Below are 113,536 nucleotides of genomic sequence, written 5' to 3'. Positions count from 1 at the left end.
GACCGCCGAGGAGCTGGACGGCATCGGGCTCGCGGGCAGTGTGGCCGACCCCGCACATCCGCAGGAGCTGACGGAACTGGTCCTGCGCGAGTTCGGCCGGATCGACGTCGTGGTCAACAACGCGGCGACGAACCAGCCGTACGGGCCGCTCATGGACGTCGACCCGGATGCGTGGCGCGAGGCGTTCGCCGTCAACGTCGAGGCGCCGCTGCGGCTGGTGCAGTGCGCGTGGCGGGCGTGGCTGCGCCGGCACGGGGGCGCCGTGGTCAACGTCTGCACCGAGGGTGCGGGGCATGTCGGTCCGAACGTCGGCGCCTACGGCACCGGCAAGGCGGCCCTGCTGCACCTCACCGCGCAGCTCGCGGGCGAGCTGGCGCCGAAGGTGCGGGTCAACTCCGTCTCCCCCGGCCTCGTCCGTACCGAGATGGCGCGGTTCGTGTGGGAGCCGGGTGAGGCGGAGGTGGCCGCGGGGCTGCCGATGGGCCGGATCGGGGAACCGGAGGACGTCGCGCGGGCCGTCGTGTGGCTGGTCTCCGACGCGGCGGCCTGGATCACCGGGGCCGATCTGCTGGTGGACGGCGGGACGCGGGTGCGGGCCGCGCACTCCTCAGGGGCGTACGCGGTCCACGATCGGCTGCGCCGGGCTCACCACTTGCCCGGCGCGTAGTCCTTCAGGAAGACGCCGTACAGGTCCTCGCCCGCCTCGCCGCGCACGATCGGGTCGTAGACGCGGGCCGCGCCGTCGACCAGGTCGAGGGGGGCGTGGAAGCCTTCGTCGGCCAGGCGCAGCTTGTCGTAGTGCGGGCGCTCGTCGGTGATCCAGCCGGTGTCGACCGAGGTCATGAGGATGCCGTCGGTCTGGAACATCTCCTGGGCGCTGGTGCGCGTCACCATGTTCATGGCGGCCTTCGCAGCGTTCGTGTTCGGGTGACCCGCGCCCTTGTAGCCGCGGCTGAACACACCCTCCATCGCCGAGACGTTGACGACGTACGCGCGCTCGGCGGGCGCCCTGCGCGCGGCCTCGGCCATCAGCGGCCGCAGCTTGCTGATCAGGATGAACGGCGCCGTGTAGTTGCACAGCTGGGTCTCGAGCAGCTCCACGGGGGAGATCTGCTCGATGGTCTGCACCCAGGTGTTGCTGTCGACGACGTCGGGAACCAGGCCACCCGCGTCGATGGCGGTGCCTTCACGGTGCCGGACCACGCTGGCGTTGCCGGCGACCAGGGCGAGGTCGGCCACCTTCTGCGCGTCCAGCCCGGTGACACCGACGGGCAGCGCGGTCAGTCCGTCGACCGCGCCGGAGTTGAAGGCGCCGATGACGTGGCGGGCGGGCAGTTCACCGGCCGGCAGCGGGGCGCTCTCGCTCTCGACGAGCGCGGCGTACGCGGAGGGCAGGCGACGCACGGTCTGGGTGGCGTTGTTGATCAGGATGTCGAGCGGGCCCTGCTCGGCCATCTGGTCGGCCAGGGCCACGGCCTGGGCCGGGTCGCGCAGGTCGATGCCGACGACCTCCAGGCGGTGGATCCAGTCCGCCGAGTCGTCCATGGCCTTGAAGCGGCGGATCGCGTCGTTCGGGAAACGGGTCGTGATGGTGGTGTGGGCACCGTCACGCAGCAGCCGCAGCGCGATGTACATGCCGATCTTGGCGCGGCCGCCGGTGAGCAGCGCGCGCTTGCCGGTGAGGTCGGTGCGAGCGTCGCGGCGGGAGCGGTTCAAGGCGGCGCAGTTCTGGCAGAGCTGGTGGTAGAAGTAGTCGACCTCGACGTAGCGGGTCTTGCAGGTGTAGCAGGAGCGCGGGCGCTGGAGTATCCCCGCGATCTGGCCCTCCTCCGTCACCGACGACGGCAGGATGCCCTCGGTCTCGTCGTCGATGCGCTGGGCGGAGCCGGTCGCGGTGGCCTCCGTGACCGCCCTGTCGTGCGCGGTCTTGGAGGCCCGGCGCTCCTGGCGGCGGCGCTGCTTGACCGTGCGGTAGATGCCCGCGGTGGCCCGGCGCACGGCGATCGCGTCGGGGTGGTCGACGTCCAGCTTGTCGAGTTCCTCGAGCACGCCGAGGCAGACGGCCAGCCGCTCCGGGTCGATACCGGGTCCGTACACCACCTCGTCCGTGGTCGTCGTGCCGTCCTGCGTCACCGTCATCGCGCTGCCGATCCCTGGGTCCCGTCGCGGCGCTCCGACCGCGCTCGCTTTCGAACGAGGAATTCTACGGAGCGCCCGACCCCGGGACCAAAACCGGCGACGGTCAAGGACCGCAGGCCGTGATGAGCGTCTCCACCTCCTCGGAGAGCGCACGGGCGAACCGGTCCAGGTCCGGTACGGCCTTCGCGTCGGCGACCAGCCCGTAGTGGACGCGGCCGCGGTAGGTCGAGACGGCGACCGCCAGGGACTGGCCGCGGGCGAGCGGGGCCAGGGGGTAGACAGCGGTGATGGGGTTGCCGCCGAGCTTCAGGCCGAGGCTGGGCAGCGGAACGCTGGTGACCAGGATGTCGAACCAGAGCCGGGCCGCCTGGCTCACCAGCGGGCCGCCGAGCCGGTGGCCGAGCGCGGGCACATGGTCGGCGAGCAGGGCGACCGCTCCTGCGCCGCGCTGCGGGCCCGCGTCCTTGTTGCGGTCCATGGCGGCACGGACCGTGCCGAGCCGCCGGAGCGGGTCCGGGTCGCCCACGGGCAGCCGTATCAAGTAGCCCGACAGCCGGTTGCCCTGCGGGTGCGCGGTGCGCGGGCGGCGCCGGGAGACGGGGATGAGCGCGCGGGGCGCGACGCCGTCGCTGCCGTCGCCGCGCTCGTCGAGCCAGCGGCGCAGCGCGCCGGCGACGACGGCGATGAGGACGTCGTTGACGGTGCCGCCCACGGCCTTGCGGACGCGGTGCACGTCGTCGAGGTCGAGCACCACTCCCGCGGTGCGCCGGGTGCCGGTGGACTCTGCGGTGAGCGCCGGGACGGGGCGCATGCCCAAGGTGGACACGGCGACGGAGGCGCCGATGTCCAGGGCCCGGCCCGCGTCGGACAGGGCGCCGCGCAGCAACTCCGGCAGCTTGCGCACGTCGGGCAGCAGGCCGCGCGGGGGCGGCTCCGTGGGGCGCGGCCGGGGTGCGGGCATGTCCATGGGGTCGAGGACGGCGGCGGCGAGCGTCAGCGCCCGCAGGCCGTCGGCGAGGGCGTGGTGGAACTTGAAGAGCACGGCGAAGGAGACACCGTCCTCGCCCGGCAGCACATGCGCCTCCCACGGCGGCCGGCCGCGCTCCAGCGGGCGCTCCATGAGCCGGCCCGCGTCGGCGTGGAAGTCGGCGGTCGGGGCGTGCAGCCGGACGTGCTGGAGGGGGTCGAACTCCGGGTCGGCCTCACGGGCGGCGCCGCCGAAGGCGAAGGGCCTGCGCAGGCCGAGCGGCTGCCACACGTCCCGGATCCGCATCCGCAGCCCCGGCACGGCGGCCGCACGGGCGGCGAGCAGGTCGGCCGCGTGTGCGCCGGCGGTGGGCGAGCGGGCCGAGAAGACGCCGAGCGCGCCGATGTGCATGGGGTGCTCGGCGGACTCGATGTTCCAGAACGCCAGGTCGAGAGGGGCGAGCAGGTCGGAAGTCAATGGCTTGCCTCGCGTCGACGACGGGACGGGTGAACGTAGTCAATCGCCCGTTGCCGATTACGGTCAAGCGCGATCAGGCTACGCACAGTAAACAGCGGATTAAGTCCCGGTCACGTAACCTCACCAACCCCGCTGGTCACAGACCTCAGGGAGTGGCCGAAAACAACCCATGCGGGCTACGGGACCATCTGCCCCTTGCCCAGCGCGATCACTCCGCCCTTCGACACCGTGTACAGCTCCGCGTCCCGCTCCGGGTTCACACCGATGGTCGCGCCCGGCGGTACCTCGACGTTCTTGTCCAGGACGGCCCCGCGCACCACCGCGCCCCGGCCGATGTGGACGTTGTCGTGCAGGATCGAGCCCTGGACGACGGCGCCCGGGTCGACCACCACGCCCGGGGACAGCACGGAGCGCGTCACCTGCCCGCGGATCAGGCATCCGGCGCTGATGATGGACTCACCGGCGATGCCGCCCGAGTTGAAGCGGGCGGGTGAGAGCTGGTTGGAGTGGGTGTAGATGGGCCAGCTGCGGTTGTAGAGGTTGAAGGCGGGGCGCTCGGCGATCAGGTCCATGTGGGCGTCGTAGTACGCGTCGAGGGTGCCGACGTCACGCCAGTAGCCCTGGTCGCGGGTGGTCTCGCCGGGCACGTGGTTGGCACTGAAGTCGTACAGGTGCGCCTCGCCCCGGCTGGTGAGCTGGGGCAGGATCGAGCCGCCCATGTCGTGCAGCGAGCCCTCGTCCTCGGCGTCCCGCTGGAGCGCCTCGATCAGCGCCTTGGTGGTGAAGACGTAGTTGCCCATCGAGGCGAACACGGACTCCGGATCGTCGGGCAGGCCCGGCGGATCGGCGGGCTTCTCCAGGAAGCGTTCGACGGTCTGGCCGTCCGAGCCCGGTGTGATCACGCCGAAGGACGACGACTCGGTGCGCGGTACGCGTATCCCCGCCACCGTCACCCCGGCCCCGCTGTCGATGTGCTGGGCGAGCATCTGCCGCGGGTCCATGCGGTAGACGTGGTCGGCGCCGAACACCACGACGTACTCGGGCCGTTCGTCGTAGATCAGGTTCAGCGACTGGAGGATGGCGTCGGCGCTGCCCAGGTACCAGCGCGGGCCGAGGCGCTGCTGGGCGGGGACGGGCGTGACGTAGTTGCCGAGCAGGCTGGACATCCGCCAGGTCGTGGTGATGTGCCGGTCCAGCGAGTGCGACTTGTACTGCGTCAGGACGCAGATGCGCAGGATGTCGCCGTTGACGAGGTTGGAGAGGACGAAGTCGACGAGGCGGTACGTGCCGCCGAAGGTGACCGCGGGTTTCGCGCGGTCCGCGGTCAGGGGCATCAACCGCTTGCCCTCACCGCCCGCCAGAACGATACCGAGCACCGAAGGCCCTCCACGACGCATGGCCGCTCCCCTCACCCTGGTTGACCCATGCCTGCCCCTGAGCAGTTCGCACTAAGCATGTTCGAGGATCTCCGAGCCGTATCTCCCGGCTGCACCAGGCCTGGTCGAGGACGCCCGAGCCACATCCACCGCTTGTACTAGGCCTGTTTGAGGATCTCCTCGTACAGCCGGACCGTGCGCCGTGCCACCGCGTCCCAGCCGAACTCGGTCACCGCGCGCTCCCGTCCGGCCTCGCCCATCCGCCGGGCCGCCCCCGGATCGCCGAGCACCGAGTCCAGCGCCCGCGCGAGGCCCGCCTCGAAGTCGTCGTCCACGGACACCAGTACGCCGGTCTCCCCGTCCGCCACGACCTCGGGAATGCCGCCGACCCGCGAGGCCACGACGGGCGTGCCGCAGGCCATCGCCTCCAGGTTGACGATGCCGAGCGGCTCGTATACCGAGGGGCAGACGAACACGGAAGCATGGGTGAGGAGTTGGATCACCTCCGGGCGCGGCAGCATCCGCGGGATCCAGTGCACGCCGTCGCGCGCACGGCTCAGCTCCTCGAAGAGGTCGCGGAACTCGCGCTCGATCTCCGGGGTGTCGGGTGCGCCCGCGCACAGGACGACCTGCGCCGCCGGGTCGATGTCCCGCACCGCGCGCAGCAGATGGGGGACGCCCTTCTGGCGGGTGATGCGGCCGACGAACAGCACATACGGGCGGCTCGGGTCGATGCCGACGCGGGTGAGGGCCTCCGTGCCGTGGTCGGGCCGGTAGAGGGCGGTGTCGATGCCGTTGTGCACGACGTGGACCCGGTCCGGGTCCAGGGCCGGATAGCAGCCGAGGATGTCCTCGCGCATGGCGCCGGACACCGCGATCACCGCGTCGGCCGCCTCGATCGCGGTGCGCTCGGCCCAGCCGGACAGCGCGTATCCACCGCCGAGTTGCTCGGCCTTCCAGGGGCGCAGCGGCTCCAGCGAGTGGGCCGTCAGCACGTGCGGGATGCCGTACAGGAGCTTGGCGAAGTGGCCGGCGAGGTTCGCGTACCAGGTGTGCGAGTGGACGAGTTCGCGCCCCTCGACGGCGGCGGCGATCGACAGGTCCGTGGAGAAGGTGCGCAGCGCGTCGTTGGCGCCGTCGAGGGCGGACCAGGAGCGGTGGCGTACGACGCCGTCGGCGCGCCCCTCGCCCCAGCAGTGCACGTCGAGATCGACGAGGGTCCGCAACTCCCGGGCGAGGAACTCGACATGGACCCCCGCGCCGCCGTACACGTCCGGGGGGTACTCCCGGGTCAGCAGTCCCACTCGCACCCGGAACCCCCTGTCTCAGCGGCTGGTTCCCTCATGGTCACCCAGATGGGTCGCGTGGGGAAGAGCGCGGGGGTCGTGTGAAGCAACAGTCGCCGCAGACGCCCCCGCCCGGCACCCGGTAGTACAGGCAGCAGCTGCGGCGACGGAAGGCGGTGCCGGTGAGGGTGCCGGTTCCGGCGAGGAGGGGGTGGCCGAACAGCTCGGCGGTCAGGGAGCGGGCTCCGGCGCCGACGTCCGGACGGCCGTTCGCCCTCGCCCAGCGGTCGAGCTCCCGGGCCGCCCCCGCGAGCGCGGATCCGGCGTTGCCCCACAACAGGCCCGCCGCGACCCGCCAGCGGGCCTGCACTGCCGCCGTCAGCGGCCGGAGGTGGGCGTCCAGCACGGCGTCGGCGACGGTCGCCGCGTCCCCCGGCAGCGGGCGTACCTCCGACAACCACAGGTCGTCGGGGGCGGTGCTGTCGGCGTCCCAGCGCAGCAGGCCCGGGTCGAGGTCGGGGATCCGGCCGTACAGCGTGGCGCACCCGAGCGCCACCGACCAGAGCCGGGCCGCGAGCGCCTGGTGCGCCACGGACGCCCCGACGCGCACTTCGGGAGCCCGCAGGCTCCTCGAACTCAGCTTGCCCAGGGCATCTCCGTGAACATCCGCTGTCCGATTCTCGTAGCTCTCACGCAGCGTCGGCAGCGGCCCGGACGGCGCTGCGGCCCTCCCTGGGTCCGTACGCAGGACGAAGAAGCCGCCGAGCGGGCGGAGTGCGGCGAGGTCGTGGTCGAGGTCGAGGTCCACGACCAGTAGTAGTACCAAGACCGGTAGGAGCTGTGATCAGCCGGTTCCCCTCCGTGTCACCCACCCTGGGGAGGAGCGTCCTCCTTTCGTACTCCATCGGCAGTAGGACCGATTGCCTGCTCAGGTACGACGACGGGAAGAGATCGACAGGGCAGGCTGTTGGCCATGAGAGCCGACCGTTCGCCGCGCCGGGCCCAGCGCCCCCGTCTCACGCAGAGGAGCTGCTCATGAGTGCCCTCGCGTTGTCCGTGGTCCTGTCGCTCGTCTCCGCCGTGGCGTACGCGGGCGGGGCGATCGTGCAGGAGCAGGTCGCGGCGTCCTCCCCCGACGAGCAGTTCGCGCCGCTGCGCCGGGCGAGCTGGTGGGCGGCCGTAGCGCTGAACGGCCTCGGCGGAATCCTCCACGTGGTGGCACTCGCCTACGGGCCGCTGAGCCTGGTCCAGCCGCTGGGCGCGCTGACCATCGTCTTCGCGCTGCCCATGGCGGCCCTGTTCGTCGGCCGCAAGGCCGGTGCCACGGCCTGGCGGGGCGCGATCATGGCGACGGCGGGGCTCGCGGGCCTGCTCTCCCTGGTCGGCGCGGCCGACGCGCACTCGCTCAGCACGGCCCAGCGGGTGGCCGCTGCGGTGGTCACCGGTGGTGCGGTGGTGGCGCTGATGGTGGCCGCCCGGGCGGCGCACCGGCACCCGGCGGTGCGCAGTGTGCTGCTGGCCACCGGGTCCGGCATCGCGTTCGGTATGTCCTCGGTGTTCACCAAGACGGTCGCGGTCGACTGGACCGGCGGGGTGACGGCGGGCGACCTGCCGTCCCTGGCCGTGATCGGCGTCCTGGCCACGGCCGGCATGCTGCTCTCGCAGGCCTCCTACCGGGGCGCCGGCCTCGCGGCTCCACTGGCCACGCTGACGGTCGTGAACCCGGTGGTGGCGGCGGCGGTGGGCATCACGATGTTCGGAGAAACCTTCCGCTACGGCACCGCGGGCACCGCGCTCGCCCTGAGCTGCGGAGTGGTGGCGGCGGGCGGCCTGATCCTGCTGACGACCGAGCGCCTCACGCGCACGGCAGAGGTGACGGTGCCCGCGCAGCGGTCGGAGACGGTGCCCGCAGAGGGGACCGAGACGGTGCCCGTGCAGGGGACCGAGACGGTGACGGTCGCCGTGCCGGTCACGGCGGAGGAACTGCTGGCCGAGGAACTCCTCCTCATGGAGACCCCGGAGATTCCGGCGATCCCTGCGATACCGGAGATCCCGGCGATCCCTGAACAGACAGTTGCCGTCCTGCGTGAGGACGGCCCGGAGCCGGTTTCGCAGCCCCCCGGCTCCGACGACGAACCGCAGAACGATTCGCAGCGCTACTACAGCTCCTTCTACGGCGGCCCGTTCGTCGTGATGCCCGTCCTGGACCGGCACCGCACGCACGTCAAATCCTGACGCCGCCGGCCCGTAGATACGCCACCGGGTCGACGTCCGTACCGAAGCCGGGCCCCGTCCGCACCTCGAAGTGCAGATGCGGGCCCGTAGTGTTGCCCGTGGAACCCGAGCGGCCGATGCGCTGGCCCGCGCCCACCGACTGCCCGGTCTTCACGGAGATCGCCGACAGGTGCGCGTACTGGGTGTAGCGGCCGTCGGCGTGCCGGATGACCACCTGGTAGCCGAAGGATCCGCCCCAGCCGGCGCTGACGACCCGCCCCGGCGCGACCGCCTTGACGGTCGTACCGGTGGGCACGGGGAAGTCGACGCCGGTGTGGTACCCCTTCGACCAGGAGGAGCCCGCCGCGTGGTACGCGGTGCCCATGGCCGCATGGACCGGGGCGACGAGGGAGTGACCGCTCGCACTGGTCGTCTCGGCGCTGTCCGAAGAGGACTTCTCCGTGGCGGGCTTGGGCGTGGTGCGGGTCGTCGTGGTGGTGGCGGCAGCCTTGGCGCGCAGGTTCAGCCGCTGGCCGGGCAGGATCAGGTCGGGGTCGTCTCCGACGGTCTTGCGGTTGGCGGTGTACAGCCCGTGCCAACCGCCCTTGACGTGCTGGTCCTCGGCGATCCCGGAGAGCGTGTCACCGCGCACCACCCTGTACATCTCGGCCGTGCCGGCCCGGGACTGGGGCGTGGTCTGCGGCTGCACGTCCTGCACGGAGGTCTGCGCGGAGGCATGCGTGGAGGTCTGTGCGGAACTTTTGGCGGTCCGGGTCGTGGCGGTGCCGGCGGGGTGGATGTCGGGTGTGTCGCCGCCCCGGGTCAGCCCGGCCCGTACCGAGCACACCGGCCAGGCGCCGGGGCCCTGCCCCTTCAGCACCTTCTCCGCCACGGCGATCTGCTGGTCCTTGGTGGCCAGATCCGCCCGCCGCGCGTACGCCGTGCCCCCGTACGCCTCCCAGGTGGACTGGGTGAACTGCAGTCCGCCGTAGTAGCCGTTGCCGGTGTTGATGCTCCAGTTGTCGCTCGACTCGCACGCGGCGACCTTGTTCCAGGTGTCCACGTCGGCCGCCTGGGCGGTGCCGGCGCCGATGAGCGGGATCGCGATTCCGGCGCTGCCCGCCGTGACGGTGAGTGAGGCGCGGTTGATCCTGTTCGGCTGATACCGGCGGTGCCGGCCGCGTACGGCCATGGAGAGCCCCCTCGTGCGTCAGGAGGGCCAAAAGTAAGCGCCCCGAACAGGCCATGACAAGGCAGCAATCAGCCGCCGTGTCACGCAAGGGACAAGGAATCCATCCGAGTTGCCGAACGGGTGAGGCAGGTGGGGGTTCCGCCGCGTATCTGCGTACGCAACAGGGAACAGCCCGGACGTGCGGTCGGCGTACCGGAACGTCAGGATGGTCGGTGCGGCAATACTGGCGGACACGACCGGCACGACCGATATCAGGATCCTTAGGAGCCAACCGTATGAGCACTACAGCCCAGATCGGCGTCACGGGTCTCGCGGTCATGGGACGCAACCTCGCCCGCAACTTCGCGCGCAACGGCTACACGGTCGCGGTGCACAACCGGACAGCGGCGCGCATGCACGCCCTCGTCGAGGAGTTCGGGCACGAGGGAGAGTTCGTCGCGGCCGAGACCGCCAAGGACTTCGTGGCGGCGCTGGAGCGGCCGCGTCGTCTGGTCATCATGGTGAAGGCCGGTGACCCGACGGACGCGGTGATCCAGGAGTTCGCCCCGCTCCTGGAGCCCGGTGACATGATCATCGACGGCGGCAACGCGCACTTCGCGGACACCCGCCGCCGGGAGCGCGCACTGCGCGAGCAGGGCATCCACTTCGTCGGTACGGGCGTCTCCGGCGGCGAGGAGGGCGCGCTGCACGGGCCGAGCATCATGCCGGGCGGTTCGAAGGAGTCGTACGAGTCCCTCGGCCCCATGCTGGAGAAGATCTCCGCGAAGGCGAAGGACGGGGCGCCGTGCGTGACGCATGTGGGTCCCGACGGCGCCGGACACTTCGTGAAGATGGTCCACAACGGCATCGAGTACGCCGACATGCAGCTGATCGGTGAGGCGTACCAGCTGCTGCGCGACGTCGCCGGGTACTCCCCCGCACAGATCGCGGACATCTTCCGCACCTGGAACACGGGCCGGCTCGACTCGTACCTGATCGAGATCACGGCGGAGGTCCTGTCGCACGTGGACGCGGCGACGGGCAAGCCCTTCGTGGACGTCGTCCAGGACCAGGCCGAGCAGAAGGGCACCGGCCGCTGGACGGTCCAGATCGCCCTGGACCTGGGCGTGCCGGTGTCCGGCATCGCCGAGGCGGTCTTCGCGCGCTCCCTGTCCGGGCACAGCGCGCTGCGCGAGGCCTCGCGGGGCCTGGCCGGACCGAAGGCCTCCGCGCTGTCGGAGACCGAGGCGGCGGCCTTCGCGGACCGGGTGGAGCAGGCGCTGTACGCGTCGAAGATCGTGTCGTACACGCAGGGCTTCCACGAGATCGCGGCGGGCAGCGAGGAGTACGGCTGGGACATCGACCTCGGCGCCGTCTCCTCGATCTGGCGGGGCGGCTGCATCATCCGCGCGGCGTTCCTGGACCGTATCCGCGCCGCATACGACGCCCGGCCCGACCTGCCGAGCCTGCTGTCCGACGACACCTTCGCGCAGGAGATCGGAGCCGCCCAGGACGACTGGCGCGAGGTCCTGATCGCCGCGACCCGCGAGGGCGTCCCGACGCCCGGCTTCGCCGCGGCCCTCGCCTACTACGACGCCCTGCGCGCCGAGCGGCTGCCGGCGGCGCTCACGCAGGGTCAGCGGGACTTCTTCGGTGCGCACACCTACCGGCGGGTGGACCGGGAGGGCTCGTTCCACACGCTGTGGGGCGGGGACCGGTCGGAGGTGGAGGCGTAGGGGCGGGTAGGACGACCGCTTGAGACGGCGGGCGACCCGCGTGGCCGCCGACCGCTGAGACGGCAGGCGACCCGCGTGGCCGCCGACCGCTCGACACGGCGGGCGACCCGTGTGGTCGCCCGCCGTCGGCATGTCGACCCAGGTGTCAGTCGCCCAGTGCGAGCCGGATGCCGAACGCGCCGACGACCGTGCCGGTGACCCGGTCGAGCATGCGCCGGGTGGAGCCGCGCCGCAGACGGTCGCGGAGCAGGTGGGCACAGCCGATGAGGACGGACGACCAGAGTGTCCCCAGCACGACGTGGGTGCCGGCGAGCAGCACGCCCATCGCGAGATGCGAGGTGCCGGCCGGAATGAACTGCGGGAGTACGGAGACGTAGAACGCGCCGACCTTGGGATTGAGCAGGTTGGTCAACGCGCCCTGCCGCCAGCCGCCGAGCACCGTGTCCGGGGCGCCGCCCCGGAAGCGGCCGGTTTCCTCGTCCGCCTCCTCCTGCGCCGCCCCTGCCGCGCGGCGCGTGGACCAGAGCATGCGCCCGCCCATCCACACCAGGTAGGCGGCGCCCGCCCAGCGGACGATCGTGTACGCCAGGTGGGAGGCGGTCAGCAGGGCGGTCACGCCCAGCGAGGTGAGGACACCCCAGGCCAGGGTTCCGGCCTGTATCCCGAGGACGACTCCCCAGGCGCGGCGACGGTGTCCCAGCGCGGCGGTACGCAGGATGAGCGCGGTGTCCAGGCCGGGCGTGAGGGTAAGCAGCCCGACGATCACGGCGAAGCCCCAGAGGGCGGAGTAGTCGATCACCTGGAGACCTTAGGATCTCCGGCCGCACGAATGCCAGAATCCTGCCCGATATCGGGCATGACTGTGGGCATGACTGTGCGGGCCTGCGGCCTGGGCGGGGTGCATGCCTCTCCGGGGGCTTACTCAGGTGTCACGTCAGGGGCGGTCCCGGTTCGGGGTTCGGTACGGGCTCCGGCCCCGGGGGGATCGGGGACGGAGAGGGCTCCGGGGGCGGACCCGGGGTCGGGGGCGGTATCGGTCCGGGGGTCGGCGGCGGAGGCTGTCCGGGGTCCGGGGGCGGGCCCGGAGCCGGGGGCGGAGTCGGGGCCGGAGGCTGCGCGGGATCCGGGGGCGGAGTCGGGGCCGGAGGCTGCGCGGGATCCGGGTAGGGCTCCGGGTGCCGCGGGTCGGGGCCCGGTGTCGGTCCGGGTGGGACGGGGTCGGGATAGGGATTGGTCATGGCGTCCTCCGGCCAGTCGATGAACCTTGGCTCTGGACTACTCCCCGCGTACCCGGGGCCCGCGCCGCCACTCACCCACGGGCATCGACGCGGGAGCCCAGCCGACCTCATTCGGCGGGCGTACTTCGGCTTGGGCTTGAGGGGGCGCGATGTCCGGCCTGAGGGAGCGCTGCACCCACCCGCGGTGCGCTGCCACCGACCCGACGGCGCGCTACCTCCAGCCCAGCGGCGCGCTGCCTCCACGCCCGACCGCCCGGTGTACGGCAGGCATCCCGACGCCCGCCTCAGCACTCACCCGCGCCGCGCCGCCTCCGCGCCCGCCGCCAGGCCCGGGCGGGGGCTGGCGAGTACCGGGATCGGGGTGGTCGTCAGGTGCTGGGCCGGGGCCATGGAGGCCTGGGCCAGGACGATCGCGTCGGCGTCGGTGACCGCATCTGCCGCGGCTGCCACCAGGCGGATGTAGGCCCCGCTGTCGCCTGCCTCGAAGCGGGCCCACGCGCCGCCGACCAGCATGGTGCGCACCGTGACGGGGCGGGTGGCCCGGCGGGCCTCCTCCTCGATCAGCGCCGCCGTCGGGGCGTGCGTGCTCTCCAGGGCGGCGAGGACGACGACACGCGCCCCCGCCGCCACCGCGGCCGCCGCCATCGGACGGTCGACGCGCAGGACCGGGACACCGGCCTCCGCCTCGTACGCCTCCGCGACGCCGCCGATGGTCGAGCAGGTGCACAGCACCGCCCGCGCGCCGTCGGCGACGGCCCGGTCGACGGCGGCGCGTACGTCCGCCGCCACGGCGTCCGGTCCGGCCGCACGGGCCCGGTCCAGCAGGGGCTCGTCGACGAAGTGCCGCAGCTCCAGGTCCGGATGGCCCTCGTCGCGCAGGGCGTCGAAGACCGGGACGTGGACGGGTGAGGTGTGCAGGAGGGCGAGCATGAGCGGTGTCAGAACCTGCCGGGGTGCGCGATCAGCCAGTCCTTCGCCGCCCGCAGCAGCTCGGGGTCGGCTGCCGGGGCCTCCTCCGGGTGGCGTTCGGCCCACTTGACGACGTAGGGGCACAGGGGCGCAACCGGGACTCCCTCGCGCGCGGCGATGGCGTAGAGCTCACGTGCCAGCGAGCCCGCGATGCCCTTTCCCTCGTGGGCCGGTTCGACGATGGTGTGCACCGGAACCAGGGCCCGCCCGGGGGATTCGAGCACGAAGTACTCGATGTGGCCGGCCACCTCGCCGTCCGCGCCCACCGCTTCCAGGCGTCCGCCCGCGCGGTCGTCACGGATCTCTATGTCACTCATGGACACTCCCTCGAAGAGCAGTCGAACCGGTCCGTCGGTCAGGCGCCGACCGCCTGCGGGCTGCGCTCCTGGTCCGAGCCCGGCACGGGCTCCGACGGGTCCGCACCCAGGGCCACGATCCGGTTGTCGCCGTCCACGTGCACGACCCGGGGACGCAGGGACCGGGCCTCGGCGTCGGTGACCTGAGCGTAGCTGATGATGATCACCAGGTCTCCGGGGTGGACCAGGTGGGCCGCGGCCCCGTTGATCCCGACGACCCCGGAGCCGCGTTCGCCCTCGATGACGTACGTCTCGAGCCGGGCACCGTTGGTGACGTCGACGATGTGGACCAGCTCGCCGGGCAGCAGGTCGGCGGCGTCCAGGAGGTCGGCGTCGATGGTCACCGATCCCACGTAGTGCAGGTCGGCCTGGGTGACGGTGGCTCGGTGGATCTTGGACTTGAACATTGTACGAAACACGGAGAAACTCCCGATTTGTCAGCTCCCTGCCTGCTTCTGCAGGTCAAGGGCGTATCCGGAGGCTACCTCGATTCGCATGTCCGGTCAGCTGTCGCCAGGTGTTCGAGGACTCACTCTGACCCGTTGCTGACCCTTCTGACGCCGTGCCAGTCGAACGCCGCACGCGCGTCACGGAATGTCGGCACGCTTTGGGTTCCGGGCGATGTCGATTGCCTGGCGGGGCACTTCGACCGGCCTAGCAAGGGACACGGCGTAGTGCTCGTCGAAGAGGAAGAACGGAACGGCGGTATGCCGACTGCATCTCGGGGCGGCGCTACTCAGGAGCGCCGGCATGCGTCGCACCGGGACTCCGAAGACTCTGCGAGATCCTCCGGCGGCGTTGCGGGACAGCCTTCTCCACGAGCGCTGGACCAGCCGCCCGGGCCGGCCGTGGACCGGGCACGCGCCGGTTTTCCAGCCGACGTCGTCGTGCCGGGCCGGCAGTCCGACCGGCGGTCTCCTCTGCCTCATTGGGCCGAGTGCCCCTTGTTGGCACTTCCTGCGTGACGTGGCCGTAGGCAGGCCGGCCATGAGGAACGTGGAGGAGCCGACAGCTTGGGGCACCGTGGGTGTCACATCTCAGGCTCCGACCAGAGGTCGGGCGGGACGATGCCGACGGAGCGGCCGTGGGGGTCCAGGAGGCGTCCGAGCAGCTTGTCCTGGCGCAGGGTGATGACGCGGTCGACGATGTCGAGGCTCGGGTGAGCGGAGGCCAGCTGGGTTTCCAGGCGCAGTACGTCACTGACGGAGTGCAGGCTGGCCTGGAGGATGAGGTTGTGGGGGCCGCTGACGGCGGCGCAGTTGCGGGTCTCGGGCAGGCGGATGAGGGCGTGGCCGATCTCGGGGAGGTCGGCGGGTGGGACTCTGGCCCAGAGGGTGACCGAGACGGGCCAGCCGCCGAGGGGGCGGGCGAAGTCGCAGCGGAACCGCAGCAGGCCGCGCCGGGTGAGGTGTTCGGTGCGGCGTTTGGCGGTGTTGAGGCTGACGCCGAGGTCGCCTGCCAGGGTCTGGTAGGAGGCGCGGCCGTCGTGGGCGAGCCGGGCGATGAGGGCGCGGTCGAAGGCGGTGATCTCGCCCGGGGCAGCGGGGGTTTGGGCGGGGGGCGGGCCGGTCAGCTGGGCGCGCTGGCCGGGGGCCAGGGCGGCGATACGCCACCGGCCGCCCTCGGTGAACATGTGGGTGACGATCCGGGCCTCCACGGCGGTGATGCCGGGACGGTTCGGGAGCAGGTCGAGGGTGTAGCGGGACAGGGCCGGCAGGTCGCGGGTGGCGACGGTGGCGAGGATGTCGTGGCCGGCGGCCGCGCGCTCGATCGTGAGCATCTGGGGGTGGGCGCTCAGGGCCCGGGCGACCCCGGCGGTGGCTCCCGGAGCGCAGTCGATCACGACGAAGGCCACGCAGACCTGCTCGAACAGGCGTGGGCCGGGTGAGAAGCCCACCCATGCGGCGCCCTGCTCGGACAGGCGGCCGAAGCGGCGGGCCACGGTGACCGGGTCGACCTCCAGCGCGCGCCCGAGCTCGGTCCATGAGGCCCGCGGCTGCAACTGCAGGGCATTGATCAGCGCCAGGTCGTCCTCTGTCAGCAGTGCGGGTGCATCATCCTGCATGCTCCTGCCCTGCGAGGCAGATTCCTGCGTTTGGCGGCTTTCACGCGTCACTCTCCCATTGTGGACTTCAGGGGCCCGCACCTGGACCTGGCGAGCGTGAAGGAGGGCCGGACCATGGCATACGGCGATTTTCAGAACGAGATCTACATGGACGGGCTGCGCGGGGTGGTGCCACGCTTCCCGATGACCTACGACGAGCTGGCGCCGCTGGCTCAGGCCGCGATGCCCGCCTCGGTGCGCTCCTACGTCATGGCCGGAGCCGGCGACGAGCGCACCCAGCGGGCCAATGTCACCGCGTTCGAACGCTGGGGCCTCGTCCCGCGGATGATGGTGGGGGCCACGGACCGGGATCTGTCCGTCGACCTGTTCGGGATGCGTCTGCCCTCGCCGCTGTTCATGTCCCCGGTCGGCGTGATCGGGTTGTGCGCGCAGGACGGCCACGGCGATCTCGCCACTGCCCGAGCCGCCGCCCGCACCGGCGTGCCGATGGTCGCCTCCACCTTGAGCGTCGATCCGCTGGAGCAGGTGGCCGCCGAGTTCGGCGGCACCCCGGGGTTCTTCGGTGCCGGCGGGCGCGCCGCCCCGGCCGCGCGGCGCGTGCGGTCCCTGCTCGCCGAAGCAGACCTGATCATGGCCGTCGACGGCTACCCCGCCCTCGCCGACCTCACCCCGGACGCCCTCCGCCGCCTCACCTGACAGCCGTCGACCAGCCGGGGCGGACGCAGCGGCGGTCCTCGCTCACCGAGTGGCCGGCCATGGTCCACCACCTCGGCAACCCGGGCCAGCCCTAGGAGCAGGCCCATCACCGAACGGACGGTATGTCACGACAGGTATCTATTTGTCCAGCAGGATCAGACTGGCGCACCGCATCCCCACGACGCCGAAGACGGCATTCGACCCTTCACGGAGAAGCGAGCACCCCTCCGGCAGACCCGTTGAACCAGAAGCCCAGCCCCAGCAAGAAAGTCGATGGCAACCATGACTGAGCAGTCCACCGTCCGCAGCGTGACCTACGACCTGCTGCGGACCCTGAAACTCACCACGGTCTTCGGCAATCCCGGTTCCACCGAGCAGCCGTTCCTGCAGGAATTCCCCGAGGATTTCACCTACGTCCTGGCGCTGCAGGAGGCGTCCGTCATCGCGATGGCCGACACCTTCGCCCAGGTGACCGGCCGCCCCGCACTGGTCAACCTGCACTCCTCGGCCGGGATGGGAAACGCGGTGGGCAACCTGGTGGCGGCCTACCACGGAAACACGCCCCTGATCATCACCTCCGGCCAGCAGCACCGGGAACTGGTGATCGGGGACCCGTACCTCGGCAACCGCGAGGCCACCACGCTGCCCAAGCCCTGGGTGAAGTGGTCCTACGAGCCGGCCCGCGCCGAAGACGTCCCCGAAGCCTTCATGCGGGCCTACGCGGAGGCGCTGCAGCCACCGACGGGACCGGTCTACCTCTCCATTCCCATGGATGACTGGAAACGACCCCTGTCCGGCTTCACCCGGGTGCGCACGGTGAGCGACCGCGTCGCTCCCGACACCGCGCGGCTGCGCGCCTTCGCCGACCGTATCTCCGCCAGCCGTCGCCCCGCGCTGGTCTTCGGGCCCGAGGTCGACCGCGCCGGCGGATGGGACGCGGCCGTCGCCCTGGCGGGGAAGCTGCGCGCGGCCGTCTACGGCGCCCCGCTGCTGGACCGCGCCTCCTTCCCCGAGGACCACCCCCTCTTCGGCGGCCCGCTCGGCATGTCGGTCAAGACCATCAGCGACCGCCTGGCCGGGCACGACCTGGTGGTCGTGATCGGCGCGGAGGTGTTCCGCTACTACCCCTACGTGCCCGGCGACTACCTCCCCGAAGGCACCGAACTCCTCCAGATCACCGGCAACCCGGCGGTCGCCGCGGCGGCGCGCGTGGGCGACAGTGTCCTGGGCGACCCCAGGACGGCGATCGAACTGCTCCTGGACATGGTCGCCGAGGGATCGGCGCGGACCGCTCCGGAACCGATGCCGCGGCCACGTGAGCTGCCGCAGGCGCCGAACAGCCCGCTCACCCCGCCGGAGGTGTACGCCGCCCTGAGCAGGGTCCGGCCGGTCGACGCGGTCATCGTCAACGAGTCGACCTCCACGATGGCCCAGCAGATCGAGTGGCTCCCCACCACCCGGACCGGATCGTTCTTCGCCACGGCCAGCGGCGGCATCGGCTGGGGCACCCCCGCCGCGGTGGGCGTCGCGCTCGGCGACCGGGACAGGGGCGTCGAACGGCCGGTGATCGGCCTGATCGGCGACGGCTCCTTCCAGTACTCCGTGCAGGCCATCTACACGGCGGCCCAGCACAACCTCCCGATCGTGTACGCCGTCATGCGCAACCAGGAGTACTCCATCCTCAAGTCGTTCGCGGTGCTGGAGGAGACCCCGGGCGTGCCCGGGCTCGACCTGCCCGGGCTCGACATCGCCTCCGTCGCCCGCGGCTTCGGATGCCGCGCGGTCGACGTGGAGACCACCGAGGACCTGGAGCGGGAGTTCAAGTCGGCCCTGACCGCCGGCACCACCACCGTCATCGTGGTCGCCACGCAGCCCCAAGAGGCGATGTTGTAGGCCGCGGGCAGCTCGCGTGGTCGAAGAGAGAACAGCGGAGAGAGGACAGCAATCATGGACTTCGGACTGAAGGACCGGGTGTACATAGTCACCGGCGGCACCCGGGGGCTGGGCATGGCCGCCGCGCGCGAACTGGTGGCGGACGGTGCGAGGGTGGTCGTCAGCGGCCGCGACGAGAGGTCGGTGGCCGCCGCACAGACGGAGCTCGGCGGCCCGGGACAGGCGGTCGGCGTCGTGGCCGACAACGCCGACACCGACACTCCGGACCGGCTGATCGCCGCGGCACGTGATGCCTTCCAGCGGCTCGACGGGGTGCTCATCAGCGTCGGCGGACCCCCGGCAGGCACGTCGGACACCATCGACGACGACCAGTGGCGCACCGCCTTCGAGTCGGTCTTCCTCGGCGCGGTGCGGCTCTCCCGCGCGGTGGCGGCGGAGCTGGGCGAGGGAGGTGCCATCGGCTTCGTCCTCTCCAGCTCCGTGTACGAGCCGATCCCCGGCCTGGCGATCTCCAATGCCCTGCGGCCGGGCCTGGCCGGTTACGCGAAGAACCTCGCGAACGAGCTGGGTCCCAGCGGCATCCGCGTCGTCGGCCTCGTGCCCGCCCACATCGAAACCGACCGGGTACGCGAACTCGACGCCCGACACGGTGACGCCGACGCCGCCCGCGAGCGCGCCATCGCCGGCGTCCCCCTGCGCCGCTACGGAACCCCGGACGAGTTCGGCCGCAGCGCCGCCTTCCTGCTGTCGCCCGCCGCCTCGTACCTGACGGGCGTGATGCTGTCGGTCGACGGGGGTGTGCGCAAGGGCTTCTGACGGAGCCCACGGCGAACCACACGACCGACCATGTGAACACCGAAGGGTCCAGGAACCTGAGCAACGGTGCAGATCCGCGGAAATCCTTCCGGTCCGCTGGGTGCGGCGAGGCCATCCGCAGAAGGAGGCGACGCGACTGGCCCTGGAGCTGTCCGCAGCGATCGCCCGGATCTCCGGCGTGGACGCGAGCCGGACCATGGTGGTGCTGCAGGACGGACCTGCACGGTCCGCTGTCGAGGGCGGGCACGTGCTGCCCGAACCAGGTGAGGAAGAGGAGTGGTTGCGCCGGACCGGGGGCTGAACAGCGTGTGGATGGCCGGCACCGGCATCGCCCGCGCACGGCGTGCTTCGGCGACGCTGGGGGCGGTGTCTTCCTTCTCCCGGTGCAGCTCCGCCAGACGGACGAACTCCTCAAGTACGGCCGGGAGCATGCTTGACCGCTTTCGGTTCCATAACCCGGTTCGTACGAAACGGTGCGCCAGGTCGCGCTGAGAGCACTGTCACGTGAGCATGACGAGCCCCTTACGCCAAGTCACTCATGAGAAGGTCCAAGGCTGACTCCTCGTGCAGGGCGATGCCCAGGATCTCCATGGCGGACGCCAGTTCGGAGTCCCAGCAGGCCTCGACGGGAGTACCGGTGAGAGGCAGATGCGGGGCTCCCTGTAGCTGCGTACGTGCTGCGAGGTACTCGTAGTCGGCGGCTGTCATGCGCCAGGGCGTCGTCGCCTCGTACCGGCCCACGACGCGGTTGGCCAGGGCGATCCCTGCCCAGTCGAAGTCGCCGTGGTAGGCGAAGACACAGTCGGCTGCGGCCAGCGCGTCCAGGAGGGTGAGGACGACCGTCGTCGCGCTGCCCGAGGTACAGATCAATGGCGCGGTGCAGCCGGCGTCCGCTGCGGCCTCCACGACACGCGGGTTCTCGCAGACGTGGACGCGGGTTCGCGGGGGCAGCCGCAGGCGCAGGGTGCGTAGTTCGCGCAGGGTCAGATGCGTCTCCAGGCGGTGGTCGGCGCGTTCGCACAGAGTCGTCTCCTGCCACGTGCCGCCGGTCGGGCGAAGGCCATAGGTCAGGACCGTGCTGGAGACCTCGTCGGGAGTGACCGAGGCCCGGCGCCACAGGGCGCGGCGGCCCGGGGCGTCGGTCGGGAACTCGACACCCCGGGCCAGGGCGATGCCGCGCAGGACCAGTCGGGCCAGCAGGGTGCCGTCGTCCAGACCGTGGGCCGAGCCCGTGGTGCGGGTGGCGAGTTCGCCGCGGCCCCAGGTGGCGGGCGTGGGGTCGGGCCCCTTGCCGGGGAAGAGGGTCCCGAGGGTCTGGATGGCCTGGCTCACGGTGGTGAGCGCAGGGCCGGGTGACGGGCGGGTGAGTGTGCCGCTCCGCCGTATCTCCTCCAGCCACCGGCGGGCCCAGGGCTGGTCGGCCAGCGGCGTGCCGGCCAAGACCGCTTCCGCCGCGGACCACAGGCGGGTGCGTTCGGCCGCCGCCGCGTCGCGGGCCGCACGGCGGTCGGTCAGGGGCGGGCCCAGTTCCGTCAGGGTCGCGGCGAGGCCTCGGCCGACCGCGCTGGCGCGCAGGCGGGTGTCCAGGTCCGGCAGGCGGATCGTGGCGGTGGGGGCGGTGATCGGCCTGGCCAGAAGGAGGGACAGGGCCTCGCGCTCGCGTGCGTCCAGGTGCTCGAGTCTGATGCTTCCGGCTGGTTGGAGGCCGTTGCGTTCGAGACGGGTGCGGGCCGCCGCCCAGAGGCGGGTGAGACCGGGCCGGGTGAGAAACGCGAGGGTGTCGGTGTCCGGGGGATGTTCGTCGGCTCGCTCGGGCCCCCTCATACCGGCATCAGCCTCCTGTGCCGTCCGTTCCACGTGTAGTGCAGCGTCGCCACGCCTCGTACGTGTGGGTCGCGCAGGCACTCGTAGATGTGCAGCGACGGCACGTCGGGCCAGTTGCCGATGAGGCGTTCGCTGGTGAGGACGAAGTCCAGGTCCAGGTCGACCAGGATGCGGCCGAGGCGAGCGTGGGTGGGCTCGTCGACCTTGGCGAACGCGTCGTCCAGGAGGATCAGGCGGGGCGCGTGCGGGGCCGACTCCGCGAGGCTCGTGAAGTGGGCGGCCGCGGCGGCGAAGAGGACCAGGTACGACAGGACGCGTTGCTCGCCCTGGCTGAGCCCTGTGCGGCCGGAGAGTTTACGGCGGCTGCCGGGGGCGGCGTCGTTCACGACCCAGGGGGTGAAGGTGAACCAGTCGCGGTAGTCGAGGGCGGTGCGCAGGTGGGCCGCGTAGCCCGCGCCCGGGTCGGCGCGGCGGGCGTCCTCGATGCGGCGCTGGAGTACGTCGCGGAGCTGCTCGGACTGGGCGCGGGTGCGCAGTCCCGAGGGGCTGCGCAGGAGGTCGACGGCCGCCTTGACGTCGGCTTCCACGCCGTCGGCCAGCTTCCAGTCGAGCGTGACGCCCAGGCCGTGCGAGGTGCGGACCGTGGACAGGGTGGCGTTCAGGGCGGCCACCAGGGCGCCCGCGGCCAGCACCTGGGTCGACAAGTGGTCACCCAGCTCTCCCGTCAGGAATCGCTGGAACACCTCGCGCTCGCGTTCCGTCAGCCGTTCGCGGGCCTCGGCCGCCTGGGCGGCGATGCGCTCGCCCACCGCGGCGATGTCGTGCGGTCCGTGGTCGTCGACGAGGCGGCAGACCTTGATGCCGTCGTGCTCCTCGAGCGTGGCGTCGTAGCCTCCGGAAAGCTGGTCGCGTAGCTCCGTGTGACGGTTGAGGAGCGTGGTGTCCGAGATGTCGCGTCGCTCCGTGTCCAGGCGGCCCTGCACGGACTCCACCAGTCGGCGCAGCGCCTTGGTGCGGTCGCGTGGGTCGTCCGCTGTGGAGTCGGCCCCGCCGTCCGTCGGACTGTCCAGGCCCGCGCCTCTGCTCACGCCTGGCAGGGACAGCCCCGCACGCAGTCGCCTGCCGCTCGCGAGCGCCTCGCCCTCCTGCGTGGCCAGCGCCTCGCGCCGTACCCTCTCGTCCTCCTCCGCGCGCACCCGATCATCGTGCGCCGCGCTCATGTCCCGCTGAACGCCGGGGAGCTGGCGCCGCACAGCCTCCAGGCGGCGCTTCGACTCGTCCTCGCGGGCGAGGATCTCCTGCTCTGTCGCACCCAGGGCCTCCTCGAGGCCCCGGACCGTGCGGCGGGCGGCGTCCAGACGGGCGAGCGGCTCGGCGTAGTCGGACTCCGCTTCCCGGCAGGACGTCAGAGCGCGCTCGTAGCCCTCGCGGCCCTGGCGATGGCCGTCGGCCGAGGAGGCGACCGCGCGCAGGCGTCGGCGCAGTCGTTCCGTGCCCGTGCCGAGGCGGTCGAGGGCGAGACGTACGGAGTCGAGTGCGTTCGGGTCGACCGGGAGGTCGTTCGCGCTCGCGGTCGCCTCGGTGTCACGCCGGGCGGCTACCGCGCGGGCGCGCGCCTGCTCCGCCTCGCGGGCGGCCCCGGACGCCTTGCCGGCCAGCACCTGTGCGGTGCGCTCGGCCTCGGCCGCGCGGGCCCACGCGTCGGTCAGCCGGCGGGCCGTGGGCGGGTGGCTCAGGGTGTCGGCCACCTGCCTGCGGTGCTCCGTCAGGATCCGCAGACCGCTCTCCTGCTCGGTCAACCTCTCCTGTACGGCGGCGAGTTGCCGGTCGAGTTCGGCCAGGGCCCGGCGGCGGGTCTCGGCGCGCACCTGGGCGCCGACGTACTCGGCGGTCTGCTTGGTGTGGCGTCCGCGGACGACGCCCAGCTGCCAGGAACCGTCGGTGCCGACCGCGGAGTCCGCCGTCGTACCCGGGCCCACCTCGGTGACCAGGGCCACCGCCCGCAGCGCGCTCTCGACCTGCTCGGCCGTCACTCCGCTGTCCGGCGCCGCGACCGGGCGCAGTACCTCGGCGAGCGTGGGTCCGGCAGGTGGTACGCCGGGGGTGAGGAGGGTGTCCCGGGTGGCCGGGTCCAGGACGGTGCCGTCGGCGCACATCCATGCGTCGAGCAGGCCGCTGGCTTCGAGTGCGGCTTCCAGGCCTGCCCGGACCGCCGCCTCCACGTCCTCCGCGAAGTCGACGAGGCGGTACAGGGGTGCGCCGGTGCCGGGTGTGCGGGGTGCTTCGCGGTGGGGCGGGGGCGGGGGCGCGGGGTCGGTGCGGCGTTCCCAGTCGTTTCGCTCACGCCGCAGGCGGTCCTGTTCGGCGGCCAGCTCGCGGATCGTCACAGCGCGGGCGTCACGCTGCTCGCCGAGTTCCGCCAACCACGGGTCGACGGCCGACCGGGCGGTGTCGGCCACCTCGTCGGGGGTGTGGGCGGGCAGCGGGCCCTCCGCGGGGTCGTGAGCGGTCAGGGCGCGCACGCTGTCGAGGGACACGCCGGTGAGGCTCTGCAGTCGCTCGGTCCAGGTCCGGACGGCGTCGGAGTACGCCACCCCCTCGCGCGCCGTGTCCTCCCGGCGGCGTCCGACCCGCGAACGTGCCTCTTCCGCCTGCTCCTCCAGGCGCTCCCGGGCGGCATCGGCCTCGCTCGCCTCTCGCTGGGCCCGGCGCGACTGCTCCATGAGCGCGATCAGCTCGGTCACGGCTCGGGCACGGTTCCTGATCACCGGCCCCGCGGCCTCCAGTTGGGTGTCCCAGCTGTGCAGGGCGCCCGCACAGGCCTCCGTGTCGAGGGCCAGCACCTCGCTGTGGCGGACGAAGTGGAAGTCGCCGTCCGGAGCCGTCAGTTCGACCGCCGCTGCGGCCGCGACCGGGGTGACCGGAACCACCGTCGGCTCTCCCAAGTGCACGGGGTCGAGCCCGGACCGCTCCGCCTCCCGCAGCAACTCGCCGTACGCCGTTGCGAGTTCCGCCAACTCCTCGCTGAACCTTCCGCCGTCGTCGGTGAGACGCCGTCCTGCCTCTTCCAGGCTGCTGTGGGCCTGGCGCAGGGCTTTGAAGGCGGTCGCCGCCGCGCTGTGCAGGGCGGTCACCGTGGCGCGTCTCTCCGCCAGTTCCTTCAGGCCGCGGTAGGCGGCACTGTCGTGCAGGGCGGCGAGGTCCGTCTCGGCCGCCTCCTGCTCCGCCTCGAGGGCTTCGAGGCGGGCGGCGAGTTCGTCCTCGCTCGTGCGGAGCTGCGCCGCCTTCTTCGCCGCCTCGCCCGCCGCACGCCGGTGCTCCGCCAGCCGTTCCAGTTCCCCGCTCACCTGACCGGCCCGGCGGCGCAGCACTCCGTGCAGATAGCCGCGGTAGCCCTTGAGGAAGGTCCGCAGTGCTTCGTCGGTCCGTTCCAGACGCCCGAGGTCGGTCCGTACGGCGTCCAGATCGTCGAGGTTGCGGGCCACCGTCTCCACGATCTCGTCGTCGAGCGCGGGCAGCGTCTCCGCGAGGACGGAGACCAGGCCGCCGGAGTCGATGCGGTCGCCGATGGTGGGGCGGCGCAGACGGTGCAGCAGGTGGAGCAGGTTGCGGTAGCGCGCCGGGTCGGCGAGGCCGAACAACTGGCGGGCGACCCGGGCCCGGTGCTCCACCGCGCGGTCGGTGACGTTCTCCGCGCCGATGAGCGACTTGAGCTGGTCGACGGGAAGCGGCTGGCCTGCGGGGGCCAGATGCAGCTCCTCGCCCACCCGCTTCGGGGTGACGAAGAAGAACGGCTTGGCCGTCCTGGTCGACCGGGAGGCGCGGACGGCCGCCCCGAGGGTGAGGTGGCGGTCGTTCCCCTCCTCGTCCGTCCGCACGAACTCCACCCACAGATAGCCCAGTCGGTTGGTCTGCTCGAAGCCGTCGAGCATCAGCCACAGGAGGGTGGTCCGGCCCGTGCCGGTGGCGTCCAGGGCACGGGCATCCCCGTCGAGGAGGTACGGCAGCAGCATCTCCAGGGCCTTGGACTTGCCCGCGCCGTTCTTGCCGCGCAGCAGCAGACGGCCGTCGCCGAAGGAGAACTCCTGCTCGTCGTACTGCCAGACGTTCCGGATGCCGGCGCGGTGCAGGCGGTGACGGTGCGGGGACGGGAGGCTGTTCACCAGGGCGGCTCCTGAGTGATGTGGTCCGCTGCGGACTGTTCGGTACGGGACTTGACGGCCACCGTGGTGGCGAACCGGGCGGCCGCGGCGAGCAGCACCCAACCGCCACCGTCCGGCCCGCGGGCGCCCGAGACGTCCGTGACGGGCCGGCCGTCCGGCGCGGCGTCCTCGTATCCCTCGGGCAGGCCGTGGCCGTCGGCGCGTACCGGACCGGCGGGCGCCACCAGGCGCATCCGGACAAGGAGGTCGAGTACGGCGGTGAGCAGCCCGTCCCGGTCCTCCAGGAGGCCGCGCTGCCAGTTGCCGCGCCGGCCGTACTCCTCGATCAGCTCGTCGAGCAGTTCGGGCAGCAGCCCGTCCGGGACGGGCACGCCGATGACCAGCCGCCCGCCGACCGCGGGGTGGCCCGGATCCTCCGGGCGCAGTCGGCCGACCAGCCGCTCCACCAGCAGCAGCGCGGCCTGGGCGACCGTGCCGGTGCCGGGCAGGTGCAGATCGGTGAGTTCGTCGTCCGGGTCGACGAGGGCGATGCCCTCGGCGCGGATCTCGGCCTCCAGACCCAGCAGTTCGGAGAAGGCCTGGGACTCGCGCCGCTGCCGGGTCCGCAGCCATTCGCGCTCGGCGCCGGTGAGGTCGTCGAGGTGGACGACGGGAGTCTCGACGAGGCGCCTGCGGACGTACGTACGCGGGCCGCCGAAGCCGGGGTCGGCGGCGCGGCGTACGAGATCCGCTCCGTCGCGGCTCTGGGCCAGCGGGCCGGCCACGACCGCGCGGGCGATCTCGCGGTCCACGGTCAGCAGCGCCTCACCACCCCGCTCCTCGGCGACGGCCGCGACGTGGCCCTCGGTTTCCGCCAGGACGCCCCAGTCGACGAGTTGCCGCAGGGCGGCGGCGAGCGTGCGGCGTTCCGCCTGCCGCCCGGTGTCGCTGATCTCGATCCCGGCGTCCACGGCCGCGGCCCGCAGGTCGGCGACGAGCTGGGAGAGCAGGAGCTGTTCCGGGGCGGTGACGAGGACTGACAGGGCCAGAGCCAGGCAGGCGTACGTCCGTGGGGTGAACGGTGTGCCGGTGGACGGCCGCTCCAGGCGGTGGCCCGAGCCGGGGCCGAGGCCCGCCTTGAACAGGCGGGCGTACGACGCTTCGACCAGGAGTCGGTAGCCGAACACCTGCTGGAAGCGCTGGGCCAGCCAGTCGGCGTGGCGCCGGATCAGCGGGAAGGTGTCGTTGTACGGGCCGTCGCTGGTGACCAGGGGGTGGGCCAGCAGCAGGCGGGCTGCGGTGCGTCGCTCGGCGGCGAGTGCGACGTCGTGCGCGGAGGGCAGGGTCATCAGGCGCTCGCCTCCTCAGCGGCGGGCTGCGAGGCGCTCTCGACGGCCAGGGTGAGGTCGTCCGCCGTCAGGTCGCCGTCCACGGAGCGCAGGAGTGTGTGCCGGCCCGGAGTGCGCCACGCGGTCAGCCTGATGCCCAGGTCGGCGTCGCTCACCTGCGCGCCGTCGAGCAGGAAGTCACCGGCGGCCCTGTCGCCCCTGTCGCTCTTGTCGCCCTTGTGCAGTTGGGCGTTGCCGAGGGCGGTGGTGAGGAGTTCCAGCAGCAGTCGCATGGCCGCTGAACCCAATCTGACCTGATCGAACCGGCCGGAGGCGCTGCGTAGTTCGGCGGCCGCGGCCTGGCGGGCAGCGGCCTGTTCGCGCGCCTGCTCCATGAGACGGCGCTTCTGCTCGCCGTGGTCCTCCACCGCCGCGGCCCGCCCGCGCGGAGCCCGGCTGCCGCGCTCGCGCAACGCCACCGGTACGTCCACGACGGGTCCGGTCCACCAGCTCACGTACGCCGGTACGGAAAGGTCGGGATCCGGCGCCACCCCCAGATGCCGTGCTCCGTACAGCCCGAAGGCGGCGACCGCGATGTCGTGGGCCTCCTCGGGTTCCGCGGCGTCGAACCAGGCCGCGAGCCTGAGCAGGTCCTTGCGGCGGGACATCTCTCCGGACGCCGAACGCAGCATCCGCTTGGCGTTGGCGAGCAGCGACTGCAGGGCGCGCAGGGTCGCGTCCCGGAGCTGGTCGACCTGGCTGCCGTGCCCTTCACTGTCGGCGAACCAGTCGCGCAGTCCCTGCCAGTCCGTCAGGTCCCGCCCCCGGCTGCGCTGCACGCGCGTCTCGGGCAGCGCGCCGGACAGTGCTCCGAGGCCTGCCGCGTGTGCGTCGATGCGGCTCAGCAGAGTGGGCAGGTGGGGCCAGATCGCCCGCAGGTGTGCGGCGATGCGCGGGGCGCGGAAGGACACGTCCTCGGTGATCGCCTCCACGTAGTCGAGCAGCAGCTCCTTGAACCCCTGGTACTCGGCTCCGTCGAGGTCGTAACGGGCGAGCACTTGGCCCAGGTAGGCGTAGAAGTCCCTTACCGACTCGGCGAATTCGGCGAACTGTACGAAGAGGGTGCTGATCTTCTCCAGCGCCTGCTGCGGGTCCGCCCCGCCCGGCGCGGCTGCCATGGCGGCGATCTCGCGCAGGCCCCGGTCGACGAGCGTGAGCAGCTCGCTGCTGACCTCGCGCGCGGCGTCCGCTCCGGCCAGCACCTCGTCCGCGTCGCGCTGCACCCGCTCTCCCAGCTTGGACAGCTGGTAGCGGGACCGGGAGCGCTGGTACTCGGCGATACTGCTCGCCCTGACCGTGTGCGTGCTGCGCAGCAGGTTGCCCCAGCGCACGAGCTGTTCGAGCCGGGCGGTGAGGGTCTCCGCGTCGAGCACTGCCGCCGGGTTGCCCGGACTGCCCGCCTGGGCCAGCTTGGCGAGCACGTCGGGTACGGCCAGATCCGCGAGCAGTGTGCCGCAGAACACCCGCATCACCGCGACGTACTCCAGGCGTTCGGGCGCACTGAGATAGGCGTATGCGCTCAGCCGGTCCCAGGTCTCGGTGCCGCGCCCCTGATCGGCAAGTTCCTCGTGCAGTTCGTCCCCCTTCATACCGCCGAGCGTACGGACCACCACTGACACTCCGGAGAGAGTCGGGGAAAACCGGCCACCATGGGGGACGAATCTACTTGTTGCCCGATTTGACGATCGCCTGGCCGTGAAGAGTGGATCGTCGACTGAGTTCGTGAGCGAGCGCGAGAGCGTGGGAAGCGCCTGGCCGTACTCTCGCTGTGCCGTGGCGGAAATGGTCGAGGTTGACCCTCGACCTTGTCGAGGGGCCAGAGTTCCGGGTGTGGAGAACGAGATGCACAGCATTGGGGAGATGGCCCGGGACGGCGGACTGAGCGTGAGTGCGCTCCGGTTCTACGACCGGGCCGGTGTGCTGGTCCCCGCCTGGGTGGACCCGGTCAGCGGCTACCGCTGGTACGAGCCCGAGCAGCTGGAGGAGGCTCGGTTGCTGGCCCGTCTGCGCCGGGCAGGCATGCCTCTGGCGGACATTCGACTCGTCCTGGCCGGCTGGTCCAGCGCGGACACGGACCTGGTACGGGGTCTCCTCGAGGCGCATCTGCGCCGTCTCGAACTGGGGTTGTCCGATGCCCGCAGTGAGTTCTCCACGCTCCGAGCTCTACTCGACCGCAGGGAGAACCCCATGGCCTCGCTCCACACCGCCACCACCCAGCTGTCCGTCCCCGCGACGGAGTTGGCCGCCGCGCTGGACGCGGTCCGTTTCGCTGCCGGTACCGACGCGGAGCTGCCGATGCTCGGCGGGATCCTGTTCGACATCGAGGGCGAAGGACTCCACATCGTGGCCACCGACCGGTACCGGATGGCCGTCGCGCGGGCCCGTGCGACAGGGCACGGCGGCTCTCGCGTGCAGACCGTCGTGCCTCTTCCGCTCGCCGACGCGATGCGGGCCTTGCTGACCGGCGAGGAACCTGTCCGGCTCACGGTGGACGGTGACCGCGTCACGCTCGAGACCGGGGATCGGCAGACGGCCGGGCAGAGCCTCGGCCACGAGTTCCCCGACTACCGTCGCCTTGTCCACCTCCCGGCCGGTCACCGGGCCCACATCGATACGGTGGTCTTCCGGAAGGTGCTGGAGACCGGTCCCGTCCGCGCGGGCGAGACGCGCAAGCAGGACGACGAGCCCCAGGCCCTCAGCGTGCTCAGGGTGACGGAGAACGGGACCGTGATCGTGTGCGACGACGGTGACGACGACCAGAACAACGTCGCCGTCAACCGCGAGTTCCTGCTGCACGCGCTCGCCGCCGGAGCCCGGGACGAGTTGGTCCTGGAGCTGGGCGCTCCCACGGCACCGATCGCTGTCCGCCGTCCCGACGACGAGGACAATTTCTCGATCCTGATGCCGGTCCGCCTGGAGAACTAGTCTCCGCACAGGCCGGTTTGGTCCTTTTCTCCATCCGCCTGTCCCAGTCCCGCGCCGGTGTCACGGCACCTCGTGCCGTACGAGTGCCCTCGCGAAGGCCTAGGCTGCCGGGGCGGATCGCGTTGGACGCGAGCTCGGCCGTGACGAGGGCGACGGTACGAGGCGGGTCGGAGCCGTGCGGGAGTCCCGTCCACTCGGTGAACTGCTGGACGGCGAGCCGGCGGGCCAGGAGGGCGCCGCGTCTGGTGCTGCTCAAGCGCAGCGTCAGTTGGAGGGTGACGGTAGGTCACGACCCGGAACGGGTGCGTGCAGACGCCCGCCAAGGTACGGCGGGCGTCCCATCTTCAACTACGCGGCGCCCTCCTCCGACTACGCGACCGCCTCCGCCGCCTCCGTGATCTCCATCGCCGCGATCTCCGTTGCGCCGTCGCCGCCGCGCTGTGCGAACTGGGTGCGGTACAGCTCCGCGTAGCGGCCGTCGGCCGCCAGGAGTTCCTCGTGTGTGCCGCGTTCCACGATGTGGCCGGACTCGATCACCAGGATCAGGTCCGCCGCGCGCACGGTGGACAGGCGGTGGGCGATCACGATCGCGGTGCGGTCGGCCAGGGCCTCGGTGAGTGCCTCCTGGACGGCCGCTTCCGAGGTGTTGTCGAGGTGGGCGGTGGCCTCGTCGAGGATGACGACGCGCTGGCGGGCGAGGAGCAGGCGGGCGATGGTCATGCGCTGGCGTTCGCCGCCGGAGAGGCGGTAGCCGCGTTCGCCGACGACCGTGTCGAGGCTGTCGGGCAGGGAGCGTACGAGGTCGTCGAGGCGGGCGCGGCGCAGGGCGTCCCACAGTTCGTCCTCGGTGGCGGTGGGGCGGGCCAGCAGCAGGTTGGCCCGGACCGAGTCGTGGAAGAGGTGGCCGTCCTGGGTGACCATGCCGAGGGTGCCGCGCAGGGAGGCGGCGCTGAGGTCGCGGACGTCGACGCCGCCGAGGCGTACGGCGCCCTCGTCGACGTCGTACAGACGCGGGAGGAGCTGCGCGATCGTGGACTTGCCGGCGCCGGAGGAGCCGACGAGGGCGATCGTCTGGCCGGGTTCGGCGCGGAAGGAGACGCCGTGCAGGACCTCGGCGCCGCCGCGGGTGTCCAGCGACGCGACCTCCTCCAGGGATGCCAGGGAGACCTTGTCGGCGGAGGGGTAGCCGAAGCGGACGTCGTCGAACTCGACGGCGACCGGGCCGTCGGGCACCCGGCGGGCGTCGGCCTTGTCCTCGATGAGCGGCTTGAGGTCGAGCACCTCGAAGACCCGCTCGAAGCTGACGAGCGCACTCATCACCTCGACGCGGGCCCCGGCGAGCGCGGTGAGCGGGGCGTAGAGGCGGGTCAGCAGCAGGGCCAGGGAGACGACCGCGCCCGGCTCCAGGGTGCCGCGCAGGGCGTACCAGCCGCCGAGGCCGTAGACGAGGGCCAGGGCGAGGGCCGAGACCAGCGTGAGGGCGGTCATGAACACCGACTGGGCGGTGGCCGTGCGGACGCCGATGTCCCGGACGAGGCCGGCGCGGGCCGCGAACTCCGCGGACTCCTCCTCCGGGCGCCCGAAGAGCTTGACGAGGGTGGCGCCGGGGGCGGAGAAGCGTTCGGTCATCCGGGTGCCCATGGCCGCGTTGAGCGCCGCCGCCTCCCGCTGCATACGGGCCATGCGGCTGCCCATGCGCCGGGCGGGCAGCACGAACACGGGGAGCAGCACGAGGGCGAGCAGGGTGATCTGCCAGGACAGGGTGAGCATGACGGCGAGGGTGAGCAGCAGCGTGACCAGGTTGCTGACCACTCCGGAGAGCGTGTTGCTGAACGCGCGCTGGGCGCCGATGACGTCGTTGTTGAGACGGGAGACGAGCGCTCCCGTACGAGTGCGTGTGAAGAACGCGACCGGCATCCGCTGCACATGATCGAACACAGCCGTCCGCAGATCGAGGATGAGTCCCTCGCCGAGCGTCGCCGACAGCCGTCTGCCGAGGATGCCGAGCGCGGCCTCCAGCACCGCGATGAGCGCGATGAGCAGGGCGAGCCGGACAACCGTGCCCTCGTCGCCCTTCGACACGATCGCGTCCACGACGCGTCCGGCCAGAACCGGTGTCGCCACGGCAAGCAGTGCGGTCACCACTCCGAGCAGGACGAACAGCGCGATGCGGCGGCGGTGCGGGCGGGCGAACGCGCCGATGCGGCGCAGTGTCGCGCGGGCGTAGGGGCGGCTTTCCTGCTGGGCGTGCATGACGCTGTACAGCTGCGTCCAGGCGGTGGTTTCCATGCTCATGAAAGAGAACTTAGAACCTCAAGCTTCGTTGAGGTCAATGTCCGGCCGACTTTCGCGCAGACGAAGGACCCGATGACCCTTCCTCCCCAGTCGCTTCCCGTCCGTAAGCCGACGTCCCCGCTGCCGCAACCCGGCGTTGACGTGGTACGGAAACCCTCTCCCGATGTGAGACGTGTCCCGGCCCGCAAGCTCCTGTGCCTGCTCCCGCTCCTGCTCCTCACCGCGGTCGCGGTCCAGCACCGGTCGGTGCTCGCCGAGGGCTTCGGCCAACTGAGGAGCGCCGAGTGGCCCTGGCTGCTGGCCGCGGCCGGTGCGACCTGTCTGACCTGGGTCGCCGCGGCCTTCACCCGGCAGGGCGCGGTCGTCGAGCGGCTGCCGAGACGGCGGCTGCTCGCCACCCAGTTCGCGGCGGGCGCGGCCAACCACCTGCTGCCCACCGGGCTGGGCGCGAGCGCCGTCAACCTGCGCTTCATGACGGTGTGCGGGGTGCCGCTGGCCCGCTCCTCGGCCGCCCTCGCGTTGTACATGCTCGCCGAGTGCGTGGGCCGGCTGGGCCTGCTGGCCGCCCTGCTCGTCGCCTTCCCGGACGCGCTGCGGATCGGCAGCCTGCTGCCGCAGGGGGCGCTCGGGCCGCTGCTGTACGCCGTCGGGGCCGCCGTGAGCGTGGCCGCGGTGGTGCTCGCGGTCGTACGGCGGCTGCGTACGGCCGTGTGCTCCTTCCTGCGCACCGCGCTGGGCGAGGCACGCTCGGTGCACGCCCGTCCGGCGCGGGCGTTCGCCCTGTGGGGCGGTTCGCTGGCGTTCCCCGCGCTCCAGGCCGCCGGTCTGGCGGCGGTGGGGCAGGCGCTGGGGCTGCCGGTGCCGCCCGCGCACATCGCGGTGGCGTATCTCGCGGCGACCGTCGCCGTGGCGCTGGTGCCCACGCCGGGCGGCCTCGGCTCGGTCGAGGCGGCCCTGGTCGTGGCGCTGGTGGCGGCGGGCGGTCCGGTGGCGGTGGCCACGGCGGTGGTCCTCGCGTACCGGATCATCACGGTGTGGCTGCCGTTGCTGCCGGGGGCGTTGACGCTGGGGGCGCTGGTGCGGCTGAAGGTGATCTGAACCTGGTGTCTGCGGTGCGCCCGGCCGTCACCAGGGCAGGGGCTTGCCGTCCCGGAAGAAGCCTCCGCTCGGGCCGTCGTCGGGGAGCGTGGCCGCCCGGACGACACCCGCGGCGCCCTCGGGGACGGGCCGGCCGCCGTGGGCCATGTCCGTGTCGGTCCAGCCCGGGCAGACGGCGTTGACGAGTACCCCGTGTCGGGTCAGCTCGCCGGCGAGGAGCCGGGTGAGGGCGTTGAGCGCGGCCTTGGAGACGCTGTGGGCGGGGGTGCCGCCGGTCATCCCCGCCAGGGAGCCGCTCTCGCTGCTGACGTTGGCCACCCGGGGGTGGGGGCTGCGCCGGAGCAGCGGCAGCAGCGCCTGGGTGACCCGCCAGGCGCCGAAGAGGTTGGTCTCCAGGGCTCGGTGGGCCTCGTCGAGGTCGGCCGACCGGGCCTGGGCCCAGGTGTCGTAGAGGATGGCCGCGTTGTTGACGACGACGTCGGTACGGCCGAGGTTGCGGGTCATCCAGTCGGCCATGGCTGCGACGCTCGCGTCGTCGGCGACGTCGAGTTGCACGGCGGTCACCCGCCGGCCGCCGGGGTCGATACGCTGGGCGGCAGCCTTGCCCGTGTCCAGGTCTCGGGATCCCAGGACCACGTGGTGGTCGCCGCGGTCCGCGAGCTGCCGTACCACCTCGTAGCCGATGCCGCGGTTGGCGCCGGTGACCCGGCGACGGACGGCGTCTGCGTACCGCCGGTGTGTCGGACTGCCATCAGAAACTCCTGTGAGTAACTCGTCTTAAACGATCTTGTCGCGCAGAAGGGGATCCCGCCATGCCGATCCGGACAGAGCGCCAGGGACACGTCACCACTGTCGTCCTCTCCCGCCCCGAGGTCCGTAACGCCGTGGACGGCCCGACGGCCGCCGAACTCGCCACCGCGTTCCGCGAGTTCGAGGCGGACGACGAGGCGCGGGTGGCGGTGCTGTGGGGCGAGGGCGGTACGTTCTGCGCGGGCGCCGACCTCAAGGCGATGGGGGGCGGGCGCGGCAACCGGGTCGCCGAGGACGGCGACGGCCCGATGGGACCGACCCGGATGCGGCTGTCCAAGCCGGTGATCGCCGCCGTCGCCGGGCACGCCGTGGCCGGGGGCCTGGAACTGGCGCTCTGGTGCGACCTGCGGGTCGCCGAGGAGGACGCGGTCTTCGGGGTGTTCTGCCGCCGCTGGGGTGTGCCTCTCATCGACGGCGGCACGGTACGCCTGCCCCGGCTGATCGGCACGAGCCGCGCCCTGGACATGATCCTGACGGGCCGCCCGGTCCCGGCCCGCGAGGCGTACGACATGGGGCTCGCGAACCGTGTGGTCGCCACCGGCACCGCCCGCGCCGAGGCCGAGGAGCTGGCCGCGACGATCGCCCGCTTCCCCCAGGCGTGCCTGCGCGGTGACCGGGCCTCCGTCCTCGACCAGGAGGGACTGGACGAGGCCGCGGCCATGGCGGGCGAACTCCGTTACGGCGCGAGCGCGTTGGAGGAGGCGCTGGAGGGCGCTGCACGGTTCGCCGATGGTGCGGGACGGCACGGGTCGTTCGGCGACCTGTGAACCGCCGTGTGCCGCCGGCGCACGGTCAGGCGAGCGTCACCCGCACCGGACCGCCCTTCGGATCGACCCGCCGGGCCCAGCGGGTGGTCAGGGTCAGAGTGCGGTTCGGCAAAGCCGTACGCGTGCGCAGCCGTTCGGTGTGCAGGAGGCGGTCGTTCTGGGTGACGTGCAGGACCGGGCGCGTGAGTACGGCCGAGGTGCGCAGGACGTACGGGGTGTGGTCGGCCGGGGTGACGCGGTTCGGGGCGATCCAGCGCAGGGGCGGGGTCAGGAGCAGGGGGACGCTCTCCGGCCGGTCTCCCGTCGCCAGCCACCGCTGGATCGCGGTCGCCGCGTGCGCGCCCTCACGGGCCGCCGTGGCCGCGCTCTCCACGGCGTGCAGCACGCTGCCGACGGCGAACACGCCGGGCCGCGAGGTGTGCAGCGCGCCGTCGACGGCGGGGCCGCGGGTGCCTGGGTCCAGCAGCAGTCCGCCGCGCCGGGCCAGTTCGTGGTCGGGGACGAAGTCGCCGGTGAAGACGACCGTGTCGCAGGCGAGCGTGGTCGTACGGCCGTCACGGTGGCGGACACGGACGCCGGACAGACGTCCGTGGCCGACGAGTTCGGTGACCTCGGTGTCGGTCAGCAGGGGAACACGGCGCCGGAGCCGGGCGTCCAGGGCACGTGCCTCGCCCGTCTGGGCGCATGGCAGGTCGGTGAGCATCGCGACGACCAAGGCTCCGGCGGCCCGTACGGTGTCGGCAGCCGCGTAGGAGACGTCCTCCGCGCCCACCACCACCGCGCGCGTGCCGATGTGCTGCCTGTACAGGTGAACCGCCTGCTGGAGTTCCCCGGTGGTGTACACGCCGGCCGGCCGGGTGCCCGGCACCAGCCGTGCGGCGCGCGGCCGTTCGCGGGCGCCGGTGGCCAGGACGACCGCGCGGGCGCTGATCGTCTCCGGGCCACCGGGACTGATGGTGTGCAGGGACAGCGGTCCCGCCCAGTCGAGGGCCGTCACACCGGTGCGGACGGCCGCTCCGACCTGTTCCGCCGCAGTGACCAGCAGGCGGGCGTACTCGGGACCGGTCAGCGGGTGCAGCAGGGTGCCGTAGCCACCGTGCGCGCAGTGGCGGGGTATTCCCCCGGCCTGCTGCTCCCGGTCCAGCACCTCGACCCGGCCCGCGCCCGCGGCACCGAGGCGGGCCGCGGCCGCGAGTCCTGCGGGGCCGGCCCCGACGACGAGGACGTCGACGTGGCGTACGGCCGTCATGTCCGGGCCTCCTCGAACAGCGCCCGTACCGTCGCCCCGCAGTAGAACCCCTGGCAGCGGCCCGCCCGGGCGCGGGTGCGGCGGCGCAGTCCGTCGAGGGTGTGCGGGGGGATCGTGGCGGTGAGGGCGTCGCGGATCTCGCCGTGTGAGACGCGTTCGCAGTGGCAGACGAGGCGGCCGTACTCCGGGTCGGCGGCGATGAGTTCGGGCCGCTGGTAGGGGCGCGGGAACGTCTCGCCGAGGTTGGGCATGCGGACCGGCTCCAGGTCGCGCACCGGGGCCGGGTCGAGTCCGTCGGCGGTGAGCAGTTCGACGACGTGCGCGGCGATGGCGAGGGACGCCGTCAGTCCGGTGGAGCGGATGCCGCCGACGGTGACGTACGCCTGCCCGGGGTGCGCGGAGATGCGGTAGTCCTCGTGCTCGGTGGCGGCGCGCAGGCCCGCGTAGACGGCGGTGACCTCCTCGTCCGGCAGCTCCGGCAGGATGCGGTGGCCCTTCTCGAGCAGTCGGGCGAGCCCTTCGGCGGTCGAACCGGTGGCCTGCTTGTCGTCCAGGTCCTCCGCCGTGGGGCCGAGGAGCACATTGCCGTACACCGTGGGGGCGACCAGGACGCCCTTGCCGAGTGCCGTGGGGACGGGCAGCAGGATGTGGCGGACCAGGTCGCGGGCGGGCTTGTCGAAGACGACGAGCTGGCCGCGGCGCGGGGTGACGGTGAAGTCGTGGTGGCCGAGCCGGCGGTCGAGGGTGTCGGAGTGCAGACCGGCCGCGTTGACCAGCCGGCGGGCGCGCACCTCACCCCGGGTGGTGGTGAGGACATGGATGCCGCCTTGCCGACTTGTCTGCTGCACCAGGGAGTTGAGGTGCAGGTCGACCCCGTGCCGGACCGCCTGGGTGGCGTACGCCAGGGTCGTCGTCCAGGGGCAGATGATGCTCTCGCCGGGCACGTGCAGGGCACCCAGCGCGCCGGGGCCGAGGTGCGGCTCACGGTCGTACAGCTCGGCGGGGTCCAGCAGACGGGCGGCGCGGTAGCCGTTGCGCTCGGCCTTGTGCACGAGGCTGGGCAGGGCGGCGAGCTGTTCCTCGTCCCAGGCGACGAGGAGCGCCCCGACCGGTTCGAGGGGGATGCCGGACTCGGCGGCGTACGCGGTCAGCAGCCGTGCGCCCTCGCGGACGAGGCGGGCCTCCAGGGAGCCGGGAGCGGCGTCGAAACCGGTGTGCAGGATCGCGGTGTTGGCCTTGGAGGTGCCCTGGCCGACGTCGTCCTGAGCCTCGACGAGGGCGACGCGCAGCCCGGGACGGCGAGCGAGTTCCCGGGCGATCGCACAGCCGACGACTCCTGCACCGACGACCACCACGTCGTACGCCGTCGAGGGCAGCGCCCCTTGCGCGGTGACCGTCATGCGGGCGCCCCGTCGAGGAGGGCGGTCACGGCGGCGCGAAAGGCGGCGAGGTCTTCGGCAGTCGCGTCGTACGCCGCCGCAGGCAGCGCACCTCCCCCGGTGACCGTCATGCGGGCGCCCCGTCGAGGAGGGCGGTCACGGCGGTACGGAAGGAAGCGCGGCGTTCGGCCGCCTCGTCGGGCGTGATGCGGGGCTCGTAGACGGCGGCGGGCTTCCAGTCCGGCAGGGCCTGGGCGACCGTCAGACCGGGGGTGGCGCCGAGGCGGGCCAGGGTGCCCGCGCCGAGGGCGGTCGCGTCGGGGAGCGGGGAGACCTCGACGGGGCGTTGCAGCAGGTCGGCCTGGGTCTGCATGAGGAGGGCCGAGCGGGTCAGGCCGCCGTCGACGCGCAGTCCCGTCAGTGGGGCGCCCTGGTCGGCCGCGGCGGCGTCGGCGAGTTCGGTGACCTGGGCGGCGAGGCCCTCGCACAGGGCGCGCACCACGTGCCCCGGGCCGGTGTCGAGGCCGAGTCCGGTGAGCGAGCCGCGCACATCGCCGCGCCACCAGGGTGCGGCGAGGCCGGCCAGCGCCGGTACGAAGGTGACACCGCCGCTGTCGGGGACGGCGCCGCCCACGCGGTCGAGGTCGGCGGCGCCGGTGATGACGCCGAGGTCGGCGAGCCAGCGGACAGCGGAGGCGGCCGTGTAGACCTGGCCGTCGAGGCAGTAGCCGGTGCGTCCGGCCAGCCGCCAGGCGACGCAGCTGACCAGTCCGGAGGTGCCGCGCCTGGGGGTGTCGCCGGTGTGGGCGAGGAGGAACGCGCCGGTCCCGTAAGTGCACTTGGCACCGCCGGGCGCGGTGACGCGCTGGGCGAGCAGGGCGGCCTGCTGGTCGACGACGAGGCCGGTGAGCGGGATCTCGGGGCCGAAGGCGGTGGTGGTGCCGACGGAGGTGGCGTTGTCGACGACGTCCGGGAGGCGTTCGCCGGACAGCCCGTACAGGTCGAGGGCGCGGGGCGACCAGGTGGCGTGGTCGAGGTCGAGGAGCTGGGTGCGGCCGGCGGTGGCGGCGTCGGTGACGTAGGCGCCGGTGAGGCGGTGGACGAGCCAGGAGTCGCTGGTGGTGACGACTCCCTCGGAGGTGAGGTGACGTCGTATCCAGGCCATCTTGGGTGCGGCGAAGTAAGGATCGAGGGGAAGGCCGGTGAGATCGCGTAACTCGTCTGCGTGCGGGGTGAGTTCGGCGCAGACGCTCTCGGCTCGGCGATCCTGCCAGACGAGCGCGTCGGTCAGCGGACGGCCGCTCGCGGGGTCCCAGGCGAGCACGGTCTCACCCTGGTTGGCGAGGCCGAGCGCCATGACGGGTTCACCCGCCTCGGCCAGGGCGCGCGTCCCGGCCTGGACCACCGAGCCGTAGAGCTCGCCGGGGTCGACCTCGACCAGACCGCCGGGCAGATGGCGGGGGTGCACGGCGGTGAACCCGGTGCCGATGACGCCGCGTTCGGGACAGATCACCAGCGCCTTGGTGCCGGACGTGCCCTGGTCGACGGCGAGCACCGGACCTGTCATCGCGCCCCTCCCAAGTGGCCCAAGCGACCCAAGTGACCCGAGTGACTCAAGTGATCACAGTCCGACAGCCTGCCGCCGCCGCCCGTACCGCGTCAAGCGACGTCCGCCGCGGGTTCCACCTCGCCGTTCGTTGGCTGAGGGACAGTCAACTCACTTCATACATAACGAAGTTCGAGATGATCGGGAAAGCGTGGGTGATGCGGAACCGCCGCCTCTATAGTGACCGCCGTCCCGGCGCGATCTCCTCGACTGCCGCCCAGAGGAGGGCTGTTGTTACTCCACCCTGCCGTCCTGCCCTGCCCTCGTCCGGGGGCGCGCGGCTGATGGCCAGAGAAGGAGCCCGACCCGCCTACGATCCCGCAGGCCACGACTCCGCGTTGCGCGCCGCCCTCCAGGAACTGCGCACCGGGCGGTGGATGTCGATGCGCGGGCTGCTCGCCGAGACCACGGCGTGGTGGCAGTGGACGCAGCGCACCCAGGTGCTGGCCACCGCGGCCGCCGGCACCGACGTGGTGCGGGCCTGGCTCGCCGAGGAGCCGTCCAGCGTCCCGGCCGCGGTGATGCACGCCAGGGTCGCCGTCGAACGGGCGCTGCGAGCGCACCGCGAGGGCCACCGCCGTGCCCACGAGCTGTGGATCGAGGCCTGGGACGCCAGCCGGACCGCCGCCGACTCCGCTCCGCAGGACCCCGTGCCCTGGGTGTGCCTGCTGTCGCTCGCGCAACTGGACCGGCGGCTGCTGTGGGACGAGCACCGGGTGGCGGCGCCCGAACCGACGCTGCCGCCGGGCCCGTGGGGCCTGCTCGCCGAGGCCGACAAACGCGACCCGTACAACCGCGAGGCCCACCACCGCATGCTGCAGTTCCTGTACACGCACGCGGCCTCGGAGCGGCTGGCCGAGGCGACCGGCTACGCCCACCGGACCGCCGACGCGGCACCGCCGGGCTCCCCGCTGCACCTCCTGCCGCTGTACGTCCGGGCCGAGCGTTACCGGCGCGGCGGCGGGCGCGACGCCGCCCTGGACCTGCACTGGGTGGCGGAGGACGCCACCCGTGAGGCACGGCGGGCGCTGCTCTCCTGGTTCGAGCGGACCGGCGCCGACGAGCGCTCCCCGCTGGACCTCAACCATCTGGCGCACGCCCTGTGGGGCGCGCTCCGGTTCCGGGATGCCGCCCGGGTGTTCGAGGCGCTCGGGCCGTACTACACACCCGTGCCCTGGACGTACCGCACCGCGGACCGCGACCGGGCCGTGGAGGTCTTCCTCCAGGCCCGGGCGCGCTCCCGGACTGCCGCGCACGACCCCCACTGACGCCCCCCAACCGCCCGTCTCCCTCCGGAGGTTCCGCATGTCCCGCACCTCTGATCCGTCCGATCCGTCCCCTTCCCTGGAGGACTCCCGAGAAAGCCCCCTGGAGAGTTCCCCCGGGAGCTTCCCGGAGAGTCCGCGCGACGAGGAACAGCGCCTGCGTGAGCTCGGCTACCGGCCGGTGCTCGCACGCCGTATGGGCGGCTTCGGCAACTTCGCGATCAGCTTCTCGGTGATCTCGATCCTGTCCGGCTGCATGACCCTCTACGGCTTCGGCATGGGCGCCGGCGGCCCCGCCGTGATGCTGTGGGGCTGGGCCGGCGTCGGCCTGTTCGTGCTGTGCGTGGGGCTCGCGCTGGCCGAGGTCACCAGCGCGTATCCGACGTCCGGCGCCCTGTACTACATGGCCGACCGGCTCGGTGGCCGCCGCTGGGGCTGGTACACGGGCTGGCTGAATCTGCTCGGCCTGCTCGGCGCGATCGCCGGCATCGACTACGGCGCCGCCCTGTTCGCCGGCGCCTTCGCCAACCTCCAGTGGGGCTTCGAACCGACGCCCGGCAAGACGATGCTGATCTTCGTCGCGATCCTGCTGCTGCACGCCGTGCTGAACCTGTTCGGCGTCCGGCTGGTCAGCGTGCTCAACTCGATCAGCGTCTGGTGGCACCTGGCCGGCGTCGCGGTCATAGTCGGCGCGCTGGCGATCGTCCCCGACCACCACCAGTCGCCGTCCTTCGTGTTCGCGAAATTCGTCAACGACACCGGCTGGGACAACCCCGTGTACGTGGCCGCGGTCGGCCTGCTGCTCGCCCAGTACACCTTCTCCGGCTACGACGCCTCGGCCCACCTGTCGGAGGAGACCTCCAACGCCTCGGTCTCGGCGGCACGCGGCATCGTCCGCTCCATCTGGGTGTCGTGGCTCGCGGGCTTCGTCCTGCTCGCCGGTCTCACCTTCGCCATCCAGGACTACGACGCCACCCGGGCCAGTGACACCGGGGTGCCGCCCGCGCAGATCCTGCTCGACGGCCTCGGCACGGACGGCGCGAGCGCCCTGCTGATCGTCGTCATCATCGCCCAGCTGTTCTGCGGGAACGCCGAGGTCGCCGCGGCCAGCCGGATGGTGTTCGCGTTCAGCCGGGACAAGGCCCTGCCCGGGTCCGACCTCTGGCGCCGGGTCAGCAGCCGCACGCAGACCCCGGTCGCCGCCGTGTGGCTGTCGGTGGTGGTCGCCTGCCTCCTCGCGCTGCCGTCGCTGTACTCGGCGACCGCGTACGGCGCGGTCACGGCCATCAACGTCATCGGCATCACCCCCGCGTACGCCATCCCCGTCCTGCTGCGGCTGCGCGCGGGCGACCGTTTTCAGCCGGGTCCCTGGCACCTGGGCAAGTGGAGCAGGCCGATCGGCTGGATCGCGGTGGTGTGGGTGGCCTGTGTGACGGTGCTGTTCTGCCTGCCGCAGGCGTCGCCGGTGACGGTGGACACGATGAACTACGCGTCCGTGGCCCTTGCCGTCGTACTGGTCCTCGCCACCGTGTGGTGGTTCGTCGCCCGCCGTTCGTACGGGACACCCACGACCGCCGCGTACGGCTCCGACCAGGAACAGGCCGAACTGGCCGAGGGAATCGTCTGAGATCGGTCCGGGAATGGCCTGAGCTGCGCGGTCTCCCGCCGGGCCCGGTACGAACTCCTGTGCCCGATACGGCAGGATGAGCGGTCGCGCCACCCCCGAGCAAGGTGCGGGCGGCGCGACCGCACATCCCGGAATCGAGCAGGTGACAACGTGACGAGACTTCACATCCGGCCGTCCGCGGCGACTCACGCCGCAGATCGTCCCTCCGGAGGTGACAGGTGAACCGCGCAGTGACTCTCGACGACCTGATCCTCGCCGGAATCGCCCTGGCGGCGGGCCTGTTGGCGGCCTTCCTGTCGCGCACGCTGCTGCGCTGGCTGGCCAAGCACGCCAAACGCACCCGCTGGAGCGGCGACGACGTGGTCGTGGACGCCCTGCGGACCGTCGTCCCGTGGGCCGCGATCGCGGGCGGCGCCGCCGCCGCGGCCGCGGTGCTGCCCCTCACCCGATCGGTGCAGCGGCACGTCAACCAGTCCCTGACCGTGCTGCTCATCTTCGTCGTGACGCTGTCGGCGGCGCGGGTGATCGCCGGCCTGGTGCAGTCGGTCACCCAGTCCCGATCCGGCGTCGCCGGATCGGCCACGATCTTCGTCAACATCACCCGGGTGCTGGTGCTGGCGATCGGCTTCCTGGTGGTGCTCCAGACACTGGGCATCTCCATAGCGCCGCTGCTCACCGCCCTGGGCGTCGGCGGTCTGGCCGTCGCGCTCGCGTTGCAGGACACCCTGGCCAACCTCTTCGCCGGCATCCACATCCTCGCCTCCAAGACCGTCCAGCCCGGCGACTACATCCGGCTGAGCAGCGGCGAGGAGGGGTATGTCGTCGACATCAACTGGCGCCAGACGACGGTGCGCCAGCTCTCCAACAACCTGGTCGTCATCCCCAACGGACAGCTGGCGAAGACGAACATGACCAACTACACGCGTCCCGAGCAGCAGCTGACCGTCCTGGTCCAGGTCGGCGTCGCCTACGACAGCGACCTCGAGCATGTCGAGCGGGTGACCACCGAGGTGGTCGCCGAGGTGATGACCGGGATCACCGGCGCCCTGCCGGACCACGAGCCGGCGGTGCGCTTCCACACCTTCGGCGACTCGCGCATCGGCTTCACGGTGATCCTGGGCGTGGGCGAGTTCAGCGACCAGTACCGGATCAAGCACGAGTTCATCAAGCGCCTGCACCAGCGCTACCGCCAGGAGGGCATCCGGATTCCGGCGCCGACGCGGACGGTGGCGTTGCAGCAGGGGTCGGTGGTGATTCCGCAGCAGCGCACCGCGGAGGAGGCGGACGAGGTGCCCTCCGTCCGCTTCGACTGAGCCCCGTCCGCTCGAGGCCGCGCACACCCGGTACACCCCTCGGCTACTGACGGTGAACGTGGTCGCGGGAGCGACTTCCGCGACCACGGGAAATCCGCTCCGATTACATGGGCATGTCATCCACATCGGCGATCCGCCCCGGACCCCTGTCGAGCGGAGGCCGCTCACGAGATATCTTGATGTCGAGCAATGTTGCAGACGTGGAGCGGAGCACCGGTGACTGACTCGACCATCATCTATACGCACACTGACGAGGCCCCGGCCCTGGCGACGTATTCCTTCCTGCCGGTGGTCCGGGCGTACGCCTCGCAGGCGGGTGTCGCCGTGGAGACGCGTGACATCTCGCTGGCCGGGCGCATCATCGCCGTGTTCCCGGAGTACCTGACCGAGGACCAGCGCATCCCGGACGCCCTGCATGAGCTGGGCGAGCTGGCGAAGACGCCCGAGGCCAACATCATCAAGCTGCCGAACGTCTCGGCGTCGATCCCGCAGCTGAAGGCCGCGGTCGCCGAGCTCCAGGCGCAGGGCTACGCGCTGCCGGACTACCCGGACGAGCCGAAGACCGACGAGGAGCGCGAGATCCGCGCCCGCTACGACAAGATCAAGGGTTCCGCCGTGAACCCGGTCCTGCGTGAGGGCAACTCGGACCGCCGCGCTCCCGCCTCGGTCAAGAACTACGCGAAGACCCACCCGCACCGCATGGGCGCCTGGACCTCCGAGTCCAAGACGAACGTCGCGACGATGGGCGTCGACGACTTCCGCTCCACCGAGAAGTCCGCCGTGATCTCCGAGGCCGGCGCGCTCCGCATCGAGCTGAAGGGCGACGACGGCTCCACCACCGTCCTGCGCGAGTCCGTACCGGTCCTCGCGGGCGAGGTCGTCGACGCCTCCGTGATGCGCGTCGCCGCGCTGCGCGAGTTCCTCGCCGCGCAGGTCGCCCGCGCCAAGGAGGAGGGCGTCCTCTTCTCCGTGCACCTCAAGGCCACGATGATGAAGGTCTCCGACCCGATCGTCTTCGGTCACGTGGTGCGCGCCTTCTTCCCGAAGACCTTCGCCCAGTACGGCGAGGTGTTCGCGGCGGCCGGTCTGACGCCGAACGACGGTCTCGGCGGCATCTACAAGGGCCTGGAGTCTCTGCCCCAGGGCGCCGAGATCAAGGCGTCCTTCGACGCCGAGCTCGCCGAGGGCCCGGCCCTGGCGATGGTCGACTCCGACAAGGGCATCACCAACCTGCACGTCCCGTCGGACGTCATCGTCGACGCCTCCATGCCGGCGATGATCCGCACCTCCGGCCACATGTGGGGCCCGGACGGCCAGGAGGCCGACACCCTCGCGGTGCTGCCGGACAGCAGCTACTCGGGTGTCTACCAGGCCGTCATCGACGACTGCCGCGCCCACGGCGCCTACGACCCGTCGACCATGGGCTCCGTCCCGAACGTCGGCCTCATGGCGCAGAAGGCCGAGGAGTACGGCAGCCACGACAAGACCTTCGAGATCCCGACCACGGGTACCGTCCGCCTCGTCGACCAGGCCGGCAACGTCGTCCTGGAGCAGACCGTCTCCGCCGGCGACATCTTCCGCGCCTGCCAGACGAAGGACGACCCGATCCGGGACTGGGTCAAGCTGGCCGTCACCCGCGCCCGCGCCACCGGCGACCCGGCCGTGTTCTGGCTGGACGAGACCCGCGCCCACGACGCCAACCTGATCGCCAAGGTCAACGCGTACCTGCCGGAGCACGACACCGAGGGCCTGGACATCCGGATCCTCAACCCGGTCGAGGCGACCAAGCTGTCGGTCGAGCGCATCCGCCGCGGCGAGAACACCATCTCCGTCACCGGCAACGTGCTGCGCGACTACCTGACCGACCTGTTCCCGATCCTGGAGCTGGGCACCAGCGCCAAGATGCTGTCGGTCGTCCCGCTGATGGCGGGCGGCGGCCTGTTCGAGACGGGCGCCGGCGGCAGCGCGCCGAAGCACGTCCAGCAGCTGGTCAAGGAGAACTACCTGCGCTGGGACTCCCTGGGTGAGTTCTTCGCCCTGGTGCCGTCCCTCGAGCAGTACGCGAAGACCACGGACAACGCCCGCGCCCAGGTCCTCGCCGACACCCTCGACCGCGCCACGGCGACCTTCCTCAACGAGGACAAGTCCCCGACCCGTCGCGTCGGCGGCATCGACAACCGCGGCAGCCACTTCTTCCTGTCCCTGTACTGGGCGCAGGAGCTGGCCGCGCAGACCGACGACGCGGACCTGGCCAAGGCCTTCGCCCCGCTCGCCGAGACCCTTGCGGCGAACGAGCAGAAGATCGTCGACGAGCTGGTCGCCGTCCAGGGCAAGCCGGCCGACATCGGCGGCTACTACCAGCCCGACCCGGCCAAGGCCGCCGCGGTCATGCGCCCCTCCGCCACCTGGAACGAGGCGCTCGCGTCCCTGAGCTGACGCACCGGGCCCGAGGCCCGCTGTTCCTGACTCCGCCCCGGTCGGCATCCTGCCCGGCCGGGGCGCGGTCGTGTCCACGCACGGCGCGGACACCGTTCGTGAACACTCGATGTGGCACCTTGATCGTGCGCCTTGCCCCTGACAACGCCCCCTCGGAGCCGCCGTATGAGCCGCCATGTGACCCCTGCCGCACTGCCCTTCGAACTGCTGTCCGGCGCCGGCGACTCGCCGGTGATTCTGCACGTGCCGCACTCCGCACGCGCGATACCGCCCGCGGTGCGTGCGGGGATCGTGCTCGATGACGCGGCGCTGGAACGGGAGCTGGACCACATCACCGACGCGCACACCGTGGAGCTCGCCGCCGAGGCGGCGAAGCTGTCCGCCGTCGCACCCTGGCAGTTCGTCAACCGGCTCTCCCGGCTGGTGATCGACCCGGAGCGCTTCCCGGACGAGCGGGAGGAGATGCTCGCGGTGGGGATGGGCGCGGTGTACACGCGGACCACGCACCGGGAGGTGCTGCGGGCCGAGGACGTCGACCCGGAGCCGTTGATCGAGCGCTACTTCCACCCGTACGCGCGCGCCATGACGGAGGCGGTGGCGGAGCGGCTGGCCGTGACGGGGCGGGCCGTGATCATCGACGTGCACTCGTACCCGACCGCGCGGCTCCCCTACGAGCTGCACGGCGAGGGCCCGCGGCCGCCGGTCTGCCTGGGCACCGACTCCTTCCACACCCCGCCCGGCCTGCTGGCGGCGGCGCGGGAGGCGTTCTCGGAGTGCGGGGAGACGGGCCTCGACAGCCCGTTCGGCGGTGCGTACGTGCCGCTGGAGTTCTACGGCGAGGACGCACGGGTGAGTGCCCTCATGGTGGAGATCCGCAGGGACACGTACATGACCGAGCCGGGCGGCCCGGCAGGGGCGGGGCTGACCCGGCTCGCCTCCGCGCTGGCCGCCCTCGTCGACGCCGTCCCGCTCTGACCGGCGGGCCGTGGCTCAGGCGCGCAGCCACTCCGTGACGACCACCTCAGCGCCGGTCCGCAGCCGCAGCGCGAAAGGGCCGGCGGGGGGCGCGTCGCAGGCGAAGCGGCCCAGGTCGTCCGCGGTGAGCGGGGCGGCCGGCTGCGGGCCGTTGAGCACCTCGATCCGGGCCGTCTGCGGCGGCAGCACCTGCCCGAGCAGGCCCTCGGACGTCACCTCCACGTCGACGGTCAGCTCGCCCGTGCGGAAGGTCAGCATGCGGGGCGGGTCCATCACTCCTCTGACCGGGATGGCGTCGACCAGCGAGTCGAAGGTCAGCTCGGCGATGCGGGCGTCGAGGTCGTACAGCGCGTACGCCTCCACGGCGATCCGGCACAGCTCGGCCGGCACCGGGTCCAGGATGGCGGCGGCCGCGCGGAGTTCCTCCTCCAGGCGGTCGCAGTCGAACCCGTCGTCCCCCGCGTCGTCGTCGACTCCGTCGAAGACGTCGTCGTTCATGTCGTTCACAGTGCTCCCCGTGCGTCGAGTCGGGCCCGCAGGCGGCGCAGACAGCGCTGGCGCAGCGGTCCGATGCTGCCGACGGCGATGCCCAGCGCTGAGGACACCTCCTGATAGCTGGGCGGCTGCGCGGCCATCAGGACCCGCAGCAACTGCCTGCAGCGTTCGCCGAGTTCCTCGAACTCCTGCCACAGATGCCGGACGCGCTCGCTCTCGGCGGCGGCCTCCTCCGAGTCGAGTACCGACTGCTCCGGCGTCCGGTCCTCGCTGACCCGGTCGAGCAGTTGCGGATCGTCGGTCGGCATCAGCCGCCGTGAGCTCTTGAGCACCTTCAGGCACTCGTGGCGCGCGGTGCTCGCCAGCCATGAACCGGCCTTGTGCGGCTCGCGAATCCGCCCCAGGTTCTGGGCGAAGCGGAACCAGGCGGTCTGATACACCTCGTGCCCGTCGGCGTCGGAGAGCCGGTGGGCGCGCACCACGGACCACACCAGTGGGCTCAGCCCTTCCACGAGCGCCTTCCAGGCCGCCGCGTCACCGTCGACGGCGGACTGGACTAGCACGCCGACATCTGTACGGTCCACGGCCCCACCCCTCGTGTACGGCAAGTCATCGTACGCCGCGGAAGGGGCACCTCCGGCCCTCATGCCGGAGGAGTGAGCTGCACGACCGGCACCGGACGCCACGTGGGCGGCCGGAGCGCCGGTACGTGCGCCCCGCGAACCTCCGCGAACTCGGTGTTCGTCGCGAGCAGTTGCTGCCGGGCCGTGCGCGCGTCGGACTCCTTGTTGGCGGTCATGTACGAGGCGATCAGGCCGGCGGCGACCGGGGTGGCGAAGGAGGTGCCGCTCCAGTGCGCGAATCCCTCGAACATCACCTGGTCGGGCTTGCCCGAGGTGCTGGTCTCCCGCTCCTCGCTCAGCGCACCGGTGTGCCGGGGCGACTGGCAGGTGCAGGCGTAGGTGAAGCCGTACCGGCAGGCGTCGTACGTGGAGTGCTGGTACACGTACGGGACCGGCGCGTCGAAGCCGGTGAGGGAGCTGGTGAGGCGCTCGCCGGGGGCGTAGACCTGGACCCAGGAACCGTGGTTGCTGAAGCAGGCACCGAACTCGCCGTCCCCGCGCAGCGCTCCGACCGACAGCACGGTGTTCTCGTAGTCGGGCAGGGAGGCGTAGGCGGCGGGCCAGAAGGGGGTGGCGCTGGCGTTGTTGCCGGCCGCCGCGACCAACAGGGTGCGCTGTCCCCGGAGTTCCTGCATGAAGGCGTCCAGGCCGAGCAGGCCGTCCGTGCGGCCGTTGGAGGTGCCGGCGGAGAGGCTGATGATGTCGGGCCAGCCGTCGCGGTCGACGGCCGCGAAGAGCGCCTCGCCGAAGTCCGACTCCAGGATGGCGCCCGCGTCGTTGAGCGTGTTGCGGACGGTCACGTCGGTGTTGGGCGCGACGGCGGCGACGAGTCCGGCGATGAACGTGCCGTGGCCGACGTACTGCTGGAGGATGCCCTGGTCGTCGGTCTCCTGGAGCTGGGCGTCGCCGTCGGTGTGCGCGAGCAGCGGGTAGGAGCGGTAGTCGCGCATCAGGCCGGTGTCGATCACCAGGACGCCGACGGCGGTGCCCTGATCGTACGCCGTCTCGGCCGCCGCGGGGTTGGGCGCCTGGGTGAGCGGTGCGGGCACGGGCTCGTCGCCGGGGCAGGCGTTGACGGCGATGGACACGACATGGTTGCGGCTGACCAGGCGGCGTCCCGCGCGGCCCTCCGCCTCCCTGAGAGCACGCAGGGCGCCCGCGACCGCGCGGTCGCCGCGCCGGTCGCCGTGTCCGGGATCGCCGACCTGGATGCGGGTGATGCCGGAGCGGTTGGTCTCCGGGCCCGCGCGGCGCACATGGTCGGCGACCAGGCCGGTGGTGTCGGTGAAGTGCGTGCGCACGGTGTCCTCGACGACCCGGGCCTCCTCGCCGTCGCGGGCGAGCACGACGCCCTTCTCGTAGATGAACTCGGCGGAGTCGTCCGGCCCCATCGCGAGGGAAACGTCGGGAAGCGAGCGCTGGATCTGGTCGAACTGTTCGTGGAATCGCTGGGGTGCCATGCGTGTCCTCCCACTGAGGCGGTGGTCGTCAATCAGAGCCGCGCGACCGCTGATTGATACAGCGACAAACCCGTGTGACATGGTTCCGGAAGCCCGGGGGCACTACCATCCGTCAAGTGACAGCGGGAAGCGACTCGGTTCTCGAACTGCTGCCGATGGTGTTCGCCGCTCCCAACGACGCGCTGGCGAGGGCGGAGGGTGTGCTCGACGCCGACCCGCCGCCGTTGCATGCCTCCGTCGCCCACCAGGTGATCGGTATCTGGCAGCGGGACTGGGGCGACATGCGGATCGCCCTGCGGCACCTGCGGCGTGCCCGGGACCTGGCGGCGCGCGCGGAGTCGGCCGAGCGGGAGGCCGACGTCCTGGGCACGCTCGGCGTGGCCCTCGTGCACGCCGGCCGCACCCGGCAGGGCCTGGCCGCCTTCGAGCGGGGTGTCGGGCGCGGCACCGGACACACCCGGGCGCGTGTGCTGTACCGGCGGGCCTACTCCTGGTGGGTACTGGGTCACCATCGTGAGGCACTGGAGGACGTACGCCGGGCGATCCCGGTGCTACGGCAGGCCGATGACGTGATCTGGACGGCGCGGGCGCTGACACTGCGCGCCACCGTGCATCTGGCCCTCGGCGCGGTGGACCGGGCGGACGCCGACTTCACCGCGGCCGAGGCGCTGTGGGACACCACCGGCCAGGAACACGACAAGGCCGACGCCGTGGAGAGCCGGGGCCTGGCCGCGTTCCGCTCGGGTGACGTCCCGGCGGCGCTGCGACTGCTGGACGAGGCGGAGGAACGGTACGCCAAGCTCGGCACGCCGACGTTCATGCTCAACATCCGGCGCTGCGAGGTCCTGATGGCCGCGGGGCTCGCGCCGGAGGCGCTGGCGGAGGCGGACGCGGCGACAGGGGTGCTCGACGGGATCGGCGGGCAGTCCACCCGCAAGGCGGAGTTGCTGCTCGGCGCCGCGCGTGCCGCCCGGCTGTCGGGCGATCCGCACACCGCGATAGCCCGGGCGGACCTGGCCGTACGGCTGTTCGCCGCGCAGCGCCGCGGCTGGTGGGAGACGCACGCCCGGCTGGTGCTGATCGAGGCGCGGGTGGCCGCCGGGCGCGGCTCGGGGCGGCTGGTCGCGGACGCGGCGACGGTGGCGGAGCGGCTGGCCTCGTTCGGCGCGCCGGCCGCGCCGGAGGCGTCGCTGCTCGCGGGCCGGATCGCGCTCGGCCTCGGCTGGACCGCGGACGCCGAGCGGCATCTGGCCGTCGCCGCGCGCAGTCGGCACAGCGGGCCGCCGCTGGCGCGGATGACGGGCTGGGCCGCGCAGGCGCTGAGCGCCCGGGCGGCCGGCTCCGGCCGGGGCGTACTGGAGGCCTGCCGGCGCGGACTGGACGTGCTCGACGACCACCGGATGACGCTGGGGGCCTCGGAGTTGCGCGCCCGTGCCACCGAGCAGGGCGCGGAACTGGCGGCGCTGGCCCAGCAGGCGAGCCTGGCCCGGGGTGGGCCGCGGCGGCTGCTGGAGTGGAGCGAGCGCTGGCGGGCCACCGTACTGTCCGCGCCCCCGACCCGTCCGCCGGCCGACCCGGCGCTGCTGAGCGGGATGACCGCCTTCCGCGAGATCGCGGCGCGGGCGGAGGAGGCACGCAGGGAGGGCCGTCCGGTCCCGGCGTTGGAGCGGGAGCAGCGGCGCCTGGAGCGGGAGGTCCGCTCCCGGACCCTGCACATCCGCGGTGACGATCCCGGCGGCGGGGACCGGTTCGACGCCGGCCGGCTGCTGGAGCGGCTGGGCGACGGACGGCTGCTCGAACTCGCCGTGGTGGACGGGCGGGTGCACGTGCTGCTGTGCGGTCGGGGCCGGGTGCGGCGCTACGAGGCCGGGCTGCTGGTGGAGGCGGAGCGCGAGGCCGAGCACATCCAGGCGGGGCTGCGGCGGCTGGCGCACCCCGGGGCCGAGGGCCGACTGCCGGTGGTGGAGGCGGCCGGCGCCCGGCTGGAGGAGCTTCTGTTGGGGCCCGCGGCCTCGCAGCTGGGCAGCGGGCCGGTCGTGGTCGTACCGCCGGGCCGGCTGCACCGGGTGCCGTGGGCGCTGCTGCCCTCGCTGCGGGAGAGGGTGCTGAGCGTGTCGCCGTCGGCGAGCAGCTGGCTGCGCGCCCGCCAGACCGAGCCGCCGCCCGGCGGGCGCCATGTGCTGGTCCGGGGACCGGGGTTGGCCACGGGGGGTGCGGAGGTGCCCGACCTGGCCGACCGGTACGGCACGCCGACGGTCCTGGAGCACGCCGACGCGCGCGTGCCGCGGGTGCTGGCGGAGCTCGACGGCGCGGCCCTGGCCCACATCGCGGCGCACGGCACCTTCCGCGCGGACAGCCCCCTGTTCTCGTCGCTGCGCATGGCCGACGGTCCGCTCATCGTGCACGACTTCGAACGCCTGGCCCGCAGCCCGTACCGGATCATCCTCTCCAGCTGCGACACCGCCCGGCTCGCCTCCGTCGGCGCCGACGAGCTCCTCGGCCTGGTCACCGCGCTGCTGCCGCTGGGCACGGCCGGGGTGGTGGCGAGCAGCGCGCCCGTCAACGACGCCGCGGTGGTGCCGCTGATGCTCGCACTGCACAAGGGGCTGAGTGCGGGCCTGTCGCTGGCCGAGGCCCTGCGCGACGCCCGCGCGGCCCTGCCGGGCGATGCGGTGCACCAGGCCACGGGGTGGGCGTTCACGGCGTTCGGGGCGGCCTGAACGCCGGGATCGACCCGGGCTCACGCCGACCGTCGCAGGCAGCGTGAACGGTCGCGGTCTTCGTGATCCCTCGGAACTCACGCCGACCGCGACTGCGGCTCCTCCGTCACAAGCCATGGCAGCGTGGCGCGGTCGCCGGCGCCGAGGCGGGTGTAGGCGCTGTAGAGGTGGTTGCCGACGGTGCGGATCGACAGGGTGAGCTGTTCGGCGATCTGGCGGTTACTGAGGCCGGCCGCGGCGAGGGTGACGATCTGCCGCTGGCGGGCGGTGAGTTCGCCCAGGACCAGGCCGGACAGAGCCGGGGTGCGGGCGCCCTGGCAGCGGCGGGCGAGCGCGGCGGCGCGGGTGCGGGAGGTGCGTGCGGCGCTGGGGTCACGGTGAGCTCGTACGGCCTGGGCGTGCGCCTCCGCAGCGAAGAGCAGGAAGCCCCGCTCTTCCAGGGCCAGGGCCGCCCGGTCCAGGCCGGGCCCGTCGCCGCGCGCGAGAGCCTGGGCGTGCGCCGCGAACACGCCGTCGGCGGGGAGGCGGCGGGCGGCCTCGTCGGGGGAACCGAGACGGACGGCTTCGTGGAGGGCGTACGCGTCGCTCTCCCCGGTCCCGTCGTGCAGTGCCTCCAGCGCCCCCTCGACGTCCCCGCGGGCGGCCGCCAGCCATGCGGCCGAGGTGCCGTCGGTGACGACTCCCTCCGCGGTCGTGAGGTCGCCCGTCTGGGCGGCGGCCAGGGCCAGTTCGATGCGGCAGGCGGCGTCGTGCGGGGCGCCACGCAGTCCCTCCCGGGCCCAGGCCATCGCCTCGCGCAGCTCTCCTCGCAGACGGGAGAAGCGGGCTCGTACGGCCGCGTACTCGGCCGGCAGCGGTGCGCCCTCCGCCGCGAGCCACTCCCCCACGGGTGTCGGCAGCTTCCGTACGTCGGTGTGTTCGATGCGGTGTTCCAGCGCGGCCGTCTCGGTCTTGAGGGCGAGTTCGCGCTCGTCCGGGGTGCCGGCCAGCCGCCTCGCCCGCAGCCGGCCGGCCGCGGCCCGCAGCACCGGGCCGTGCAGGGGGTGGGCGAGACGGACGGCACCCAGGTCGTCGATGCCGATCAGGCCGTCGGACTCGAGGCGTTCGAGGATCCGCAGGTCGAGGGCGTCGACGTCCAGCGGGAGGGGCTCGGCGAAGGCGAGGCGGTCGAGGGTCTCCCGCTCGTCGGGGCAGGTTCGGTCCAGCAGGGGGGCGGTGCGTTCGCGGAGGGTGGTGGTCACCGGCACCGGGCCGCGCCAGACGCGCTCGTCGGTGTCGGGGATCCGGGTGAGCGCCCCCTGTTCGCGTACCGCGCGCAGCAGTTCGCGCAGCAGCCGCAGGTCTCCCCGGGCGAGGCGGTGCAGCCGGTTGACGGTGAGCGGTTCGAGGGGGCCGCCGACCCCTGCCACGAGCAGCTGTGCCGTCTCCTCGCGGGGCAGCGGCTCCAGCACGAGGCGGGGGAGCAGTTCGCCGGTCCACAGCCGGGTCACCGCGGCGGGCGCCGGGGCGCCGTCCGTCGCGACGACCAGCAGACGGGTGCGGCCGTGCACGGCGAGGTGGTGGACCAGGGCCGCCGAGGCGTCGTCGAGCAGGTGGGCGTCGTCGACCAGCAACAAGCGGACGCCGGTGAGCAGTTGGACGGCCCAGTGCAGGGAGACGGTCTCGGGCAGCAGGTGGGCGAAGGCGGCGAAGGGGAGGTCGCGGGTCTCGGGGGTCCCCGCCACTCTGGCGCAGTCGGTGCCGCGGACGGCCTCCGTGACGAGCCGGGTCCTGCCGCAGCCCGCCGCTCCGGTCACCACGATGCCGGGCCGTCCGGCGCCCAGGGACCGCCGGACCAGCTCCAGTTCGTCCTCTCGTCCGGTGAACGGCCAGGGCAGCTCGAGGGTCTTCGCGTCACGTTCGAAAGTCGTCACGACGGTATGAGCCGGGATACTCACCCCTGATACAGGGTGACTTGAGTAGCCCCCGACTCAGGCGCCCGGTGCGCGGTCCACGGCAGTCTTGGCCCATGACCGCCCGCTACTGCTCCCTCGCACAGCAGTCGGCCCCCGCGTTCGCGGCCGGGCTGACCGCCGAGCGGCTCAGTGCGCTCATCGGCGGACGTCCGGTGTGGGTCAACGGCACGGTTGTGCACTATTACTTCTTCGACGGCGACGCCGACGGGTCCGTGATTCCGGTACCGGGAAGCGGGGAGACCCGGCGGGTGTCGTGGGTCGGCACCAAGGAGCAGCGCGACGTCGTGCGCGAGTGCTTCCGGGAGTGGCAGGACCTCGGCATCGGTGTCTTCTTCGTCGAGGTCGGCGACCGCTCGGAGGCCGAGCTGCGCATCGGGTTCCAGCTCGGCGACGGCTCCTGGTCGGCCGTGGGCAAGGACGCGCTCCAGGTCGGCCTGAACGAACGCACCATGAACTTCGGCTGGGACCTGACCGCGCCCGGGGAGCGCGGGACGGCCCTGCACGAGATCGGGCACGCGCTGGGCATGCTGCACGAACACCAGAGCCCGTTCGCCGGCATCCACTGGGACGACGAGGCCGTGTACGCCGATCTGGCGGGCCCGCCGAACTTCTGGAGCCGGGACAGGACGTTCTTCAACATCCTGCGCAAGCTGGACCCGTCCGAGGTGAACGGCTCGGTCTGGGACCCGCTGTCGATCATGGAGTATCCCTTCTCGTCGGGGCTGATCCTGGAGCCGGAGCAGTTCCGCGGCGGCCTGAACCCGCCCGGCAGTCTCTCGCCCCTCGACAAGGAGTTCGTGCTCCGCTGGTACCCGCCGCTCGGCCCGCAGCAGCCGCCCGCCCTGGTGCCCTTCCGCTCGGCGCCGCTGCGGCTCGGTCCGGGTGAGCAGGCCGACTTCACCGTCGAACCGTCGGAGACCCGCGAGTACACCGTGGGCACCTTCGGCGACAGCGACACCGTCGTCGTGGTCTTCGAGGAGCGGGACGGGGAACCCCGCTTCCTCTCCGGCCAGGACGACGGAGGCACTCCGCACAACGCCATGGTCAGGGCCCGTTTCGTCAAGGGCCGCCGCTACTTCGTCCGGGTGCGCCTGTACTCCGCGTGGGGTTCGGGCGAGACGGCGGTCATGTGCTGGTGAGCGCATGACCGACCGGGCTCGGACGCAGAAACCACTGTCCGGCGCCGGGGGAAAGGGTCGAGGGACGTCACCTTCGGGGGAGGGGGACGTCCCTCGACCACGCCGCCGCCTTGCGAACGGCATGTTTCCACTCCGCGAACAGGCTGGCCGGCCACGGGACATGGGCATCCGGGCGGTGTGAGCATGGGGGCATGCTTCCGGGAGAGGATCGCGCGGCCCGGCGGGTGCTGACAGTCTGCCTGGCGGCCGGGGTGACCACCCTGCTCGACCAGTCGGTCCTCAACATCGCCGTGCCGTCGCTGCGTCAGTCGCTGTCGGCGGGCGCCACCGACGTGCAGTGGATCGTGGCGGGCTACTCCCTCGCCTTCGGTCTCATGCTGGTGCCGGGCGGCAGCCTCGGAGACGTACGCGGCCGCAAAGGCCTGTTCCTGGTGGGACTTTCGACGTTCGTGGCGTGCGGGCTGGTCGCCGCGACGGCCGGTCACGCCGGTACGGTCGTCGCCGCCCGGCTGGTGCAGGGGGCTCGCGGCCGATTCGGCCGCCGAGCTCCGGCGGGCGGGCCGGTTCCCTGGACCGTTCCTCCAGTGGACCTTCGTAGCGGCGGACGCCTCGCAGTTCGACCCGGCCGGTTCAGCCCCCGAGCACCAACGGCCGAGCGACATCACCGGACCACTCCTCCAGCGAACCGTCGTACAGCGAGACGTCCTCGCGGCCCAGCAGGGTGAGGGCGAGGGCCGTGCTCGCTGCCGAGATTCCGCCGCCGCAGTACAGGACGACCGGGGAGTCGGTCGGGGTGAGCACCGTCGCGACCTTGGCGGTGAGTTCGGCGGCGGGCAGGACGCGGCCCGTGGCGTCGAGCAGGTCACGCCCGGGGATGCTGCGGCTGGTGGGGATGTGGCCGCGGCGGGTGTAGCGGGTGGGGGCGGAGCCGTCGTAGCCGCCGGTCGGGAGGGCGCACACGAGGGTGCCTGGGCGTTCGCCCCGGGTGATGGCGGCCACCTCCTCGATGCCGGTCCACAGTTCGGGGCGGGGGGCCGGGGTGACCGGTACGACGGCCGGGGGCGGGGCGTCCTCGTCACCTGAGGCAAGGGGCCGGCCGGCCGCCTCCCAGGCCGCCAGGCCGCCGTCGAGCACCGCGGCCGGTACGGAGATCGCCCGCAGCATCCACCACAGCCGGGCCGCCCAGATGCCGCCGCCGGTGTCGTACGCGACGACGGCACTGCCCTCTCCCACGCCCAGCCGGGCGAGCGCGGCGGCGAACGCTGCGGGGGACGGGACGGCGAAGTGGTACGGCGCGGTGTGGTCGCAGAGGTCCCCGGTGAGGTCGGCGTGCCGGGAGCCGGGCAGGTGGCGTTCGGCCCAGCCGGCGCGGCCGCTCGCGGAGCGGTGGTCGCCGTCGTGGCGGGGCGAGGGCAGCAGCGCGGTGGCGTCGAGGACGACCAGCCGCGGGTCGTCGAGGTGGGCGGCGAGCCAGATGTCGTCGACCAGGGGGCCGGGCAGCAGGGAGGTCATGGCGGCCGATCGTACGCCCGTGAGCTGGGCGTCTTACGTATCGGGCAGCGCCGTCCCATATTCCGGACCGCCCTTGCGCAGGATGCGGGAACTGCCGTTATGGTTTCGGCCATCTACGCGGGAGCCCCTACCCGGCTGGGCTGAGAGGGCGTCTGGGATCCGTTCACCGAACGCGGTCCCCATGGGGACGCCGACCGCACCAATCGCGCCGTTGGCGCCCCGCGTAGGAGTTCACGTGTCCGCAGCAGCAGTCGAGCACCGGCCCATGGCGGCCAACGCCTGTGCGCGTCGCTCCTGTTGTTGTCGTCCGCGCTGTCACCGGTCCCACTGACCGCTTCCCCCTCGCCTCACCCCTCGCACGTTCACCGCGCAGGCACGCGCGCCGTCTTCGGAGTACCCCCATGCCACACATCCGGGTCATGCTCGACTATTTCCATCCCTGGCCCAATTCCGCCGGTCTGTACGTCGCCCGCGCCCGCCGCTGGTACGCCGAGGCCGGTCTGGACGTCGAGCTGGTGGTGCAGGACCCGGGGCGCGGGGACACGCTGGAGTACCTGGCCCGGGGCGAGGTGGACTTCGGGATCTTCCCGCCCAACCGGCTGCTCGCCCGACGCGCCGGACACGGCCAGCCGCTGATCGCCGTCGCCGCGGTCAACCACCGTGGCCTGGAGGCGATCCAGACGACGACCTCGACCGGCATCAGCCGCCCCCGCGACCTCGCGGGCCGCCGTATCGCCTACAACCCGACCCCGCGCGGCCGCGCCATGGTCCGTCATCTCGTCGCGGCCGACGGCGGCGACCCGACGGCCGTGATCACCGTGGACGCGGGCAGCCGCGAGCTGACCGTGGACGACATCGAGGCGGGCGAGGCGGACGCGACCTTCGGCAACTACTGGTCCTGGGACGCGCTGCGCGGCGACCTGCCCGAGGAGCGGCGCGTGACGTGGCCGGTGGACGAGATAGGCGCACCCCGCTATCACAGCTATCTGCTCGGCACGAGCGAGGAGCTTCTCGATCAACGCCCCTCTCTCGTACGGGACTTCCTCGCCGTCACGGCGCACGGCTACACGGCCGCAGCTCAGGAACCCGACCGCACCCTCGAGTTGCTGGAGGCCGTCATCCCCTACTTCCCGCGCCCGCTGATCGCCCGCTCCCTCGCCCTGATCGCGCCCACCTGGACGGACGCGGACGGACGTTGGGGCGTGATCGACGAGGGCCGGATGGGCCCGTACGCGCACTGGCTCGCGGAGAACGGAGCCATCGCGCACGACCGGGAGTGGGACAGGGCGTTCACCAACGGCCTGCTGGACGTGGCCGCGTGAGTTTCATGGCCTGCCAAGCGCGGACGCTGACCCGGCGTCTCGCCGTGGACTTCAAGCGGGTGGACAGCGCGCTGTGTCGGGCGTGACCGGCCGACATCGCCCGACTGCCCCTCCGTACGAAGGACCCGAATGCACCGCCGTACCGCCCTGTCCGCCATAGCCGCGACCGCCCTGCTGGCCGTCACCGGATGCTCCGCCGACTCCTCGGCCACCACGAAGAGCGGCACCACCACCGTCACCCTCGCCCTGGACTGGACCCCTAACACCAACCACACAGGCATCTACGTCGCCCAGCAGAAGGGCTGGTTCCAGGACGCCGGGATCGACCTGAGGATCGTGCCCTACGGCTCGACCGCGCCCGAGACCCTGATCGCCAGCCACAAGGCGGACTTCGGCATCTCGTACCAGGAGGGCGTGACGACCGCGCGGGCCGCCGGCCAGGACATCACCTCCGTCTACGCTGTGACGCAGAAGACGAACGTCACCATCGCGGTGCGCGCCAACCGCGACGACGTCACCTCGCCGAAGGACCTGGACGGCGGGACGTACGCCGGTTTCGGCGCGCCCTACGAGAAGCCACTGCTCCAGAAGGTGATCCGGAACGCCGGCGGCAAGGGCGACTTCAAGCAGGTCACCCTCAGCACCTCGGCGTACGCAGCCCTTTACGCGGGCAAGGCGGACTTCGCGATGCCGATGCCGACGTGGGAGGGTCTGGAGGCCGAACTGAGCGGCAAGCCGCTGAAGAACTTCCAGCTGTCCGACTACGGTTTCCCGGCGATCTACTCGACGCTCGTCGCGTCCTCCGACCAGTTCCTGAAGAAGAACCCGGCAGTGGCGAGGAAGTTCCTGGCGGCCCTCGACAAGGGCTACCGCTACGCGGCCGACAACCCCGACGACGCCGCCGATCTGCTGATCGCCGCGAACAAGAGCGTGCTCACCAACACCAAGCTGGTGAAGGAGAGCGAGCAGCTGCTCGCCAAGGAGTACTACAAGAGCTCCGACGGCGCGATCGGCACACAGAGCGAGCAGCGCTGGCAGGACTTCGCCGCATTCGAGTACCAGGCGGGGCTGCTGGTCGACGGCAATGGCAAGAAGCTGTCGAAGGCCCCGGACACCTCGTCCTTCTTCACCAACGCCTACCTTCCGGCCGCCAAGTGAGGCCGCTGCTGCGGTCGTTGTGGCCGCCTCTGCTGGTCCTGGCCGTCGTGGTCGGCGGCTGGCAGCTGTACGTGACGGCAGCCGGCGTCGACCCGACGACCCTGCCCTCCCCCGCCCGGGTCGTGGAGCAGGGCTGGGCGAACCGCGAGGAGCTGTGGCGGCAGACCCTGCCGACCCTCCAGGAGACCCTGCTCGGCTTCGCCCTGTCGTTCACGGCCGCCTGGCTGGTAGCGGTCCTGCTGGACTTCTCGGCTGCGGCCCGCCGGGGCCTGTACCCGCTGCTGGTCGCCTCGCAGACCATCCCGATCGTGGCCGTGGCACCCCTCCTCATCATCTGGTTCGGCTTCGGGCTGCTGCCGAAGATGCTGGTGGTGACACTGACGACGTTCTTCCCGCTGGCCGCCAACCTGGCCGCCGGCTTCGCGGCCACCGACGGCGAGGCGATGCGGCTGCTGCGCTCGCTGGGCGCGGGCCGGTGGCGGGCGTTCCGTCTGGTCCGGGTGCCGAGCGCGATGCCGTACTTCTTCGCCGGGCTACGGGTGAGCATCACGTACGCCGTCGTCGGCGCCGTGTTCGCCGAGTACGCGGGCGCGGAGGCGGGCCTCGGGATCTACATGCAGGCGCAGAAGAGCGCGTTCCGTACGGACCTGGTGTTCGCGGCGGTGGCGGTGACGGCCGCGCTGAGCATCGCGCTGTTCGGGGCCACGTATCTGTTGCAGCGGCTGGTGCTGCCGTGGGAGCGGGCGCAGCGGGAGGTCGGGTCGTGAGCAGTCTGCGTATCGAAGGGGTCGGGAAGTCCTTCGGCTCGCTGGAGGTCCTGCGCGATCTCGAACTTTCCGTCGAGCCCGGTGAGTTCGCGGCGGTGATCGGACCGAGCGGCAGCGGCAAGAGCACACTGTTCAACCTGGTGTCCGGGCTGGACCGGCCCACCTCGGGACGGGTACTGGTCGAGGGCGAACCGGCCGGAGTGGAGTCCGGCAAGGTGGCCTACATGCCGCAGAAGGACCTGCTGTTCCCGTGGCGGACCGTGCTGGACAACACAGCGCTGGGTCTCGAGGCCCAGGGGGTGCGGAAGAAGGTGGCACGGCGGCGGGCCGACGCGCTGTTCACGGACTTCGGCCTCGACGGCTTCCAGAACGCGTACCCCTCCCAGCTCAGCGGCGGCATGCGGCAGCGGGCCGCACTGCTGCGCACGGTCGTGCTCGGGCGGCCGGTGCTGCTCCTTGACGAGCCGTTCGGCGCGCTGGACTCGCTCACGCGCACCGAGATGCAGCTGTGGCTGGCCGGTATGTGGCAGCGCCACCGGTGGACGGTGGTGCTGGTCACCCATGACATCCGGGAGGCGGTACTGCTCGCGGACACGGTGCACGTGCTGTCGCCCCGGCCGGCGACGATCGTCGAGCGCGTCGAGGTGCCACTCCCCCGCCCGCGCGGTGCGGACGACTTCACGGCCCCCGGGTTCGCGACGACGGAGCGCCGGGTGCTGGACGCGCTGCGCGGCACAACGGTGGTGACGGCGAAGTGAGTTCCCATCTGGCCCACGGTCTGGGCACGGAGCCGGCCGAGCCCGACTGGCCCCCGCTCACCGAGGCCGAGGTCACGGAGGTGGTCGGCCCGGCGCGGGTGGTGTGGCGCAGCCCGCGGCCGCTGTCGGCGGCGGCCGTGGTGGAGTGTGACGGCCGCCGCCTGTTCGTCAAACGACACCACGTCTCCGTACGCACGGCCGAAGGGCTCGCCGAGGAGCACGCGTTCCTGCGCCATCTGCGGGCGCGCGGCGCCCCGGTGGTCGAGGTGCTGGACGCGGTGGCACGCGGCGAGTGGACGTACGAGGTGCACTCGGCCGGCGCGGGCACTGATCTCTATCGGGACGCGCTGTCCTGGTCCCCGTTCCGCTCCCCGGGCCACGCACGGGCGGCGGGCGAGGCGCTGGCCCGGCTGCACCTCGCGGCGGAGGGTTTCGACGCGCCGTGCAGGCGGGCACAGCCGCTCGTCGCGTCGTACACGGTCTTCGCCGCCGAGGACCCGCTCCGGGCGCTGGAGGAGTACGTGGCCGAGCGGCCCGCGCTGGCGGAGGGCCTGGCCGGTTTTCCCTGGCGCGAGGACACGGAACGCGTCCTCATGCCGCTGTACGCGCGGCTGGCCCCGCACCTCGCGGGCCTGAAGCCGTTGTGGACGCACAACGACTGGCACGCCTCGAACCTGCTGTGGGGCGAGGGCGGCGAGGTCTCCACGGTCCTGGACTTCGGCATGAGCGACCGCACGACCGCCGTGCACGACCTGGCCACGGCGATCGAGCGCAACGCGGTGCAGTGGTTGCAGCCCGGCTTCCCGGTGCGTGAGGAGGACGCCGTCGCCCTCCTCGACGGCTACCGTTCCGCGCGGCCCCTCACCCCCGCCGAATCGGCCGCCCTCCCCGCCCTTCTCCCGCTGGTCCACGCGGAATTCGCGCTCTCCGAGCTCGGCTACTTCCACGGCGTCACCCGCTCGGCCGAGAACACCCGCCTGGCGTACGCGTACTACGTCGGCCACGCGGAATGGTTCGCCGGGGAGGGTGGCCGCCCGCTCCTGGAGCGGGTCAGGGAGCGGTCCTCAATGGTTCCACTCCGATGACCTTGCGGTACACGCGGGCGCCGTCGCCGTAGTCGTCGACGGCGTAGTGCCAGGTGGCCTGGTTGTCCCAGAGGACGAAGTCACCGGGACTCCAGCCGAACCGGATCGTGTAGTTCGGCGAGGACGCGTGCCGGAGCAGATGGTCGAGCAGGACCTTGCCCTCCTGCTCGGTGACCCCGGTCAGGCGGATCGCGGAGGTGCTGATGAACAGGCCCTTGCGGCCGGTCACGGGGTGTTCGAGGACGACGGGATGCTCGACGGTATCGTCGACCGTCTTGCCCTTGTTGCCCTGCGCGTAGTGCTCGGCGTTGCCGTCGTAGACGGCGTTCACGGACTCCAGCAGCGCCTTGAAGGGGGCGGAAAGGTCGTCGTAGGCCGCCTGGAGGTCGGCCCACAGCGTGTGTCCGCCGAGTTCGGGCACCTCCTCGTAGGTGAGCGACTCGATCGCGAACACGGGGCTGCGCCACAGTCCGCCGATGTGCCAGGTGCTGGCCTTTCCGGTCTGCCGGTGGAGGTGTGCTGTTCCGATCCGGTCGAGCACCGGCGGCGGGTGACCTCGCGGTCGGCTGACATCGCGAATCTGCCGCTGCCCGACTGGCGGCAGATCGTGGAGCGGGAATACGAACCGTGGGACCGCGAGCACATCGTGGTCGACACCGCTGGGCAGACGCCGGCGGAGTCGCTGGAGTCCCTGCTGCGGGCCGCGACGTTCCCGGCGGCCGATTCTCATTGATGGTGGCTGTCTGTCCGCCGTACGATCCGACGGACATCCGTCGAGCCACGGGGGGCCGCCATGCTCGCGACTTCCGGCAGCACGGTTCAGGAGCTCAGGGACCTGATCCTCCTCGCCACGTGGCTGCTGCCGGCCACCGCCGCCCTGTGCGCCGTCTTCTTCGTGTCGTTCGTGACCGGCGCGCGCAGGCACAGGGCGGCCGGCGAGGTGGCGGCTGCCGCGTACAAGGTGAGGAGTGCCGCGGCCACCGGCGCTCTTGTCCTGTTCCTCTGCGGCGGCTGGGTGACGCTCCTGCTGCTCAGATAGCGGCCTCCCCGTAACGGTCCGCCGTGCGGCGCGCCTTGTCGAGCAACTGCTGTCGCACTTCGGCGGGCTCGAGCACCTCTGCGTCCGGTCCGAAGCCGAGCAGCCGACGACACGCCGCCAGGGGCGAGTCGAAGCCCTCGGGACTGCAGAGCCAACAGCAGGGACAGCAGCCGGTCCGCTCGCATCCCTCGATCACCTTCCCGCACTCCTTCGACTGACAAAGGGTGTCAGCCATAGGGCCGTAGCGTCTGGCGGAGCAGTCCCGACGTCCGAAGGAGACAGCACATGATCACTGGTTACGTCATCGGCGAAAGCCTCCGGCCCGGCGCCGTGTTCGCGCCGGGCGGGCTGCGCGTCCGCGCCGTGCGCAGGCTCGACGTGTCGGCGAGTGCCGCCGACGGGCAGCCCGGGCTGTGGACGCTCATCGAGTGGCAGACCGACAGTGAGGACGTCGGCGGGATCGCCGACGCCCTCGCCGAGGCGCTGGAGCCGGAACACGGGTGGTACGCCGACTTCACCGTCGGGGACGAACGCGTAGTCGCCTTCGCCGGCAAGGTCTTCCGCTACCGGCGCGGCGACGCGGCGGGCCGCGCCGAGGCGATCGCGTACGGGCGGTCGGTGGGCACTCCCGAGCATCAGCTCGACTGGACGGAGTGACCCCGGCTCACCGCCTCTTCCACTCCTCCGCCAGCAGTTCGTACGACCGTACCCGCGCCGCGTGGTCGTGGGTGATCGTCGTGATCAGCAACTCGTCGGCACCCGTGGCTTCTTGGAGTTGTTCCAGCTGGTCGGCGACCCGGGCGGGTGAGCCGACGAACTGGGTGTCCAGGCGGTCCTGGATCAGCGCACGGTCCTCGTCCGTCCACTTGTGGGCGCGTGCCTCCTCGGGTGTCGGGAATTCGATGGCGCCCTCGGCGGTACGGATGCTGCGGACCCACGGGCCGTAGCCGGTGGCGAGTTCGCGGGCCGCCTCGTCGTCCTCGGCGACGACGACGTCCGCGGAGACGCTGACGTACGGCTTGTCGAGGAAGTCGGAGGGCTGGAAGAAGCCGCGGTAGCCGTCCACCGCCTCCAGGACGGTGGCCGGGCTGACGTGGTAGTTCGCGGCGAAGCGCAGGCCGCGGGCGCCGGCCGTCTGCGCGCTCTGGCCGCCGCTGCTGCCCAGGATCCACACCTCGACATCGGCGCCCTCACCGGGCACGACGTGCGCCTCGATGCCCTCCGGGGAGCGGTAGGTGCCGGCCAGCAGGGCAAGGGTGTCGTCGAGCTGCTCGGCGTAGTCCTGCGACTCGGCGTTCGGCAGCTGGAGCAGTCTGCGCTGCAGGGCGATCCGGGGCGAGCCGAGGAGGCGCTCGAAGGAGAAGCGGGGCGGGATGAGCAGACCGTTGGGCGCCCTGCCGTCGACGACCGGAGTCGCCGTCGGCGGCGGGGCTGCGGGCTGTCCCGGTGGGCGGCCTCCCGAGCGGCCCAGGCCCAGGTCGAAGCGGCCGGGGTGCAGCGCGTCGATCAGGCCGAACTCCTCCACCGTGGACAGCGCGGTGCGGTGGCCGAGTTGTACGGCTCCGGAGCCGAGGCGGATCGTGGAGGTGGCGGAGGCGGTCAGTGCCAGGACGACGGCCGGGGAGGTGCCCGCGACGCCGGGGTTGAGGTGGTGCTCGGCGAACCAGTAGCGGGCGTAGCCGAGGCGCTCGGCCTGCTGCGCGAGGTCGATCGAGTTGCGCAGGGCGTCGGCCGCGGTGGAGCCGGTCGGGATCGGGACCAGGTCGAGGACGCCGAGGGGGACGTCAGACATGGGCGGGCTCCTCGGTGCTCGGCTCGACGGGGAGCACGGGTCCCCAGGCGAACGGCGGGTCCGGTATCTCGTGCCGCAGCACGGACGCCACCTCGGACTGGAAGAGTTCCAGCGAGTCGCGGTGCTGGGTCTCGTTGAGACCGCTCGCGTCCGCGTGCAGGTGCAGCACCGTGTGGCCGAACTGCTCGTGGTAGCGGTGCACCTTGTCGATGATCTGCTGCGGACTGCCGATCAGGGCTGAGCTGCGCTCGACGAAGTCCTCCAGAGTCTCGAAGACCACGGGCAGGCCGGCCTGCTGCTGGAACGCCAGGGTGCCCTCGAAGATCGGCCGGTACGCCTCCACCGCCTCCTGGGAGGTACGGGCCACGTACAGGCCGGCCGTGCCGGCGCCGACCGCGATGTCGGCCGGATGGTGGCCGTAGAACTCCCAGCGCTCGCGGTAGTACCTGATCAACTCGGCGTAGGGCTCGATGGGGTTGGTGACGTTCGCCGAGAACAGCGGGTCGCCGTAGCGGGCGGCCAGGTCCACCGACTCCTTGCTGGTGGCGCTGCCGTGCCAGACGCGCACCGGCTGCTGCAGCGGCCTCGGCCACACCTCGGCGTCCTTGAGCGGAGGGCGGAAGCGGGTCTCGGCGGTCACCCTGTCCTGCCGCCAGATCTGCCGGAACACCTCGTAGCTCTCGGCGTTGCGCTCCCACTGGTCCTCGGGCGTGACGTGGAACAGCTCGCGCTGGGCCGCACCGTTGCCCTTGCCGATGATCAGCTCCAGGCGTCCGCCGGAGAGATGGTCGAGGGTGGCGTAGTCCTCGTACGCGCGCACCGGGTCCAGGAGGCTGAGCGTGGTCACGGCGGTGAACAGCCGGATGCGCCTGGTGAGTGCCGCGACGTGGCTGAGGACGACGGTCGGCGAGGAGGAGATGAACGGCCGCTCGTGCCGCTCCCCCACGCCGAACCCGTCGAAGCCCAGCTCCTCGGCCAGCAGGGCGTTGTCGACGACCTCGCGGAAGCGGTCGCGCGTCGGCTTCTGTACGCCGGTGACCGGGTCCGGACGGTGCACGATCAGAGTGATGGCGAGGAACTTCACGACGCCACCCGCTCACTCCGAACGTCGTCGTCGGGGTGGGCGAGGCCCAGGTGGTGGCGCAGAGTCGTGCCCTCGTAGTCGGTGCGGAACACGCCCTGCTCCTGGAGCAGCGGGACGACCTGGTCGGCGAAGGCGTCGAGGCCGCTCGGGGTGATGTGCGGGACGAGGATGAAGCCGTCGCTGGCGTCGGCCTGCACGAAGTCGTTGATGGTCTTCGCGACGGTGGCCGGGGAGCCGATGAAGTTCTGCCGGTTGCCGCTCTCGATGACCAGATCGCGGATCGACCAGTTGTTGGCGGCGGCGAGTTCGCGCCACTCGCGGGCGGTGGCCAGCGGGTCGCGGTACATGCGCACCTGGGCGCGGCCCTTGGCGATGGTGTGCTCGCCGAGGTCCGGGTCGATGTCGGGGAGGGGGCCGTCCGGATCGTACGAGGACAGGTCCCGGTTCCAGACGAACTCGAGGTGTTTGATGGCGGTGGCGCCGCTGACCTGCCGGCGGCGGACCTCGCGGGCGATCTCCTCCGCCTCGGCGTCGGTGTCGCCGAGGACGAAGCTCGCGGCGGGCAGGATCAGCAGCTGGTCGGGGCGGCGGCCGTACTTGGCGAGGCGGGCCTTGACGTCCGTGTAGAAGGCGTGGCCCGCGTCGAGGGTGGCGTACCGGCTGAAGATCGCGTCGGCGGTCGAGGCGGCGAACTCCCGGCCCTCCTCGGAGTCGCCGGCCTGGAAGATCACCGGGCGGCCCTGCGGGGAGCGCGGGACGTTGAACCGGCCGTGGATGTCGAAGTGCTGCCCGTGGTGGGCGAAGGCGCCGGCCTTGGCGTCGCGCAGGAAGGCGCCGGTGGCCTGGTCGGCGAGGATCTCGTCGCCGTGCCAGGAGTCGAAGAGTTCGCCTGTGGTGGCCAGGAACTCCTTGGCGCGGGAGTAGCGCTCCTCCTGCGGCAGGAAGCCGCCGCGGCGGAAGTTCTCGCCGGTGAAGGCGTCCCAGGAGGTGACGACGTTCCAGGCGGAGCGGCCGCCGGAGAGGTGGTCGAGGCTGGCGAACTGGCGGGCCACCTCGTAGGGCTCGTTGAAGGTGGAGTTGATGGTGCCGGTCAGGCCGAGACGCTCGGTGACGGCGGCGAGTGCGGCGAGGACGGTGAAGGTGTCGGGGCGGCCCACGACGTCCAGGTCGTATATTTTCCCGCCCTGTTCGCGCAGGCGGAGGCCCTCGGCGAGGAACAGGAAGTCGAACTTGGCGCGTTCGGCGGTCTGTGCGAAGTGCGCGAAGGAGCTGAACTCGATGTGGCTGCCGGCCTTCGGGTCGCTCCACACGGTGGTGTTGTTGACACCGGGGAAGTGCGCGGCCAGGTGGATCTGCTTCAGGGGCTTGGTCATCGTCGGTCTCCCTCCCGCTCAGACGGCGGCGTAGCGGTTGGCGGGGCGGGTCAGGCCGAGCAGCCCGCGCAGGGTGTCGGCCTCGTAGGCGCGGCGGAAGGCGTCGCGGCGCTGTAGCTCGGGGACGAGTCCGCGGGTGATCGCCGGGAGGTCGTGCCCGGCGACGGCGGGCCGCAGCCGGAAGCCGGTCAGCCCGGCTGCCTGCAACTCCTGGAGCAGATCGGCGAGTTGTGCCGGTGTACCGGTGAAGATACGGGCGTCGCTGGTGTACTCCTCGCCGGCGAGGGCGTCGAGGCGCTCGCGGCGGGCCGCGGCCTCGGCCGGGTCGTCGTCGAGGAAGACCACCAGGTCGCCGAAGACATGCACCGGCTCGGCGGCACGGCCGGCCGTCTCCTGTTCGGCGCGGATCTCGGCGACGATCGCGCGGGCCTGAGCGGCGTCGTGCGGGGTGACGTAGCCGACGTCGGTGGCGCGGGCCACCAGGCGGTAGGGGACCGTGTCGTGTGCGAGGGCGGTGACCAGGGGCTGCCCCTGCGGCGGGCGCGGGGTGATGGAGGGGCCCTTGACGCTGAAGTGGCGGCCCTCGAAGTCGATGTAGTGCAGCTTGTCGCGGTCGATGAAGCGGCCGGTGGCGACGTCCCGGATCTCCGCGTCGTCCTCCCAGCTGTCCCACAGGCGCCGGACGACCTCCACGTAGTCGGCGGCCTCGTCGAAGAGGTCGGTCACCAGGTCCTGGGTGGCCGGGGCGTCGTAGGCCTCGATGCGGGGGATCGTGCGGCGGCCGAAGTGGGCGGCCTCGGTCGGGCGGGCGGTGATCTGGACCCGCAGGCCCGCTCGGCCGGTGCTCACATAGTCGAGCGTGGCGATCGCCTTGGAGAGATGGAACGGCTCCGTGTGGGTGACCACCGCGGTCGGGACCAGGCCTATGTGGCGGGTGAGGGGGGCGATGCGGGAGGCGACGAGGACGGCGTCGAGGCGGCCGCGGACCTGGTCGGTGCGGTCGTCCGGGTCCAGGAAGTGCGAGGACTGCGGGCCCAGGCCGTCCTCGATGGTGACGAAGTCGAGCAGGCCGCGCTCGGCCTCGGCGACCAGGTCGGCCCAGTATCCGGCGGTGAACAGCTCGCGGGGGCGGGCGACCGGCTCGCGCCAGGAGGCAGGATGCCAGCCGGTGCCGTCCAGAGCGACGGCAAGATGCAGAGGAACAGAGGGAGTCGAGGACACAGGGGTGCCTTCCTGGAAGTCCGTACGAGAGAGCCGGCCACACACGACATGGGGGCACGGCGAGGGAACGGGTCAGGAGCAACAGAGGGCGCCGGCCACGCGCTGAAGGTCTATGTGGGGCCGGGAGTGAAGGTGCACGGCGTGGAATATGCGGGTCACGACCGTCACCTCCCCCTGCTGGGCGCGCGGCGGCGCCTGGTACATCTCGTCATGAGTCACAACGCCCCGACCTCGCCGGATGTTCCCGGTGTGCGCACCGACACGATGGTCGAGCGGCGGCGGAGGGTGAAGCCCAGTGACTCGTAGAGGCGGATCGCCGGGGTGTTGTCGGCGGCCGCGTGCAGGAACGGGGTGTCGCCGCGATCGCGGATGCCGGCGGCGACGGCGCGGATCAGACGGGTGCCGAGGCCCCGGCCACGGTGCTCCGGGTCGGTGCAGACCGCGCTGATCTCGGTCCAGCCGGACGGCCGGAGCCGTTCACCGGCCATGGCGATCAGCCGCCCCTCGTGCCGGATGCCGAGGTAGGTGCCGAGGGCGACGGTCCGCTTCAGGAAGGGGCCGGGGCGGGTGCGGGCGATGAGGTCCAGGATCTCCGGCACGTCGTCGGGGCCGAGCCGTACCGCCTCCGGGGCGGGTTCGGTGTGCAGCGCGTCGGTGGCGACGAGCTGGACGCCCACTCCCCCTCCGGTGATCTCCCAGCCGTCGGGCACCCGGGCGACCGGCTTGACCCGTACGGCGGTTCCGGGGCCCACGAGGGTGCGCAGATCGTTCCAGGCGGCCGGGTCCTCGGGGTCGGCAAGGGCGGCGAAGGCGTAGACGTCGGCCGGGTAGCGGGCGGCGAGGCCGACACGTTCGGCGAAGTGGGCATGCGGGCCGGTGAGCGCGGCCCAGACGGCGTTGTCGAGGGGGTGCGGGTGGGACGTGATCGGGGCTCCGCCTCCGCGGAGGTCTCCATGGAGATCTGCGTGGAGCTCTCTGTGGAGGTCGGTGTGCTGGGCCACGAACGGGGCGTCCTTCCTTGACTGAACCAACGCAGCTTGCATGGGGCGCAGATCGCCTGACGGCTGATCAGGAGTCGGTCAGCGGCAGCCCGGCCGGGTTGACCTCGGACTTGGCGACGGCCTCGTTGGAGAGGTTCCAGGCGGCGAGCCACTTGGCGTACTGGCCGTTCTCGATCAGGTAGTTGACCGCGTCGGCGAGGGGCTTGGCGAGGCCGCTGTCCTTCTTGGCGGTCGCCGCGATCAGGCCCTGCAGGGTCGCGCCGGCGCCGGAGTACGTGCCCGCGTTGACCGTCGGCGTGTTCGTGGCGGCGGTCTGGGTGACGTGGTAGGCGACGCTCGGGTTAGGGGCGAAGTAGGCGTCGATCTTGCCGCTGTTGAGCGCCAGGTAGGTGCTGTTGTTGTCCTGGAAGTACTTGATGGTGAGCTTCTTGCCCTCGCTCTCCAGCTTCTTCTTCCACGCGATCAGGATGCGTTCCTGGTTGGTGCCCGCGCCGACCGAGACGGTCTTGCCGGCGAGATTCTCGTAGTCGCCGTCGAACTTCCAGTTGCTGGACTTCAGCGCCTCGAAGCCGAGGTTGTCCTGCCGGTAGGAGGCGAACTCGTACTTCTTCTTGCGCTCCTCGGTGTCGGTGACGTTGGTGAAGGCGACGTCGACCTTCCCGCTGTCGATGCCGACGAAGAGGTTCTCCCAGGTGAACCTCTTGATCTCCGGCTGGAGGCCGAACACCGCGGCGACCAGGCGGGCGAGGTCGGGCTCGGAGCCGGTGAGGGTCTTCTGGTCGCTGCCCACGTACCCCAGCGGCGCGGAGCCGGAGGGCAGGGTGCCGCTGCCGATCACCAGCTTGCCGCTCTTCTTGACGGCGTCGGGCAGTTCGGCGCTGATGGACTTGACCTCGGACACCTTGAGGGTGGTCTCCTTGGCGGCTCCGTTGGAGACCTGGCCGATGGTCACGCTTCCGGAGGCGGCGCTGTCGGTCGTGGTGGCGGCGTCGCTGTCACCACCGCAGGCGGCGAGCCCGGTGGCGAGGGTGGCGACGGTGGTCGCCGCGGTGATGCCGCGAAGCAGGCTGCGTCGGGTGAAGTGGGTAGGCATGGCCGTCCTTTGTTGCCGATGAGAGAGGGTGATGGTGGTGCGTGCAGGGAAGTCGTGGTGCGCGGTGTCCCGGTGGCGTCAGAGCACCCTGCTGAGGAAGTCCCGCGTCCGTTCGTGCCGGGGCTTGTCGAGGACCTCGCTGGGCGGGCCCTGTTCGACGATCTTTCCGGCGTCGATGAAGACGACCCGGTCGGCGATCTCCCGGGCGAAGCCGACCTCGTGGGTGACGATGACGAGGGTGGTGCCGCTGGTGGCCAAGTCCTTGATGACCGCGAGGACTTCGCCGACGAGCTCGGGGTCGAGAGCCGAGGTCGGCTCGTCGAAGAGGATGACGCCGGGGCGCAGCGCGAGGGCACGGGCGATGGCCACGCGCTGCTGCTGGCCGCCGGACAGCTGCCGCGGATAGGCGCCGGCCTTGTCGGCCAGGCCGACCCGGCCGAGCAGTTCGCGGGCCAGTTCCAGGGCCTCGGGCTTGCGGAGCTTCCCGGTCGCCACCGGTGCGGCAGCGACATTGTCCAGCACGGTCAGGTGCGGGAAGAGGTTGAAGTTCTGGAAGACGAAGCCGATCCGGCCGCGCTGGGTCAGGATGGCCCGCTCGCTCAGCTCGCGCAGCCGTTCGCCGTGCCGGCGGACGCCGATCAGCTCGCCGTTGACGCTGACGTAGCCGATCTCCGGCTTCTCCAGATGGTTGATGACCCGCAGCAGGGTGGACTTGCCGGAACCGGACGGGCCGAGGATCACGGTGACCTCGCCGGGCCGCACGGTCAGGTCGACGCCGTCCAGTACGCGGTGGGTTCCGTACCACTTGTGCACGTCGTGCACCTCGACGGCGGCGGGCGCGGCCTCGGCGGTGGTGAGGGTTTCGGTGGTCATACGGCGGTCTCCCTGCGCGCACGCTCACGAAGGTCCCGCAGGCCGGTGCGCAGCTTCTGCAGCGGGGTCGGCGGCAGGGAGCGCGTGGCGCCCCGGGCGTAGTACCGCTCGACGTAGAACTGGACGATGGACACGAGGCTCGTGAGGATCAGGTACCAGACGGTGACGACCAGGAGCAGCGGCACGATGTCACCGGGGTAGGTGGAGCCCATGCTCTGCGCGGAGCCGAACAGGTCGAGCAGCGACACGTAGAAGACCAGTGAGGTGCTCTTGATCAGGCCGATCAGCTGGTTGACGTAGTTCGGGGTGATGGAGCGCAGCGCCTGCGGGAAGACGATCTTCCGGAACTGGTAGCCCTTCGGCAGTCCGAGCGCGGAGGCGGCTTCGTGCTGGCCCTGGTCGACGGAGAGGATGCCGCCGCGGACCACCTCGGCCGCGTAGGCCGCCTCGTTCAGGCTGAGGCCGACGACGGCGACCACCATGTCGGTGGCGAGCCGGGACTCGTCGAAGGAGAAGAAGGCGGGGCCGAACGGGATGCCCACGCTCAACGTCTTGTACAGGGCGCTGAAGTTGTAGAGGAACAGCAGCACCACGATGAGGGGGATGGAACGCAGCGCCCAGACGTACGTCCAGCTGGCGGCGCGCAGGACCGGGCTCTTCGAGAGCCGGGCGAGGGCCAGCAGGATGCCGCCGAGGAGACCCAGCACCGCGCTGTAGGCGGCCACTTCGAGGGTGATCAGCAGTCCGTCGAGGATCGTCGGCCGCAGGAACCAGTAGCCGAAGCGGTCCCACTGGTAGAAGGGGTTGGTCACCAGGCCGTGGACGAACTGGGCGACCAGGATCAGTGCGACGGCGGTGGCGATCCAGCGGCCGGGCTTGCGGAGCGGCTGAACTCGCTGCGCAGTGAGCTGTTTTGACGGAGTGTCAACGGCAGGTATCTCGGCGGCGAGGGTCACGGCGCCTGGGGGTTCACTCATGAGGGGCTCCGGCGGAAGTCGGACACCCCGGTTCGAGATGGTCGTGGGCGGCTGCGCGCTTCGGCAGGGCGGTGGGGACCGCGCTGGGACGCGTACGCGGACACGGCGCACGGATACGTAGGGAGAACCGGGGCGAGGCGGACAACGGCACACCGCTCGGGCGGTGTTCGTCAGGATCGCGAAGGCGTGCAGACGGGGCAGTGTGAGGGGTTCAGCCCCGACAGCGGGCACGGCCCGGTGCGGTACACAGTGCGCTGTTCACGCGGAGCAGATCGACGGCGCGGTCGGCGACGAGCAGGCTCACGTACGACAGTACGCAGCCCTGGGAGCGGCGGGTGGCCGTCCTGGGAGCTGCGTACATGTCCGTCACCGTCACTCTTCCGGCCCGTGGGGCCTCGCGCTTACCGAAACGTCATCCGGTCCGGTCGTCACCTGGGGCACCCCACCGCGTGCGAGGGTTGCCGGTCAGCCAGCCAGGGCTTGTTGCTGACGCTCATGACCGTTCTGGGCCGTAAGTAAGTCAGTTGGCCGAACGTGTGTCAATGCCGGTCCACTTACTGGAACGGCTCAGTCCTTGTCGACCTGCGGCGAGGCCCCGGTGCGGTCCGCCGCGTGGGCGGCCCAGTCCAGGATCTGGACGGCCGCTCCGGCGGCCTCCAGGCCCCGGCAGTGGGCGTGATGGCGGCGGGCGATGCCGTCGAGGTCGAGGTGGGCGCCGAAGGCCGGATGGGCGGCCAGGCGCCGGGCGTAGGCCCACAGGGCGGGGTGTCCGACGATGCGGTGCACGGCGGTGGCGTCCAGGTGGTGGCGGTGCACGGTGTCGAGCTTGACGAGGGCCACCCACACCTCGACGTCGGCGGCGGTGAGTTGTTCGCCGAGGAAACAGTCGCGGCCGGTGAGCCAGCGGTTCAGCGAACCGAGCGTGTCGAGCAGGGAGTCGAGCGCGGCGGCGCGCTCCGCCTCCCCGGCGCCGGCCCGCCCGGCGCGTTGTGCGGCCTCGTCGATCCCGGCCGCGCACAGCCGCTCGACGGCCTCGATCTGCGACTCGGTGCCGCAGGGGTACAGCGAGGGACGGTCATCGCCGAAGCGGCAGGCGAGGTCGCGCACGATGTCCGGGGCGTGGGTGCTGACGATCCGCCCCGACCAGTCGTCGCTGAGCACCGGCGCCAGGGCCGGGCCGGTGTAGTGGTGGGCGCTCGCCTCGTACAGCGGGCGCAGCGCGGCATGCCCCCCGCCGGGACAGTCGGGGACCGCCGGCAGGTAGGTCACGGGACAGGCCGCGTCCAGGCCGAGCAGGCTGTGGGTCACGGCGATGCGCAGGCCGTCGGGACAGGCGGTGGACAGATGGAGGCGGTAGCGACGCGGCACGGCGTAGTGGCCGCTGCGTGCGTCCCGGCCGATGCGGCCACGGAAGGCGGGGGCGGACTGGGCGGACGGCACGGCGGCCAGCGGTGTGACGGACATGACTCTCCCCGGGAGCGGGCGCGCAGACGTACGCGCGGCGGAAGCGACGTCGGATGACGAGGGGCGCAGTACTCACCGGTGCGGCTGGCGCCAGGCTGCGTGGGCTGGCGTCGGCGGTCCGGCTCAGGCCAAAGGGCTGGCGTCGGCGGTCCGGCTCAGGCCAAGGGGCCGGCGTCGGCGGCCCGGCTCAGGCCAAGGGGCCGGCGTCGGCGGCCCGGCTCAGGCCAAGGGGCTGATCGCGCTGCAGACGCGCTGCAGATCGATGTGGCGGCGGGAGGTCAGAAGAGGCGAACGGCTCACTCGTGCGGTGACCGGCCCAAGGCACCTCATGTTTCCCTACCTATTCACTAGGATTCCCCTCTGGAGTGTCGATCCGTCTCGAGCCGCCGTCAAGAGGTCGTCCACCAGGTGAGTACGCGCGGCCCCGGAGCGCCCCGGCACAGACGAAAAGGGCGCTCAGCTGTCGTAGTCGACGGTCAGCTTCTCCGACACGGGGTACGACTGGCAGGTCAGGACATACCCCGCGTCGACCTCGGCGGGTTCGAGGGCGAAGTTGCGGCGCATGTCGGCCTCGCCGTCGGTGACCAGCGCACGGCAGGTGCCGCACACACCGCCCTTGCAGGCGAAAGGGAGGTCGGGCCGGGTCTGCTGGGCGCCGTCGAGGAGGGTGCGCTCCCGGGAGAGGGCCGAGGTCGTGGAGCGGCCGTCGAGGGTGATGGTGACCTGGCTGACCGGGCCGTCGACGGCAGCCTCCTCGTGGTGCACCTCCCGTACCGGCTCGTCGTCGGCGTAGAACAGCTCCTGGTGGACACGGTCGCCGGGCACACCGAGGCCGGCCAGCACCTGCCGGGCGTCGCGGACCATGCCGTGCGGGCCGCACAGCCACCAGTGGTCGGCACTCTCCACGTCGACGAGCGCACCGATGAGCGTGGAGAGCCGGTCGGCGTCGAGGCGACCGGAGAGCACCTCGGCCTCGCGGGGCTCGCGGGACAGCACGTGGGCGAGGTGGAAGCGGGTCGGGTACAGGTCCTTCAGGTCCGCCAGCTCGTCGGCGAACATCACCGTGTCGGTGCGCCGGTTGCCGTAGAAGAGGGTGACCCGCGAGCGGGAGTCCGCGGCCAGGACGGACTCGGCGATGGACATCATGGGCGTGATGCCGGAACCGGCGGCGACCAGGACGTGGTGGCCGGGCTCGGTGAGATCGGGAGTGAACGCGCCGGTGGGTGCCATCACCTCGACCGTGTCGCCGGGGCGCAGCTCACTCACCAGCCAGGAGGAGAACAGGCCGCCGGGCACCACGCGCACGCCGATGCGCGGCACGGATCCGGCCGGAGAACAGATGGAGTACGAGCGGCGCTCGTCGCGCCCGTCGATCTCGCGCCGCACGGTGAGGGACTGGCCGGGCGCGAAGGCGAACTCGTCGGCGAGTTCGCCGGGGACCTCGAAGCTGACGGCGGCCGCGTCCGCGCACAACGGCTGGACGGCGGCGACCCGCAGGGCATGGAAGACCGGACGGCGGCGGGTACGCGGACGTACGGCCGAAGCCGAGGTGGAGGCGGTCGGGGCCATCAGATCTCCTTGACGTACTCGAACGGCTCGCGGCAGGCGAGGCAGCGCCACAGCGCCTTGCACGAGGTGGCGGCGAACCGGGAGGTCTCCTCGGTGTCCGCCGAACCGCAGCGGGGGCAGGGCACGGCCGTGCGCCGGATGGCGGAGAGCACCAGGGGCACCGGACCGGAGGCGGCACGGCGGGGTGCGGCGCCGGGCGGGGCGATGCCGTGCTCGACGAGCTTGCGGCGGCCGGCCGGGGTGATCCAGTCGGTCGTCCAGGGCGGGTCGAGGACGGTACGGATCTCCACGCGCGCGTACCCCGCGTCGCGCAGGCGCGCTGCCACGTCCGCGCGCATCTCGGCCATCGCCGGGCAGCCCGAGTAGGTCGGCGTCAGGCTCGCGACCACGGTTCCCTCCGGGGTCACCTCGACGTCCCGCAGGACGCCGAGGTCGGCCAGGGTCAGCATGGGCAGCTCGGGATCCGGCACCTGCGCGGCGATGCGCCGGGCGCGCAGGGCGTCCGTGAGCTCGGTCGGTACGGTCACCATGTCGCCTCCGGGTACGCACGCGCCACGCTCTGCAACTCGGCCAGCAGCGGCGCGAGATGCTCGGTGCGGTCGCCGTCGCGGCCGGCGCCGGGCAGCGGCTGTACGTCGGGGCGGGCGAGCCCGGCCGCGTCGAGCACCTGGCCGAGCACGGCCGTCACCTCGTCGCGCACGCCCGTCACCTCGATGCCGAACGCCGGGCCGGCGGCGAGGAGTTCGTCCAAGTAGGGAAAGACGTCGGCCAGGGCGGCACGCATCCTGCGGTGCGACTCGTCCGTGCCGTCGCCGAGGCGCACGGCCCATTCGGCCGCGTACTGCCGGTGGTACGTCAGCTCCTTGACGCCCTTCGCCGCGATCGCCGCGAGCACGGGATCGGGGGACGCGGTCAGCCGCTCGAACAGGGCCAGGCGCCAAGTGGACAGTACGAGGAGCCGCGTGATCGAGAACGCGAAGTCTCCATTGGGCAGCTCGGCCAGACGTACGTTGCGGAAGTCGCCGGCGTCGCGGAAGTAGGCGTACGCGTCCTCGCCCCGCCCGGTTCCGTCGACCTGGCCGCACCGCGCGTACAGCAGGCGGGCCTGGCCGAGGAGGTCGAGGCCTAGGTTGGCCAGCGCCACCTCCTCCTCCAGCTCCGGGGCGCGCGTGGTCCACTCGGCGAGCCGCTGGGCGCACACCAGGGCGTCATCGCCGAGCACCAGGCAGCAGGCGGCCAGCTCCGCGACATCGACGCCGTCGGGCACGGCGGTGTCCACGCCGTGCAGCGGGTCCTCGAACCCGGTGCCGTACGCCCAGCGGGCGTCGTCCTCGTGTCCCTCGGCGAGGGTCAGGTAGACGTGATCGTCGCTCATGCCTGCTCCTGCTAGATGTGCGGGACGTCGTCGGGGATGTCGTAGAAGGTCGGATGGCGGTAGACCTTGTCGGCGCTGGGGGCGAAGAACGGGTCCTTCTCGTCGCGGGTGGAGGCGGCGATGTGCTCCGAGCGCACCACCCAGATGCTGACGCCCTCATTGCGCCGGGTGTAGAGGTCACGGGCGTGGGTGAGGGCCATCTCGTCGTCGGCGGCGTGCAGCGAGCCGACGTGCACGTGGTTGAGGCCGCGCTTGCCGCGTACGAAGACCTCGTACAGGGGCCATTCCTGCTGCTTCATGCCGCCGCACCTTCCTGAACCCGCTTGCTCCGCTTGGCCGCGTGGGCGGTGGCCGCCTCGCGGACCCAGGCGCCCTCGTCGTGCGCGGCCCTGCGCCGTTCGATCCGCTCGGCGTTGCACGGGCCGTCGCCCTTGATGACGCGCATCAGTTCGTCCCAGTCCGGGGTGCCGAAATCATGGTGGCCGCGCTCCTCGTTCCAGCACAGCTCGGGGTCGGGCAGGGTGACGCCGAGCTTGTCGGCCTGCGGGACGGTCATGTCGACGAACCGCTGACGCAGCTCGTCGTTGCTGTGCCGCTTGATCTTCCAGGCCATCGACTGCGCCGAGTTGGGCGAGGCGTCGTCGGGCGGCCCGAACATCATCAGGGACGGCCACCACCAGCGGTTCACCGCGTCCTGGACCAGCTCCCGCTGGGCTTCGGTGCCTCGCATCATCGTCAGCAGCAGCTCGTAGCCCTGCCGCTGGTGGAAGGACTCCTCCTTGCAGATCCGCACCATCGCGCGCGCGTACGGCCCGTACGAGCTGCGGCACAGCGGTACCTGGTTGCAGATCGCCGCGCCGTCCACGAACCAGCCGATCACTCCGACGTCGGCGAAGCTCAGCGTCGGGTAGTTGAAGATCGACGAGTACTTCTGCCGGCCCTCGATCAGCTTCTCCGTCAGGTCCGCGCGGTCGGCGCCCAGGGTCTCGGCGGCGGAGTACAGATACAGCCCGTGCCCGGCCTCGTCCTGCACCTTGGCGAACAGGATGGCCTTGCGGCGCAGCGACGGCGCACGCGTGATCCACACCCCCTCCGGCTGCATGCCGATGATCTCCGAGTGGGCGTGCTGCGCGATCTGCCGGATCAGCGTCCCGCGGTAGCCGTCCGGCATCCAGTCCCGGGGCTCGATCCGCTGGTCGCGCGCGATCGTCGCGTCGAAGTGCTCCTGGAGGCCCTGGGGGGCGGGCGCGGAGTCTGTCGTGGTCATCGATACCAGCTTCCCAACCGACCATTCGTTCGGTTCCCAGTGTGCCGGGTCGCCCCCGGCCGGGCAAGACCTTGACACCCGATGGCGGTGCTGGATTACTTTGGCGGTGCGCACGGTAACCGAATGTTCGGTCGGTTCACAGGGTGGTGACAACGTGACGGAGGCCAGTGACGCTGCCCCCGGTCCGGCGGAGGCGATGTTCGCCGCGGACGAGGCCTCCCGGCGTCTCGGTATCGAGCTCCTCGAGCACGGCGCGGGGACCGCCGTGCTGCGGATGACCGTCACCCCTGCGATGGTCAACGGGCACCGCATCGCCCATGGCGGCTATCTGTTCCTGCTCGCCGACACGGCCTTCGCCTGTGCGTGCAACAGTCACGGACCTGTGACCGTCGCCGCCGGAGCCGGCATCGACTTCGTCGCGCCCGCGCACGAGGGTGACGTTCTCGTCGCGACGGCGACGGAGCGCACCCGCTTCGGCCGCAGCGGCATATACGACGTGAGCGTCCTGCGCGGCGACGAGGTGATCGCGGAGTTCCGCGGGCGCAGTCGCACGGTCCGGAGCGCGCGGACGAGCCCGAAGACGGTTCGGAGCAGTAAGAAGAAGGAGTCGACATGAGCAGCGCAAGCGGACTGACGGCCCCCGCGGCCCCCGGTGGAGGACGGCTGGGGCAGCCGCTCCCCCAGGAGCTGCTGGACGACGGCGAGCGCCTGACCCGCGAGCAGCTGCGCGAACGTCAACTCGACCGCCTGCGCGCGACGTTGCGACACGCCTACGACAACGTGGAGCTGTACCGCAAGAAGTTCGACGAGGCCGGTCTCGAGCCCGACGCCTGCCGCTCCCTGGAGGACCTGTCCCGGTTCCCCTTCACCACCAAGGCCGACCTGCGGGACACGTACCCCTTCGGCATGTTCGCCGTGCCCATGGCGGACGTGCGGCGCGTGCACGCCTCCAGCGGCACCACCGGACGCCCCACAGTCGTCGGCTACACGGAGAACGACCTCTCCATGTGGGCGGACGTCGTCGCCCGCTCGATCCGCGCCGCGGGCGGCCGCCCCGGCCACAAGGTCCACATCTCCTACGGCTACGGCCTGTTCACGGGCGGCCTCGGCGCGCACTACGGCGCCGAACGCGCAGGCTGTACGGTGATCCCCGCCTCCGGCGGCATGACCGCGCGCCAGGTGCAGCTCATCCAGGACTTCAGGCCCGAGATCATCATGGTCACGCCGTCCTACATGCTGACCCTGCTCGACGAGTTCGAAAAGCAGGGCATCGACCCGCGCAGCAGCTCCCTGAAGGTCGGCATCTTCGGCGCCGAGCCCTGGACGGAGGAGATGCGCCGCGAGATCGAGGACCGCCTCGACATCCACGCCGTGGACATATACGGGCTGTCCGAGGTGATCGGCCCCGGGGTGGCGCAGGAGTGCGTCGAGACCAAGGACGGGCTGCACGTCTGGGAGGATCACTTCTACCCCGAGGTCGTCGACCCGATCACCGACGAGGTCCTGGCCGAGGGCGAGAGCGGCGAACTCGTCTTCACCTCCCTCACCAAGGAGGCGCTGCCGATCATCCGCTACCGCACGCGCGACCTGACCCGCCTGCTGCCCGGCACCGCCCGGCCCGCCTTCCGCCGCATCGAGAAGATCACCGGCCGCTGCGACGACATGATCATCCTTCGCGGGGTGAACGTCTTCCCCAGCCAGATCGAGGAGATCGTGCTCCGCACAGCCGGCGTGGCCCCGCACTTCCAGGTGCAGCTGACCCGGCGCGGCCGGATGGACCGCATGGCCGTCCGGGTCGAGGCACGCCCCGGCACCGTTCCCGCGGAGCGCGAGGCGGCTGCCAGGGCGATCGCCCAAGGGGTGAAGGACGGGGTCGGTGTCACCGTCGAGGTGACGATCGTCGACCCGGAGACCCTGGAGCGCTCCCTCGGGAAGCTCCGGCGGGTGAAGGACCTGCGCGAACAGTGAGCCCATTCCCCCGTGACAGTGACCCCGCTGCAAGCTCCCGCCGCACGGCGTGCCCTGGTCGCACCACAACGGTGATCGGCCCGCTCGCCGGGAGGGCGCCGGTACTGCGCTGAAGGACGGCGCGGGACCGACGACGTGACCTGCACACCGTGGCCCCGCGCACCTTCCTCCGACGGCTGTCACCAGGACACTCGGACAACCGCCGTGGGCATCAGCGGGCGCTCAGCCCACGTCACCGGCGGCGGCCGCCCCAGCGACGCCGCCCGGGTGCGGCACCGCCTCGGTCGCCTCTTCGGTGCCGTGCGCCGACCGAGCGCGGACGCCGATCAGGGCGAGGGCGATCCCCGCGGCCACGAGCATGCCGATGCCGCCGACGAGGGCGCAGGTGTGCAGCGCGTCGGTGAAGCTGGCGCCGTAGGCGGACTGGGCCTGCCCGGTGGCCTCCGGGGTCTTCAGTTGCAGGAACGCGCCGGCCTGGATGCCCACGTGCGACACCAGGCCGCCCACCTGTCCCTGGTCGGCGGCGCTCAGACCGGACTGCGCGAGGTGTCCGGGCAACGTGTCCAGAGTGCGGTTGGTGAGGATCACGCCGAAGACGGCGGGGCCGAGCGCGCTGCCGATCTGGCGCAGGGCACTGTTCGCGGCGCCGGCTGTCCCCGCCAGCCGGTGCGGCAGGCTGTTCATGGCGATCGTGGTGACCGGCGCCATGGCCAGCGCGATGCCGATGCCCAGCACTCCGATGACCAGAGCGGCTTCGCCGGTGCCCGTGGAGGCCTGGAACAGGTTCACGCACAGCGCCCCGATACCGCCGACCACAAGGCCGATGACCAGCAGAAGCCCGGGAGAGGTCCGGGTCATCAGGCGGCCGACCAGGGGGCCCAGCACCACGGTGAAGCCGTTGAGGGCGACAAGGCGTACGCCGATGTCCCACGTGGAGGCGTGGTGGACGAGCCCGAAGTACTCGCTCAGCGCGAACACGAGACCGACCTGCGCGAACAGGGTGACGGCCATCACGAGCGCGGCGCCCGAGAACGCCGAGGACGTGAACAGGCGCATGTCCAGCATCGGGCAGGGCGACCTGAGTTCCACCACGACGAAGGCCGGCAGAGCGACGACGGCCGCCAGGAACCCGATCACGGCCTCGGCCGAGCCCCATCCGGCACTACCACCCTCGATGACGCCGTACACCAGGCCCGTGATGGCGACGGCGGCCAGGATCTGACCGGGGATGTCCAGGTGGCGTTCCCGCTGCGAGCGGGACTCGGTCAGGACCACGCCCCCGACCACAGCCGTGACCAGGGCAATGACCAGGGCGGGAAGGAAGATCCACCGCCAACTCACGTGTTCCACGATCACGCCGTTGAACAGCGGACCAAGGGTCAGACCGAGACCGAGGGAGGCCGTCCACAGGGCTATCGCCCTGGCGCGCTTGTGGCGGTCCGGACAGACATGGCTGATCAGGGCGAGCGTGGAGGGGAGCAGGGCGGCGGTGCCCACGCCGGTGAGCGCCTGCCCCACGCAGACCTGCGCGACGCCACCGGCGGTCAGACAGACGAGACAACCGAGGGAGAACAGCACGAGACCGGCGAGCCAGGTCTTCTTGCGCCCGTACAGGTCACCGATCATGCCGCAGGTCAGGAGCAGAGCCGCGGTCGGCAGGATGAAGGCGTCGGTGATCCACTGAAGCCCGGCGGTAGAGGCGTCGAGCGCCTGTTGCATGACCGGCAGCGCGACGGAGACGCCGACGACCGGCAGGTAGGAGACGAACACTCCCATGCAGGCCAGCACGATGGTGACCGTGATGTGCCGGGACCCGGATTGCGGCTGCACGGACTGGGGCGGTACGGGATTGATGACCGACATGGCACCTCGAGACGGTGGTGTGGTGGCGAGTTGCTGGAGCGAGAGTTCACACCCCGTCGACTCCGCGTCGACGGGTGCGCCGTGCCCTACCGCAGGGCGGACGGCACCGACTCCGTCATGTCGATTCACGGTCCCGGCCGTGACGCCGGTGTTGCTGCGTGCCATGCGCATGCGCGGCGGGTGTGACGGAAAACCGTCGGCCGCGCGGCCCACCCGCAGCGTGTTCGGCTTGAATCTCCATTGACGTAAGCCGTTTCTGATAAGGGAAATTTGCTTCGGACCGTATACCGGCCGGACCCCTCTGGAGATGCCCTCGGACCTGCAAACTAAGGTGAACGAGGGTGACGGGTGAGGTCTTTGGGCGCGTGCATCGCCGGAATTCCGCGAAGGCCGTGGCCACCTCCCGCGTTCAGACGAGAGGGGTATGTGAGGCCGGTTCTCGACGATCCACGCGAGATGGACCCCCGCAGGTCGCGTCCAAGGAAGTGGTGTACGGGGTTCGACCTGATCCGGGGGTTTGCTCCGGCTTCGGGGTGACGCCCACACAGACGAACGGCCACCGGCTGATCTTCGAGGCAGGTCAGCGACGAGAGGGTCGACCAGCGCAACGGCTATCGCCCGCCCGAGGCCGTTCCGGCGTCCAACTGGTCATCTCCGACGCCCACATGGGCCTGGTCAACGCGATCGGCGCCACCCTGCCCGGCGCGAGCCGGCAACGCTGCCGCACCCTCCCCCACGCCCTGAGCTGATGGTCGTGCGTCCGGTGCTGCCGCCGGCACCGGCGTCGTAGCAGTCGAACCTCTGGGAGCACGACAGTGGGGCCGCCTCGACAGGGGCGGCCCCACCGCGTTGACGTGCACACTCCGCTCGGCTAGCCTCCGTGCCCAGTTGGGTAGTTACAGTAGACGAATGTGACGAGCCGTGAGGTGGAATCGATGAGCAGGGACAGCGGGAACGGCCCGAGTCGCCGCACCCTTCTTGGCGCGCTGGGCCTGAGCGCGCTGGTCGCACCGTCTCTGCTCACTGCCTGTGCGCCTCAGCGCGACTCCTCGGACGACTCACCGTCCCCCGCGGCGGGCGGCAGCGATGCGGAGATCGCCTCGCTGAACATCGCCCTGCCGTCCTCGATTTCCTCCCTGGACGTGGGCCGCGAGGCGGGCATCCTCAACTACATGGTGGCGGTGCTGGCGCAGGAGTCCCTGTTGTCGGTCAGTCCGTCAGGGGAGCTGAAGCCGGGGCTGGCCGCCTCCTGGCATCAGAGCGACGCCCGTACGTACGTCTACCGGCTGCGCCAGGGCGTCACCTTCACCGACGGCACTCCGCTGACCCCTGCCGATGTGGTTGCCTCCATCGAGTGGATCATGGATGCGTCCCATGGGTCCCAGCTGGCCTACGCGTACGCGGGAGTCGAGTCGGTCAAGGCCACCGGCGAAGCCGAGGTGACCGTCCGCCTCAAGACCGCTGACGCGGCGTTCGCCTGGACCCCCACCCCCGGAACGCTGCTGATCAGCAGCCAGGCGTTCCTCGCCAAGCACAGCAAGAAGGGGGACCTGGGAACGGCCCAGACCCTGCTGATGGGCACCGGGCCGTACAAGATCACTGAGTTCGCCGCCGACGACCATGTCACGCTGGAGCGCAACGACGCCTGGTGGGGAGGCAAGGCCCGGGTGAAGCGGCTGAAGCTCAGCTTCGTGCCCGACTCCGGCACCCGGCTGGTGGCCATGAAGTCGGGCGACATCGACGGCGCGCTGAACCTGGCCTCGGACGAGGCGCGGAGCTGGGAGTCCACCGCCAACGTCACCTACACCTCGGACCGCTCGGTGGTCTCGCTGGCCTTCGACACCTCCCGGGCCCCGTGGAGCGACCCCCACGTGCGTAAGGCCGTCGCCCACGCGGCGGACCGGGCCGGCATGGTCTCGGGCATCCTGCGCGGCAAGGGCGAGGCCGCCACGGCGCTGCCGTCCCCGGACATGTGGGCCAACCTGCTGACGGACCACCAGGTCTCCGCGGGTTACAAGGCCATCCCCGGCTACGACTACGACCTGGACGCAGCCGCCGCCGAGCTCGCCAAGTCCTCGACGCCGAAGGGCTTCACCGCCGAGCTGCACTACCCCTCCAGCGGGCCGCAGCTGGGCAAGGCAGCGCTGGCGCTGGCCGCCTCGCTCAAGAAGATCGGCATCACGTTGAACGTCAAGGAGGTCACCCTGGAGGCCTGGATCTCCGAGCTGGGCTCCGGCAAGCACCCCCTGCAGTTCCTTTGGTACTACCCGACCACCGGCGACCCCTCCGAGCTGACCGGGCCCTACCTGGACGGCGCGTCGATCAAGAGCGGCACCAACGTCGCCCACTACGACAACGACGCCGTCAACCGGAAGCTGGCCGCGGCGAAGAGCTCGACCGAGGCGGCCACCCGCGGCCGGGATTTGATGAGCGCGCTGCAGACCAGCGGGGCCGACCTGCCGTACCTGCCCCTGTGGTGGGCGCAGACCGCCTCCGCGTTCTCCCGCAAGCTGGTCCTGACGGAGACCGGCCCGTACGCCTTCATCGGGCCCTGGGCCACCCGTATCCGGTCCGCCGCATGACCGCCGCGTACCAGGCGGGGGGAGGCGTCCTTGACGGCCGGTCGCCGGGGACGGGGCGGCGGATCCGGGAGGCTCTGCTGGCGCTCGTGCATCCCCTGGAGGCCCGACTCGACCCGCACGGCACGATGCTGGCCGTTGCGACGGCCGGTCCCGAGGGGGCCGACATCCTGCTGGCACCCGTATCCGCCTGGGGCGGGAGTGCCGACGCCACCCGGGGCGGGCGTGCCGGTGCGGCCGAAGCGCTGCCGCCGGCGGCCAGTGTGGAGACCGTCGGCCGCCACACCCCCCGTTGGCTCCCGGACTCCCGCCGTCTTCTGCATGTCATCGAGGACCGTCAAGGACGGCACCGGCTGGCGCTGGTGGACACCGCGACCGGCCTCGCCACAGCGCTGCCCCTGCTGCCCGGTGCCGTCGAAGACGTCGTTCCCGCACCCGACGGCCACAGTGCGCTGGTGCTGTGCGCCGACGAGGGCAGCGAGCGGGACGGGATGAACCTCGGACTGCCGGTACGCCTCGGCCCCTCCCCCGACCCGGAGCGCTACGCGCCCGGGGCGGCGCTGCGTCGCCTGTTCCTGGTCGATCTGGCCGACGGCGCGACCCGCGAGGTGGGACCGGCCGGCCTGACGGTGTGGAACGTGGCCTGGCGCGGCGGCGGCACCGCCGTGGCCACGGTCTCCGAGGAGGCCCTGCCCGCCGGCTACTACCACGCCCGGCTCGCCGAGCTGGACCTCCACCAACGCAGTGCCCGCACCCTGTACCGCCCCGAGGGCCAGCTGGCCTGCCCCGCGCTGTCACCCGACGGGACCCGCGCCGCGTTCATCGAAGGCATCTCGATCGTCGCCGGCCGCCCGGCCGTGGTGAATCTGCGCACCGGCGAGGTGGAGGTCGTGCCCGGCGTGGAGGACGCGACGTGGGTGCAGTGGTACGAGGGCCCCGACGAACAGCACGCAGGCTCCTTGTGGTTCGCCGGCTGGGATGACACCGGCTCGCGCTGCGGCCGCGTACTCCCTGGTGACGAACCGGTGGTGACGTGGCGTCAGGCGGCGACGCTCACCGGCGCGGGCTTCCAGCCCGCCCTGACGCTGAGTGCCGACTGCACACTGGCCGCGGCCGTCCTGACAGCGCCGGGGACGCCCCCGGAGGCTGTGGTCGCCCCCACCGACGGCGCCGTTGCCTGGCAGTGGACGCCGGCCACCTTCCTCAACTCCCATCGCTCTCCCGTGGACGGGATCGAAGCGGTCACCACGTGGGAGACCGCCTGGCACGCGCCGGACGGCCGCGAGGTGCACGGCCTGGTGCTCACGCGCGCCGACCACAGTGGTCCGCGCCCCCTCGCGGTCCTGCTGCACGGAGGCCCGGCCTGGCTGTGGTCGGCCGAGTACGCTCCGGGCGATGTCTGCGGCATGGCGATGGCGCTGGCCGGTGCGGGGTACTGCGTGCTGCTGCCCAACCCGCGCGGCAGCTCGGGTCGCGGCCTGGAGTACGCCCGCGCGGTCGTCGGCGACCTGGGCGGCGCCGACCTTCAGGACGTGCTTGCGGGGGTGCGGCACCTGGTCGACCGCGGCCTGGCGGATCCCGCACGGACGGCGGTCCTGGGCCACAGCTATGGCGGCTACCTGGCCGCACTCGCCGCCGCCCGCACCGACCTCTTCCAGGCCTGCGTCATCGTCTCGGCCCCCACCGACTGGCACAGCTTCAGCCGCAGCGGCAACATCGGCGGCGGCTACGACCGGACGTACCGGCTCGGTGACCCTTCGACCCCCGAAGGAGCCGCCGAACAGCTGGCCCGTTCGGCGGTGCACGCCGGGGGCGGAACCGGCACGCCCACCCTGATCCTGCACGGCAGCGAGGACCGGGTGACCCCCGTCGGCCAAGCGCACGAGCTGTACCGGACGCTGGTCGCCGCCGGACAGGCACCCGTCGAGTTGTACGTCTACCCGGGTGAGGGCCACGAGTTCACCGACCCCGCCCATCTCCTCGACGTGGGCAGCCGCATCGAGGCGTGGCTCAGCCACCACCTGACCGCCGTGCCGGGAGTCCCATCCCCCGAGGCTCCCGGCACGGCTCCCCTACCGACGTCGCTCGGGTCAGGCCACACCGACGCCGTCCTGGAAACGGGGTCCTGATGGCCGCCCACCCGACCCGGATCCCGGTCGCCTATGCGGCCCGGCGTCTCGCCGGCACCGCCGTGTTGCTGCTGGTGCTGTCCATCGCCGTCTTCGCCCTGCTCAGGCTGGCGCCCGGCGATCCGGTCGACACCCTCCTCGGCCCGCGCAGCGCCACGCCCGAAGCAGTCGCCGCGGTCCGTGCCCGCTACCACCTCGACGAACCGCTCGCCGCCCAGTACTGGCAGTGGCTCACCGACACCATCCGTCTGCATCCCGGCACTTCCCTCCGCACCGGCGAACCCGTCACCCACGCACTGGGCTCCCGACTGGCTCTCACCGCCCAACTCGTCGGGTACGGCTTCGCCATCGCGGCGCTGTCCGGCGTATCGCTCGGAATCCTGGCCGGACTGCGGCACCGCAGCGGCCTCGACCGGGCGCTCCAGGGACTGGGCGTCGTCGCCCTGAGCACCCCCGCCTTCGCCGGCGGGCTGCTGCTCACCTACGTCTTCGCGCTGCTGCTCGGCTGGCTCCCCGCGTACGGCCCTGGGAGCGGTGGCACCGACCGGCTGCTCCATCTGACCCTGCCGGCCGTGACCCTGGGCATGGCGGTCTCCGCCGTACTGATCAAGCTCACCCGCGCCGCCGTCATCCGCGAACTCGGCCAGGACCACGTCACCTTCGCCCGCGCCCGTGGCGTGAGCAGGCGCACCATCCTGCTGCGCTACGTGCTGCGAGGCACCCTGCTGCCGATCGCCACCGGCTCCGGGCTCGTCCTGGCCTACCTGCTGGCCGGCACCGTCCTGGTCGAACAGGTCTACGCCCTGCCCGGCCTCGGGGCCCTGCTGGTGGATTCGGTCACCTACAAGGACCTTCCCGTCGTGCAGGCAGAGGCCCTGCTGCTCGCCGCCCTGATCTGCCTGGTCAACCTCGCCACCGACCTCGCCCATCCATGGCTGGACCCGCGGCTCGGCCAGGGACGGAGCTCCTCATGACCGCTACCGCTGCCGTTGTCCGCCGCCGGGTGCGGGTCTCCCCGTTCACCGCGCTGTGCACCGCACTCGCCGTACTGCTGCTCTTTGCCGCCGCGTTCGGCCAGATCCTCTTCCCCAACTGGGACGCCCAGGACATCGCCCTCGGCGTGTCCATGCCCTCAGCGGGGCACCCGCTGGGCACCGACGGCCTGGGCCGCGACGTACTGCAGCTGGCCGTTGCCGGCACCCGCAGCGCCCTGACCGGTGCGGGCCTGGTCGCCCTCGGCTCCATGCTGATCGGCAATGTCCTCGGTCTGCTCGCGGGCTACCACGGCGGCTGGGCGGACGTCCTGGTGCGCCGCTGGGCCGACTTCCTGCTGGCCCTGCCCGCCCTGCTGGTCACCCTCGTGGTCGCCGGTATCGGCGGCGGCGGTTACGCGCTCGCCGTGCTCGTCCTGGTCGTGCTCACCTCGCCCGGCGACATCCGCCTGGTCCGTGCCGCCGTACTCGAGCAGCGCCACCTGCCCTACGTGGAGGCAGCCCAGACGCTCGGACTGCCGCGCCGTACCGTGATGCTGCGCCACATCTGGCCCAACATCCTGCCCGTCGTGGTGGCCAACACCCTGCTGAACTTCGCCGGGGCGATCGTCGCCCTCAGCTCGCTGTCCTTCCTCGGCCTGGGGGTGCCCCCGGGCGCACCCGACTGGGGCCGGATGCTCGCCGACAACCGCACCCTGATGTACGACAACCCGTCAGCCGCCCTCGCCCCCGCCGTCCTCGTCGTCGTGGCCGCCGTGGTCCTCAACCTGCTCGGCGACCGGCTTCTGGAAGCCTTCACCGACCGAGGGAGATCCTGATGACCGCGCCTGCCGCAGCAACCCTGTCTCTCGCGCCGCCCCTGCTGGAGGCAGAAGACCTTCGCGTCACCACCACGGGCCCCACCCCCACCACCATCGTCGACGGCCTCGGCCTGCAGGTCGACCGCGGGGAATGCATCGGCATCGTCGGCGAGTCCGGAAGCGGCAAGTCGCTCGCCATGCGCGCCGCGGTCGGCCTGCTGCCGGCCGGCACCGCCGCCTCCGGCTCCGTACGCCTGGACGGAGCAGACCTGCTCACCCTCAGCCCCGCGGATCAGCACCGGATCCGCGGACGCCGGATCAGCCTGCTTCTGCAGGACCCCTTCACGATGCTGCACCCACTGCGCACCTGTGGCCGGCAGATCGCCGACGGGCTCTTGGCCGCCACCGACAGCCCCACGACCGCGGGGTCATGGCGCGGCAGGCGGCGCGCGCGTCGCGCCGGCCGCGAGGCCGAAGTGGCGCGGCGCCTCGCCGAGGTGGGGCTGGACCCCCAGGTCGCCCACCAGTACCCCTTCCAGCTCTCCGGTGGCATGCGCCAGCGCCTCGCCATCGCCGCCGCGCTCGCCGCCGACCCCGAACTCCTGATCGCCGACGAGCCCACCACCGCCCTGGACGCCGTCAACCAGCGGGCCGTACTCGACCTGCTGCAAGGACTGCGCCGCAGCCGCCGGATGGGCCTGGTGCTGATCACCCATGATCTGCGGGTCGCCTTCTCCTCCTGCGACCGCGTCTACGTCATGTACGCGGGAAGCATCCTCGAGCACGGGCCCGCGGCACAGGTGCAGGCGGCGCCCCGGCACCCCTACACCGCCGGCCTGCTCGCCTCCGAGCCCTCCCTGGAGCGGCGCTTCTCCGAGCTTCCGACGATGCCGGGATCCGTCCCCCCGCCGGGCGCCCGCACGGACGGCTGCCCCTTCGCCGCACGCTGCGCCCACGCCGCACCACCATGCCGCACCACGCCGCTGCGCCTCATGCCCGCCGCCGAGCCGTCCCCCGGCGCAGACCCGCATCTGTCAACGTGCCTGCGACTGGCCGAGATCGGGGACGACCTGGCGGTCCTCCGCACGCCCGCCGACCCGCCCGCGTCAGCGGACCCCACGGCGGCCGCGCCCACCAGCAGCCTGCGGATCACGGCAGTCACCAAGTCCTTCCGTACGCCCACCGGTGAGCAGCGTGTCCTGGACCGGGTCAGCCTGGAGGTGCCGCAGGGCTCGGTGACCGCATTGGTCGGCGAGTCCGGCTCGGGCAAGACCACGCTCGCCCGCATCGCCATCGGCCTGGAGACGTACGACGAGGGCGAAGTGGAGGTCGAGGGACTCGCCCTGACTCCCTACCGGCTGCCCGGCACGGCCCAGCGGCGCCGACTGGCGCAGCGGGCGCAGATCGTGTTCCAGGATCCCTACTCCTCGCTCAATCCGCTGCGTACGGTGGGCGCCGCCCTGCACGAAGCGCTCAGCGCGGCACCCGCGGACCGCGGCGCGCCTACCGACATCCCCGGCCTCCTGGCCCAAGTTGGGCTGCCGGCCGCCTACGCGGGCCGCCGGCCTGCGGCGCTGTCCGGCGGCGAGCGCCAGCGGGTGGCGATCGCCCGCGCGCTCGCGGTCCGTCCGCCTCTACTGATCTGCGACGAATCCGTCTCCGCACTCGATGTCTCCGTGCAGGCACAGATCCTCAATCTGCTCGCGGAACTGAGGCACCGTCACGGATTCTCCGTCCTGTTCATCACTCATGACCTCGCCGTTGCACGGCAGATCGCCGACCATGTCGTCGTCCTGCACCGGGGACAGGTGGTGGAGTCCGGTCCGGCCGACCGGGTCCTGGGCGATCCGCGCGACGCCTACACCCGCCGCCTGCTCGCAGCGTTGCCTCTCACCGGTTGATCATCGGCTGATCACCTGCTGACCTGGGACGCAGAGGTGTGCCCGGCTATCCTGTGCGGCGACCCGGACCTGGCATGACCGTGAAACGGCACCGGTGCACGGAAAGGAGTACCCGATGGCGCAACACCCCGGCAGCACCGCGGCTGCCCCGCCACCCGCGCGCACGGGCGAGGGCCCTGCCGCGCCGGTACGTGCCGCCCTCGCCGCCAACCTCCGCCGCGGCCGCCTCGCCCGCGGCTGGAGCCTGCGAGAGCTGTCCGCGCTCTCCGGCATGAGCAAGGCCCTGCTCTCCCAGATCGAACGAGCCGAAGCCAACCCGACCGTGGAGGTCCTGGTCCGGCTCGCCGATCTGCTGGACACCACGTGCACCGACCTGCTGCGCCAGCCACTGCTCGCGCCGGAGATCATCCGCGGCGCGGACATCGACGAACCGCAGGACACCAGCGCCGTCCATCTGCTCTTCACGGGCTACGATCTCGGCCGGCTGGAGGTCTACCGCTCCCGCCTCCACCCTCACGCACAGAGCCAGGTCAGCACCCACGGCCCCGGATCCATGGAGTACGTCATGGTGGTCGAGGGCCGCGTGACCCTCTTCACCGAGGGCGTGCCGCATCTGCTCGAGGCCGGCGACGCGGCACGCTTCTCCGGCCAGACCTCCCACTACTACCTCACCCAGGAGAGCCCCGCTGTCACGCACAGCGTCGTGGCTTACCAGCGGGACTGACAGATCGTCACATCGGCACCACTGCTCGTATATCGGCACCATCGCAAAGACCGCCTCCCGCACACGACGGAGAGGCACGACGGCTTGCTGGAGCGGGCCCCGCGCGGCCTTCGGTGAGCCCGAGGTGTTGCACGACGAGCACGAGCGCATGCTGCAGGCTCTACGCGACCACGCCCCCGACGCGGCCCGCGCCGCTGTGCGCGGACACCTCCAGCGCAGTCTGGAGCAGCGCATCCACACCCTCGTCAGCGGCGCTCAGCCCGCCGACCGCTGAGCGTTCCCGCACCACCGTCACGGTCAACGTCCCCCGGAATCAGGTGACATACCGGATGACCACCGATACAGGTACCTGGTTCGGCCTCGACCACGGCAGCGCCTGCTCGCCCTCCTCCGACGCCGCGCGACTCTGCTGAAGGCGCAACGCCGAGTCATCCAATGATTCTATGATCGGTCCGTGGACCACGAGGAAGTGGCGTGCGCGCCCCGCGAAGATCCGCAGCAGGGCACGTCCCGGTCCGCTGTGCGGGTGCGCCGCCTCGCAGCCGTCGCCCTGGTGCTGGCCGCGGTCAATCTCCGGCCCGCCGTCACCAGCCTCGGCCCGGTGCTGGAGGAGACCCGCGCCTCCCTGGGCATGAGCGCCACCGTCGCCGGGCTGCTCACCTCCGTACCGGCGGTGTGCTTCGCACTGGTCGGCCTCACCGCACCCCGGCTGGCCCGCCGGTACGGGACCGACGGCGTCATCGCCGCCGGCACGGCAGCGATCGCGATCGGCCTGGCGCTGCGCCCCCTCACCGCAAGCACCGCCCTGTTCGTCGTGCTGAGCGCCCTTGCCCTCGCCGGAATCGCGGTGGCCAACGTTCTGCTCCCGGTCGTGGTCAAACAGCGTTTCCCCGACCGCGTCGGCGCGATGACGGGCATGTACGCCATGGCCCTCAACGTCGGTGCCTCAACCGCCGCCGCCGTCACCGTCCCCGTGGCCCGGGCGTTCGGCGGCGACTGGCGGATCGGCCTCGGCTGCTGGGCGGCGGTCGCCGCCGTCGCCTTACCGCCCTGGCTCGCCCTGGCCCGCGATCACAGCGCATCCGCCACCGGCACGCCCGACACCTCACAGGGCCCGGCGCCCGCCGTACGGCTCACCCGCAGCCCTACGGCCTGGGCGCTCGCCGTCTACTTCGGTCTGCAGGCCACCGCCGCGTACGTCATCATCGGCTGGCTGCCGCAGATCTTCCGCGACGCCGGACTGTCCGCCGAGACGGCCGGGTTGCTGTTCGCCGTCACCTCGCTGCTCGGTGTGCCGCTGTCGTTCGCGCTGGCCGCGGTCGCCGGACGGCTGCGCCACCAGAGCGGGATCGCGGTCGCCATCGGAGTGTTCGGCCTCGCCGGATACGCCGGGTTGTGGGCCGCGCCCGGTGCCGCGCCCTGGCTGTGGGCCGTGCTGCTCGGCATCGCCAACTGCTCGTTTCCACTGGCCCTGACAATGATCGGAATGCGCGGCCGGGACAGCGCGACAGTGATCCGACTGTCCTCCTTCGCGCAGAGCACCGGCTACCTGCTGTCCATCCCCGGTCCCGTCCTGGTCGGAGCGCTCTACCAGCACAGCGGCAGCTGGAAGGCGCCACTGGTCTTCATGGCGCTGCTCATGCTGCCCCAGGTCGTGGCCGGCTTTCTCGCAGGCCGCGACCGGCAGATCGGCTGACTCAACCCGCGCAGCCGGTACGTCCGGCGGCGTCACCCAAAGGAGGCGGCGGCCTCCTGCAGGACGTGTCGGACCACCTGACGGTCGTACGGGGCCGGGTCGCCCCGAGTCACGCTGTTTTGAGTGGTGGCGTTCCTCGTGGGTTCCCGGACTGCTCCGCCGGCCTTGCTCAGCGGACCGCGAAGGGGACGGTTCCGGACTCGGTCCTGGGCGGCCCGGCAGGGTGCTGCCACAGTCCGCGCGCGGCGAGCAGCGGGAGGACGCCCTCGCCGAACCAGTAGGCCTCTTCCAGATGCGGGTAGCCGGAGAGCACGAACTCGTCGATGCCCAGCGCGTGGTACTCGGCGATCCGGTCGGCGACCTCGGTGTGGCTGCCGACCAGGGCCGTGCCCGCACCGCCGCGCACCAGGCCGACTCCGGCCCACAGGTTGGGGTAGATCTCCAGATCGCCGGTGGATCCGCCGTGCAGGGCGAGCATCCGGCGCTGGCCTTCGGACTCGCTGCGGGCCAGCCCGGCCTGGACTTGGGCGATGGTGTCCGGGTCCACGTGGGACAGCAGGCGTTCGGCCTCGGCCCAGGCCTGGGCGGCGGTGTCCCGGGTGATGACGTGCAGCCGGATACCGAACCGGACCTCCCGGCCCTCCTCGGCGGCCAGCTTGCGGATCCAGGCGATCTTCTGCGCGACCTGTGCCGGGGGCTCGCCCCAGGTGAGGTAGACGTCCGAGTGGCGGGCGGCGACCGGACCGGCCGCGGGCGAGGATCCGCCGAAGTAGATCGGCGGGGCGGGGTCGGGCAGCCGGTGCAACTGTGCGCCCTCCACGCGCAGGTGCGTGCCCGCGTGGTCCACCGTCTCGCCCCGCCACAGCGCCCGGACGATGCCCAGGAACTCGTCGGCGCGGGCGTAGCGGGCGTCCTTGTCCAGGAAGTCGCCGTAGGCGCGCTGCTCATGTGACTCGCCGCCGGTGACCACGTTGAGCAGCAGGCGGCCGTTGGACTGGCGCTGGTAGGTGGCGGCCATCTGGGCCGAGAGGGTCGGTGAGATCTGGCCGGGCCGGAAGGCCACCAGGAACTTCAGCCGCTCGGTGACCTCGACGAGCATCGCGGTGCTCAGCCAGGCGTCCTCGCACCAGGCGCCGGTGGGCGTGAGCGCCCCGACGAACCCCAACTGCTCGGCGCTGCGGGCGATCTGGCCCAGGTAGGCGATCGTGGCGGGGCGGTCGCCGCCGGCCGCGCCGGTACGGACGCCATGGCCGCCGCCGACGATGTCGCGGCTGTCGCCGTTGGTGGGCAGGAACCAGTGGAAGGTGAGTGACATGACGAGATCCTCGGTTGGGTGCTGCGATGGAGCGAGCGGGTCAGAGCAGTCCGTGGCGGGGCGGCGGGGTGCCGTTCAGGACGTAGCGGCCGATGTGCTGGACCTTCCAGCGGGAGGGGTCGTGCAGGGTGTGGGTGCGGGCGTTGCGCCAGTGCCGGTCCAGGTTCAGGGACGCCAGGCTGGAGCGGGTGCCGCAGACCTCGAAGAGCGCGGCGGAGAGCTCCACCGCCACCGGGTCGGCGAAGGCCTTCACGGTGGCCACGGCGATCGAGGCGGCGGCAGCCGAGTCATCGGTGAGGTCGGCGCGGGCCGCGTCCGCCTCCCGGGCGGCGCGTTCCAGCAGGGCTTCGGCCGCCCGCAGCCGCACCGCCAGCTCGCCGAAGCGCTGGACGAGCAGCGGGTCCTCGGTGGCGCGTTCGACCCCGGCCTCGAACCAGGGGCGGGTGCGGGTGCGGACGAACTCCGCGGCCTCGGCGAGCGCGCCTCCCGCGATACCGACGTCGATCGCGGCGTGCAGGAGCTGCGCCACCGCGCCGTGCACCTGCGGGCCGGTGAAGGTGAGATGGTGCGCCACGACGTGCTCGGCCGGCACCCGGACGCTCTCCAGACGGACCGTGCCGCTGGCGGTGGTGCGCTGGCCCATCCCGTCCCAGTCGTCGACCACGGTGAGCCCGGGGGCGTCCCGGGGGACGTAGGCGACGTGCAGCAGCTCGTCCTCGGCGCGGGCCAGCACCGGCACCCAGTGCGCGAAGAGTGCGCCGGTGCTGTAGTGCTTGGTACCGGTGAGGACGTAGCCGCCGTCTGGGTCGGCTGTCAGTCGGGTGCGGTAGTCCTGTACGTGCTTGGTGCCGGCCTCGGACTGGGCGTTGCCGAAGCGCTTGCCCGCCAGGATCTCGGCGAAGAAGAACCGCTGCTGCTCCGGCGTGCCCTGGGCGCGCAGCACGTTGACGTAGGCGAAGTGGCTCTGCGGGATCTGGGCCAGGCTGGAGTCGGCCGCGGCGAGCAGGCGGAAGACCTCGGCCAGCGTCGCGAGTGAGACGTCCGCCCCGCCGTACTCGGCGGGGACGGTGATGCCGAGCAGGCCGCTGGCGGAGAGCCGGTCGAGTTCGGCCGTGGGGAGAAGGCGTTCGGCGTCACGGCGCTCGGCCCCGGCGGCGAACTCGGCGGCCAAGGTGCGGGCGGTGTCCAGCGCTTCGGCATCGGTGTGGATGACGGTGGCGGTGGGGCGTGCGGTGGTGGTCACGGCGGGGACGCTCCGGTCAGGTGTAGAGGGTGAAATCGGGCAGCGTGCCGTTGAGGTAGTGGTCGCCCACCTCGCGGCGCTTGTAGGAGACCGGGTCGTGCAGCGTGTGGGTCCTGACGTTGCGCCAGAAACGGTCGAAGCCATGCCGGTTGGCTGTCGCCCGGGCGCCGGTGAGCTCGAAGACCTTGGTGGTGGTGTCCAGGGCGACGTCGGTGGAGACCACCTTCAGCGCCGCGACCTCGACGGCGAGTTCGCCACGCTCCTGCCAGGTCAGCTCGGCGCCGCGGTCGACAGCGGCCTGGACGTGCCCGGCCACCCGGTCGGCCAGCGCGGCGGTGGCGGCCAGGCGTGCGACCAGGTCGCCGTAGTCGGCCAGGCGGTACGGATCCTCGGTGGCGGAGGCCAGCCCGCTGAGCACCCACGGGCGCGAGGTGCCGCGGGTGTAGGCACGGGCAGCGGCCAGCGCGCCTTCCGCTATGCCCAGGTAGAGGTGGCCGAAGACCGCCTGGATGATGGGAGTGATGAGGGAACTGCGGGGGCTGGTGTGCTCCTTGGCGAGGGAGGCGATCACCTGGTCGGGTGCGATCGGAACGCCGTCGAAGCCGGCGCCTCCGCTGGCGGAGAGGCGCTGGCCGAGGTTGTCCCAGTCCCGCCCGAAGGTCAGCCCGGGCGCGTCGCGCGGGACGACCAGCAGGAGCTGCTCTCCAGTGCCGGTCACCTCACCGGAGGTGAGGACCACGTCCCCGGTGCTCGCACCGGTGGCGAAGGTCTTCGTGCCGTCCAGGCGGTAGCCGTTGCCGTCCGGGTTCGGGGTGAGCTTGAGGTCGGGGTCGATGGGGTTGACCGCGTCGCCCCACAGCCACTGGCCCTCGGCGGACGGGCGGGCGTAGCGCTCCTGGGCCTCCGGGCCGGCCACCAGCCACAGGTTGTCGAGGTTGATGTAGTGGTAGCCGAGCAGCTGCGCGATGGAGCCGTCCGCGCGGGCGATCTCTCGTACCACTGCGAGCGCGGTCCTCCAGCCCTGCCCGGCGCCGCCGAACCGGAGGGGGATCAGCAGGGCCGGCAGCCCGGCCTCACGCAGCAGCCGGAGTTCGGCGACCGGGTCCTGGCCGGCCCGGTCGCGCTCCAGCGCGTCCACGGCCAGGGCGTCGGCGACCTCGCGGGCGCGCACGATCCACTCCTCATGCCCGGTGGGCCCGGTCTGCGCGTCGTGTGTTTCGGTCATGTCGGGGGTCCCTTCTCAGATGATGCCGTTGCGGGGAGGCGGGACCTCATCGAGCTCCCAGGCGCCCAGGTGGCGGATCTTCCAACGGCGCGGGTCGTGCAGGGTGTGGGTACGGGCGTTGCGCCAATGGCGGTGCAGGTTCAGCGCGTTGTCGGCGGCGCGGGTGCCGACCAGCGCGAAGATGTCCGAGGCCACGGTCAGCGCGGCGGAGTCCGCCTGGGCGCGGGCGGCCGCGACCGCGGCCGAGGCCTCGGCCGCGCTGCGCTCGGTGAGGTCGGCCCGCGCCGCGTCCACGGCCTCGCCTGCCTCGCGGACCAGCGCGCGTGCCGCCCGGACCAGCAGAGCGAGTTCACCGAAGCGGTCGATGACCGCGCCCTCGTCCGCGGCCCGTTCGACCCCGGCCTCCCACCACGGCCGGGCCAGCTCCCGGATCAGCCGCCCGCCGTCACGCAGTGCGGCCACCGCGATGCCGGCGTCCACGGCGGCGTGCAGGTAGTTGCCGAACGCGCCGAAGGTCTCCGGCTTCTCGTACATCGGGTCGACCGCGACGACGTGCTCGGCGGGGACGGTGACGGAGGAGAAGCGCACCGTGCCGCTGCCGGTGGTGCGCTGGCCCATGCCCTTCCAGTCGTCCTCGACCGTCACGCCCGGATGGTCCGCGGGAATCCATGCGGCGTGCAGACGGCCCTGCTCGTCGTTGGCGTAGATCGGGATCCAGTGCGCGAACGGCGAGCCGGTGGCGTAGTACTTCGTTCCGTCCACCACCCGGCTGCCGTCGGGCTGCTGCCGGAAGGAGATCGAGTAGTCCTTGGCGGTGGCCGTGCCGCGTTCGGACAGGGCGTTGCCGAAGTGGCGGCCGGCCAGCACCTCGGCGTGGAAGAAGGCCAACTGCTCGGCGGTGCCCGTGTGCTGGAGCAGGTCGACGAAGTAGTAGTGGTTCTGCGGGATCTGGCCGACGCTGCTGTCCCCCGCGGACAGCTCGGTGAAGACCTCGCCGAGGGTACGGGCCGACACCTGGGGCCCGCCGTGCTCGCGCGGGACGGTGAGGGTGAACAGCCCCGCCTCGGACACCTGCCGGACCTGCTCGCGGGGCAGCAGGCGCTCGGCGTCGCGGCGGGCGTCGGCGCCGTCCTCGGCCAGGCGGGCCCCGAGTGCGCGGGCGGCGGCGATGGCCTCGGCGTCGTCGGCGATGCGCTGCGGTACGGGCTGAGTGGTGGTCGTCATGCGGTGGCCCCCTCGGCCGGGGTGATGCGGTGGCGGGCGGCGGGGTGGTCGTCGCGGACCCGGGCCTGGCCGGGGCCGTAGAGGTTCTCGCGCAGGGTCGTGCCCTCGTACGCGGTACGGACCCGTCCGCGGCGCTGGAGCTCGGGCACCAGATGGTCGACGATGTCCTCGAAGGTGCCCGGGGTGATGGCGTAGGCCAGGTTGAAGCCGTCCACGTCGGCCTCCTCGACCCAGCGCTCCATCTCGTCGGCGACCGTGGCCGGGCTGCCGACGACGACCGGGCCCATCCCGCCGATGCCCACCCAGCGGGCGATCTCGCGCGGCGTCCACTCGCGGCCGGGGTCGGCGGTGGAGAAGGCCTCCACGGCGCTGCGGATCGCCTCGGTGTTCACGTACTTCAGCGGCTCGTCCGGGTCGTAGCCGGACAGATCGAGTCCGCTCCAGCCGCCGAACAGCGTGAGCGCGCCGTCCAGGCTGACGTAGCGCTGGTAGTCCTCGTACTTGGCCTGCGCCTCCTCGTCGGTGGGCGCGGTGACCACGGTGAGCAGCGTGAAGAACTTGACGCTGCGCGGGTCGCGGCCGGCCGCCTCGGCCAGTTGGCGGATGTGGCGGATCTTGGGCGCGAGCACCTCCGGGCGGGTGCCGGTGATGAAGACGGCCTCGGCGTGCGCGGCGGCGAAGGCGCTGCCGCGCGGGGAGGCCCCGGCCTGGAAGACCACCGGGGTGCGCTGCGCGGACGGCTCACACAGGAACATCCCGGGCACCTCGAAGTAGGTGCCCTTGTGGCCGACCGGGTGCAGGCGCGCGGGGTCGGTGAAGACACCGCGCTCCCGGTCGCGCAGCACCGCGCCGTCCTCCCAGCTGCCCTCCCACAGCTTGTAGCAGACCTCGAGGAACTCCTCGGCGACCTCGTACCGGTCGTCGTGGCCGACCTGGGTGCCCAGACCGAGGTTGCGGGCGGCGCTCTCCAGGTAGGAGGTGACGATGTTCCAGCCCACGCGGCCCTTGCTGAGGTGGTCCAGGGTGCTGAACTTGCGCGCCAGAGCGTAGGGCTGCTCGTACGTGGAGGAGACCGTGAGCCCGAAGCCCAAGTGCTCGGTGACGGCCGCCATCGCGGAGACCGCGAGCAGCGGGTCGTTGACGGGGATCTGCGCCGCGTCGACGATGGCCGGCTCGGGGCCGCCCTGGAAGACGTCGTAGACGCCGAGCACGTCCGCGATGAACAGGCTGTCGAAGCAGCCGCGTTCCAGCAGGCGGGCGAGGTCGGTCCAGTAGGCGAGGTCCTTGTAGCGGTGCGACTGGTCGTCGGGATGCCGCCACAGGCCCGGGGACTGATGGCCCACGCAGGTCATGTCGAAGGCGTTGAGGTGGATCTGGCGAGTGCTCATGTGCTGGTTCCTTCTGGCGTGGGCTTTGCGGGTGACTCGGCGTCAGCCGGCGAGGGCGAGCGGACGGCGGGCTGTGATGGCGGCGGAGAACCCGTCGACCACCTGGTGCAGTTCCCGGGCGGTGTCGGGCTGGAGGGACACCGCCCCGTCCTCGGCGACCGTGATGTGCTTGTCCACCACGAACCGGCCGGGCAGCACATGGTCGGCGCCCATAGCGCTGAGCACCGGCCGCAGCGCGTAGTCCACGGCCAGGACGTGGGCCGGGCTGCCGCCGGTGGCCAGCGGCAGGACGGCCTTGCCGGCCAGCGCGTACTGCGGCAGCAGGTCGAGCAGCGTCTTGAGCAGTCCGGAGTAGGCGGCCTTGTAAACGGGTGTCCCTATCACCACCCCGTCGGCGCGTTCGAACAGTTCTGCCGCGGCGACGATCGCCGGGTGCGTCGTATCCGCACCGATCAGCGCCTCGGCAGGCAGCGTACGCACGTCGAGCGGAATCACCTCGTGCCCCTGCGCGGTCAGCCGCGCGTCGAGATGGCGCAGCAGGCGGCCGGTGCGCGAGGTCGGCGAGGGGCTTCCGGAGACGGAGAGCACGGTGGGCATGGGAGAACTCCTTGGATGAGAGGGTGCGCGGCAGCCGGTCGGTCAGACGGTGTGTCCTGCCGCGGGTTCGGTGCCGGGCTCGGGCGCGGCACCGGGTGCGTCCGCATGACGGACCAGCGTGCCGATCCGTCGCGCGCGCTCCGGGTCCCGGCGGTGCAGCGCGCCGTACCAGGCCAGACCGGCCAGCACCACGGCCGCGAAGAGATAAGGGAGCAGGCTGACCGGCCAGGTGGGGACCGGCACCAGGTTCTTGTAGATCACATACAGGATGGCCAGCGCGGCAATCCCTCCCGCGACCACCGGGCCTGCCGTCAACTCGCCCCGGCGGCGCAGGTACGGAACCACGGCCAGCACCACCAGGAGGTAGGCCAGAAGGTAGCCGAAGGTTCCGAAGGTCGCGGTCCAGGCGTAGACGTCGAGTTCGCCGGCGCCTGCCGCGATGAGTGCCAGCGGCACCACTCCGGCCACCGTGCCGAGCAGCACGATCGCCGTGTGCGGGGTACGGAACCGTGGGTGCACCCGGCTCAGCGCAGCCGGCAGCACACCTTCTCGGCTCAGGCTGTACAACCCGCGCGCCGCCGCGTTGACGCTCGCCGCACCGCAGGCCACCGCGGAGACCGCGATGCCCAGATTGAGTACGTAGGTGAGCCACTCGACGCCGGCCGACCGGGCCACCTCGTTCAGCGGCGCCGCGGAGGAGGCCAGCCCCTGCTGCCCGGTGAACCCGATCACCTGGATGTAGGTGCTGAGCAGGTACAGCACCCCGGCACCGAGCACCGTCCCCAGCATCGCCCGCGGAATGCTGCGGTACGGGTCGCGGGCCTCCGAGCCGAGCGAGCCCGCGGACTCGAAGCCGACGAAGATGGTCACGGCCAGTACCGTGCCGAGCATCACCCCGTTGGGGTCGGCCCCGCGCGCAGTGAACTGAGCGGTGTCCACGCGCAGCCCGAAGTGTGCCGCGGTGGCCACCAGCGCCGCGACGATCGCCGCCAGCGACACCACCTCCAGCACGATCCCGATCCTGCTCGACAGCTTCGCGCCGCGCACCGGGTACCAGACCGCCACCACGGTGGCGGCCGCCAGCAGCGCCAACTGCCCGCCCGTCCCCGAGGCAGCCACGCCCACCGAATCCAGGAAGGCACCCAGGTACATCGCCGCCCCGACCAGGCAGGCAGCCGCGATACCGGTGTAGCCGACGACCAGCCCCCACCCGCCGGCGAAGGCCGGCACCCGCCCGAGCCCGAGAGCGACGTATCCGTACAGCGAACCGGCCCCGGCCGCCCGCCGCGCGAACTGCGCGACCACGTAGGCCACCAACAGCACGATCACCGTGCCGGCGAGGAGCGAGTAGAGCGTGCCGGTCCCGGCATCCAGGAAAACCACGGGCACCGTACCCGCGATGGCGATGCTCGGCCCGGTGGCGGCCAGGGACTGCCCGAACGCCTCGAGCGCGGAAAGGGCATTGGACGCGAGGGACGGCGGTGCCGAGGGGGGTGACGAAGTCGGTGCCAAGGGCGGCACGTTGACATCGGACGATGACATGGGGGCGCTCCGGAAGATGGCCGGGCAGGCAGAGATGCCTCCCGGTCGGGGAGGAAGACGAGGGACGCCAGGGCTGACGGAGCGTCAGGACGCGTCAGTGCACGTCAGCAGCAGGCGAGGGAAAGCGCGGAGGTGGGCCGCGTCAGCGTGCGGCGCAACACGCACAGAGGGCGCTGGACACACGCACGAGGTCGACGTGGCGTCGCCGCGTGAGGTCGTTGCGCTTGATCATGTCCTTGATTCAATCAGGTTGTGTAGCGACCGGTCGAGCGGGGGGCCGTCTCGGATCCGCGATGGGTTGATAGGGTTTCCCTTCCATGCGGATCGAACAACTCGAGTACCTCCAGGCCGTCGCACGACTCGGATCCCTGCGCCGCGCCGCCGAGGAACTGCACCTCTCGCAGCCGGCGCTCAGCGAGACGGTGCGCAATCTGGAGCGCGAGCTCGGCGTCGAACTGCTGGACCGCCGCCGCTCCGGGGCCCGGGCCAGTGACGCCGGCCGGGAGCTGCTGCCCCATGTCGCCGCCGTCCTGGATGCGGTGGACCGGCTGCGGCAGGCCGCCGACCACCAGCATCAGGTCAGCCGCATGGTCAGGCTCGGCACCGTGCACGCCGCGACCGTCCCCCTCCTCGTCCCCACGGTCCGCGACTTCCGCGAAGCACACCCGCAGACCCAGGTCGAGGTGGTCACCGCCCAGCAGTCCGAGATCCACCGGATGCTGTCCGAGGGCGGACTCGACCTCGGTCTTGTGAACTACCTCACCGGCGACGACCTCCCGCCCGACCTGGAGTCCACCCGGCTGCTGCGCGGCCGCCCGGTGGTCTGCCTGCGCCCGGACAGTCCACTGGCAGCCCACTCCACCGTTACCATCGACGCCCTGCTGTCCGAGCCCCTCGTCGTGATGCGGGCCGGCTTTGTGATGCATCGCTACGTGCACCGATTGCTGCGCGGACGCACCCCGGTCTTCTCTTACTCCACCGACGGCGCCGAGATGGGCAAGCTGATGGTCGCGGAAGGGCTGGGTGCCACCGTACTGCCCGACTTCAGCGTCATCGGCGATCCGCTGGAGCGCAGCGGCGCGATCACCTGGCGCCCGCTCGCCGACGGGGAGACGGGCACCGGCGCCGAGGTGTTCATGGTCGTCCAGCGCCGCCGTTCCGGCTCTTACCCTCAGGCGGCACGGGATCTGCACGACACCCTGCTGGAGCGGGCACAGCAGTACCAGCGCTGACCGCCGGCTCGATCGACACGGACGGCCGGCTCCGCCCTGATGTTCCAGGAGCTCGCACTGTTCCCGTTGCTGACCGCGGGCCCCGGAGGAGGCGGACAGCGGAAGGGTGCGCAGAACCTCTCTCTGAGGCCGGCCCAAAGGCTCGTGCGGCCGCCACGACAACCTGCTGCCCCAGCTCGCCCGCCTGGGGCCGAGATTCACGAAATCTCCGACCCTGACCAGTGGGAGCACTCCCGCTCCCACCCGCCCCCGAACACGAGAAAGGGACCATCCGAAGATGGTCCCTGACCTGCGATGCGATCCGACATCTCTGTCGGGACGACAGGATTTGAACCTGCGACCCCTTGACCCCCAGTCAAGTGCGCTACCAAGCTGCGCCACGTCCCGCTGCGTCTCCCACGGGTTAACCGTGATCGCGCAGGTCAACCTTACCGTACGCACACGGGTGCTCCCGCCGGGGTGCCGGCCGCGCGGGCGGGTCCGAGCGAGCCCGCGGTGCGCCGGACCGGGACCAGGAGGGCGGCCGGGGCCGCGGCGAGGCAGAGCAGGGCCAGCAGGGCGAAGGCGTGGGTTTGACATGCTCCTCGGGCTGGAGCCCGAGGATTTTGGCCGTCCGTTGAGGAGCCCGTCCTTGGCACGCTCCTGGCCCGGCTCGCGATACGGCCGCTGTCGCACCGGCTGGGCGGGTCCGACCCACCGGCTGGGCGGGTCCGACGCGCCGGCGGGGCGTGTCCGACGCCCGCCGTCCAGTGGCCCGCAGGGACTGACCGGAGCGCGGTCCCCCGTGCTAGCGTCAGCCCACACCCATCATCAGGAAACCTGATGATGGGCGAGTCGCCCCGACGAACGGAGCCGCATGTCCATCCTGGCCAGGCCGGCGGTGGCCTCTCTCGCCGCCAAGTCGATGCAGAGCCTCACCCGGCTGGCGGGCCGACGCTCGGGCGGCCCCGGTTCCACGGCCTCGTGGCAGGCCCGTTTCCCTGAATATCCGCGCGCGGTAAGGGAGTTGACCGTGCCGACGTCGGTCGCCCCCGCGCCGGTCACGGTGTACGCGCCTGCCGCCGGGGTGGCGAACCCGCCCGTCCACGTCAACTTCCACGGCGGTGGCTACGTCCTGTCGATGCCGGAGATCGACGACTCCCTCTGCCGGCTCGTCGCCGCCGAGGCGGGGGTTGTCGTGGTCAACGTGCGGTACGTCGTCGCGCCGCAGCACCCGTTCCCGGCCCCGCCCCGCCAGGCCTTCGAGGTGGTCCGCTGGGTCGCCGAGCACGGCGCGGAGCACGGCTGGGACGGCGGCCGGCTCACCGTCGGCGGGCAGAGCGCGGGCGGCGGTCTCGCGGCCGCGGTCGCGCGCCAGGCCCTGGAGGAGGGCGGTCCTTCGATCGCGCTCCAGGTGCTCCACTATCCCCCGCTGGACCTGGCCACCAGCGCCAAGGACAAGCGGGCCGCCATCGCCAGGCCCATGCTGCGGCCCTGGATGGCGGAGGTCTTCGACACGTCGTACGTGCCGGATCCGCGCGAGCGCGCCGACCGGTTGGTGTCGCCCGCCCATCCGTCGGACACCGCCGACCTCAAGGGCATCGCCCCGGCCGTGGTGATCACGGCGGAGTACGACCTGCTCAGGACCGAGGCGGTGCGCTACGCCGAGCGGCTGCGCGCGGCCGATGCCCTGGTCGAGCACCACGACGTCTCCGGAGCCGACCACGGCTACGACACCAACGACGAGCAGCGGGCCCGCGAGACCTACGACCTGATCGCCCGCCATGTCCGGCGAGTGACCGGCGAGTGACCGGCGCGGCGGCGTCGGGCTCCGCCTGAACACACGGATGGCCGGCACGTCCTCCGCACAGGACGTGCCGGCCATCCGGCTCACCGAAGGCCGCTGTCCCCTATCCAGCAGCGCCCGGCAGCGCGACGCCCAGCTGCTCGGCGCGCTCCGTCAGATCGCGCCAGACCTTCGGCGCCACCGGAATGCCCTTCTCGGTGCGGCCGACGGCCACTTCGGCGCTGCGCTCGCCGGGGTAGTACACGCCGTCCGCGTCGTCCGCCACCGGCAGGCCCTTGAGGGTACCCAGGGTGCTGTCGACGGCCGCGGTGAAGGCGTCCGTGCCGCCGAAGGCCGCCGGGTCGAGCGCGATGAGCAGCGCGTTCTGGCGGTGCTTGCGGCCGGCCGGGTCGTCCGAGTGGAAGGCGGCGAAGATCGGCGCGCCGACCAGCACGCTGGTGAGCAGCTCGAACGCGAGGGACATGCCCGAGCCCTTCGCGCCGCCCAGCGGCAGCGGCATGACCGCCTGCTCCGGGTCGGTGGTGGGGGTGCCGTCCGCGGTGGCCGCGGCGCCCTCGGGCAGCGGGGTGCCGCTCGCCTTGGCCTGGCGGATCTTGCCCAGCGCGATGGTCGCGGTGGCCATGTCGAGGAGCAGCGGGGCGTGGTCCTCGGCGGGTACGGCGACGGCGAGCGGGCTGGTGGCCACGGCGGCGCCCTTGACGCCGGTGTAGCCCATGTTGGGCATGCCGGCGACGAAGCCGATACCGACCAGGCCCTGCTCGGCGATCTTTGACACGTAGTAGCCGATCGCCCCGGTGTGCACGGTCCCCCGCACGCCGACGGCGGCGACACCGTTGGTCCTGGCCCTGTTGACGGCCTCCTCGGCGGCCGCGGTGAGGGCCACGGGGCCGGGGGCGCGGTCGGCGTCCAGGACGACGGCGGCCGGGGTGGAGGCCTCGACCTTGATCTGCGCATCGGCGTTGGCCACGCCCTTGGCGAGCAGGTCGAGGTAGGCGGGGACACGGGCGATGCCGTGGGATTCGACGCCGCGCAGCGCCGCCCAGACGAACACGTCGGCGGTGGTGCGGGCGTGTTCGGGGCTGAGGCCGCCCTTCTCGAGGAGGGCCGCGGAGAAGGTGCGCAGGTCGTCGGCGGGGACGAGCACCTTCCCCGGCTTGGGGGTGGGGGTGTCGGACATGGTGGCGGGTGCCTCCTGGTTCAGCGGGTGACGAGGACGTCGACGACGGCGGTGGTTCCTTCCGCCACTGCCTTGAGCGCGCGCTCCAGGGCGGGCGCCAGCGCCTCGGGCGCGTCGACGGTCTCGGTGTGCATCCCGAACGGCTCGGCGAACTGCGCGAGCCGGGGCAGCCGTTGCAGATCGGTGCCCAGCCATTCGCCGGTCTCGGCGGCCGCGCCCTCGGGGTAGAAGCGGCGGTGGTTGAGGTTCATCGACTTGTAGACGCGGTTGTTGAAGACCACGATCAGCAGCGGCAGGTCGTACGCGTTGGCCGCGTCGTACGACTGGATCACCGGGTTGTAGGTGAACGCGCCGTCGCCGATGGTGAGCACCACCGGGCGCTCCTTGACGGCGAGCTTGACGCCGAGCGCGACCGCGATGCCCTGGCCGAGTCCGCCCTGCACGTAGAAGTACGAGTCGGGGTCCTCGGTCTGCAGGTGGCGCTTGACGACCCGGCTGTGCGTGATCGTCTCGTCGACGACGACCGCGTCCTGCCCGTCGAGCAGCCTGCGCAGCTCGGCGGCGACGCGCACCGGGTCGATGCCCTTGGCCTCCTCGGCCTTGGCCTCGGCAGCGGCGATCGCGGCCTGCTCGTCCGCGTGCCGGCGCTCCTGCTCCGCGCGCCGCGCGGTGACGGCGGCCACGTCGAGATCCTTCGCCCTCTTGGCCAGCTGGCGCAGGGTGTTGGCGACGTTGCCTTCCAGGTATCGGTCGGCGAACAGCACCTGGTAGACGACGTGCGGGCGCTGCGGCACCTCGTCGATGACGACGATCTGCGCCTTGGAGGGGCGCCGCGACGGCGGGTAGAACGGGGCGCGGCAGTTGACCAGGAGGATCAGGTCCGCCGTGTCCATCCAGGGCCCGATGTCGCTGCCCGCGTGCAGCGGGTGGGTGCGCGGGAAGTTGCCGCACACCGCCGAGTCGGGCTCGACGACCGGGATGTTCCATGCCTCGGCGAAGGCCACCAGGGCCTCGAAACCGCCTGCCTCGCGGCCGGCCGTCTCCGTGACGATCACCGGGTTGCTCGCCTCACGGATCATCTGGGCGACCGGGTCGACCTCTTCGGGCGAGCTGTGCGTGGAGCCCGGCTCGACGATGGGCTTGGCCTCGCGGCCGTCCCACTCCTCCAGGAGGATCTCCAGCGGGATGTTGAGGTAGGCCGGCCCCGCCGGGGCGCGCCAGGCCAGTTCCGCCGCCCGCGTGATCATGGTCGGCAGCGTGTGAACGCTGGCGGCCTCGTTGGACCACTTGGTGAACGGCTGGGCGATGCCGTGCGGGCCGCCCACGATCGACAGGTTGCGGTACCACTGGCCGCCCGGGTCGTGGCCGGGAGCGTCGCCGTACGTGGTGGACTCCGAGGAGGTGACCACCATCGGCACGCCGGCCAGCAGCGCGCCGTGCACGGCCATCGAGCCCTGGAGCAGGCCGGGGGCCGCGTGCAGCAGCACGCCCTGCGGGCGGCGCTTGACGAGTCCGTAGCCGGTGGCCATGCCGACAGCCACGGTCTCGTGGGTCAGGTCGAGGTACTCCGGCGCCGGTTCACCGTCGCGGTGGCGCCGGGCCAGGGACTCCCACACCGGGGCCCATTCGGACCCCGATGAGCAGAAGACGTAGTCGGCGCCGACGGCGTTGAAGGCGGAGACGACGGCGTCACCGCCGTCGGCGCCTGGCGTGTTCTTGCTGTCCGTCATCTCTGGTGTGTCCTCAGCCCTCGATCGGCCAGTTCAGGACCTCGGAGATGCCGCGGCCCATCATCCATTCAAGCTCCTCGGGCGTGAAGTCCCAGTGCTTGGTGAACTGCTCGATCGTGTCGGTGTAGGTGATGCCGTGGCCGAGCAGGCGGGTGATGTCGGTGCCGTAGAAGCAGCGCTGCGGCCCCATCTTGTCGACCATCTCGCGCACGTACTTCTGGATGTTGTTGTTCGGGAAGGGCTGCGTGGAGTAGCCGGGCAGCGCCGAGACCTTCACGTAGATGTTGGGGTGCTTGGCCAGGTCGGCGGTCTCCGACACCCAGTAGCCGATCGCGTCGTCGACACAGCGGGCCATGATGCCCATGTGGTCGATGATGATCTTCAGCTCGGGGTGCTTGGCGGCGATCTCGCCGAGCTCACGCTTCCAGATCGGGGCGTGGACCATGGTGGGGATGCCGAGCTCCGCGGCGATCGGCCAGTACCAGTCGTTGGTGCCGTCGATCATCCAGTTGCGGTCCTGCGGCCGGTGGAAGGTGAGGCGCGTGCCCTTCACATGCGGGTTCTGCGCGAAGTCCTTCAGCATGGCCTTGCCCTCTTCGGGCTTGTTCTGCGGAATGCGGGCCATGATGCCGAACCGGTCCGGGTGCGCCTCGCAGGCCTCGAGGGCGTAGTCGATGCGGTCGCCCTCCCAGGACGGCGGCAGGATCAGCGCACGGTTGACGCCGGCCTCGTCCATCAGCTCGAGGGCCTCCTCGTAGGAGAAGGGGTCCTCGCGGTGGCCGTTCAGGCGGATCCGCTCACGGGCGCCGGGGACCCAGGGGCGGTCCGGGGTCTCTTCCTTCCAGATGTGGATCTGGGTGTCGACAACGAACATGTCGGTTACTTCTTTCTCTTGGTAGTGCAGGCGGTGAGGCGTTGCTGAGGGAACGCTAGGCGGGTCGTGAGGCCTTGCGGAGCCCCTGGGAGCGCAAGCTGTTGTTGCGTGAAATCGCGCTGTACGCAGGGCATTCGTTGAATGCGGAGGTGCCTGGTCACGTCAGGCGTCGCCGAAGACGGCGCCGACGATGTGCTCGGCGATCGCCATGGAGGCCGTGGCGGCCGGCGAGGGCGCGTTGCGCACGGCGGTGATACGGCCGACCTGATGGATGCGGAAGTCGTCCACGAGGGTGCCGTCCCGGTCCAGGGCCTGGGCGCGTACGCCCGCGCCGCCGCGCACCACGTCCTGGACGCCCACACCGGGGACGTACAGCTTGGCGTCCTTCATGAAGACCGCCGCGGAGAACGAGCCGCGGTACTCCTTGATGCCGGTACGCCAGTGCTGGGCCGCCATCCTCCAGGCGCCGGGGTAGGCGGCGAGGCCGAGCAGGTCCCCGGGCGAGATCCGGCTGCGCCGGTAGCCCTCCCTGGCCAGAGCCAGGACGGCGTTGGGCCCGACCTCCACCGTGCCGTCGACGCGAGGCGTGAAGTGCACGCCGAGGAAGGGGTAGCGCGGGTCGGGCACCGGGTAGATGAGCCCCCGCACCAGATGCGTCCGGTCCTGCCTGAGCAGCATGTACTCGCCCCGGAACGGGATGATCTTCGGTTCCTGCTTGTCCTGGGCCAGCTTGGCGACCGCGTCGGACTGGAGGCCCGCGCAGAGGATCAGCCGGTCGACGCGGACGCTCCCCCAGCCTTCGGCCGGGGGGACCCCCAGTTGCCCGGAGGACACCTCGATGCCGCCCGGCACGTTGGTGATGCCGGTGACCGGGAAGCCGAGTTTCACCTCGCCGCCGGAGTCGGTGATGTCCTGGGCGAACGCCCGGGCGATCGCCGGGTAGTCGGTGATCGCGGTGCGCGGGGAGTGCAGGGCCGCGACGCCCCCGGCGTGGGGTTCCAGCTCCTTGATCTCCTCCTTGGAGATCTTCCTCAGCTCGGGCACGTGGTTGTTCTTCGCCCGCTCGTAGAGGTTCTCCATGCGGCCGAGTTCGTCCTCGCGGACCGCCACCACCAGTTTGCCGATCTCCTGGTACGGCAGCGCGCGGTCCTGGCAGTACTCGCGCAGCAGGGACACACCACGCACGGTCAGGTCGGCCTTGAGGCTGCCCGGCGTGTAGTAGATGCCGGCGTGCACCACGCCCGAGTTGTGTCCGGTCTGGTGGAGCGAGACCTCCCGCTCCTTCTCGAACACCACGACGCGGGTACCGGGGCGGCGCAGGGCGATCTCACGCGCCGTGGCCAGGCCGACGATGCCGGCGCCGACGACGCCGATCGTCTCGTCTGCCATCGGCGTCCTCCTCTCTCACAACTGCTCGGGTGACGCGCTCAGGCGCCGAAGTGGATGGCGACCGTCTTGACGCGCGTGGAGAAGCGCAGGACCTCTTCGCCCTGCTCCTTGTAGCCCGTGCCGGAGTCGTGGAACCCGCCGAAAGGCAGGTGCACGTCCCAGCCGGGGGTGGGGTGGTTGACCGCGACCTGGCCGCACTCGGCCTCGTCCGCGAAGCGGTAGGCGGAGCCCAGGTCGCGGGTGAAGACGGCGGCGGCCAGGCCGTAGACGGAGTCGTTGACCGCTTCGACGGCCTGCGCGAAGTCGTCGACCGCGCGGACCGCGAGGACCGGGCCGAACACCTCGTCGCGCCAGATCGCCATCTCGGGGGTGACATCGCCGAGCACGGTCGGCCGCACATAGCAACCGTGCTCGCGGTCGCCCTCGGTGTCGGCTCCGCCGCCGGTGAGAACGGTGGCGCCCTGCTCGATCGCCTTGTTCAGGTCGGCGAGGACGCTGTCGCGCTGCTTGGGGCTGGACAGCGGGCACAGGGTGGTGGCCGGGTCGGTGCCCCGGCCGATCGTCAGCGCCTCGACCTCGGTGACCAGGAGCCGGGCGAACTCCTCGTACACCGGCTGCTCGACGATCACCCGGCTGGTGGCGGTGCACCGCTGGCCGGCCTGGCCGAAGGAGGCGGCGACGACGGCCTTCGCGGCGGCCGGCAGGTCGGCGTCCTTCAGGACGGCGGAGGCGTTCTTGCCGCCGAGCTCGCCCTGGAAGCGGACGTTGCGGTCGGCGAGGCGGCGGCGGATGCGGTTGCCCACCGCGTTGGAGCCGGTGAAGGTGATGCCGACGATGCGCGGGTCGTCGAGGAGGGCCTCCTCGAGCTCGGCGGTGCGGCCCGTCACGACGTTGAGCACGCCCGCCGGCAGTCCCGCGTCGTGCAGGGCGCGGGCGAAGTGCAGGCCTGACAACGGTGTCTCGGTGGCCGGCTTGAACACCGCCGCGTTGCCGGCCGCGAGCAGCGGGGCGAGCTTGCGGGCCGGGGTGATCAGCGGGTCGTTCCACGGGCTGATCACCAGGATCACGCCGATGGGCTCGCGCTGGGTGTGGGTGCGGGTGTCGGGGCGGGCGTCGTGCAGCAGGGTGCCGTAGCCCTGGCGGGCCAGGCCCGCGTAGTAGTCGAGGAAGTCGGCGGCCTTGCCGGTCTCGCCGCGGGCCTCGGCCAGGGTCTTGCCGTTCTCGGCGGTGACGTCGGCGGCGATCTCCTCGAGCCGCTCGCGGATCAGCCGGGCCGCCTCGGTGAGGATGCGGGCCCGCTCGAAGGGGCTGGTGCGCTTCCAGACGGCGAAGCCGCGCTCGGCGTGGTCGTAGGCCCGGGTGACGTCCTTGACGGAGAGGGCCGGGATACGGGCGATGGGGGTGCGGACGTCCGCGGGGTCGTGGACGTCGATCCACTCGCCGGTCGTCACCCACTCTCCGCCGGAGAGCGCTTCCACAGTACGCAACAAGATCACTTCCTTCGTCGGCCGCAGTGCGGGCGGTGCGGTCGGGTCGGGGCTGGGCGGCCATGCGGGCCGGATTCGACAACACACCATGTCGGGGCGGGTCCACCAGCACCGCGACGGCAGGCATTGGTTGCGCCGCGCGCGGGTCGGCAGCGGATCGATCCGTGCTGGAATCGGCGGGCCGGACGGCCAGTGCGATGCCGCCGGAGAGCCGAGAACCGCTGAGGAGATACAGATATGGCCTACGCAGTCGTCGCCCACTACCGCTGCGAGCCCGCCGACGACGCCACGGTGCGAGCCGCGCTGCTCAAGGCACAGGAGGCGACCCGCGCCGAACCGGCGAACCTGCTGTACGAGGTGCACGCCGTGGCGGACCAGCCCGGCGGCTTCCTGCTGTACGAGCGGTACGTCGACGTCGCCGGCTTCGAGGCGCACAAGGCGGCCGAGCACTTCAAGGAGCTGATCGTGCAGACGGTGTGGCCGCTGCTGACGGACCGTACGGTCACGTTTGCCGAAGTGCTCTGAGAACAGGGGCCCGCCGGGAAGCGGCTGTCCGCTTCCCGGCCCCCCTTGGGCCCCCGTTGGCCCTGGATCAGAACTCGTTGCCCCAGACGTACCGCGCGAGGGTCTCCACCAGGACGATCTTCCGGCGCTGGTCCTCGGCACTGAGCAGCGGCCGGCTCGCCACGTCCGCGAAGCCGCGGGACGGGGACACGGCCGCGTCCTCGAGGTCCTTGAACTCCCCGACGGCGTCGATACGGGCCATCACCGTGTCGATGTCCTCGAGGTCGGGCACGGTGGCGTCCACCACGCCCAGGCACACGTCCCGGTCCTCCGGCAGCGCCTTGACCAGGTCGAGCTCGGCCTCGGTGCCCTGGTCGAACGGCAGCACCCAGCGGTCCGCCGGGACCTCGCCGTACAGCCGCTCGGCCCGGGCCCGATCCACCGCGGCGGGCGCCGCCCAGCCGGGCGCGAGGGCGATCCGTACGCCCTCCGGGCGCTCGTCCAGCCGTACCGCCAACGCCTCGACGGCCAGCGCGTCCTCGAAGGACAGCGCGCCGGGGCCGGCCGGGTCGGCGGCCAACTGCCCCAGCAGAAGCGGGTTGTTGAGCTGGATCAGGCGTACGCCCTTGGAGACCAGCAGCTCGATCTCCGCCTGGATGATCTCCGCGAGGGCCTCGCCGAGTTCACGGGCGGACGCCACACCGAGGCCCGGCTGGAACGTGGTGGCGGCCAGGTATGCCGGGGACGGCAGCGACGCCTTCGGCGCGATCACCGTCAGCTCGGTGAGCCGGGTGGCCCAGTCCGCGAGCAGCGGCCCGTTGGCCTTCGGCAGCGACTCCGCGACCCAGCGCACCAGGCCGTCGGGGCCCTCCTCCCCGGTACGGCGGAAGCCGGAGACCCCGTCGAGGACGGCGCTACGGAAGTCCTCACGCGGGAAGTCGCCGTCGGTGACGACGGTGGAGCGCAGCTTGCGCTGGAAGACCACCGCGTCCTGGACCGCCTGGAGTTCGGCAGTCCGCAGGGCGTCGGCGTCACCGGCCGCACGGGCGGCGGTGAGCTCGGCGGGACGGACCAGGCTGCCGTGGTGGTCGATGCGGTAGTTGAACGTATCCGCCATGGGGTCAGTCCTTTCCGGGCTCGGCCGGCTTGCCCGCGACGCCCCAGGCGGCGAACTCCAGCTCGTAGCCGAGGGATTCGAGGACGTCGTCGGCGAGCTGCTGGTCCTCGTCCGCGGTGCCGCCGGCGATGCCCAGGCCGCCGATGATCTCGCCGTCCTTCTTGATGGTGACGCTGCCCTCGGCGGCCATGATCGGCAGGGCCGCGCCGGGCAGCTGGGACAGCTGCGAGAAGAAGACGGGCTGGCTCTCCTGCCACTTCTTCAGCATCTTGCCGGGGCGCTGCATCACGGCCGCGGTGTAGGCCTTGGCGCGGGCGATGTCCGGGGTCAGCGGGCGGGCCCCGTCGGCCCGGCGGATCGCGACGACGAAGCCGCCGGCGTCGACCACGGCCACGCTCACCGCCTTGCCGAGGGCCTGGGCGCGCTTGTGGGCGGCGGCGATGATCTCCTCGGCCGCGTCGAGGGTCACGTTGCTCATGCTGTTTCCTTCTGGGCGGTCAGGGTGCGGCGCAGGTGGGCGATCGCCGCGTTGTACGGCTCCGGCGTCTCCCAGTACATGGAGTGCGGGGCGCCGGGGACGATCTCCAGGTGCGAGCCGGACAGCAGTTCGTGGGCGCGGGTGACGGTCTTCACGCTGAGCACCGCGTCCTTCTCGCCGGCCAGGAACGCGACCTTCACACCGGAGTTCTGGATGTCCTCCAGGGACGGTCCGTCGGTGTCGAGGTTGCGCAGGTCCTGCATCTTGGCGACGTTGAAGGTGCCCATCTGCTGGAACAGGAAGGTGAGGTCGGCGCGCTCCTGCTGGAACGGCTTGGTGAGCAGGCGGTCGATGACCGGCAGCTTGACGGCCTCGGCGCGGTCGGCGGCGGCCAGTTCCTTCAGCTCGGGGTGGCTGATGCCGCCCAGGGAGTGGCCGAGGACGACCGAGCCGACGCGGTCGGGGCGCAGCAGGCCGGCGCGCAGGGCGGCGACGGAGCCGATGGACTGGCCGACCAGCATGACGTCGGTCAGGTCCTCGGCGTCGAGGACGGCGACCACGTCACCGGGGAAGTCCTGGCCGTCGAACTCGGGCATCGACGAGTCGGACTTGCCGAAGCCGCGCAGGTCCACGGTGACGACCGTGAACTCGTCGCGCAGCGCGGCGACCTGCTGCCACCAGGCGGCGTGGTGGCCGCCGCTGCCGTGCACGAACAGGATCGCCGGACCGCTGCCGTGGCGCTCGTAGTAGATGGAGGTGCCGTCGGAGTCGGCGAGGGGCATGAGGAGGAACTCCTAGCAGATGGCGATCAGTTGGGGCGCTTGGCGTGGTAGACCAGTTCGATCATGGTGTGGTCGGGGTCGTGGATGTAGCAGAACTTCGACTGGTTCTCGGGACGCTCGATGGGGCGGGTGTGCCGGATGCCCAGCTCCTTGAGGTGTTCCAGGAACTCGTCC

99 protein-coding genes, 1 tRNA gene, 3 pseudogenes and 1 riboswitch (2 of these 104 only partly in view) are annotated in these 113,536 nt (G+C 71.9%); of the genes and pseudogenes, 40 read left to right on the top strand and 63 right to left on the bottom strand.

Annotated features, from left to right (window positions below; genetic code table 11):
• Positions 1 to 667, top strand: partial view of an SDR family oxidoreductase gene (locus ABT114_RS01530; protein ID WP_351137346.1) — the 3' portion only. Its footprint begins 143 nt before the window's first position; only the last 667 of its 810 coding nucleotides appear in the window; its start codon lies off the left edge, out of view; it ends in the stop codon at positions 665 to 667.
• On the opposite strand, the gene ABT114_RS01525 is transcribed toward ABT114_RS01530, so the two are convergent.
• From ABT114_RS01525 to ABT114_RS01505, 5 genes are all read right to left on the bottom strand, one after another.
• Positions 646 to 2,139, bottom strand: a complete 1,494-nt coding sequence (locus ABT114_RS01525; RefSeq protein WP_351137344.1) for an SDR family NAD(P)-dependent oxidoreductase — start codon at positions 2,137 to 2,139, stop codon at positions 646 to 648. The genes ABT114_RS01530 and ABT114_RS01525 overlap by 22 nt on opposite strands.
• Before the next feature lie 103 nt (positions 2,140 to 2,242).
• Positions 2,243 to 3,583 (bottom strand): wax ester/triacylglycerol synthase family O-acyltransferase, encoded by a 1,341-nt coding sequence (locus ABT114_RS01520; protein WP_351137342.1) that lies wholly within the window; start codon positions 3,581 to 3,583, stop codon positions 2,243 to 2,245.
• Between the two features lie 176 nt (positions 3,584 to 3,759).
• Positions 3,760 to 4,980, bottom strand: coding sequence for a glucose-1-phosphate adenylyltransferase (glgC, locus tag ABT114_RS01515; protein WP_351137340.1), 1,221 nt, complete (start codon positions 4,978 to 4,980; stop codon positions 3,760 to 3,762).
• A gap of 137 nt (positions 4,981 to 5,117) precedes the next feature.
• On the bottom strand, positions 5,118 to 6,269 hold the full coding sequence (glgA, locus tag ABT114_RS01510; protein WP_351137338.1) for a glycogen synthase: 1,152 nt from the start codon (positions 6,267 to 6,269) through the stop codon (positions 5,118 to 5,120).
• Positions 6,270 to 6,306: 37 nt separating this feature from the next.
• A complete protein-coding gene (locus ABT114_RS01505) occupies positions 6,307 to 7,071 on the bottom strand; it encodes a (2Fe-2S)-binding protein (protein ID WP_351137337.1) in 765 nt (254 codons plus the stop codon).
• Between the two features lie 209 nt (positions 7,072 to 7,280).
• Between ABT114_RS01505 and ABT114_RS01500 the strand changes: the two genes are divergently transcribed.
• Positions 7,281 to 8,480: a DMT family transporter gene (locus tag ABT114_RS01500; protein ID WP_351137335.1), complete on the top strand. Its 1,200-nt coding sequence runs from the start codon at positions 7,281 to 7,283 to the stop codon at positions 8,478 to 8,480.
• Here the strand turns inward: ABT114_RS01500 and ABT114_RS01495 are convergent.
• Positions 8,470 to 9,651, bottom strand: a complete 1,182-nt coding sequence (locus ABT114_RS01495; RefSeq protein ID WP_351137333.1) for a transglycosylase family protein — start codon at positions 9,649 to 9,651, stop codon at positions 8,470 to 8,472. The genes ABT114_RS01500 and ABT114_RS01495 overlap by 11 nt on opposite strands.
• 275 nt (positions 9,652 to 9,926) lie before the next feature.
• On the opposite strand from ABT114_RS01495, the gene gnd reads away from it, so the two are divergent.
• Positions 9,927 to 11,366, top strand: a complete 1,440-nt coding sequence (gene gnd, locus ABT114_RS01490; protein ID WP_351137331.1) for an NADP-dependent phosphogluconate dehydrogenase — start codon at positions 9,927 to 9,929, stop codon at positions 11,364 to 11,366.
• A gap of 145 nt (positions 11,367 to 11,511) precedes the next feature.
• On the opposite strand, the gene ABT114_RS01485 is transcribed toward gnd, so the two are convergent.
• The 5 genes from ABT114_RS01485 to ABT114_RS01465 all read right to left on the bottom strand — a co-directional run bounded on the left by ABT114_RS01485 (position 11,512) and on the right by ABT114_RS01465 (position 15,994).
• Complete coding sequence (locus tag ABT114_RS01485) at positions 11,512 to 12,165, bottom strand: LysE family translocator (RefSeq protein WP_351137329.1); 654 nt, start codon at positions 12,163 to 12,165, stop codon at positions 11,512 to 11,514.
• A gap of 730 nt (positions 12,166 to 12,895) precedes the next feature.
• Positions 12,896 to 13,534: an aspartate/glutamate racemase family protein gene (locus ABT114_RS01480; protein WP_351137327.1), complete on the bottom strand. Its 639-nt coding sequence runs from the start codon at positions 13,532 to 13,534 to the stop codon at positions 12,896 to 12,898.
• Between the two features lie 8 nt (positions 13,535 to 13,542).
• Complete coding sequence (locus tag ABT114_RS01475) at positions 13,543 to 13,890, bottom strand: GNAT family N-acetyltransferase (RefSeq protein WP_351137325.1); 348 nt, start codon at positions 13,888 to 13,890, stop codon at positions 13,543 to 13,545.
• A 38-nt stretch (positions 13,891 to 13,928) separates the two neighbouring features.
• Positions 13,929 to 14,348, bottom strand: coding sequence for an aspartate 1-decarboxylase (gene panD, locus ABT114_RS01470; protein WP_351137323.1), 420 nt, complete (start codon positions 14,346 to 14,348; stop codon positions 13,929 to 13,931).
• 611 nt (positions 14,349 to 14,959) lie between these two features.
• Complete coding sequence (locus ABT114_RS01465; protein ID WP_351137321.1) at positions 14,960 to 15,994, bottom strand: Lrp/AsnC family transcriptional regulator; 1,035 nt, start codon at positions 15,992 to 15,994, stop codon at positions 14,960 to 14,962.
• A 114-nt stretch (positions 15,995 to 16,108) separates the two neighbouring features.
• Here ABT114_RS01465 and ABT114_RS01460 point away from each other — a divergent pair.
• The 4 genes and pseudogenes from ABT114_RS01460 to ABT114_RS01445 all read left to right on the top strand — a co-directional run.
• A pseudogene (locus tag ABT114_RS01460) lies at positions 16,109 to 16,555 on the top strand (alpha-hydroxy-acid oxidizing protein); the annotation flags it as partial.
• 417 nt (positions 16,556 to 16,972) lie between these two features.
• A complete protein-coding gene (gene mdlC / locus ABT114_RS01455) occupies positions 16,973 to 18,583 on the top strand; it encodes a benzoylformate decarboxylase (protein ID WP_351137319.1) in 1,611 nt (536 codons plus the stop codon).
• A 54-nt stretch (positions 18,584 to 18,637) separates the two neighbouring features.
• Positions 18,638 to 19,399 (top strand): SDR family oxidoreductase, encoded by a 762-nt coding sequence (locus ABT114_RS01450; protein ID WP_351137317.1) that lies wholly within the window; start codon positions 18,638 to 18,640, stop codon positions 19,397 to 19,399.
• A gap of 100 nt (positions 19,400 to 19,499) precedes the next feature.
• Entirely contained in the window at positions 19,500 to 19,700 is a 201-nt protein-coding gene (locus tag ABT114_RS01445) for a hypothetical protein (RefSeq protein ID WP_351137315.1), read from the top strand.
• Positions 19,701 to 19,921: 221 nt separating this feature from the next.
• Here the strand turns inward: ABT114_RS01445 and ABT114_RS01440 are convergent, their stop codons facing one another.
• From ABT114_RS01440 to ABT114_RS01425, 4 genes are read right to left on the bottom strand one after another with little or no spacing between them, the layout of a single operon-like run.
• Positions 19,922 to 21,223 (bottom strand): TIGR02679 family protein, encoded by a 1,302-nt coding sequence (locus tag ABT114_RS01440; protein WP_351137313.1) that lies wholly within the window; start codon positions 21,221 to 21,223, stop codon positions 19,922 to 19,924.
• Entirely contained in the window at positions 21,220 to 25,386 is a 4,167-nt protein-coding gene (locus ABT114_RS01435; RefSeq protein ID WP_351137311.1) for a TIGR02680 family protein, read from the bottom strand. Before ABT114_RS01435 ends, ABT114_RS01440 begins: the two co-directional genes overlap by 4 nt.
• Positions 25,383 to 26,714, bottom strand: a complete 1,332-nt coding sequence (locus tag ABT114_RS01430; protein ID WP_351137309.1) for a TIGR02678 family protein — start codon at positions 26,712 to 26,714, stop codon at positions 25,383 to 25,385. The genes ABT114_RS01435 and ABT114_RS01430 overlap by 4 nt, the downstream gene beginning before the upstream one ends.
• Complete coding sequence (locus tag ABT114_RS01425) at positions 26,714 to 28,342, bottom strand: TIGR02677 family protein (protein ID WP_351137307.1); 1,629 nt, start codon at positions 28,340 to 28,342, stop codon at positions 26,714 to 26,716. Before ABT114_RS01425 ends, ABT114_RS01430 begins: the two co-directional genes overlap by 1 nt.
• Positions 28,343 to 28,595: 253 nt before the next feature.
• Between ABT114_RS01425 and ABT114_RS01420 the strand changes: the two genes are divergently transcribed.
• A complete protein-coding gene (locus tag ABT114_RS01420; RefSeq protein ID WP_351137305.1) occupies positions 28,596 to 29,678 on the top strand; it encodes a DNA polymerase III subunit beta family protein in 1,083 nt (360 codons plus the stop codon).
• A 369-nt stretch (positions 29,679 to 30,047) separates the two neighbouring features.
• Here ABT114_RS01420 and ABT114_RS01415 read toward each other — a convergent pair whose 3' ends face one another.
• Entirely contained in the window at positions 30,048 to 31,967 is a 1,920-nt protein-coding gene (locus ABT114_RS01415) for an ABC transporter ATP-binding protein (protein ID WP_351138179.1), read from the bottom strand.
• Between the two features lie 78 nt (positions 31,968 to 32,045).
• On the opposite strand from ABT114_RS01415, the gene ABT114_RS01410 reads away from it, so the two are divergent.
• Positions 32,046 to 33,071 carry a lysylphosphatidylglycerol synthase transmembrane domain-containing protein gene (locus ABT114_RS01410; RefSeq protein WP_502986719.1) on the top strand — a complete coding sequence of 342 codons (1,026 nt, stop codon included), beginning with the start codon at positions 32,046 to 32,048 and terminating at the stop codon, positions 33,069 to 33,071.
• A 27-nt stretch (positions 33,072 to 33,098) separates the two neighbouring features.
• Here the strand turns inward: ABT114_RS01410 and ABT114_RS01405 are convergent.
• Positions 33,099 to 33,776: pseudogene (locus tag ABT114_RS01405) on the bottom strand (SDR family oxidoreductase); the annotation flags it as partial.
• 107 nt (positions 33,777 to 33,883) lie between these two features.
• Between ABT114_RS01405 and ABT114_RS01400 the strand changes: the two are divergent.
• Positions 33,884 to 34,648 carry a crotonase/enoyl-CoA hydratase family protein gene (locus ABT114_RS01400; RefSeq protein ID WP_351137301.1) on the top strand — a complete coding sequence of 255 codons (765 nt, stop codon included), beginning with the start codon at positions 33,884 to 33,886 and terminating at the stop codon, positions 34,646 to 34,648.
• 25 nt (positions 34,649 to 34,673) lie between these two features.
• Here ABT114_RS01400 and ABT114_RS01395 read toward each other — a convergent pair whose 3' ends face one another.
• The 3 genes from ABT114_RS01395 to ABT114_RS01385 all read right to left on the bottom strand — a co-directional run bounded on the left by ABT114_RS01395 (position 34,674) and on the right by ABT114_RS01385 (position 38,843).
• Entirely contained in the window at positions 34,674 to 35,897 is a 1,224-nt protein-coding gene (locus ABT114_RS01395) for an NAD(P)/FAD-dependent oxidoreductase (protein WP_351137299.1), read from the bottom strand.
• Positions 35,894 to 37,297, bottom strand: a complete 1,404-nt coding sequence (locus tag ABT114_RS01390; RefSeq protein ID WP_351137297.1) for an FAD-dependent oxidoreductase — start codon at positions 37,295 to 37,297, stop codon at positions 35,894 to 35,896. The genes ABT114_RS01395 and ABT114_RS01390 overlap by 4 nt, the downstream gene beginning before the upstream one ends.
• Positions 37,298 to 37,403: 106 nt before the next feature.
• A complete protein-coding gene (locus ABT114_RS01385; RefSeq protein ID WP_351137295.1) occupies positions 37,404 to 38,843 on the bottom strand; it encodes an FGGY family carbohydrate kinase in 1,440 nt (479 codons plus the stop codon).
• Between the two features lie 323 nt (positions 38,844 to 39,166).
• On the opposite strand from ABT114_RS01385, the gene ABT114_RS01380 reads away from it, so the two are divergent.
• The 5 genes from ABT114_RS01380 (at position 39,167) to ABT114_RS01360 (ending at position 46,498) form a co-directional block, all read left to right on the top strand.
• The gene (locus ABT114_RS01380) at positions 39,167 to 40,150 is read left to right on the top strand and encodes a hypothetical protein (protein WP_351137293.1); all 984 of its coding nucleotides are present in this window, start codon (positions 39,167 to 39,169) and stop codon (positions 40,148 to 40,150) included.
• A gap of 37 nt (positions 40,151 to 40,187) precedes the next feature.
• Complete coding sequence (locus ABT114_RS01375; RefSeq protein ID WP_351137291.1) at positions 40,188 to 41,774, top strand: amino acid permease; 1,587 nt, start codon at positions 40,188 to 40,190, stop codon at positions 41,772 to 41,774.
• A gap of 218 nt (positions 41,775 to 41,992) precedes the next feature.
• Complete coding sequence (locus tag ABT114_RS01370; protein ID WP_351137289.1) at positions 41,993 to 43,087, top strand: mechanosensitive ion channel family protein; 1,095 nt, start codon at positions 41,993 to 41,995, stop codon at positions 43,085 to 43,087.
• A gap of 216 nt (positions 43,088 to 43,303) precedes the next feature.
• On the top strand, positions 43,304 to 45,523 hold the full coding sequence (locus ABT114_RS01365; protein WP_351137287.1) for an NADP-dependent isocitrate dehydrogenase: 2,220 nt from the start codon (positions 43,304 to 43,306) through the stop codon (positions 45,521 to 45,523).
• Between the two features lie 165 nt (positions 45,524 to 45,688).
• Entirely contained in the window at positions 45,689 to 46,498 is an 810-nt protein-coding gene (locus ABT114_RS01360) for an N-formylglutamate amidohydrolase (RefSeq protein ID WP_351137285.1), read from the top strand.
• 15 nt (positions 46,499 to 46,513) lie between these two features.
• On the opposite strand, the gene ABT114_RS01355 is transcribed toward ABT114_RS01360, so the two are convergent.
• The 3 genes from ABT114_RS01355 to ABT114_RS01345 are packed head-to-tail and all read right to left on the bottom strand — an operon-like array spanning position 46,514 to position 49,076.
• The gene (locus tag ABT114_RS01355; protein ID WP_351137283.1) at positions 46,514 to 46,996 is read right to left on the bottom strand and encodes a hypothetical protein; all 483 of its coding nucleotides are present in this window, start codon (positions 46,994 to 46,996) and stop codon (positions 46,514 to 46,516) included.
• 5 nt (positions 46,997 to 47,001) lie between these two features.
• Complete coding sequence (locus ABT114_RS01350; protein ID WP_351137280.1) at positions 47,002 to 47,640, bottom strand: RNA polymerase sigma factor; 639 nt, start codon at positions 47,638 to 47,640, stop codon at positions 47,002 to 47,004.
• Complete coding sequence (locus ABT114_RS01345; protein ID WP_351137278.1) at positions 47,637 to 49,076, bottom strand: S8/S53 family peptidase; 1,440 nt, start codon at positions 49,074 to 49,076, stop codon at positions 47,637 to 47,639. The genes ABT114_RS01350 and ABT114_RS01345 overlap by 4 nt, the downstream gene beginning before the upstream one ends.
• Before the next feature lie 116 nt (positions 49,077 to 49,192).
• Between ABT114_RS01345 and ABT114_RS01340 the strand changes: the two genes are divergently transcribed.
• Entirely contained in the window at positions 49,193 to 51,796 is a 2,604-nt protein-coding gene (locus ABT114_RS01340; RefSeq protein WP_351137276.1) for a CHAT domain-containing protein, read from the top strand.
• Between the two features lie 77 nt (positions 51,797 to 51,873).
• Here ABT114_RS01340 and ABT114_RS01335 read toward each other — a convergent pair whose 3' ends face one another.
• On the bottom strand, positions 51,874 to 53,709 hold the full coding sequence (locus tag ABT114_RS01335; RefSeq protein ID WP_351137274.1) for a LuxR family transcriptional regulator AbsR2: 1,836 nt from the start codon (positions 53,707 to 53,709) through the stop codon (positions 51,874 to 51,876).
• 95 nt (positions 53,710 to 53,804) lie between these two features.
• On the opposite strand from ABT114_RS01335, the gene absR1 reads away from it, so the two are divergent.
• On the top strand, positions 53,805 to 54,890 hold the full coding sequence (gene absR1, locus ABT114_RS01330) for a beta-glucuronidase AbsR1 (protein WP_351137272.1): 1,086 nt from the start codon (positions 53,805 to 53,807) through the stop codon (positions 54,888 to 54,890).
• Positions 54,891 to 55,081: 191 nt separating this feature from the next.
• On the top strand, positions 55,082 to 55,615 hold the full coding sequence (locus tag ABT114_RS01325; protein WP_351137270.1) for an MFS transporter: 534 nt from the start codon (positions 55,082 to 55,084) through the stop codon (positions 55,613 to 55,615).
• Here the strand turns inward: ABT114_RS01325 and ABT114_RS01320 are convergent.
• Complete coding sequence (locus tag ABT114_RS01320) at positions 55,521 to 56,402, bottom strand: sulfurtransferase (protein WP_351137268.1); 882 nt, start codon at positions 56,400 to 56,402, stop codon at positions 55,521 to 55,523. The two genes, ABT114_RS01325 and ABT114_RS01320, sit on opposite strands and share 95 nt — an antisense overlap.
• A gap of 401 nt (positions 56,403 to 56,803) precedes the next feature.
• Between ABT114_RS01320 and ABT114_RS01315 the strand changes: the two genes are divergently transcribed.
• The 5 genes from ABT114_RS01315 (at position 56,804) to ABT114_RS01295 (ending at position 61,492) form a co-directional block, all read left to right on the top strand.
• Positions 56,804 to 57,724, top strand: coding sequence for an ABC transporter substrate-binding protein (locus ABT114_RS01315; protein ID WP_351137266.1), 921 nt, complete (start codon positions 56,804 to 56,806; stop codon positions 57,722 to 57,724).
• Between the two features lie 129 nt (positions 57,725 to 57,853).
• Positions 57,854 to 58,882, top strand: a complete 1,029-nt coding sequence (locus tag ABT114_RS01310; protein ID WP_351137264.1) for an ABC transporter substrate-binding protein — start codon at positions 57,854 to 57,856, stop codon at positions 58,880 to 58,882.
• The gene (locus ABT114_RS01305) at positions 58,879 to 59,649 is read left to right on the top strand and encodes an ABC transporter permease (protein ID WP_351137262.1); all 771 of its coding nucleotides are present in this window, start codon (positions 58,879 to 58,881) and stop codon (positions 59,647 to 59,649) included. The genes ABT114_RS01310 and ABT114_RS01305 overlap by 4 nt, the downstream gene beginning before the upstream one ends.
• Positions 59,646 to 60,407, top strand: coding sequence for an ABC transporter ATP-binding protein (locus ABT114_RS01300; RefSeq protein ID WP_351137260.1), 762 nt, complete (start codon positions 59,646 to 59,648; stop codon positions 60,405 to 60,407). Before ABT114_RS01305 ends, ABT114_RS01300 begins: the two co-directional genes overlap by 4 nt.
• Complete coding sequence (locus tag ABT114_RS01295) at positions 60,404 to 61,492, top strand: phosphotransferase enzyme family protein (protein ID WP_351137258.1); 1,089 nt, start codon at positions 60,404 to 60,406, stop codon at positions 61,490 to 61,492. Before ABT114_RS01300 ends, ABT114_RS01295 begins: the two co-directional genes overlap by 4 nt.
• On the opposite strand, the gene ABT114_RS01290 is transcribed toward ABT114_RS01295, so the two are convergent.
• A complete protein-coding gene (locus ABT114_RS01290; RefSeq protein ID WP_351137256.1) occupies positions 61,458 to 62,033 on the bottom strand; it encodes a TauD/TfdA dioxygenase family protein in 576 nt (191 codons plus the stop codon). The two genes, ABT114_RS01295 and ABT114_RS01290, sit on opposite strands and share 35 nt — an antisense overlap.
• Before the next feature lie 9 nt (positions 62,034 to 62,042).
• On the opposite strand from ABT114_RS01290, the gene ABT114_RS01285 reads away from it, so the two are divergent.
• Positions 62,043 to 62,225 (top strand): hypothetical protein, encoded by a 183-nt coding sequence (locus tag ABT114_RS01285; protein ID WP_351137254.1) that lies wholly within the window; start codon positions 62,043 to 62,045, stop codon positions 62,223 to 62,225.
• A gap of 60 nt (positions 62,226 to 62,285) precedes the next feature.
• Entirely contained in the window at positions 62,286 to 62,531 is a 246-nt protein-coding gene (locus ABT114_RS01280; RefSeq protein ID WP_351137252.1) for a hypothetical protein, read from the top strand.
• Here the strand turns inward: ABT114_RS01280 and ABT114_RS01275 are convergent.
• The gene (locus ABT114_RS01275) at positions 62,524 to 62,766 is read right to left on the bottom strand and encodes a WCX domain-containing protein (protein ID WP_351137250.1); all 243 of its coding nucleotides are present in this window, start codon (positions 62,764 to 62,766) and stop codon (positions 62,524 to 62,526) included. The two genes, ABT114_RS01280 and ABT114_RS01275, sit on opposite strands and share 8 nt — an antisense overlap.
• 50 nt (positions 62,767 to 62,816) lie before the next feature.
• On the opposite strand from ABT114_RS01275, the gene ABT114_RS01270 reads away from it, so the two are divergent.
• Entirely contained in the window at positions 62,817 to 63,188 is a 372-nt protein-coding gene (locus ABT114_RS01270) for a hypothetical protein (protein WP_351137248.1), read from the top strand.
• Positions 63,189 to 63,195: 7 nt separating this feature from the next.
• Here ABT114_RS01270 and ABT114_RS01265 read toward each other — a convergent pair whose 3' ends face one another.
• The 17 genes from ABT114_RS01265 to paaA form a co-directional block, all read right to left on the bottom strand.
• The gene (locus ABT114_RS01265; RefSeq protein WP_351137246.1) at positions 63,196 to 64,323 is read right to left on the bottom strand and encodes an LLM class flavin-dependent oxidoreductase; all 1,128 of its coding nucleotides are present in this window, start codon (positions 64,321 to 64,323) and stop codon (positions 63,196 to 63,198) included.
• A complete protein-coding gene (locus ABT114_RS01260; RefSeq protein WP_351137244.1) occupies positions 64,316 to 65,407 on the bottom strand; it encodes an LLM class flavin-dependent oxidoreductase in 1,092 nt (363 codons plus the stop codon). Before ABT114_RS01260 ends, ABT114_RS01265 begins: the two co-directional genes overlap by 8 nt.
• Entirely contained in the window at positions 65,404 to 66,780 is a 1,377-nt protein-coding gene (locus tag ABT114_RS01255) for an NtaA/DmoA family FMN-dependent monooxygenase (protein WP_351137242.1), read from the bottom strand. Before ABT114_RS01255 ends, ABT114_RS01260 begins: the two co-directional genes overlap by 4 nt.
• An 18-nt stretch (positions 66,781 to 66,798) precedes the next feature.
• Complete coding sequence (locus ABT114_RS01250) at positions 66,799 to 68,001, bottom strand: LLM class flavin-dependent oxidoreductase (protein WP_351137240.1); 1,203 nt, start codon at positions 67,999 to 68,001, stop codon at positions 66,799 to 66,801.
• A gap of 72 nt (positions 68,002 to 68,073) precedes the next feature.
• Positions 68,074 to 68,205 (bottom strand): putative leader peptide, encoded by a 132-nt coding sequence (locus ABT114_RS01245; RefSeq protein ID WP_351138177.1) that lies wholly within the window; start codon positions 68,203 to 68,205, stop codon positions 68,074 to 68,076.
• Between the two features lie 11 nt (positions 68,206 to 68,216).
• Entirely contained in the window at positions 68,217 to 69,002 is a 786-nt protein-coding gene (locus ABT114_RS01240; protein WP_502986629.1) for a GNAT family N-acetyltransferase, read from the bottom strand.
• A 67-nt stretch (positions 69,003 to 69,069) separates the two neighbouring features.
• Positions 69,070 to 70,095: a transporter substrate-binding domain-containing protein gene (locus ABT114_RS01235; protein WP_351137238.1), complete on the bottom strand. Its 1,026-nt coding sequence runs from the start codon at positions 70,093 to 70,095 to the stop codon at positions 69,070 to 69,072.
• A gap of 78 nt (positions 70,096 to 70,173) precedes the next feature.
• Positions 70,174 to 70,968: an amino acid ABC transporter ATP-binding protein gene (locus tag ABT114_RS01230; protein ID WP_351137236.1), complete on the bottom strand. Its 795-nt coding sequence runs from the start codon at positions 70,966 to 70,968 to the stop codon at positions 70,174 to 70,176.
• A complete protein-coding gene (locus ABT114_RS01225) occupies positions 70,965 to 71,945 on the bottom strand; it encodes an amino acid ABC transporter permease (protein ID WP_351137234.1) in 981 nt (326 codons plus the stop codon). Before ABT114_RS01225 ends, ABT114_RS01230 begins: the two co-directional genes overlap by 4 nt.
• Positions 71,946 to 72,156: 211 nt before the next feature.
• Positions 72,157 to 72,306, bottom strand: coding sequence for a hypothetical protein (locus ABT114_RS01220; RefSeq protein WP_351137232.1), 150 nt, complete (start codon positions 72,304 to 72,306; stop codon positions 72,157 to 72,159).
• Between the two features lie 31 nt (positions 72,307 to 72,337).
• Positions 72,338 to 72,446, bottom strand: a riboswitch (SAM riboswitch).
• 66 nt (positions 72,447 to 72,512) lie between these two features.
• Positions 72,513 to 73,409 carry a glutathione S-transferase C-terminal domain-containing protein gene (locus ABT114_RS01215; protein ID WP_351137230.1) on the bottom strand — a complete coding sequence of 299 codons (897 nt, stop codon included), beginning with the start codon at positions 73,407 to 73,409 and terminating at the stop codon, positions 72,513 to 72,515.
• Between the two features lie 219 nt (positions 73,410 to 73,628).
• On the bottom strand, positions 73,629 to 73,739 hold the full coding sequence (locus tag ABT114_RS01210; RefSeq protein ID WP_351137228.1) for a putative leader peptide: 111 nt from the start codon (positions 73,737 to 73,739) through the stop codon (positions 73,629 to 73,631).
• Positions 73,740 to 73,865: 126 nt separating this feature from the next.
• Positions 73,866 to 74,978, bottom strand: coding sequence for a 1,2-phenylacetyl-CoA epoxidase subunit PaaE (gene paaE / locus ABT114_RS01205; RefSeq protein ID WP_351137226.1), 1,113 nt, complete (start codon positions 74,976 to 74,978; stop codon positions 73,866 to 73,868).
• Positions 74,978 to 75,508 (bottom strand): 1,2-phenylacetyl-CoA epoxidase subunit PaaD, encoded by a 531-nt coding sequence (gene paaD / locus ABT114_RS01200; protein ID WP_351137224.1) that lies wholly within the window; start codon positions 75,506 to 75,508, stop codon positions 74,978 to 74,980. Before paaD ends, paaE begins: the two co-directional genes overlap by 1 nt.
• Positions 75,502 to 76,353, bottom strand: coding sequence for a 1,2-phenylacetyl-CoA epoxidase subunit PaaC (gene paaC, locus ABT114_RS01195; protein WP_351137222.1), 852 nt, complete (start codon positions 76,351 to 76,353; stop codon positions 75,502 to 75,504). Before paaC ends, paaD begins: the two co-directional genes overlap by 7 nt.
• Before the next feature lie 11 nt (positions 76,354 to 76,364).
• Entirely contained in the window at positions 76,365 to 76,652 is a 288-nt protein-coding gene (gene paaB, locus ABT114_RS01190; protein WP_351137220.1) for a 1,2-phenylacetyl-CoA epoxidase subunit PaaB, read from the bottom strand.
• A complete protein-coding gene (gene paaA / locus ABT114_RS01185) occupies positions 76,649 to 77,620 on the bottom strand; it encodes a 1,2-phenylacetyl-CoA epoxidase subunit PaaA (RefSeq protein WP_351137218.1) in 972 nt (323 codons plus the stop codon). The genes paaB and paaA overlap by 4 nt, the downstream gene beginning before the upstream one ends.
• A gap of 196 nt (positions 77,621 to 77,816) precedes the next feature.
• Here paaA and paaI point away from each other — a divergent pair, with 196 nt between their 5' ends.
• The gene (gene paaI, locus ABT114_RS01180) at positions 77,817 to 78,236 is read left to right on the top strand and encodes a hydroxyphenylacetyl-CoA thioesterase PaaI (RefSeq protein ID WP_502987255.1); all 420 of its coding nucleotides are present in this window, start codon (positions 77,817 to 77,819) and stop codon (positions 78,234 to 78,236) included.
• Positions 78,233 to 79,588: a phenylacetate--CoA ligase PaaK gene (gene paaK, locus ABT114_RS01175; RefSeq protein ID WP_351137214.1), complete on the top strand. Its 1,356-nt coding sequence runs from the start codon at positions 78,233 to 78,235 to the stop codon at positions 79,586 to 79,588. The genes paaI and paaK overlap by 4 nt, the downstream gene beginning before the upstream one ends.
• Before the next feature lie 222 nt (positions 79,589 to 79,810).
• Here the strand turns inward: paaK and ABT114_RS01170 are convergent, their stop codons facing one another.
• Positions 79,811 to 81,451, bottom strand: coding sequence for an MFS transporter (locus tag ABT114_RS01170; protein ID WP_351137212.1), 1,641 nt, complete (start codon positions 81,449 to 81,451; stop codon positions 79,811 to 79,813).
• Between the two features lie 620 nt (positions 81,452 to 82,071).
• Between ABT114_RS01170 and ABT114_RS01165 the strand changes: the two are divergent.
• From ABT114_RS01165 to ABT114_RS01125, 9 genes and pseudogenes are all read left to right on the top strand, one after another.
• A pseudogene (locus ABT114_RS01165) lies at positions 82,072 to 82,179 on the top strand (transposase); the annotation flags it as partial.
• Positions 82,180 to 82,386: 207 nt separating this feature from the next.
• Positions 82,387 to 84,033, top strand: a complete 1,647-nt coding sequence (locus tag ABT114_RS01160; RefSeq protein ID WP_351137210.1) for an ABC transporter substrate-binding protein — start codon at positions 82,387 to 82,389, stop codon at positions 84,031 to 84,033.
• Positions 84,030 to 86,159: a S9 family peptidase gene (locus ABT114_RS01155; RefSeq protein ID WP_351137208.1), complete on the top strand. Its 2,130-nt coding sequence runs from the start codon at positions 84,030 to 84,032 to the stop codon at positions 86,157 to 86,159. Before ABT114_RS01160 ends, ABT114_RS01155 begins: the two co-directional genes overlap by 4 nt.
• Positions 86,159 to 87,133 carry an ABC transporter permease gene (locus tag ABT114_RS01150; protein WP_351137206.1) on the top strand — a complete coding sequence of 325 codons (975 nt, stop codon included), beginning with the start codon at positions 86,159 to 86,161 and terminating at the stop codon, positions 87,131 to 87,133. Before ABT114_RS01155 ends, ABT114_RS01150 begins: the two co-directional genes overlap by 1 nt.
• Complete coding sequence (locus ABT114_RS01145) at positions 87,130 to 87,969, top strand: ABC transporter permease (protein ID WP_351137204.1); 840 nt, start codon at positions 87,130 to 87,132, stop codon at positions 87,967 to 87,969. Before ABT114_RS01150 ends, ABT114_RS01145 begins: the two co-directional genes overlap by 4 nt.
• A complete protein-coding gene (locus tag ABT114_RS01140) occupies positions 87,969 to 89,852 on the top strand; it encodes an ABC transporter ATP-binding protein (protein ID WP_351137202.1) in 1,884 nt (627 codons plus the stop codon). The genes ABT114_RS01145 and ABT114_RS01140 overlap by 1 nt, the downstream gene beginning before the upstream one ends.
• Before the next feature lie 115 nt (positions 89,853 to 89,967).
• Positions 89,968 to 90,576 (top strand): helix-turn-helix domain-containing protein, encoded by a 609-nt coding sequence (locus tag ABT114_RS01135; protein WP_351137200.1) that lies wholly within the window; start codon positions 89,968 to 89,970, stop codon positions 90,574 to 90,576.
• Positions 90,464 to 90,850 carry an FCD domain-containing protein gene (locus ABT114_RS01130; RefSeq protein WP_351138173.1) on the top strand — a complete coding sequence of 129 codons (387 nt, stop codon included), beginning with the start codon at positions 90,464 to 90,466 and terminating at the stop codon, positions 90,848 to 90,850. The genes ABT114_RS01135 and ABT114_RS01130 overlap by 113 nt, the downstream gene beginning before the upstream one ends.
• Positions 90,851 to 91,096: 246 nt before the next feature.
• Positions 91,097 to 92,272: a CynX/NimT family MFS transporter gene (locus tag ABT114_RS01125; protein WP_351138171.1), complete on the top strand. Its 1,176-nt coding sequence runs from the start codon at positions 91,097 to 91,099 to the stop codon at positions 92,270 to 92,272.
• Between the two features lie 169 nt (positions 92,273 to 92,441).
• Here the strand turns inward: ABT114_RS01125 and ABT114_RS01120 are convergent, their stop codons facing one another.
• The 8 genes from ABT114_RS01120 to ABT114_RS01085 all read right to left on the bottom strand — a co-directional run bounded on the left by ABT114_RS01120 (position 92,442) and on the right by ABT114_RS01085 (position 101,038).
• Positions 92,442 to 93,587: an LLM class flavin-dependent oxidoreductase gene (locus ABT114_RS01120; RefSeq protein WP_351137198.1), complete on the bottom strand. Its 1,146-nt coding sequence runs from the start codon at positions 93,585 to 93,587 to the stop codon at positions 92,442 to 92,444.
• 40 nt (positions 93,588 to 93,627) lie between these two features.
• Positions 93,628 to 94,830 (bottom strand): SfnB family sulfur acquisition oxidoreductase, encoded by a 1,203-nt coding sequence (locus tag ABT114_RS01115; protein WP_351137196.1) that lies wholly within the window; start codon positions 94,828 to 94,830, stop codon positions 93,628 to 93,630.
• 16 nt (positions 94,831 to 94,846) lie between these two features.
• The gene (locus ABT114_RS01110) at positions 94,847 to 96,055 is read right to left on the bottom strand and encodes an acyl-CoA dehydrogenase family protein (protein ID WP_351137194.1); all 1,209 of its coding nucleotides are present in this window, start codon (positions 96,053 to 96,055) and stop codon (positions 94,847 to 94,849) included.
• Between the two features lie 15 nt (positions 96,056 to 96,070).
• Positions 96,071 to 97,279, bottom strand: coding sequence for an SfnB family sulfur acquisition oxidoreductase (locus tag ABT114_RS01105; RefSeq protein WP_351137192.1), 1,209 nt, complete (start codon positions 97,277 to 97,279; stop codon positions 96,071 to 96,073).
• Positions 97,276 to 98,667: an LLM class flavin-dependent oxidoreductase gene (locus ABT114_RS01100; protein ID WP_351137190.1), complete on the bottom strand. Its 1,392-nt coding sequence runs from the start codon at positions 98,665 to 98,667 to the stop codon at positions 97,276 to 97,278. The genes ABT114_RS01105 and ABT114_RS01100 overlap by 4 nt, the downstream gene beginning before the upstream one ends.
• A gap of 42 nt (positions 98,668 to 98,709) precedes the next feature.
• On the bottom strand, positions 98,710 to 99,264 hold the full coding sequence (gene ssuE, locus ABT114_RS01095) for an NADPH-dependent FMN reductase (protein WP_351137187.1): 555 nt from the start codon (positions 99,262 to 99,264) through the stop codon (positions 98,710 to 98,712).
• A gap of 42 nt (positions 99,265 to 99,306) precedes the next feature.
• The gene (locus ABT114_RS01090) at positions 99,307 to 100,806 is read right to left on the bottom strand and encodes an APC family permease (protein ID WP_351137185.1); all 1,500 of its coding nucleotides are present in this window, start codon (positions 100,804 to 100,806) and stop codon (positions 99,307 to 99,309) included.
• A 142-nt stretch (positions 100,807 to 100,948) separates the two neighbouring features.
• Positions 100,949 to 101,038: a putative leader peptide gene (locus ABT114_RS01085; protein ID WP_351137183.1), complete on the bottom strand. Its 90-nt coding sequence runs from the start codon at positions 101,036 to 101,038 to the stop codon at positions 100,949 to 100,951.
• 85 nt (positions 101,039 to 101,123) lie between these two features.
• Here ABT114_RS01085 and ABT114_RS01080 point away from each other — a divergent pair, with 85 nt between their 5' ends.
• Positions 101,124 to 102,038, top strand: a complete 915-nt coding sequence (locus tag ABT114_RS01080; protein ID WP_351137181.1) for a LysR family transcriptional regulator — start codon at positions 101,124 to 101,126, stop codon at positions 102,036 to 102,038.
• A 313-nt stretch (positions 102,039 to 102,351) separates the two neighbouring features.
• Here the strand turns inward: ABT114_RS01080 and ABT114_RS01075 are convergent.
• Positions 102,352 to 102,425, bottom strand: a tRNA-Pro gene (locus ABT114_RS01075).
• Between the two features lie 469 nt (positions 102,426 to 102,894).
• On the opposite strand from ABT114_RS01075, the gene ABT114_RS01070 reads away from it, so the two are divergent.
• Positions 102,895 to 103,827 carry an alpha/beta hydrolase fold domain-containing protein gene (locus ABT114_RS01070; protein ID WP_351137179.1) on the top strand — a complete coding sequence of 311 codons (933 nt, stop codon included), beginning with the start codon at positions 102,895 to 102,897 and terminating at the stop codon, positions 103,825 to 103,827.
• Between the two features lie 100 nt (positions 103,828 to 103,927).
• On the opposite strand, the gene ABT114_RS01065 is transcribed toward ABT114_RS01070, so the two are convergent.
• The 5 genes from ABT114_RS01065 to ABT114_RS01045 form a co-directional block, all read right to left on the bottom strand.
• Positions 103,928 to 105,001: an Ldh family oxidoreductase gene (locus ABT114_RS01065; protein ID WP_351137177.1), complete on the bottom strand. Its 1,074-nt coding sequence runs from the start codon at positions 104,999 to 105,001 to the stop codon at positions 103,928 to 103,930.
• Between the two features lie 20 nt (positions 105,002 to 105,021).
• The gene (locus tag ABT114_RS01060; protein WP_351137175.1) at positions 105,022 to 106,731 is read right to left on the bottom strand and encodes a thiamine pyrophosphate-dependent enzyme; all 1,710 of its coding nucleotides are present in this window, start codon (positions 106,729 to 106,731) and stop codon (positions 105,022 to 105,024) included.
• Between the two features lie 13 nt (positions 106,732 to 106,744).
• Positions 106,745 to 107,605, bottom strand: a complete 861-nt coding sequence (locus tag ABT114_RS01055; RefSeq protein ID WP_351137173.1) for an amidohydrolase family protein — start codon at positions 107,603 to 107,605, stop codon at positions 106,745 to 106,747.
• Positions 107,606 to 107,767: 162 nt separating this feature from the next.
• Entirely contained in the window at positions 107,768 to 108,994 is a 1,227-nt protein-coding gene (gene lhgD / locus ABT114_RS01050; RefSeq protein WP_351137171.1) for an L-2-hydroxyglutarate dehydrogenase, read from the bottom strand.
• A gap of 38 nt (positions 108,995 to 109,032) precedes the next feature.
• Positions 109,033 to 110,472 (bottom strand): aldehyde dehydrogenase family protein, encoded by a 1,440-nt coding sequence (locus ABT114_RS01045; protein ID WP_351138169.1) that lies wholly within the window; start codon positions 110,470 to 110,472, stop codon positions 109,033 to 109,035.
• A 246-nt stretch (positions 110,473 to 110,718) separates the two neighbouring features.
• On the opposite strand from ABT114_RS01045, the gene ABT114_RS01040 reads away from it, so the two are divergent.
• On the top strand, positions 110,719 to 111,006 hold the full coding sequence (locus tag ABT114_RS01040; protein ID WP_351137169.1) for a putative quinol monooxygenase: 288 nt from the start codon (positions 110,719 to 110,721) through the stop codon (positions 111,004 to 111,006).
• Positions 111,007 to 111,073: 67 nt separating this feature from the next.
• On the opposite strand, the gene ABT114_RS01035 is transcribed toward ABT114_RS01040, so the two are convergent.
• The 4 genes in view from ABT114_RS01035 to ABT114_RS01020 are tightly spaced (at most 26 nt apart) and all read right to left on the bottom strand, a layout consistent with a single transcriptional unit that may run on beyond the window.
• Positions 111,074 to 112,102 carry a methionine synthase II (cobalamin-independent)-like protein gene (locus ABT114_RS01035; protein ID WP_351137167.1) on the bottom strand — a complete coding sequence of 343 codons (1,029 nt, stop codon included), beginning with the start codon at positions 112,100 to 112,102 and terminating at the stop codon, positions 111,074 to 111,076.
• 4 nt (positions 112,103 to 112,106) lie between these two features.
• A complete protein-coding gene (locus ABT114_RS01030; RefSeq protein WP_351137164.1) occupies positions 112,107 to 112,580 on the bottom strand; it encodes a GlcG/HbpS family heme-binding protein in 474 nt (157 codons plus the stop codon).
• Positions 112,577 to 113,362: an alpha/beta fold hydrolase gene (locus ABT114_RS01025; protein WP_351137162.1), complete on the bottom strand. Its 786-nt coding sequence runs from the start codon at positions 113,360 to 113,362 to the stop codon at positions 112,577 to 112,579. Before ABT114_RS01025 ends, ABT114_RS01030 begins: the two co-directional genes overlap by 4 nt.
• Positions 113,363 to 113,388: 26 nt before the next feature.
• On the bottom strand, positions 113,389 to 113,536 hold the final stretch of the coding sequence (locus ABT114_RS01020; protein WP_351137160.1) for a VOC family protein. It continues 224 nt past the right edge of the window; the window shows 148 of its 372 coding nt (coding positions 225-372); the start codon falls outside the window, past its right edge; its stop codon occupies positions 113,389 to 113,391.

Source organism: Streptomyces sp. NPDC002088 (genome assembly GCF_040296605.1).
In the GTDB taxonomy this organism is placed as follows: domain Bacteria; phylum Actinomycetota; class Actinomycetes; order Streptomycetales; family Streptomycetaceae; genus Streptomyces.
Note: the sequence above shows the minus strand (reverse complement) of the source record. Positions and strands in the feature narration are given on the sequence as shown.

Coding starts and splice junctions, on each gene's coding strand:
- ABT114_RS01525 (WP_351137344.1), bottom strand. CDS start 2,139: ATGACGGTGACGCAGGACGGCACGACGACCACGGACGAGGTGGTGTAC.
- glgC (WP_351137340.1), bottom strand. CDS start 4,980: ATGCGTCGTGGAGGGCCTTCGGTGCTCGGTATCGTTCTGGCGGGCGGT.
- ABT114_RS01500 (WP_351137335.1), top strand. CDS start 7,281: ATGAGTGCCCTCGCGTTGTCCGTGGTCCTGTCGCTCGTCTCCGCCGTG.
- ABT114_RS01495 (WP_351137333.1), bottom strand. CDS start 9,651: ATGGCCGTACGCGGCCGGCACCGCCGGTATCAGCCGAACAGGATCAAC.
- gnd (WP_351137331.1), top strand. CDS start 9,927: ATGAGCACTACAGCCCAGATCGGCGTCACGGGTCTCGCGGTCATGGGA.
- ABT114_RS01480 (WP_351137327.1), bottom strand. CDS start 13,534: ATGCTCGCCCTCCTGCACACCTCACCCGTCCACGTCCCGGTCTTCGAC.
- ABT114_RS01475 (WP_351137325.1), bottom strand. CDS start 13,890: ATGAGTGACATAGAGATCCGTGACGACCGCGCGGGCGGACGCCTGGAA.
- ABT114_RS01465 (WP_351137321.1), bottom strand. CDS start 15,994: ATGCAGGATGATGCACCCGCACTGCTGACAGAGGACGACCTGGCGCTG.
- mdlC (WP_351137319.1), top strand. CDS start 16,973: ATGACTGAGCAGTCCACCGTCCGCAGCGTGACCTACGACCTGCTGCGG.
- ABT114_RS01450 (WP_351137317.1), top strand. CDS start 18,638: ATGGACTTCGGACTGAAGGACCGGGTGTACATAGTCACCGGCGGCACC.
- ABT114_RS01440 (WP_351137313.1), bottom strand. CDS start 21,223: ATGAGGGGGCCCGAGCGAGCCGACGAACATCCCCCGGACACCGACACC.
- ABT114_RS01430 (WP_351137309.1), bottom strand. CDS start 26,714: ATGACCCTGCCCTCCGCGCACGACGTCGCACTCGCCGCCGAGCGACGC.
- ABT114_RS01425 (WP_351137307.1), bottom strand. CDS start 28,342: ATGAAGGGGGACGAACTGCACGAGGAACTTGCCGATCAGGGGCGCGGC.
- ABT114_RS01420 (WP_351137305.1), top strand. CDS start 28,596: ATGCACAGCATTGGGGAGATGGCCCGGGACGGCGGACTGAGCGTGAGT.
- ABT114_RS01415 (WP_351138179.1), bottom strand. CDS start 31,967: ATGGAAACCACCGCCTGGACGCAGCTGTACAGCGTCATGCACGCCCAG.
- ABT114_RS01410 (WP_502986719.1), top strand. CDS start 32,046: ATGACCCTTCCTCCCCAGTCGCTTCCCGTCCGTAAGCCGACGTCCCCG.
- ABT114_RS01400 (WP_351137301.1), top strand. CDS start 33,884: ATGCCGATCCGGACAGAGCGCCAGGGACACGTCACCACTGTCGTCCTC.
- ABT114_RS01395 (WP_351137299.1), bottom strand. CDS start 35,897: ATGACGGCCGTACGCCACGTCGACGTCCTCGTCGTCGGGGCCGGCCCC.
- ABT114_RS01390 (WP_351137297.1), bottom strand. CDS start 37,297: ATGACGGTCACCGCGCAAGGGGCGCTGCCCTCGACGGCGTACGACGTG.
- ABT114_RS01385 (WP_351137295.1), bottom strand. CDS start 38,843: ATGACAGGTCCGGTGCTCGCCGTCGACCAGGGCACGTCCGGCACCAAG.
- ABT114_RS01380 (WP_351137293.1), top strand. CDS start 39,167: ATGGCCAGAGAAGGAGCCCGACCCGCCTACGATCCCGCAGGCCACGAC.
- ABT114_RS01375 (WP_351137291.1), top strand. CDS start 40,188: ATGTCCCGCACCTCTGATCCGTCCGATCCGTCCCCTTCCCTGGAGGAC.
- ABT114_RS01360 (WP_351137285.1), top strand. CDS start 45,689: ATGAGCCGCCATGTGACCCCTGCCGCACTGCCCTTCGAACTGCTGTCC.
- ABT114_RS01355 (WP_351137283.1), bottom strand. CDS start 46,996: ATGAACGACGACGTCTTCGACGGAGTCGACGACGACGCGGGGGACGAC.
- ABT114_RS01350 (WP_351137280.1), bottom strand. CDS start 47,640: ATGAGGGCCGGAGGTGCCCCTTCCGCGGCGTACGATGACTTGCCGTAC.
- ABT114_RS01345 (WP_351137278.1), bottom strand. CDS start 49,076: ATGGCACCCCAGCGATTCCACGAACAGTTCGACCAGATCCAGCGCTCG.
- absR1 (WP_351137272.1), top strand. CDS start 53,805: ATGACCGCCCGCTACTGCTCCCTCGCACAGCAGTCGGCCCCCGCGTTC.
- ABT114_RS01325 (WP_351137270.1), top strand. CDS start 55,082: ATGCTTCCGGGAGAGGATCGCGCGGCCCGGCGGGTGCTGACAGTCTGC.
- ABT114_RS01320 (WP_351137268.1), bottom strand. CDS start 56,402: ATGACCTCCCTGCTGCCCGGCCCCCTGGTCGACGACATCTGGCTCGCC.
- ABT114_RS01315 (WP_351137266.1), top strand. CDS start 56,804: ATGCCACACATCCGGGTCATGCTCGACTATTTCCATCCCTGGCCCAAT.
- ABT114_RS01310 (WP_351137264.1), top strand. CDS start 57,854: ATGCACCGCCGTACCGCCCTGTCCGCCATAGCCGCGACCGCCCTGCTG.
- ABT114_RS01280 (WP_351137252.1), top strand. CDS start 62,286: ATGCTCGCGACTTCCGGCAGCACGGTTCAGGAGCTCAGGGACCTGATC.
- ABT114_RS01275 (WP_351137250.1), bottom strand. CDS start 62,766: ATGGCTGACACCCTTTGTCAGTCGAAGGAGTGCGGGAAGGTGATCGAG.
- ABT114_RS01270 (WP_351137248.1), top strand. CDS start 62,817: ATGATCACTGGTTACGTCATCGGCGAAAGCCTCCGGCCCGGCGCCGTG.
- ABT114_RS01265 (WP_351137246.1), bottom strand. CDS start 64,323: ATGTCTGACGTCCCCCTCGGCGTCCTCGACCTGGTCCCGATCCCGACC.
- ABT114_RS01255 (WP_351137242.1), bottom strand. CDS start 66,780: ATGACCAAGCCCCTGAAGCAGATCCACCTGGCCGCGCACTTCCCCGGT.
- ABT114_RS01245 (WP_351138177.1), bottom strand. CDS start 68,205: ATGTACCAGGCGCCGCCGCGCGCCCAGCAGGGGGAGGTGACGGTCGTG.
- ABT114_RS01235 (WP_351137238.1), bottom strand. CDS start 70,095: ATGCCTACCCACTTCACCCGACGCAGCCTGCTTCGCGGCATCACCGCG.
- ABT114_RS01230 (WP_351137236.1), bottom strand. CDS start 70,968: ATGACCACCGAAACCCTCACCACCGCCGAGGCCGCGCCCGCCGCCGTC.
- ABT114_RS01225 (WP_351137234.1), bottom strand. CDS start 71,945: ATGAGTGAACCCCCAGGCGCCGTGACCCTCGCCGCCGAGATACCTGCC.
- ABT114_RS01220 (WP_351137232.1), bottom strand. CDS start 72,306: ATGTACGCAGCTCCCAGGACGGCCACCCGCCGCTCCCAGGGCTGCGTA.
- ABT114_RS01215 (WP_351137230.1), bottom strand. CDS start 73,409: ATGTCCGTCACACCGCTGGCCGCCGTGCCGTCCGCCCAGTCCGCCCCC.
- ABT114_RS01210 (WP_351137228.1), bottom strand. CDS start 73,739: ATGAGGTGCCTTGGGCCGGTCACCGCACGAGTGAGCCGTTCGCCTCTT.
- paaE (WP_351137226.1), bottom strand. CDS start 74,978: ATGGCCCCGACCGCCTCCACCTCGGCTTCGGCCGTACGTCCGCGTACC.
- paaD (WP_351137224.1), bottom strand. CDS start 75,508: ATGGTGACCGTACCGACCGAGCTCACGGACGCCCTGCGCGCCCGGCGC.
- paaC (WP_351137222.1), bottom strand. CDS start 76,353: ATGAGCGACGATCACGTCTACCTGACCCTCGCCGAGGGACACGAGGAC.
- paaB (WP_351137220.1), bottom strand. CDS start 76,652: ATGAAGCAGCAGGAATGGCCCCTGTACGAGGTCTTCGTACGCGGCAAG.
- paaA (WP_351137218.1), bottom strand. CDS start 77,620: ATGACCACGACAGACTCCGCGCCCGCCCCCCAGGGCCTCCAGGAGCAC.
- paaI (WP_502987255.1), top strand. CDS start 77,817: ATGTTCGCCGCGGACGAGGCCTCCCGGCGTCTCGGTATCGAGCTCCTC.
- paaK (WP_351137214.1), top strand. CDS start 78,233: ATGAGCAGCGCAAGCGGACTGACGGCCCCCGCGGCCCCCGGTGGAGGA.
- ABT114_RS01170 (WP_351137212.1), bottom strand. CDS start 81,451: ATGTCGGTCATCAATCCCGTACCGCCCCAGTCCGTGCAGCCGCAATCC.
- ABT114_RS01160 (WP_351137210.1), top strand. CDS start 82,387: ATGAGCAGGGACAGCGGGAACGGCCCGAGTCGCCGCACCCTTCTTGGC.
- ABT114_RS01155 (WP_351137208.1), top strand. CDS start 84,030: ATGACCGCCGCGTACCAGGCGGGGGGAGGCGTCCTTGACGGCCGGTCG.
- ABT114_RS01150 (WP_351137206.1), top strand. CDS start 86,159: ATGGCCGCCCACCCGACCCGGATCCCGGTCGCCTATGCGGCCCGGCGT.
- ABT114_RS01145 (WP_351137204.1), top strand. CDS start 87,130: ATGACCGCTACCGCTGCCGTTGTCCGCCGCCGGGTGCGGGTCTCCCCG.
- ABT114_RS01140 (WP_351137202.1), top strand. CDS start 87,969: ATGACCGCGCCTGCCGCAGCAACCCTGTCTCTCGCGCCGCCCCTGCTG.
- ABT114_RS01135 (WP_351137200.1), top strand. CDS start 89,968: ATGGCGCAACACCCCGGCAGCACCGCGGCTGCCCCGCCACCCGCGCGC.
- ABT114_RS01120 (WP_351137198.1), bottom strand. CDS start 93,587: ATGTCACTCACCTTCCACTGGTTCCTGCCCACCAACGGCGACAGCCGC.
- ABT114_RS01110 (WP_351137194.1), bottom strand. CDS start 96,055: ATGACCGAAACACACGACGCGCAGACCGGGCCCACCGGGCATGAGGAG.
- ABT114_RS01105 (WP_351137192.1), bottom strand. CDS start 97,279: ATGACGACCACCACTCAGCCCGTACCGCAGCGCATCGCCGACGACGCC.
- ABT114_RS01100 (WP_351137190.1), bottom strand. CDS start 98,667: ATGAGCACTCGCCAGATCCACCTCAACGCCTTCGACATGACCTGCGTG.
- ssuE (WP_351137187.1), bottom strand. CDS start 99,264: ATGCCCACCGTGCTCTCCGTCTCCGGAAGCCCCTCGCCGACCTCGCGC.
- ABT114_RS01090 (WP_351137185.1), bottom strand. CDS start 100,806: ATGTCATCGTCCGATGTCAACGTGCCGCCCTTGGCACCGACTTCGTCA.
- ABT114_RS01085 (WP_351137183.1), bottom strand. CDS start 101,038: ATGATCAAGCGCAACGACCTCACGCGGCGACGCCACGTCGACCTCGTG.
- ABT114_RS01080 (WP_351137181.1), top strand. CDS start 101,124: ATGCGGATCGAACAACTCGAGTACCTCCAGGCCGTCGCACGACTCGGA.
- ABT114_RS01070 (WP_351137179.1), top strand. CDS start 102,895: ATGTCCATCCTGGCCAGGCCGGCGGTGGCCTCTCTCGCCGCCAAGTCG.
- ABT114_RS01065 (WP_351137177.1), bottom strand. CDS start 105,001: ATGTCCGACACCCCCACCCCCAAGCCGGGGAAGGTGCTCGTCCCCGCC.
- ABT114_RS01060 (WP_351137175.1), bottom strand. CDS start 106,731: ATGACGGACAGCAAGAACACGCCAGGCGCCGACGGCGGTGACGCCGTC.
- ABT114_RS01055 (WP_351137173.1), bottom strand. CDS start 107,605: ATGTTCGTTGTCGACACCCAGATCCACATCTGGAAGGAAGAGACCCCG.
- lhgD (WP_351137171.1), bottom strand. CDS start 108,994: ATGGCAGACGAGACGATCGGCGTCGTCGGCGCCGGCATCGTCGGCCTG.
- ABT114_RS01040 (WP_351137169.1), top strand. CDS start 110,719: ATGGCCTACGCAGTCGTCGCCCACTACCGCTGCGAGCCCGCCGACGAC.
- ABT114_RS01035 (WP_351137167.1), bottom strand. CDS start 112,102: ATGGCGGATACGTTCAACTACCGCATCGACCACCACGGCAGCCTGGTC.
- ABT114_RS01030 (WP_351137164.1), bottom strand. CDS start 112,580: ATGAGCAACGTGACCCTCGACGCGGCCGAGGAGATCATCGCCGCCGCC.
- ABT114_RS01025 (WP_351137162.1), bottom strand. CDS start 113,362: ATGCCCCTCGCCGACTCCGACGGCACCTCCATCTACTACGAGCGCCAC.